This window comes from Streptomyces sp. NPDC030840 (assembly GCF_055572015.1).
Window position 1 is genome coordinate 688,994 of the sequence record NZ_JBVIEE010000001.1, and the last position, 115,343, is coordinate 804,336.

The window sequence follows — 115,343 nt, forward strand, 5'->3', positions numbered from 1 at the left end:
CGTGCTCGCCCTCGTCGTCGCGGCGGTGCTGGGACCGGGCACGGTGTCCGCGATCGTCGCCATCGCCGTCGCCGGCGTCCCCGGGTTCGCGCGGCTGACGGCGAATCTCGCAGCGACCGTCGCGGACAAGGACTACGTCCTCACCGCGCGCCTGCTCGGCGTGCCCGGCCCGCGCATCCTGGGCCGGCATGTCCTGCCGAACATCAGCGGGCCGCTGCTGGTCCTCCTCAGTTCCAGCTTCACCCTGTCCCTGCTCGACATCAGCAGTCTGTCGTTCGTCGGTCTCGGTGTGCAGAGCCCGCAGTACGACTGGGGCCGGCTGCTCAACGAGGCGCTGCCGTCGATCTTCGCCCAGCCGTCGGTCGTCCTCGCTCCATCGATCATGCTCATCGTCACCGGTGTGGGCGCCATGCTCCTCGGAGACGGCGTGGCCTCACTCGTCGACCCGAGAACCCGCGGCACAGCGCCCGCACCGGCCGGGACGGCGGACGCGGCGGGACCGGCCGCCCCGGCACAGGACGGCGCGGCGCAGGCGTCTTCGCCGTCGGGCGGTCCGGGGGCAGTGGCCGGCACGGAGCCGGACGGCCTGCTGACCGTCGCCGGGCTGACCGTGCGGGCCGGCGACCGGACACTCGTCGACGACGTGTCGTTCACCATCGGGGCCGGCCAGATCGTCGGCCTCGTCGGGGAGTCGGGCTCGGGCAAGTCCACCATCGCCATGGCGGTCGCGGGCCTGCTTCCCGAGGGCGTGCGGGCGAACGCGTCGCGCCTCGCCCTCGGCGACCTCGACCTGCTCGGAACACCGCCGGAGCGACGCCTCGCGACCGAGATCGGCATCGTCTACCAGGACCCGATCGGCACGTTCAACCCCGCGCTCAGGCTCGGCACCCAGCTCACCGAGGTGGCCAGGGTGCATCTGGGGACGCCCCGGCGTCAGGCCGCGCGGGACATGGTCCGCGCCCTGGCCGACATCCACGTCACCGAGCCGGACCGGCGACTGCGCCAGCACCCGCACGAGCTGAGCGGCGGCATGCTGCAGCGCGCCTCAATCGCCTCGGCGATGACGACGAACCCGCGGCTGCTCATCGCGGACGAGCCGACGACGGCCCTCGATGTCACCGTCCAGGCGGAGGTGCTGCGCCAGTTCCGGCGCATCAACCGCGAGCACGGTACGGCGATGCTGTTCATCTCGCACGACATCGGCGTGGTCGGCGTGCTCTGTGACACCGTCCTGGTGCTCCACGGCGGCCGGGTCGTCGACCGGACGACGGGCGAAGACCTGCGCCGGGGGACGGTCACCCACCCGTACACCCGCGCGCTGCTCGCGGCGACGCCCGCCGCGGTCGAGGCCGGCGGAACCCTCAGCGCGGTCCGGTGGACGGCCGACGCGCATGCGGCGCAGCCGAGTGGGGCGCCGTCGGACACCGAAGGCCGCCCCCACGGCCTTTCCGCCGAAGAAGCCGTGGACGGCCCGCACGACCTTTCCGACAAAGCCGCGGACCGCCCACCGGCCGCGGAAGGGAGCCGCTGATGTCCGCCACCGCCACCGCACCGGACCCGCAGGCGGCCGCCCCGCTGCTGCGCGTCGAGGGTCTCACCGTCGAGCTCGGCCACGGCGTCGCGGCCCGCAGGGTGCTCAAGGGAGTCTCGTTCGACATCCCGCGGGGCACCACCCTCGCACTCGTCGGAGAGTCCGGATCGGGCAAGACGACGCTCGCGCGGACACTCGTCGGCGTCCACAGGCCGTCGAGCGGCCGGATCCTCGTGGACGGCGCCCCGCTGCGCACCTCGCGCGGACGGGCGGGAGCCGCGACGGTCCAGATGATCCCGCAGGACCCGTACTCCTCGTTCGACCCGCGGCGCACCGTCGCGCAGTCGCTCGCCGAGGCACTCGATCCGATCCGGGCCAGGGTCAAACCGGTCCGGACCCGGATCGCCGAGCTGCTCAGCCAGGTGAGCCTCGACCCGGACAGCATGGACCGCTACCCGCACGAGTTCTCCGGCGGCCAACGGCAGCGGCTGGCGATCGCACGGGCCCTCGCACCGCGTCCCCGGTTCGTCATCGCCGACGAGATCACCTCGGCCCTCGACCTGACGACCCAGGCCGAGATCCTCAACCTGCTCGCCGATCTGCGCCGCCGGCTCTCGCTGACGATGCTGTTCATCTCGCACGACCTGGCCGTCGTCCGGCACGTCAGCGACACGGTCGCGGTCCTGCTGCACGGGGACCTCGTCGAGCTCGGCCCGACCGGAGCAACGTTCGCCAGGCCGAGCCACCCGTACACCGCTCAACTCCTCGCGTCCGTCCCGGGCGACCCGAGGTTCCGTCTCAACGACGAGCCCGTCAAGATGTGAATCGGACGCTTGCGGCTTCCAGCCCGCCCGCCGGCTCATGCCGGCCGGCGGGCCGTTCGGCGCTGTGGACCTGGACCTCGCCGGTCGTCAGCCCCTTTGCCATGAGGGAGACGGTGTGCCCCATCGGCCGGGTGGGGCACCGGCAGCAGTCTGTGGCAGCCGGCGACGACGAACGGATCGGGCAGCGGCATCTCGGGAAGCCGCATGAATTCGACCGGGCGACAGGAGAAAGAGGCGACCTTGACGGAATCGGTGCGAGGGCCTGTGGCGGCGGTGACGCGGAAGCGCCCTGAAGGTTGGTTCGTCGGTTTGTCCACGCTGGACGTCATCCAGCTCGTCGACCATGTGCCGGGTACCAACGAGAAACTGACGGCTCATGGGCAGGTCGTCGCCGCAGGCGGTCCGGCCGCGAACGCTGCCGCGACCTTCGCGCACTTGGGCGGCGCGGCAACGCTGCTCACCGCGATCGGCTCCCATCCACTGGGGAGCGCTGTCGCGGCGGACCTGGACCGACTGGGTGTGACCGTGGTGGACCTGGCGGCCGACTCGACAGAGCCGCCCGCTGTGTCGTCCATCCTCGTGACTGCGTCCAGCGGGGACCGCGCCGTCGCTTCGACCAATGCGACGGGGTACCGGGCCGCCCCACCCGATGATCTCCACGCGTTGATGGTGACCTGCGACATCGTGGAATTCGACGGACATCACATGGAACTGGCCGTGGCCGCCGCCCACGCCGCGCGTGCCGCCGGGCGTCTGACCCTCCTGGACGGGGGCAGTTGGAAGGACGGCACGGAGAAGCTGCTGCCATCGATCGACGTGGCTGTCTGCTCGGACGACTTCCACCCTCCTGGCACGAGCACCCCGACGGACACCCTGCGGTTCCTGCAGGAACACGGGGTCGGCTGGTCGGCGGTCAGTCGAGGAGGGCAATCCATCGTGTGGACGGGCCCCGACGGCGGGGGCACGGTGGGCGTCCCTGCCGTACGGGTGGCGGACACCCTTGGCGCGGGTGACGTCCTGCACGGGGCCCTCGCCCATCGCCTCGCGACCCACGGCTGCTTGACATCGCAGGGCTTCGTCGAGGCCCTGCGTGGTGCGGCGGCAGTGGCCTCCCGGGCCTGTACATCGTTCGGAACCCGGGCGTGGATGCGGGGAGGTGAGTCGGCGGTGCCGTGAGCCCAGGAGGTGGGCAGATACAACCGCCGGTCGATCAGCGTTCTGCCACGGGCGGTTGCGTAACCGAGGAACACGCCCACCTGGCAGTTCTCCGTTCGCCCGGCTGTGCCGGAGTACTGCCGCTGAACCCCGGCCGAGCGCATCCCCTTCTTCAGGAAGCCGGTGTCGTCCACGATCAGGACGGCATCCCGGTCGCCGAGGTTGTCGACCACGTACCGGCGCACGTCGTCGAGAACCTCATCGGCGTCCCACTCGATCCGGTTCAGCATCCGGTGGATACGGTCCGGGCCCGCATGCCCGGCCTCCTCCGCCAGCGTCCAGCCGTTCTTGCGCTGCAGCGGAGCGATCAGACCCCGCATATAGGCCAGCGCCGACTCCCCCGGCTCCGACCGGTTGAACCGGTGCACGAACCGCTCATGCAGAGCGTCCAGTTCACCCGCCCACAACCTGACATCAGCAAGGTCCCCACCCATGACCGGACCAACGACGGACCTGGCGAGCAGTCAAGTACTGCAACGGTGCTTGTTCTGATTGCTGGGCAGCTCTTCAGGGACTGTGCCCGCGTCGCTTGCAGTGGCTGATGCGGGCTTGGTGTTGCCGCCTTCGCCGCCAGGTGATCGCCTTGCCCGGGTACGGCTTGAAGGCGACCGGGCTGGTGAATACGACGTCGTCGGCCAGAAGGGCGGCCACGGCGTCCAGGTCACCGTTCTCGACGGCCTTGCGGAAGGGGTGCATGATTGACCTCCATATCCAATAAGTTGAGTAGGTATGTTCTCCCTGACGGAGGCTGGACGGGAGGCGGTGCGCGCATACACGGCCGAGCCGCCGGGTCGGCCCGCGGTCATCAGGGACGAGCTGCTGGTCAAGGTGCAGTGCGCGGACGCCGGCGACGTCGAGGCGGTGCGCGCCGCCCTCCTCGAACGCATGGAATGGGCCACGGCCAAGCTGGCCCGCTACGAGAGAATCCGTCAACGACTGCTGGGCGGCCGCTCAGAGGAGGCGTACTTCGCCGAGGCCGAGCGCATCGGCCCGTACCTCACTGTGCTGCGCGGGATGTCGTTCGAGCGGGAGAACCTCCAGTGGGGCGACATGGCGTTGCGCAGGCTCGACCAGCGCACCCAGACCATTACTCAAAAAATTGACTAGAGTGGTGGCTCTTCCGGTCATCGCAATAAGGAGCCAGCCGCTCATGTCAGGCACTGAGACCCGCTATCTGCGCTTCGTGGCCCTGGGCGACAGTCACACAGAAGGGGTCGGCGACGGCGACGATCTGACAGGCCTGCGCGGGTGGGCCGACCGGCTCGCCGAGCACCTGGCTCGCCACAGCCCGCAGCTCCAGTACGCCAATCTCGCCGTACGGGGCCGTCTGGCCGGGCAGGTCCACGCGGAGCAGTTGCCCGCGGCGCTTGCGCTGCGGCCGGACTTCGCGACGGTCGTGGCCGGAGTCAACGACATGCTGCGCCCCCGCTTCGATCCGGATGAGGTGGCCGCGCATCTGGAGGCGATGTTCGCCGCGCTCACCGGCCAGGGGGCGCGCGTGGCGACGCTCACCATTCCCGACATCACGCGCGTTACTCCACTGGCCCGTCCGCTCCGGCCACGTCTTGAGGCGCTGAACCACCGCGTTCGCGCGGCGGCGCACCGGCATGGTGTCGTCGTCGCCGACGTCACCCCGTATCCGGTGGCCACAGATCCACGCCTGTGGAGTCAGGACCGCCTCCACTCGAGCCCACTCGGCCACCAGCGGATCGCGGCGGCGCTCGCTCACTCGCTCAACCTGCCGGACACCGACGACTCCTGGACGCACCCGTTGCCCGTCCTGCCTGTCGGTCGGGCACGATTCTTGCGTACCGCGTCAGCCGAGGTGCGCTGGATCGCCGGATTCCTCGGTCCGTGGATCGGCAGGCGCGCGCGTGGGCGTTCCTCCGGAGACGGTCGCGTGGCCAAACGCCCGGACCTCCTGCCCGTCGGTAGCTCCGGCCAGCACTTCGGCCGTGCCTTCCAGCGTGGACCAGAGCCCTCCGTCGACCTGGCAGACGCCTCGGAGTAGCGAGATCCGCTTGTCCGAGCACGAGTAGCGGTCGGTGCTTGCCCTAGTGCTGCAACGGTGTCTGTCATGACTGCTGGCCAGGTCGGTCGTTGGTGTGGTTATGGGTGGGGACCTTGCTGATGTCAGGTTGTGGGCGGGTGAACCGAGCGCTCTGCATGAGCGGTTCGTGCACGGCTGGACGCTGGCCGAGGAGGCCGGTCACGACGGCCCGGACCGGATCCAGCGGATGCTGAACCGGATCGAGTGGGACGCTGATGAGGTCCTGGACGACGTCCGCGACTACGTCGTGGAACACCTCGGCGACCGGGAGCCGTGCTGATCGTCGACGACACCGGCTTTCTGTAGAAGGGCCTGCGGTCGGCCGGGGTGCAGAGGCAGTACTCCGGAACCGCAAGCCGCACCGAGAACTCCCAGATCGGTGTGTTCCTCGCCTACGCCACCGATCGCGGCCGCACGCTGATCGACCGCCGGCTGTATCTGCCCACGTCGTGGACGGACGACCGGGAACGCTGCCGTCGGGCCGGCATCGGCGACGAGGTCGCGTTCGAGACGAAGGAGGCCGGGCGATGGTCCGCAGGGCCATCGCGGACCGGATCCCGTTCGGCTGGGTGACCGCGGACGCCGCCTACGGTTTCAGCAAGGGTTGGCGGTTCGAACTGGAGCAGGCGGACGTCTTCCATGTCATGGCCACCACCCGGCACGACACCGCCGTCACCCGCTGGGCCATGGACCATCCGGTCCACGACCTGTTCCCCGGTCTGCCGCGGCAGAAGTGGAAGCGCCGTTCCTGCGGCGAGGGAGCCCATGGCCGGTTGATCTATGACTGGGCTCGCGTCGAGGTCCGCCCCTGGCACCGCGAGGACCGCCGGCACTGGGTCCTCGCCCGCCGCAGCGTCAGCCGGCCCGAGGAGGTCTCCTACTACATCGCCTACTGTTCCGCCGACACCACGCTGGACGAACTCATCCGCATCGCGGGCAGCCGCTGGGCTGTCGAGGAGTGCTTCCAGACCGCCAAGCAGGAATGCGGCCTGGACGACTACCAGGTCCGCCGCTACCCGGGCCGGCACCGCCACATGACCCTCGCCATCGCCGCCCACGCCTGCCTGACCGTCCTACGGGCCCGCCAACTGGACACGGAGAAAGCAGAAACGGATCCTCCCAGCTCATCCACCTCAGCCTCGCTGAGATCCGACGACTGATCACTCGCCTCACCCACCGCCGGTCGGCCCCGGTCGACCACATCCTGCACTGGTCAACCTGGCGCCTACGTGGTGCCGCTGTGCGGCCCGGCCGTCAGGAGCGACGACGCCGGCATGTCGGGGAACGCCCCGCTGTCCAGGGGCACCTGCCCGCTGTCGGGGGGGGCAGTGAGCCGGAGCTGCCGGACGAGGATCCGTCCGCCGGGTCACGCGACGCTCTGGGGTTCCTTGTGGTCTGTCGCCGAAGCATGAACCGGAGCCTTCTGGAGGCTGGTCCCTTCGACATCGAGGTCGGGCAGCACCCTGTCCAGCCAGCCCGGTAGCCACCAGGCGCCCCGGCCGGCGAGAGCGAGTACTGCCGGTACGAGCGTCATGCGGACGGCGAAGGCGTCGATGGCCACGCCCACGGCGAGGGCGAACGCGATGGGTTTGATCAGGGAGTCGTCCAGAGGGAAGAACCCGGCGAAGACGGTGAACATGATCAGGGCGGCGGCGGTGACGACCCGCACGCTGTGGCGTGCGCCGTCGACGACCGATTGGCGTGCTCTGCCCGTGTGAGCCCATTCCTCGCGCATGCCGGACACGAGGAACACCTCGTAGTCCATGGCCAGTCCGAACAGCACACCGATCAGGATGATCGGCAGGAAGCTGACGACGGGGCCGCTGTGGGGCACCCCGAGGACGTCGGCCAGCCAGCCCCACTGGAAGACGGCGACGACCAGACCGAGCGAGGCGCCGACCGAGAGCAGGAAGCCGACGGCGGCCTTGACGGGGATGACCAGCGACCGGAAGACGATCATCAGCAGGAGCAGGCTGAGGCCGACGACGATGGCGACGAAGGGCAGCAGGGAGTCGCTGAGCCGGTTGGAGACGTCGATGTTGACGGCGGTGGTACCGGTGACCGCGACGGAGGCGCCGGTCGTGTCACGGATGTCGGGCGCGGCCTCGCGGATGTCGCGGACGAGTTGGTCGGTGCGGACGCTGTCCGGACCGGAGGCGGGCAGGACGGTGATGACGCTCTGTGCCGGGTCGTTGGTGGGCTGGGGTGGCAGGACGGCCTTGACGTTCTCGAGGGTCTGGAGCTTCTGGGCCACCTGCGCGCCGGCCCGTGCGCTCGCGGCAGGCGTGCCGTTCTGGGTCTCGGCCAGGACGAGGAGCGGGCCGTTGAAGCCGGAACCGAACTTGTCGCTGATCGTGTCGTAGGCCTTGCGCTCGGTGGAGGAGTGCGGGGCGGAGCCGTTGTCGGGAAGGGACAGGCGCATGTCCATGGCGGGCAAGGTGAGGGTCGCAAGGATGCCCGCCACCGCGAGCACCGTCAGCAGCGGCTTGGCGATGACCCACTTGGTCCAGCGGGTGCCCATGGTGGTGTGGCCGGTGGACCCCTCGGTGCCGGCGGCCCGCCGGGCGGCGCGGCTACCGGGCTTGGGGGTGAGCCGGGAGCCGGCGAATCCCGCGACGGCGGGGACGAGGGTGATCGCCGCCAGTACGGCGATGAGTACGGCTCCGGCGGCCCCGAGACCCATCGTGGTCAGGAACGGGATGCCGATGATGCTCAGCGCGGCGAGCGCGATGATCACGGTGGCGCCGGCGAAGACCACGGCGCTTCCGGCCGTGCCGGTGGCCAGCGCGATGGATTCCTTCGGGTCGGTTCCGCGGGCCAGTTGCTGTCGGTGGCGCGACAGGATGAACAGCACGTAGTCGATGCCGACGGCCAGGCCCAGCATGAGGGCGAGTGTGACGGCGGTCGAGGAGATGCTGACCACGGGTGCCAGGGCGAGTACCCCGGCCAGTCCGACTGCCACACCGATGAGCGCGGGCACCAGTGCCATGCCCGCGGCCAGCAGCGAGCCGAACGTCACGACGAGGACCAGCAGTGCCACGGCCACGCCGATGATCTCCGACGGGCCGACGTGGACGCCGTTGCTGCTGTAGACGGAGCCGCCCACCGAGGTCTTCAGCCCGTCCTTCTCCGCTGCCTCGGCCGTCTTCTCGATCGCGTTCACGGATGAGGTGCGGACCTGAGCGTTCTGGACGGGGTACTGGACCTGGACGATCGCCGTGGTCCGGTCGGCCGAGACGGCGCCGGAGGCACGGGGGTCGACGACCTCGCTGACCTGGGGAGCCTTCTTGGCCTCCGCCACGGTCCGGGCGATGGCCGCGGCGTAGGGGGCTTCGGTGACCTGGTGGTCCCTGGGGGCCGTGAAGACGATCTGCGCGCTGGCACCCGAGGCTTCCGGGAGGGTCTTGCTCAGGCTGTCCAGCGCACGCTGCGACTCGGTGCCGGGCACCGAGAAGCGGTGGTCGAGCTTGCCGCTGAAGACGCTGACGCAGGTGATGAGCGCGGCCAGGACGAAGAGCCACAGGCCCAGGACGAGCTTTCGGTGCCGGTAGGCGCTGTGACCCAGACGGTGGAGCAGGACGGCCATGACGAACTCCCTACGACGGCGGGGATCCCCGCACCCGGGCAGCGGACGTGGGCGGGGGAAGCGGAGGGCACAGGGTCGGACTCCGGCCGCGTGGCGGCAGCCGCGCGACCGGTCGGAGCCGATGGGTGCCTCGTTCGGTGCGACCGACTTTATCACTTGCTCAAGTCGTCCGACCGAGTCATCCGACTGCCGCCTGCGTCACCATTGCCATGGCGTCGGCTCAATGGCGTTGTCGTGCGATTGGAACGCCTGACATTGTCAACTGATCAGGTCGCACGGTATGGTGTTTCACCGACCGCTTCCCCGCTGTGAGCCGAGGAGTCACCACACCTGGCTTCCCGGATCGTCTGGGACCCACTGCCGCCGCAGGACCAGCTGTTCCAGCGGCTGCTCATGGGTTTCCTCGGCGGCGGGCAATGGCGCAAGTGGGCGCACCCGCCCGGTGGGCGAGCGCCGCGGCGCGGTGCTGCACTCCTTCGCCCAGGTCGTCGGCGAGCGGGCCTTCGGCGCCGTCGACTACGTCGAGCAGGGCTGGACCGCCGGGCAATGGACCCGGGGCGGCCCGACGTCCGTCGCCGCCCCCGGGGTGCGTACCGAGTACGGGGAGTGGATGGGGCGGAAGTTCGGTCGCGTGCACTGGGCGGGGTCCGAGTTCTCCCCTTGCTGGAACGGCTTCATGGACGGCGCGGCCCGCTCCGGTTCCAGCCGGCCCCGGCGCGGCCGGCAGGGAGGCCACGCGGACGACCTACAAGGTGGAATACGTCATCGGCCTCGGCCCCCTGGGGCTCGTACTCGACTGGATACAGCAGCCGGGCATGCGCGCGAACATGCGTACCTCGATGGCCGACCTGAACCCCCTGACCCCGCCCGAGACGCCCAGCGCGCGCGACCAGTGCTGTGACCGGCAGGGTTCACCGGCTCGCGAACCATGTCAGCTCGAAGGAACGGACACCAGGTCCAGCCGACCGCCGGCCATGGCCACCACGGCGGATACGAAGGCCTGCAGGCAGGTGTGCTCGGCCTCCTCGTCGGGGTGGGAGAGGTGTTGCATCGTGAGCCCGTCGAAGCCGGCGAGGAAGAACCGCGCAATCGTTTCCGCAGGCTGGGCAAGGGCCAGGCCGGTGCGCTCGGCCGCTTCGGTCACCAGCCTCGCCGTCACCTCGGTCACGCCCCGACAGTGGCTCTCCAGGGCGTCGCTCAGGGCGGGGGAGCGGAGCGCGAACATGGTCAGTTCCATGAGCAGCTGATGATTGGCGGGCTGCTCGCGCACCGTACGCCACAGGGCGGCTGCAAGTGTGCCGGCCGTTTCCTCGAAGCCGGCGTCGGCCGGTGCGGCCTGCTCGACCTGAGTGATCAAATCCTGCGTGAGCTGTTCCATGACGGCGCGGTACAGCCCTTCCTTCGTGCCGAAGATGTAATGCACCGTGGCCTGAGCAACCCCCAGCTCGGCGGCGATGGCACGGGTGCTTCCGGCCGCGACTCCTTCCCTGGTCATGAAGTCGATGGCCGCTTTGATCAGTTGAGGGCGGCGCTCGGCCGCGGGAACGTGAGCCATGACCGCATCATAACGACTTAGTCCCACGATCAAGTCATCTGAACAAGTCAGCCGCGGACGCGCTGGGCGCGCGGCGATGCGCGTCGCGGGCGCCCTCGCGGGCATGGCCGCTGCGCCGAACCGGCCGTTTGCCAGGCGCCCCGCCGTGCCACGCCTCACCGGGCGCCCAGAACCCCGAAAGCACAGCACCCCGAAAGCACAGCACCCCCCTGGTCGTGAGCACGTCACCCCGGTCCTCTGCGTCGTTGACCAGCGCCTCCAAGTCCGGTTCAGGCTTTCCGCAGGTTGCGCCATGGTCGTCACGGCGCAGTGGGACACGGCGCCCACGCAAGGGGATGCCGGCGCTCCCGCGGAGGCGCCGGAATCCCTGTCGGTGTCGGGTCAGTTCGTCACGCGGAAGGTGGCGTCGCTGCGTCCTGTCGCGGTGGTGATGGGGTCGAGGCGCAGTTGGTAGGCGTAGTGGCGGATGTAGCGGTCGGGGTGGTTGTAGGACTGGAAGGAGGACCAGGTGGAGTCGGCGAGCCCGGCGACCTGGCGGAAGGTGGCGTCCGCGGCGAACTGGCTGCTGCCGTCGTTGTAGGCGAGCTGGAAGTCGTAGTTGGAGTGCCGCAGGAAGTAGCCGGGGTAGTTCACGGACTCGAAGGAGACGGTTCCCGAACCCGCCAGGCCGGGCCGCAGCCGGAACTTGGCGTCCTCGCTGGTGATGTTCTGGTCGATGCGCACGTCGAAGTTGGCGTGCCGCACGTAGCGGTCCTGGAAGTTGTACGACTGGAGTCGCTGGGCCGGGGTGTTGGGCCAGCGGGCGAGCACGCGGGACTCCTCGGCGGCCGTCAGGTTCAGGATCGAACCGTGACGCTTCTTCGTCCCGCCCATGTTGTAGCTGCCCGACGCCGGAATCCGGTAGGTGCCGGGGGCGGAGGGGTTGGCCGTCGTGACCGGCAGGTACCCGCGCCCCGAGGCGTACTGGTCGAGGTAGAGGGTCCACTCGTTGCGGTCCCGGAACTTCATCCACATCGGGCCTTCCACCTGGGCACCGGTCAGGCCGATGCCGGAGAGGTTGCCGAGGTTGGTCCAGGTGCCGAGGATCGAGTTGCTGCCTTCGAGGGTGATCTGGCCGTCGCCGGAGGCCCGCACGTAGCGGTAGTTGCCCACACCGGCCGGCACCTCGACGATCTGGGTGTCGATGAGCTCCTGGGTGCCGGGGCGGTCGATGTAGATCTGCGGGGTGGTGATGGTGCGGAAGTCGCTGGTGCGGGCGTAGAAGATACGGTGCTTCGTCGCGCCGTTGAGGGGCACGTTCGTCGCCCAGTACAGGACGTAGTCGTTGGTCGCCGGGTTCCAGATCGCCTCCGGCGCCCAGGCGTTGCGCCCGTCGGGGATCGCGCCGGCGACGTTCAGCAGCCACGGCTGCGACCAGGTGACCAGGTCCGTGGACTCCCACACCACAAGGTTGCGGCTGCCGTCGTTGATGGACTGACTCCACGTCTGCCCGCAGCCGATGCACAGGTCGGTCGCGATGATCCAGTACTTGTCGCCGTTCGGGGAGCGGACCAGTGCGGGGTCGCGCACCCCGCGCGTGCCGACCGTGGAGCGCAGGGCCATTCCCCCGCCGTTGAGGTCATTCCAGTGCAGGCCGTCCGCGCTGTGCGAGAAGTAGATCTGCTGCCCGGTCGACCCCTCCCCGATGAAGTGCGTCATCAGGTAGCCGGGGTCGGCGGCGGCCGCCCGCTCGGGTGCGGCCAGTGCCTGGGAGGCGAAGAGCAGGCAGGCGGCGACCAGTATCGCCGCGACTCGGGTGAGAACCCTTGGCATGTGCGTTTCCTGTCTTTCTGCGGGTGCCGGGACGGGCGGAAAGCGGAGTGTCAGGCGCGTGGCCACTGGAAGCCGGCGGCTGTGCGGCAGGTGTGCTGTTCGAGCGTGGCCAGGTCCGCGGTCGGGGCGCCGACGACGTTGACGCACCTGCCGCTGTGGCGGGCTCTGAGCCGGTGACAGCCGTTGGCCGTGACCCACACGGACCGCTGGTCGTGCCGAAGGAGCAGGGGTACCGGATCGATGCCTGTGCCGTTGGCGGAACTGACGAGCGGGTTCGGGGGCGTCGTGGTGGCCGCCTGCGCGACGGGGGCGCCCGGCCCCGTCCCGGCCGTCGCGCCGTCGGCGAGGACGGCGAGCGCCGCCGCCGCGGCGAACGGCCGGCGGACGATCTGTTCCACACCGCAGAGGCGGGAGCAATGCTCATGACAGAGACACCCTTGTTTCATGTCGCGGAGCGGAAGTGGAGACGAGCCGAACAGGCCCGGCAGGCAGGCCTGGTGTTCGATATGCCGGACATTGTTCGCGAATTCGGCGAAAAGTTAGAGCGAGGTAAAGCGCGTGTCAAGAGAGGTGAAGACAGCTGAAGCAGCGTTGCCTCGGTCTGTCCTCGGGACGGGACCGTGCGCACAGGAGACGCACCAGCTCGTCTCGCATAACGGAAAACAGGGAACGGGCGAAGGTGCGGGGCGGCACCTGAGAAGCGACCCACGCAAATCCGCCGACTTCGCTCTGGCACACTGTCGCCCTCGACACATCGGCACGGCCACGGGACAGGTGGGGCGGGGTGCGCTCGCGGGACACGCAACGACAGCCGGACGTCGCCGTCGTCATGGCGGCGCGGGCCGGGGACCGGCAGGCCTCGGAACAGCTGGTACGGGACAGTCTGCCGTTGGTCTACAACATCGTCGGGCGGGCGCTGGACGGGCACAGCGACGTCGACGACGTGGTCCAGGAGACGATGATGCGGGTCCTGGAGGGGCTGCCCGGACTGGAGCAACCGGATCGGTTCCGGTCCTGGCTCGTCGCCATCACCGTGCGACAGATCCGTGACCGGTGGCGCAGGGGGCGCACCTGGCTCACTGCCGAACCCTTGGCGGAGAACGTTCACGAAACAGACCCGCAGGCCGACTTCTCCGACCTGACCATTCTTCGGCTTGCGCTGTCGGGCCAGCGGCGGGAAGCGGTGGAGGCGACCCGCTGGCTGGAGGACGAGGAACGCGAGGTGCTCGCGCTGTGGTGGATGGAGAGCGCCGGTGAACTGACCCGCGGCGAGCTGTCGGCGGCCTGCGGCCTCGCACCGCAGCATGCCGCGGTCCGGATCCAGCGGGTCAAGGAACGGCTGGAGACGGCACGCAGGGTCGTGAGAGCCGTAACGGCCTCGCCGCGCTGCCCGGACCTGGCCGCCGTGCTCGCCTCGTGGGACGGGCGGCCGTCCGGGCTGTGGCGCAAGCGGCTGGCGCGCCACGTCCGCGACTGTCCGCAGTGCCTGTTGAGCTCGTCCGACCTGATACCGGCCGAGGGGCTGCTGGCCGACCTCGCGCTGGTGCCGGTGCCGGTCGGCCTGACCGGCCTGGTGCTGGCCAGGGCGCTGGGGGCGGACTCGGCCGGGGCGGCCGTCGGCACGGGCACGGGCACGGGCACGGGTATGGCGAGCGGTGCAAGCCGCACGGTGCGGACGATCGGCAGGCCGGCCGCCAAGCCCGCGGTGATCGCGGCCGCAGGTGCCGTCACGCTCGCGGCTGCCGGAGTGGCCTGGTACACCGTCATGGGATCGCCCGAGCCGGCTCCGCGGCCCGCCGTCGCCGCCCCGCTCGCCCAGGAGCCGGCCGCCCCGTCCGTGCAGCCGTCCCCGAGAACATCCGCCAGGGGGACACCGACACCCACACCGACACCGACGCCGACAGCGTCCCCGGCGACGACCGCTGAGGCGCGGTTCTCGGGGCAGCATGCCCTACGGTCGGTCGACAGCTCCGGCGACTACGTGAGCCAGTCCGGTCGACTCGGCATCCTGGACCCGGTCGGCGCCGGCAGCTCCGCGGCCACCCGGGAGGCGGCCACCTTCACCTTCGTTCCCGGCCTGGCCGACCCCCGCTGCTACTCACTCAGGGACGCCACGGGCAGGTATCTGCGGCACTACGCCTTCCGCATCCGGCTGGACACCGACGACGGATCCGTCATCTTCCAGAAGGACGCCACCTTCTGCCTCCGTTCCGGCTCCACGGCCGGTTCGGTCTCGCTGGAGTCGTACAACTACCCCGGCCGCTACCTCCGCCACCGGGACAACCTCCAGCTGTGGCTCGACCCTTCGGAGAACACGGCCGCGTACCGGGCCAGCCGCTCCTTCGTCCTCGTGGCGCCCTGGACCTGACCCTGAATGGCAGTGGTATACCAGGCTGTGGCACACCCTGTGCTCAGGAAGTGCCGTCCACGGGTACGGGTTCCACGGGTACGGGTTCGGTGAACTGGTCGAACAGCATGACGGCGACCCGTGTGACGAGGGACCAGTTCTCGTCCCCGTGCGGGTCCGCCAGGTCCCCGAAGCCGGCGATCCACCGCATGTGGAAGCCGTCCAGCAGGGACGCGATGCTGGTGGCGAGTTGATCCACCCGGTAGGGCGCGCGCATGCGCAGTCCGTAGGTGTCGAGCAGGGCCTGGTACGCCTCGCAGGCCACCGTCGTGAACGATTCGCCGTAGTGCCCGAGGGCCTCGCGCACGCGGGGGTTCGCGGCACTGGCGTAGAAGCCGAGCATCACCCGGTAGATCGGGTCCACCCGGTGGTTCCTGTGGTTGTCGGTCAGTACGTCGTTGAGGGCTTCCTGCCAGGTGATGCCCTTATCGACGGCTTCCTCGAAGCGCCGGATGCTGTCGGGCAGATTCGGTACCAGTTCCGCCTGCCGGGAGGTGAGGTGGAACAACAGCTCGGCCTGGAAGTCGGCCTGGGCCGGCCAGATCTGGTAGATCGATCCCGTGGTGACCGCCGGCGCCGACTCGTCGCCGAGCCGGTCCCGGATGATGCGGGTGGCCTCTTCCGTCACCTGCTTGACCCGCACGTGGGCCAGTGCGGCGGAGACCGCGGCCTCGCTGGTGTCGGCGGTTCCCGCGCAGACGAGTTTGGTCGCCGCTTCCAGCATGAGGCCCCGGGTCTCCTCGAGTGAGCGCCGAGGCAGTCTGCGCCTTCCGGCTTGCGTCGTCACACCCTCCCCCTTCCCTGCGTGATCGTTAAATCGAAGTGAACCGAGGCGTTGACAGGGGGTAAGAGTACACCTAGATTCCCGGTTCGTAAGAAAGTTACGAAACCTCGGGAAGGCCGTCTGAACAGGCCTTTCCGGGTGCTCTGAGCCGCCCTTCGCGCTGGTCGCTCCGTGCGCTCCAGGTCCCGGCCGGCCCGTCACAACTCCCCGTTCCGCATGCCCTCCGGCATGCGCTCCCCTTCGCTCCGCCCACGGAGGTCTCGTATGCCTACCCATCCGCGTGTCCGAAGACTGGGCCTCATCGCCTCCCTCCTGGTGCCCGCCCTGGGCCTCACCGCCTGCAGTGGCGCGCAGAGCCCGGGCTCGGCCTCGGCCGGCGGTGCCGCGGCCGACTCGTCAGCCGCCGCGGACAACCGCCCGTCGGCCGCCGTGGTGACCGACTATCAGAGTTACGTGGGAGGCAAGGCAGGCAAGGCCGACTCCGGCCTGTCCCCGATCACGCTCGGCTGGGTGAACGTCGAGGGCGGCCCCGGCGGCAGCCCCGAGGCGACCCTGGGCGCCAAGGCGGCCGTTCGGTACGTCAACGAGAAGCTGGGCGGCATCGGCGGCCACCCGCTGCGGCTGAACGTCTGCACGGTGGTCTCCGCCGAGGAGGAGGGACAGAAGTGCGGCCAGCAACTGCTCGGTGACAAGGACGTCTCCGCCATCGGCCTCGGCAATCTGTACCTGGGCGACGCCTCCTTCAACTCCGTGGTGGCGGGCAAGAAGCCGGTTCTGGTCGGCGTGGCGACGGGGCCCACCCTGCCCACGGCGAAGAACACCTACAGCACCTTCGGCGACCTGCCGCACATCTTCGGCACCTGGGGCACGTACTCGCGTGACGTCCTCAAGGCGAAGACGGCGGCGGTCATCCACACGAACACCCCCGGCGACAAGATCGCTTCGAGCGCGGCGGTCAAGGGACTCAAGGCCGCCGGTCTCACCGTCAAGTCGGTCGGCTTCGACGCGCAGGCCACGGACCTGATCGGCCCGGTCACCGCGGCCGGCGCCAACTCCGCCGATGTCATCGTGCCCATCACGATCGGCTCCGGGTGTGTCGGAGTCGCCAAGGCACTCAAGCAACTCGGCATCGACAAGCCCGTGGTGTCCACGCCCCTGTGCATGTCACCGGACGTGGCCAAGGGCCTGGGCGGTGACCTGCCCACCTGGACGTACGGCGTCGCCCAGACGCTGCCGACCGACACCTCGGCCGCCGACTCCAAGGCGTTCCTGGAGGCATCCGGCAAGGTGGGGCTGGACAAGGCCACCGCGTCCCAGGTCTTCGCGCCCCTGGGCTGGAGCACGATCCTGACGTACGCCAAGGCGCTCAACGCCGTGGGAGCCGACAAGATCACCCCGGCGGCCGTCTCCGCGCAGCTGAAGAAGTTCACCGGGCCGGTCGTCATGGGCGCCGCGGAGGTCAAGTGCGCCAAGTACCCGGACGCTCCCGCGGTCTGCAACGACCAGGCGCGGTTCTACCAGTACAAGGGCAAGGGTGCCTTCAAGCCGCTGACCGACTGGCTCCGCCCGCCCCGGTGACCCGCCATCCCTCCGTCCGCCCGGGTCCCGTACCGCCCGCGGCAGACCTTCCCGTGCCGTGTTCCTGATGCCCGACTCCTTCCCTACGGCCTCAGGAGCACGGCGCTCCAGGAGTAAGAAATGGAACAGATCCTGCTCTTCGCCGTGCTCGGCCTGGGCCAGGGGGCACTGATCGCCGGCATCGCACTCGGCGTCGTGGCGACCTACCGGGGTTCGGGCATCATCAACCTGTCGACCGGCGCCGTCGCGATGGTCGCCGGTTACACCTTCTGGGCCCTGAGCACCGGCTTCTTCGGCTTCTCGACTCCGACCGCCGCCGCCTTGGCGGGGGCGCTCATGGCGGCGCTCGCGGTCGGTGTGCTCACCGAAGTCGCGGTGTTCAAGCCCCTGCGCGCGGTCTCACCCCTGGCCAGGCTCGCCGCGTCACTCGGCATTCTGCTCACCCTGCAGGCCACCGTGCTGCTGGTGTTCGGAAACCAGCCACAGCAGGCCCCCAGCATCCTGCCCTCGGACTCCGTCACCGTCCTGGGCGTCACCACGCCCGTCGACCGTTTCATCCTGACGGGGCTGGTGATCGCCGTCGCGCTCGGCCTCGGGGCCCTGTACCGGTGGACCCGGTTCGGGCTCGCCACCCGCGCCGCCTCGGAGAACGAACAGGCGGCCCTGCTGGCCGGTCTGTCACCCAACAGCGTCTCCCTCGCCAACACCCTGCTGTCCGCGCTGATCGCGGGGCTGCTCGGTGTCCTGGCCGCACCCATCGTCCAGGTCGACTCCATCACGCTCCCGCTGCAGGTGGTCCCGGCCCTGGCGGCGGCCCTCTTCGCCGGATTCACCTCACTGTGGATCGCCTGCGGCGCCGGCATCCTCATCGGCGTCATGCAGTCGGTCGTCTACTACCTGTCCACCCAGAGCTGGTTCCCGACCGACAACGGCAACGCCATGCCCGGACTCCAGCAGCTGCTGATCTTCATCCTGATGATCATCGCCCTGTACGTGAAGGGGGCGGGCCTGCCGCGCCGTGGTGAACTCGTCGAGCAGCGGCTGCCCGCCGTACCGCTGCCGGACCGGCTGCTGCGACCGGCCGTACTGGCCACGGCGGCCGCCGCCCTCGCCCTGATCGTGCTGCCGTTCGACTTCCGCCAGGCGCTGACGAACTCGCTGATCGGCGCGATCATCGTCCTCTCGTACGTCGTCATCACCGGCTACGTGGGCCAGATCTCCGTGATGCAGCTCGCGCTCTCCGGCACCGCCGGTTTCGTCCTGTCCCACCTGGCGACCGAACTGCACATCCCCTTCCCCTTCAGCGCCCTCGGCGCGACCCTGCTGGCCACCCTGCTCGGGGTGGCGGCCGGCATCTCCGCCCTGCGGGTCCGCGGCGTGAGCCTGGCCGTCGTCACGCTGGCCGCCGCGCTCGCGATGGAACAGGCCCTGTTCACCAACACCTCCTTCGGCGGCACCGCCGGAGTGACCGTGCCCCCTCCCCGCCTGTTCGGGGTGAATCTCGGTCCAGGGGCGTCCTTCCGCGGACTGGACGGCAACGAACCCAGCCCCCTCTTCGGCTTCCTCGTCCTGTCGGTCGCCGTCGCCCTGGGGCTGTACGTGGCCAACCTCAGACGCACCGGGCTGGGGCGGCGCATGCTCGCCGTCCGCTCCAACGAGCGCGCGGCCGCGGCGGCAGGCGTCAACGTGCGGGCGGTGAAGATCGCGGCGTTCGCCATCAGCTCTTTCATCGCCAGCGCCGCGGGGACCCTGTACGGCTACAACTTCGGCTCCGTCAGCGCGGTCCGGTTCACCGCGCTGGCCGCACTCGGCCTCATCGGCTTCGCCTACATCGGCGGCATCACGATGGTCTCCGGAGCCGTCATCGCCGGCCTGATGTCCACCGAGGCACTCATCCCGCACGCCCTGGACAAGTGGTTCGGCATCAAGGGGACCTGGGCCCTGCTCTTCGCCGGCGTCTCCCTGATCGTGACGCTGATCGCGAACCCGGACGGCATCGCGGGCGCGGGCCACCGCCGCAGGAAGGCCAAGCAAGCCGCCCGCGCGGCGAAAGCCGCCCGGGCCACCCTCGCCGTGGACGCCGCGCCCGACACCGCCGGGGCCGAGGCGGCGCCCACCCCCAAGGAGGTCGCACGATGAGCATGCTCAAGGTCCGTTCACTGGGCGTCAGTTACGGCGGCGTCCACGCACTCAGCGACGTCACCCTGGAGGTCGCCGAAGGCCAACTGGTGGGACTGATCGGCCCCAACGGCGCGGGCAAGACCACCTTCGTGGACGCGGTCAGCGGACTGGTCGGCGCCCGGGGCCGGGTGGAACTGGACGGCGAGGACCTGACCGGCATGCCACCGCACGCCCGGGCCCGCCGAGGCCTCGCCCGCACCTTCCAGAGCAGCGAACTCTTCGAAGACCTCACGGTGACGGAGAACCTGCGCGTGACGGCGGAACACCCGGCCTGGCTCAGGGCGTTCGGCGAGACCTTCGGCCGCCGCACACCGCCGCCCTCCGCCGTCGCCGACGCCCTCACCACCCTGGGCCTGGAGGCCTTCGCCGACGCGTCCCCGGCCGAGCTGTCCCAGGGACAGCGCAAACTCGTCGGCGTGGCCCGGGCCCTGGCCGCCCGCCCCCGCGTCATCTGCCTCGACGAGCCCGCCGCCGGCCTGGACACGGCGGAGAGCGCCGAACTCGGCCGCCGCCTGCGCGCCGTCGCCGACGCCGGCACCGCACTGCTCCTCATCGACCACGACATGGGCCTGGTGATGGGCATCTGCGACCACCTGGTCGTCCTGGAGTTCGGCAAGGTGATCGCGGCGGGGCCCCCGAGCCGGGTCCGCGACGACCCCGCCGTCATCACCGCCTATCTCGGCGCGTCCGTCGTCCAGCCCGCCGACGCACCCGTACCGGACGGCGGCACTCCTTCCTCCACCACCACCGGCCGGCCCGGGGTCCTCAGCAGCGCACCGGAGACAACATGAGCACACCCGTCCTGGAAGTGGCCGGACTCACCGCCGGCTACGACGGAGCCCCCGTCGTCCGCGACCTCGGCATCACCGTCGGCGCGGGCGAGGTCGTCGCCCTGCTCGGAGCCAACGGCGCGGGCAAGACCACCACGCTCAAGGCCGTCTCCGGGCTGCTGCGTCCCTCCGCCGGCACCATCACCTTCAACGGAACCCCCCTCGACCAGGTGCCGGCGGCGGCCCGCGCGCGACGGGGCATCGCACACGTCCCGGAGGGCAGGGGCATCTTCTCCGGACTGACCGTGGCGGAACACCTGCGGCTGCGTCACCGGGGAGAACGGCTCGACGAGGAGGCGGCGTACGCCTACTTCCCGGTCCTGACCCGTCTGCGGGACCGCAAGGCCGGGCTCCTGTCCGGCGGAGAACAGCAGATGCTGGCTCTGGGACGTGCCCTGGCCCGTCGTCCCCAGCTGCTGCTGCTCGACGAACTCAGTCTCGGCCTCGCCCCGGTCATCGTCGAGGAACTGCTGCCCGTCGTCCGGCGCTTCGCCGACGACTCCGGCTGCGGGGTGCTGCTCGTCGAGCAGCACGTCGGCCTCGCCCTGGAAGTCGCCGACCGGGGCTGCGTCCTCTCCCACGGCGAACTCACCGTGCGGGCCACGGCCCGGGAACTGAGAGCGGACCGGTCCCGGATCGTGGCCGGCTACCTGGGCGAGAGTTCCTGACCGCCCCACTGTCTCGTACCTCGCCTCTCCCCTCACCCTCTCCCAGGAGAACCATGTTCACTTTCGACAGCGGCAAGGACGGCGTGCGCATCCACGTGCACGTGTGGCAGCCCGCCGGCGCGCCGCGCGGTGTCGTGCAGATCGCGCACGGCATGGGCGAACACGCCGGCCGATACGCCGCGCTCGCAGAGGCGCTGACGGCCCGGGGCTTCGCCGTGTACGCCAACGACCACCGGGGACACGGGCTCAGCAGGCATGCCGCACCCGGCCATCTCGGCGAGGACGGCTGGAACGGGCTCGTCGGCGATCTGGTGACACTCTCCGAGACCGTCCGGAAGCGGCACCCCGGTCTGCCCCTGGCGCTGCTCGGTCACAGCCTCGGCTCCTTCGCCGCGCAGCAGTACGTACTGCGCCACTCCCACCTGATCGACGCACTGGCTCTGGCAGGCACCACCGCGGTCGACGTGATGATCGCCCATCAGGCGGCCGACGCCGGGGACCCGCTCGTCGCCCTCAACAAGGGCTTCGAGCCCGCTCGGACGCTGTTCGACTGGCTCAGCCGTGACCCCGAGGCCGTCGACGCCTACCTCGCGGACCCGCTCTGCGGCGCCAGCCTCGACGCCGAGGGAATGCGGCAGGTCGCCGTCGCCTCCGCGGCACTCGCGCAGCCCCGGGGCATCCCGGCACACCTGCCTGTCTGTGTCCTGGTCGGCGACCGGGACCCGCTCAACGCCGGGCTCGCGCTGAGTGACCTGCTCGTCGACCGCTACCGGCAGGCCGGCCTCACCGACATCACCTACCGCGTCTACCCCGAAGCGCGGCACGAACTGTTCAACGAGACCAACCGCACCGAAGTCGAGGGTGACCTGCTGGCCTGGCTGGAGCGGGTACTCGCCGCCGAACCGGAGAGCTGAGAAGCTCCGGCCACGACGTCGACGATGGTTCCTGCGCCTTGTCCGGCAACTGGATCCGTGAGCCGTCCAGGCCGGGGCGGGACGTGGAGGCGTCCCACCCCGGCCTGGTGTCATCGGATGTGCTTCGCCGGCTTGGTGGCGGCGTTGAGGAGGTACTCCAGGGGGCCGCGGCGGAAGAAGCGGGACCAGATCGCGGCGAACAGGGTGGCCCCGAGGACGAACATGAGCAGCGGCACCCAGGACTGCTGGGTGCTGGTCCCGGCGGGCAGGGACAGCGCGGACTGGGCGAGGAAGTGGCCGACGTAGGCGGTGGCCCGCGAGACCACCGTGCTGGTGGTGGCCCACCGCCTCTCGACGGTGACCGGCGCCGACCGGATCGTCGTCATGGAATCCGGCCGGTCCACTCGGTGGGCACCCATGAGGAACTGGTGGCCAGGACCGGCTGTACGCGCGGCTGGCGGCCACCCAGCTCCTGCGCCCGCGAAAGGGGGCGGATCAGGATGAGGGGTGGGTCAGTCCGCGCTGGCGGGTATCCGCAGCCGCACCCGGTAGCCGCCCTCCGCGGTCGGGCCCGCGTCCAAAGTGCCGTGCAGGATCTCGGCCCGTTCCCGCAGACCGACCAAGCCCTGCCGCGAACCAGGCAGGGACAGGGAGGGACGTGTGGGAGGCGTGTTGGTGACGGTCACTCCGATGCCGTCGCCGTCCTGCCACAGCTCGACGCGGGCGTTGGCGCCGGGGGCGTGCTTGCGGACGTTGGTCAGCGCCTCCTGGACCGTGCGGTAGAGGGCGCGTTGGGCGGGTGTGCCCACGGTGGGCGGCAGCTCACCCGTCAGCTCCGTGTGAGTGCCGCTGGATTCCACCAGTTTGCGCAGGTCGGCCAGGGTGGGCTGCGGGGTCAGCTCGGTGGCGTGGCCGCCGGAGGCACGCAGCAGTGTGACCATGGTGCGCAGTTCGTCGAGGGTCGTGACGCTCAGCGAACGGATCGTGCGGGCGGCCTCCTTGGCGTCCGCGTCCTTGGTGGCGACCTGCAACGCTCCGGCCCGTACGGCGATCAGACTGACCTGGTGGGAGACCACGTCGTGCATCTCGCGGGCCAGCTGGGCGCGTTCGCGGGCGAGCACGGCCTGTGCGTGCAGGGCCCTCTCGTGCTCCCTGGCCTCCTCGATCTCGACAAGCCGCCGCGCCAAGTCCCTGTGCGTCTGGAGAAGCTGTCCGATGAGGACCGGTGCGGCGGCGGTCGCCAGGCCGTAGACGAAGGTGAGCAGCGTCATGGTCCGGCCGACCTCGGTGAGACCGGCCAGGGGCCACGGAACGCTGTTCGCGACCGCGGTCAGGGCGACGCAGACCGCGAGGAGAGGGCGGTTGCGGGAGCGTTCGGCCAGGGTGAACAGCGCCGCGAGCGGAGCAACGGCGACGGGCTGCGTCAGCGAGATGGGCAGGGTGAGCAGGAACACGCCGAGCGGGAACCGCCGCCGGAAGGCCAGCGCGGCGCAGCCGAGCGTGGCCAGCGCGATGCCGAGGCGCGTGTCGTCCAACAGGTTCAGCCGCACGTCCACCGCCGCCGCGATGACCAGCACGACGTCGACGACCGGCGCGGGCACACGCTCCCACAGCGCGCGGGCGCGATTCACCGCCCGGTCCTCGACCGCGGGTGTTCGTCGAGCAGTCCGGCCCGCTGCGCCAGCAGCGCGGCCTGCACCCGGCTCGTCACCCGCAGCTTCGTGAGGATCGCGCTGACGTGGTCCTTGACCGTGCCCGCCCCCAGGTGGACGCGCGCCCCGATGTCGGCGTTCGACAGCCCCTCCGCCACCAGGACGAGGACGTCACGCTCGCGGGGGGTGAGCAGCCGGACCCGTGCCGCGTCCTCGTCGACGGCCACCCCGGTGCCGGGGTGACTGTGCAGCAGGGTCCGCGACGCCTTGGGGGAGAGCACCACACCGCCCGCGGCCAGGGTGCGCACCAGGTGGGCGAGCTGCTCCGGCTCGGTGTCCTTGAGGAGGAAACCGGCCGCGCCGGAGTGCAGGGCGGTCAGGATGTACTCGTCGGCGTCGAACGTCGTCAGCATCGCCACCACCGGAGCGTCCGGCATCGTCCGCAACTCGCGCAGGACGGTGAGCCCGTCGACGTCCGGCATCCGGATGTCCAGCAGCACCACGTCCGGCCGCTCCCGCCGGACGGCCTCGGCGGCGTCGCCCCCGCTCGCGGTCGCGACGACCTCGATGTCCTCGGACGCGCCCAGAATGAGTTCGAAGCCCGAGCGGACCAGTGCCTCGTCGTCCACCACCACTACCCGGATCACGCGCCCCGCCTCACCTTCGTTCCTGCCCCCTGGCCCATGCCACCTCGACCATAGAGCCACGCGGAGCCCTTGCGGCCCGGCGGGCGGCAGCTCCAGCCACCCGGCGGGGTGGCACCCACCAGTCGGCAGGGACCTCACAGCCGTCTGCCGGACAGACCATGACCGGTCCGGTCTCCAGCCTCAGGGGCATGACACATCACGCGGACTCCCCGCCGCTCCCGGCCGACGCGACGCCCCCCCCCCGCACGCGAGCGCGGTGAGCCTTCGACGCGCCCGGCCCCGCTCTGCCCCCTGGGGCCAAGGCCGGTGGCGACGTGGGATTTCGCGAAGGTTGTGGAGGGGGTGTAGGGGCGGTGAGCCCGTGGTTGTGAGCCGTCCCACACTTCGGGTGGCGGGCTATCGAAACGTTTGAGTTTCGCTGCGCGAGTTTCTACGTTAGGCGTACGAAACGGTTTCGGACTGATGAGTGTCGTCCGATCCGAGTAATCCCGAGCCCCATGAGGGGAGCACCATCGTGGAAGCCATCCCGGCCCTCACCGCCCAGGCCGGGCCGCCCGGTCACACCCAGGCCCCAGCGAAGCACCGATGGTGGGCGCTGGCCGTGATCGGCCTCGCCCAGCTCATGGTCGTCCTCGACGCCACCATCGTGAACATCGCGCTGCCGTCCGCCCAGCAGGACCTGGGCTTCGACAACAACGGCCGGCAGTGGATCGTCACCGCCTACTCCCTGGCCTTCGGCAGCCTGCTGCTGCTCGGCGGCCGGCTCGCCGACCTCTTCGGCCGCAAGACGACCTTCATCGTCGGCCTCGTCGGCTTCGCCGCCGCCTCCGCGATCGGCGGCGCGGCGAACGGCTTCACCATGCTGGTCGTCGCGCGCGCGGTGCAGGGCCTGTTCGGCGCGCTGCTCGCGCCGGCCGCGCTCTCCCTGCTCACCACGACCTTCACCGAGGCCAAGGAGCGCGCCAGGGCGTTCGGCATCTTCGGTGCCATCGCCGGCTCGGGCGCGGCCGTCGGCCTGGTCCTCGGCGGCCTGCTCACCGAGTACCTGGACTGGCGCTGGACGCTGTACGTCAACGACGTCATCGCGGTTCCGGCGCTGATCGGTGCGATCTTCCTCATCGGCCGCTCCGTCCCGGCCGAGCGGCCGAAGCTGGACGTCCTCGGTGTCGTCCTGGTCTCCGGCGGTCTGTTCGGCATCGTCTACGGTTTCGCCAACGCGGAGACGCACGACTGGGACAACTGGATGACCTGGGGCTTCCTGGCCGCGGGCGCCGTCCTGCTGATGGCGTTCTTCCTCTGGCAGACCCGTGCCGAGCACCCCGTGCTTCCGCTGCGCGTCCTGGCCGACCGGGACCGCGCCGGCGCCCTGTCCGCCGTGCTCATCTCGTCGGCCGGGATGTTCGGCGTCTTCCTCTTCCTCACCTACTACCTGCAGTCGACCCTGGGCTACTCGCCGGTGAAGAACGGCGTGGCCTTCCTGCCGATGGTGGGCGCGCTGATGGTGGCGGCGCAGCTGGCGACCACCTGGCTGGTGCCGAAGCTCGGCCCCAGGATCGTCGTGCCCGTGGGCATGCTGCTGGCCACGGTCGGCATGGTCCTGCTCACCGGCCTCGACCTGGACAGCAGCTACGCGGCGCATGTGCTGCCCCCGCTGCTGCTGCTCGGCGTGGGCCTCGGCCTGACGATGCCCGTCGCGATGAGCTACGCCACCCTGGGAGTGGACGCCCAGGACCAGGGCGTGGCGTCGGCGGCCGTCAACACCACCCAGCAGGTGGGCGGTTCGATCAGCACCGCGCTGCTGAACACCCTGGCCGCCAGCGCCGCCACCGACTACGCGCAACACCACATGTCCGATCCGCTGGTCAAGGCGAAAGCCGCCCTGCACAGCTACGAGGTCGCGTACTGGTGGTCGGCCGGCTTCTTCGTCTTCGCGCTGATCGTCACGGCGCTGCTGTTCCGCAGGAAGAGGAGGGCCGGTGCGCCCGCGGAGGAGTCCGCGGGGGTGCCGGAGGCGCAGGCCGAGGCCCCGGTCGAGGCCCCGGCCACGCCCGCGGTCGTCGGCGCCCTCGAAGCAGGCGCGCGCGAGGTGCCCGCCATCCGGGGACAGGTGCGGGACGGTGCCGGCGCGCCCGTACCCCGTACCGCGATCACCCTGCTGGACAGTTCGGGGCGGCAGCTCGCACGCGCCACCTCCCGTGCGGACGGCTCGTACGCGGTGGAGACCGCCGAGCACGGCAGCTTCGTCCTCATCGGCTCGGCACCCGGTTACCAGCCGCAGGTCGTGACGCTGACACTGAACGGCGCGTCCGTCTCCCACGACCTCGTTGTCCTGCCCAGCCCTGGCGGCCTGGCCGGCACCGTGCGCGGCGGGGAGGGCGAGGTGCTGCCCGGCGCGCTGGTGGTGGCCACCTACCGGAGCGGTGACGTGGCAGCCTCCGTGACCACGGGGACGGACGGCGGCTACCGGATCGGTGACCTGGTCCCCGGCGACTACACGCTCAGCGTCAGCGCGGCCGGCCACCGCCCGGCCGCCGTGCCGGCCACCGTCACCGCCGAGACCACCCGCTCCGACATCCAACTCTCCGTCGCGGCGACCCTGCGGGGCACGGTGCACACCCAGGACGGGCGTGCGCTGGACGACGCCCGGGTCACGCTGATCGACGCCGCCGGCAACGTCGTCGGGACGCGCAGCACGAGCCTCGACGGCAGCTACGCCTTCACCGACCTCTCCGACGAGCAGTACACCGTGATCGCCAGCGGCTACCCGCCGGTGGCCACGCAGGTCACCCTGAACGGCAGCCAGGAGGGTGTCGACATCCAGCTGGGACACAAGGAGGCCCAGTGACCTGAGTCACGGTTCGTCGCCGCCGCCGCGTGGCCCGGTCAGGCACTCGGCGGCCGGCCGGCCCACAGCGGCATGCCGGCGGTGACCGCCTGGAGGACAGAGGGTCAGCGTCTGCAGGGCCGTCGCGGGTGCTGCCCGAGCCGACCGCGTCAGCGCAGGCTGAGCGGGGTCCCGGAGGTGACCCGGGTCAGCTTCTCGGGGTTGCGGACGAAGTAGAGGCCGGTGATGCGGGCGTCCTCGACACGGACGGCCATGACGCCGTCGAACGCGCCGTCCCTGTGTACGGCGAGTGCCGGGCTGCCGTTGACCACGGTGGGCTCGCAGGTGATCACGGCCGGGTTCTTGGCGGTGGCTCCGAGGTAGAAGCGGACGATCTTCTCGGCGCCGACGACGGGCCTGAGCGCGGCGCGCTTGACGCCGCCGCCGTCGCTGATCAGGACGACGTCGGGGGCGAGTACGTCGAGGAGGTCCTGCGGGTTGCCGGTCTCCAGGGCGCGCTGGAAGGACTCCAGCGCCGCCCGGGTCTGGCTCGGGGAAGCCGTCCGGCGGGGACGGCGGGCATCGACGTGCCGGCGGGCGCGATGGGCGATCTGGCGGACGGCCGCGGGGCTCTTGCCGACGGCCTCGGCGATCTCGTCGTAGTCGACCTCGAAGACCTCACGCAGCACGAACACCGCCCGCTCGGTCGGGGAGAGGGTTTCGAGTACGAGCATCATCGCCATCGACATGCTCTCGGCGAGTTCCGCGTCCTCGGCCACGTCCGGCGTGGTGAGCAGCGGTTCGGGCAGCCACTGGCCGACGTACGCCTCCCTGCGGCGCTTCACCGTGCGCAGCCGGTTGAGCGCCTGCCGGGTCGTGATCCGCACCAGGTACGCCCGCTGGTCGTTCACCTGCCCCAGGTCGGCCCTGACCCACCGCAGCCACGTTTCCTGGAGGACGTCCTCGGCGTCGGCCGCCGATCCGAGCATCTCGTAGGCGACGGTGAAGAGCAGGTTGCGGTGGGCGACGAAAGCCTCGGTCGCCAGGTCCGTGTTCCGGTCGGTCATCTCTCGGGTCCCTCTCCCTCGTACCCTCGTATGCCTGGTCAGACTGTCCGTCCTGGGACGGCCGTCGTCTCGCCGCGCCTGTCCTGCAGCAGTCGCCGGCGGTGGTCACCCGCCCCCGGCCAGGTGTGCGAACCGGGCCTGCGCGCCTCCTCCACCAGGTGCTTGACGCTGAACCGGCAGGACAGTTCCTTGAGCCCGGCGCCCGCGCGGCCGCCGACGTAGAGCCTCATCGCGGTGTCGTCCTTGCGCGCGAGCTGGAAGACGGCGGCTCGGCGCCCCAGGCTGACGCACATGGCGGGGAACGACAGGTCGATGGGCGCGGGTCGCTCACCCGCGATGCGGCCGAGCACCGTGTCGGCGGCGTGCGCGCCCAGGCAGCCCGCGGCGTAGGCACTCATCCGGAACGGCAGGTCCGACGGCGCGGCCGAGTCCCCGGCGGCGACGATGCGCTCGTCGTCCACGCTGGTCAGCGTCTCGTCCGTGAGCAGGCGCCCCACCGCGTCGGTGCTCAGCCCGCTGCGCGCGGCCAGATCGGGCACACCGAACCCGGCCGTCCAGACGGTGACCTCGCTCGGCAGCTCGCGACCGTCACCGAGGCGCACGGAGTGGCCGGTCACCGCTGTGACTGACGCGCCGGGCCCGTCGAGCACGGTCACCCCGAGCCGGGCGAGCCGCTTGGCAGCCGTGCGCCGGGCCCGGGGGTGCAGGTACGGGCCGAGCGCGCCTTTGCAGACCAGCGTCACCCGACGGCCCTGCTCCGCCAGCTCGGCGGACGTCTCGATGCCGGTCGGACCACCGCCGACGACCGTCACGGCACCCGTCGCGGGCGTGGCGTCGAGGACCGACCGCAGCCGCTGCGCCGCCTCCAGCGTGGCGACCGGGTGGGCGAACTCGGCCGCCCCGGGCACGTCCGGGGCGGCACTGGCACTGCCCGCCGCGTAGACCAGGTAGTCGTAGCCGACGGTGCCGCCGCTCGCCAGTGTCACGCGGCGCTCGGCCCCGTCGATCCGGGCCACGCTGTCGACCACCAGCCGTACGCCCTCGGCCAGGACCTCGCGGTACTCGACGACCGCGTCGTGGGACCCGCCCACCAGCTGATGCAGGCGCAGGCGCGGGACGAAGACCGGGCGCGGGTTGATCACGGTCACGGTCACGTCGTCGCGCCGCGTGAGGCGATTGGCTGCCATGACACCCGCGTATCCGCCGCCGATCACGACGACATCGGTGTTCTCGGTCATGGGTGGCTCCTCCGTTCTTCCGGTGTCGGCCTCAAGACACCGGGGGAGCGCTGGCTGTGACAGCGTGTGAGCCAGCTCACGTCATGGCGGGCAGGTTCGCCATGTCATGAAGGGCCCGCACGCGGAGGTCGGGTACGGAGGCGGGCCTGATGGCGGTGTCCCGGGGATGCCTCACGGGTCGTGCGGGAACCGTCGTGGGCGGCGGGACTGCCGCAGGTGATGTCGGGACCGGTCAGGGGGCTTTGCCCTGGTGCCCGCCGCCGAGCGGGCGTGTGAAGCCCTGGTCGGAGATCAGGCGTGCCGCCTCCGTCAACTCGGTGGCGAAACGCTCGACGGCCTCGTAGGGGAAGCGGTGGTCGGGGCCGCTCACGGACAGGGAGGCGATGACGGCGCCGGTGGCGCCGGTGATCGGGACGGCGACAGCGGTGAGACCCTCGTCCCACTCGCTGCTGCTGACCGCGTAGCCCCGGCGCGCCGCTTCCTGCGCCGAGACGCGCAGCCGCTCCGCGTACGTCTCGTCGTGGGAGGAGGCGAGGGCGAGCCGACGCAGCAGGGTGTCAGGGGCGTCGCGGAGCAGGATCTTCGAGGACGCGCCGGCCCACAGCGGCTGCTCGTCGCCCACGTCGACGACGTGGCGCAGTGGGTGGGGGCTCTCCTCGTGGGCCACGCAGACGCGGTGGAGGTCACGGGGGACGAAGATGTTGACCGTCTCGCCCAGCCGGTCCGCCAGGTCGCGCATCACCTTGCGGGTGGCGCGGGGGATCTCCCACTGGCCGCGAGCGAGGTACGCCCAGCGCCACAGGCCGGGTCCGGCGATGTAACCGCCGCCGTCCGACCACAGCAGGCCGCTCTCCTCCAGCGTCTGGACGAGGCGCAGCACCGTGGTCTTCGGCAGACCGGTGGTCTCGACGATCTCGCGCAGCGTGATGAGCGGCCGTTCCTCGCTGAGCAGGCCGAGGATGTCCACGGCGCGTCGCACACTGCGGACTCCGGTGCCGTTCGGCTCCTTGTCCGGGTCGGCCCCCGCGCCGCTGCTCGCCACTCTTCTGCCTCCCCTGTCCGGTGCCCACAGGAGCGTACCCGGTGCCGCTCGTGTGACGGGCTCCCCGTCCCCGACGGTAGTCCGTTCTGCGGACCGCAGGAAGCCGAAGCGTGGGGGAAATCTTGCGGTAACCCTTGCCCGCCCCCGACTGGGGACCGTATCTTCCCGCCAATCGGTCCATTCGATCCACTACACGGACCGGAGCGCTCGGGCTCGTCTTACGCCAGGCGAGCCCCCTGGTGCCGCCCGACGGCAGGCTCCCCACCCCGGAGCACGCGCCGCCGCACCCGGCACCCGTTCCCACGGCAGTCGCCTGTCCTGATGTCCACCCGTCTCTCGCGAGCCGCGCCTCCCGGCCGGCCGGTGAAGCACAGCATCCAATGGAGTGTGTGAGTTGAGCAGCATCCCCAGCCCGGCAGCAGGCGCCGGGACCGCGAATCCCGGCGCGGCGAAGAGAGCGGCCGTAGCCAGCTTCATGGGAGCGGTCGTCGACTGGTACGACTTCTTCCTCTACGGCATCGTCGCCGGCCTCCTCTTCAACGAACTGTTCTTCCCCGACGTCAGCCCGGCCGTGGGCACCCTGGCGGCCTGGGCCACGTTCGGTGTCGGCTTCCTGTTCCGTCCCCTGGGCGGCATCGTCTTCGGTCACTTCGGCGACCGTCTGGGCCGCAAGAGGATGCTGGTCCTCACCATGCTGATCATGGGCCTGGCGTCCACCCTGATAGGCGTCCTGCCCACCCACGCCCAGGCCGGTCTGTGGGCGCCCTTCCTGCTGGTCGTCCTGCGCGCGGCCCAGGGCTTCGCCGTCGGCGGCGAGTGGGGCGGCGCGGCGCTGATGGCCGTGGAGAACGCGCCCGCCAAGTGGCGCAGCCTCTACAGCAGTGGCGTCCAGGTCGGTGCGTCGGTCGGCCTGCTGCTCGCCACGCTGATCACCAAGGTCACCTCCGGCGGGATGTCGGACGCCGCCTTCAGGACCTGGGGCTGGCGCGTTCCCTTCCTGGTCAGCGCGGTCATCGTGATCATCGGTCTGGTCATCAGGGCCAAGGTCGAGGAGTCCGAGGTCTTCACCAAGGAGGTCGCCACGCTCGACCAGGCCAAGAAGCCGAGCATGCCCCTGGTCGCCGCCATCAGGTCCAACCCCAAGGGCTTCTTCGCCATCATCGGTCTGCGCATGGTCGAGCTGTTCACCTTCTACGGGGTGACCAACTTCGCCCTCAGCTACGGCACGGCCGAGTTCGGGCTGGACCGCGACAGCCTCCTCAACGTCAACCTCGCGGTGGGCGCGCTGGCGATCGTCACCATCCCGGCCTTCGCCTACCTCGCCGACCGCTACAGCCGCCGCTCGGTCTACGTGTGGGGCTCCGTCCTGGGCATCGCCGGTTCGGTCCCGTTCTTCTGGGCCATGGAGTCGGGTTCGATGGTGCTGATCATCGTGTGCGCGGTGCTGCTGGTGAACGGCGCCCACGACATGGCGGTCGCCGTGCAGCAGTCCCTGTTCACGGAGATGTTCGGCCCCGAGTACCGCTACAGCGGCGCCGGGGTCGGCTACCAGCTCGCCAGTGTCGTCGGCGGCGGCTTCACGCCCTTCGTCCTCAGCTCCCTGGTCCTCTGGGCGGACGGAGGCTGGTACCTGGTCGCCGGCTACTTCACGCTCGGCTGCCTCATCTCCCTCCTCGTCGCCCTGCGGATGGGCGGCGGACGGGACCGTGTTCCCGCCGCTGTCCCGGCGGAACCCGTCAGCAGGGCCGTCTAGGCCTCGGGAGCCCGCACAGCCGCCGTACGTCTCATCCGGACGTGCGGCGGCTCTGCTTTTCCCGGGGCCGGCCGGAGAAACTTCCCACAGACCACTGGCGAAACCACTGGCCGGATCATATGGTCCATTAAGCGGACCACGGGAAGATCCAGGGAGAAGAAGATGAGAGCAGCGGTTCTCACAGACACCTGCCGCATAGAGACGGTCGAGGACTGGCCGGAGCCTTCCTGCGGACCGCACGACGTGGTAGTGGAGGTGGGCGGGGTCGGACTCTGCGGTACCGACCTCGCCGTCTTCCACGGCAAGCGCCGTCCCCCCGAAGTGCCGTGGGTCATGGGCCACGAGGGATTCGGACGCATCGTCACCACAGGGGCCGAGGTACGGGACCGCACAGTCGGGCAGACAGTGGTCGTCGAGCCCAACTACGCCTGCCTGAAGTGCGTAGACTGTCTGCGCGGCCTCACCTCCGCCTGTCCCCACCGCACCATCGTCGGCCTCAACGCCCCCGGCGTCCTCGCCGAACGGATCGCGCTCCCCGCGCAGTTCGCCCACCCTGTCCCCGACGCCCTGTCCGGCGCCGACCTCGCCAGCGCCGAGCCGTACACCGTCGCCCGGACCGCCGTACGGCGCAGCGGGGTCACCGCGGGGGACCGCTGCCTGGTCGTCGGAGCCGGCGCACAGGGCCTGCTGGTCTGCGTCGTCCTCGCCCGTCTGGGCGCCCGGCCGGTGGTCGTCGAGCCGCACCCGCGGCGCGCGGCCCGGGCCCAGCGCCTCGGCGCGCTCGCCGACGACGGGCGCAGCGGATTCACCTTCGTCTTCGAGACGTCCGGCCACGCACCCGCGCTGCGCCCCGCCCTGGACCGGGCGGCGCCCGGCGCCACCGTCGTCCTGGTCGGCCTCAGTTCCGCCCCCCTCCCTCTCACCGTCGACGACGTGGTCCGCCGCCAGTTCGTGATCAAAGGCTCGATGATCTACGACCACCCCCATGACTTCGCCGACGCCATGGCCGAGCTCGACAGTGCCCGTCCCGGACGGGCCGTCGAATGCCGGTACCCGCTGGAGCAGGCCCAGGAAGCCTTCACCGGAGCGGGCCGGCGGGCCGGCAAGACCTGGATCAGCGTCGGAGGGCTCGGAGGGGCCGATGCGTAAGTCCATCGCCACCGTCTGCCTGAGCGGCACGCTGAGCGAGAAGCTCACCGCCGCCGCCCGCGCGGGCTTCCACGGTGTGGAGATCTTCGAGAACGACCTGCTCGCCAGCCGGCTGAGCCCCGAACAGGTTCGCGAACGCGCGGCCGACCTGGGGCTGGCCATCGAGCTCTACCAGCCGATGCGCGACATCGAGGCCGTCTCCGACGAGCGGTTCACCCGCAATCTCCGCCGCGCGGAGCACAAGTTCGAGGTCATGCGCCGACTCGGTGCCGATCTGCTGCTGGTGTGCTCACAGGTCTCCGGGCACGCCGTGGACGACGACGCCCTCGCCGCCGCGCAGTTGCGCCTCCTGGCCGAACGCGCCCACGAACACGGCATCCGCGTCGCCTACGAGGCGCTCGCCTGGGGACGGCACGTCAGCACCTACGACCACGCCTGGCGCATCGTCGAGAAGGCGGACCATCCGGCCCTCGGCGTCTGCCTGGACAGCTTCCACATCCTCTCCCGCGGCTCGGACCCCGCCGGCATCGAGCGGATTCCCGCGGAGAAGATCTTCTTCCTGCAACTCGCGGATGCTCCTGTCATGGCCATGGACGTGCTGCAGTGGAGCCGCCACCACCGCTGCTTCCCCGGCCAGGGCGGGCTCGACGTGGCCCGCCTGGTCCGTCACGTGGTCGACGCCGGTTACCGGGGCCCGCTGTCCCTGGAGGTCTTCAACGACGTCTTCCGCCAGTCCGAGGCGGGCCCCACCGCCACCGACGCCCTGCGCTCCCTGATCGCGCTGGAGAAGGACGCCGGCATCTGCCCGGCACCGGCCCCGGTCGCGCAGCCCTCCGGTATCGCCTTCGCCAAGATCGCCAGTACCGACCCACAGCCCGTGACGGCACTGCTGGGCGCCCTCGGGTTCGTACGCACCGAGAAGCAGGCGGCGGGAAACCGGCCGGAGCTGTGGGAGCGGAACGACGCCCGTGTCCTGGTCGACAGCGGCTCCGCCACCCGGCGCGACGGCGCTCGGCTGGCCGGAGTCGGGGTGTGCGCCCCCGAGCCCGCCGCGCTCGCCGACCGCGCCGCGTCGCTGCTGGTACCCGCGCCGGCCCGGCGGCGCGGTGAGCCGGACGTCTCACCGCACACCATCAGCGCCCCGGACGGCACGGAGCTGTTCCTGTGCGCCACCGACGACCGCGCGAGCAGGGCTTCCGCGGCAACGACCGGCGCACTTCTCGGAATCGACCATGTGGCGCTCACCCAGCCCGGCGCCCAGTTCGACCAGGCGGTCCTCTTCCACCGCAGCGTGCTCGGGCTGCGACCCGAGGAGAGCGTGGAGGTCGCCGACCCCTACGGGCTGCTGCGCAGCCGGGCGCTGTCCAGCGACGACGGCAGCCTGCGTCTCGTACTCAACCTGGCGCTCGCGTCGGAAGGCGACGACCACCCGGCGCAGCACATCGCGTTCGTCACGGACGACATCCTCGCCGCAGCCCGCCGGTTCCGGGACGCGGGGGCCGAGCCGCTGGCGATCCCCGCCAACTACCACGACGATCTCGATGCCCGCTACGACCTCGATCCGGCGGAGCTGGCCGCCTACCGGGAACTGGGCATCCTCTACGACCGCGACGAACAAGGCGGCGAGTTCCGCCACTTCTACAGCACGACCGTCGGACGGGTCTTCTTCGAAGTGGTCCAGCGCACCGGAGGCTACGACGGGTACGGCGCCGCCAACGCCTACGTCCGCCTCGCCGCTCAGCGCGGTTGAAGGCGGCGGGTCGAGGAGTCCGGAGGAGCATCGGGCGTGCCCGGCCGGCTGGGGCGACCGGTGTGCAGGTTGAGGGCGACCGTGAAGGAGACGCCGCATCCGATCAGGAGATACAGGGCGACCGGGACCCAGCTGCCCTCGGCCCACAGCACGAGGGTTCCGGCGATCAAGGGGGTGAAGCCCCCGCCGACGACGCTGGCGAGCTGGTAGCCGACGCCTGCGCCGCTGTAGCGGAACTCGGTGCTGAACATGTCGGTGAACAGAGGTTGCTGGACCGCGACGGACAGGTCGTGGGCACCGTTGACGAGCAGGATCGCGGTCACCAGGATCAGGATCTCCGAGCCGAAGTGCAGGGCGGTGAAGAACGGCAGGGCACCGAGGATGCCGAGACCCGCGCCCCAGAGGTAGACCGAGCGGGGGTTGTAGCGGTCCGCGAGGTAGGCGAAGACGGGAATGGTGACAAGGGCCAGCGAACCGAGCACGAGGTTGGTGTCGAGCAGCGTGTCGCGGCTCAGGCCGAATTCCTCGGCACCGTAACTCAGACCGAACGTGGTCACGCAGTAGAAGCTGAGCAGTTCGACCAGGCGCAGACCGATGATGGCCAGGAAGCCGGACGGGTTGGCCTTGACGGCGGCGAGCAGTGGCAGCCGTCGGCGTGTGGAGCGTGCGGCGACGTGCTCGGTGAACGCGCGGGATTCGGGAACGGCGGCTCGTACGACCAGGCCGATGACGACGATGGCGCCGCTGGCGAGGAAGGGGATCCGCCATCCCCATGCGCGGAAGTCCTGCTCGGGCAGATGGGTGGACGTGAACTGGACGGCCGCGGTGGCCAGGAGCAGTCCGACGGAGGCGCCCACCTGTACGCCGCTGCTGTAGAGGGAGCGCCATCTGCGGGGCGCGTTCTCCACCGCCATCAGCGCGGCACCGCCCCACTCGCCGCCGACCGCGAAGCCCTGCGCGGCACGCAGGACGACCAGGAGGACCGGGGCCAGGACGCCGGCCTCCTCGTAAGTGGGCAGGACTCCTATCAGAGTTGAGGCGAGGCCCATGATGAGCATGGTCAGGATGAGCATCCTCCTGCGGCCCACGCGGTCCCCGAAGTGGCCGAAGACGATGCCACCGAGAGGACGGAAGAGGAAGCCGACGCCAAAGGTGGACCAGGCGGCGAGGGTCGCGAGGGCGGGACTGACGTCGGGGAAGAACAACTCGTCGAACAGCAGGCCGGCGACGATCCCGTAGAGGAAGAAGTCGTACCAGTCGGCCACGGCCCCGACGAAACTGGCGATGGCCGCCCCCGCGCCCGGGCCGGATCTGGATGCGCGACTCATGCCAACCTCCGTGATGACGTGCGGGGTGAAAGGCCGGTGGTGGAGCGAGGGCCTGGGGTGCGTTGAGGACGGGCAGCCGCTGGGCAGACCTCTCGGCTGTGTGACGTGCTCACCACTACAGCGCACCTTTGGTCCGCAGCGTGGTTCAAATGGTCCGGCCTGCGGCAGTGAAACTACGCGGCGCATCGGGCATCGGCAAGATTCCGGAGGTGAAAAGTGGGATCGGGTGGATCACTTGGACCGCCAAGCGGAACCGAGGGGAGTCGAGGAGGTCTCTTCGAAGCCGGTGGAGCGCCGCCTCCAGGGGCTGCGAAAGGGTGGCTCACCTGGGCTTCTCGGTGCGGATGCGGAGGTCTGGCAGGCGCAGGCGGTGCTCCTTGCTCCACGTGTACCTGCTACGCGGGTAGAGACATTCGGCCGCCGGACTTGTAGGTTGACATTTTGTTGAGCCCGTTTGGTGCTCGGCCGTTCGTCATGCCCGTGCGGAGTGCTTCCCGCCCAGTGCGCCCTCCCTTGACGCCACGGGCGAACGCGTCGTCGTGGATGTTGGCCGAGGATGCCCAACACGCGGAGCCCCGGGCGGACTTCCCTCACTCTTCGTGCCAAAGGAGTACGCGCATGCGCCTACGTGGGTCGGTCACCGCCGCACTGGTCCTGAGCATGACCGGATGTCTCACTTTCGCCCAGAGCGCCGCCCAGGCGTCCGAGCTGCCCCCGTCGTCCCTCCACGTTCCGTCCACGCCGACGCGTGACTGCTCCGACCTGGTCCGCATCCGGGCCTTCTCCGACGACTTGGACAAGGAGACCCTGGACGGCGTCTACGTCGGCAACCTCTCCGCCCTCGCCGTGGACCGGGGCGGCCGGATCACCGCGGTGTCCGACGAGTCGTACCTGTTCTCGCTCGACGTGCGAGAACGCGCCCGTTCACTGACCGCCGAGGCGGTGGCCGTGACGGGCCTCACCGACCTGAACGGCGCGGCGCCGGACTCCGAGGGGCTGGCCGTCGACCAGGACGGCACCCGGTTGATCAGCTCGGAGACCGAACCTTCCGTCACCCGCTACGACCGCGACGGCACGCCCGTCGAGACACTGCCCGTGCCGGGCGCCCTCGCCGTGGCCCCGGCAGGCCGCGCCGTACGCAACCAGACCTTCGAAGGACTGACCCTCCAGCGCGGCGGAGGAACCCTGATCGCCTCCATGGAAGGCGCCCTCTCCGGAGACGAAGCCGATGTGGTCCGCTTCCAGACCTGGCGCCGTGCGGGCCTCGTCAAGCCCTTCGCGATCGGCGCCCAGTACGGTTACCGGGTCGACGCGGGCCTCGGAGTGGTGGAGTTGGCAGCCGCCGGGGACGGTCGGCTTCTCGTCCTCGAACGCGGCTTCAAGGCGGGCGTCGGCAACACGGTCCGCCTGTATCTGGCCGACCTGAGCCGCGCCGAGGACGTGAGCGGAGCCGAGAGGATCGCCGCGGGAGATGCCGTCCGCCTGGCCTCCAAGACGCTGCTGGCCGACCTCGTCGACTGCCCGGCCCTCGGCGCCACGGCCGAACAGCCCCAGCCCAACCCGCTCCTTGACAACATCGAGGGACTCGCGGTGACCGGCCACACCGCCGGCGGACGCCTGCGCGTCCTGCTGGTCAGCGACGACAACGAACGGGAGACCCAGACCACGCGCCTGTACTCCCTCGACGTCCGTCTGCCCCGCTGAACATACCTTCCGCCCCCTGGACCCCTCCGAGCGGTCACCGGCTCGGAGGGGTTGCGCGAACGGTACGGGGTGCCTCAGGGGTCCTTCCCGCGAGGTTCACCGCGGGAGAGAGCCGTCGTCATGAACCGACCCGGCCGGTTCCGCAGTGCACCGTCGCCGCCCCCCAGTCCCCGTGGTCCCACGCGTTGCCGTCGCCGCCGTCGCGGACACGCAGGGTGAGACGCTCGGCGCCACCGATCGGAGCCCGGACCTGCGTGGCGCTGTCCTCACCGGTGAGGACCTCGCTGCCGTAGACCTTCTCTCCGTCGGCGTAGACCTCGAAGACGACGCTTCCGTTCGCGTCCGCTTCGTCGTCCACGCCCACCTCCGCGGTGAACGTCGAGCACGCCCCGCCGAGGTAGGTCGTCACCGTCGACTCGGCGTGCACGCCGATCCCCTTGTCGTAGGTCCTGCCGCCGATGGTGAGAGGCCTGCCGTCGCCGGGCGCCGACTCTCCGTTGCTCATGTCCCGTTCCACCGGCCCCCAGCCGTTGTCCGCCGTGATGAAGTCCTGATCGGACACGGGGACGTCTCCGCGGGGCGGGGGTGGCGTGCCGTCGAGGACGAGGGGGGCCTCGCCCCGCACCCGCGCACCACCCGTGGAGGTCGCGGAGACCGCGGCGACGGCGGTCCGCCGGCCGTCCGGACTGCCGGCCCCGCGGCTGATCACGACGTCCACGGTCGCGGACTCGCCGGGTGCCAGGTCACCGGCCTCCGACGAACCCGGCGTCACGCTCCAGCCGGACGGCGCCTCGAAGGACGCGGAGACGTCGGTCAGCCGGCCGTTGCAGGGGTTGGTGACGGTCAGCTTCCCCGGCGTCGACTCCCCCGCGCCGATGCCGGTGTCGTCGGCGGTCAACTCGGCCCCGGGTACGCAGACCACCGGACCTCGCGGGGTCCCCGTGCGCGCCTCGGTGCCGGTGAGGGGCCGCAGGCGGAGGGTGTACGCGTACTCCTGGTCGGGCCTCACCTGGTACTCGGGCAGCACGGTGTGGAAGGTCTCGCTCACTCCGCTGACCGCGTGGTCCAGCCGCAGCGTGTTGCCCCGCGGGTCGCGCTGCAGGGCGAACGGGTAGGCGGCGCGGTCGAGATCCTGGTACGGAGTGACGCCGGCGGAGAAGTCCTGGGAGCCGGAGACCAGGAGCCCGCTCCGGCCGTCGGAGAGGGACGCCCAGCGGACGTCCTCGTGGTTTCCGTAGTCCTGCGGCCGGGTGTAGCCGGAGAACTGGTCGTCGACGTCGGTGGAGTACACGCCGACGGGAGAGCCGTCCTCGCGGTCGTTGTAGTTCTCCTGCGGGCCGCGGCCGTACCAGGTGAACCGGTCGTAGCGGTCCGGGAGTCGGAGGGAGAGACCGATGCGCGGCAGGTACGGCACGGTGCGTGCCCTGCCGCGCGCCTCGGCACGGTGGTCGATGCGCAGCTCCCCGGTGCCGGTCACGGTGTAGCGGAGGGTCTGGGTGAAGGAGGAGTCCTCGACCCCCGGTGCGGCGACGGTGCTGGGGACGGTCACCGTGACCGCTCCGTCCCGTTCGGCGACCGTGACCTTCCCCGGCTCGGTCCGCAGCCGGTCGAGCCCCGCCGCGCGCCACGATCCGTCCTCGGAGCCGATCTCGTTGCTGACGGGAGCGCGCCATACGTCCAACTCGGGTCCGCCGCTGAGCAGTTCGCGCCCGCCGGCCTTCATGGAGATCAGCTCGCCGCTCTCGCGGCCGAAGGTGTAAGCGAAGCCCTTGCCGGAGAGGGTGATGCGGTCCCTGGTCTCGGTGGCCGTCACCTTGCCCGGCGGTTCGGGGCTGAGGACTCCGGCGAGTTGCCGTCCGCCGACGCCGAACTGCTCGACGGCGACGGTGTGCCCGGCCTCGGCCCAGGCGGTGTCCTTCGCCTGCACGGCCTCCACCGTCAGCCGGCGGTCGGCGTCCTTGGGGTTGGCGGGAGGTGTGGTGAGCCGGACGTCGGCCTCGGCGCCGGGGGCGAGGGAGAACGGCCGGGTCCCCTGGGCGAGGACCCGCGCACCCTCGGTGATCCTCCACCGCAGCCGCAGGTCGCCGGTGCCGGTGAAGGAGCGCTCGTTGAGCACGGTGACCTTCCCGGCCCCGGCGTTCGCGTCGCTGATCCGGATGGGCGCGTGGACGGCGGCCAGGGCGTGGGCCTCGGGCTGAAGGGTGCGGTCGGCGGAGACCACCCCGTCGACGCCGCCGGTGCCCGCGCCGTACGAGTCGTACTCGCCCTCCTTCTTCAGCGTGTCGAAGTCGAGGGCCAGGACGGCCTCGGAGGCGGGGTCGGCGTCGAGTCGCCGCGGGGTGAGCGCCTTGTGGTAGACGCGCACCTGGTCGATGGTGCCGTGGGCCATGCGGGTGGTGATGTTCTCCTGGCCGGTCTCCGGGTCCCGGCCGATGTTCACCGGCTGGGCGGAGTAGGCGACCGTTCCGGTCCACTCGGTGGACGCCGCCTCCTTCCCGTCGACGAACAGCTTGAGCCGCGCGCCGTCGAAGGTTCCCGAGACCCGGTGCCAGGTGCCGTACCAGTCGGCGGGCACGCCGGCCGAGGCCGTGTGCCATTCGCCGTCCTCGCCGTACACGAAGAACTCCAGGGTGTCCTTGTCGCGCATCTTGAGGGCGTAGCTGTGGTTGCCCTTGGCGATCACGGTGAAGTCACCCGTCCAGTCGGCGGGTCTGACCCAGGCGTCCAGCGTGAGCGCACCGGACGCCTCGTCGAGTTTCCTGTCGCGGTAGACCTCCACGAAGTCGTCGAGACCGGAGAGCGAGAGCGCCTTGCCCTTCTTGCCGGGGACGTGGGCGGGCTTGCCGCTGGGGTACGCCAGGATGTCGTTGCCGGAGGAGTCGGGGGTGGTGATCAGGGGCTGGGTGATGTTCTGCTCGGCCCAGTCCCAGATGAAGCCGCCCTGCACCTGGGGGTACTTGCGGACGACGTCCCAGAACTCGCGGAAGTTGCCGAGCGAGTTGCCCATGGCGTGCGCGTACTCGCCCATGATGACCGGTTTGGTGGTGGACTTCGCCTTGTCCTCAAGGCCCGAGGGCGAGGGGTAGCGGGGGCCCCAGATGTCGGCGAACGGGGCGTCGCCGTCGGGTGAGTTGGGCTGGTGGTAGAGGGGCCGGTCCGGGTCGTTGTCCTTCAGGAAGTCGGCCATGGCGTAGTGGGCCTTGCCGAGCCCGGCCTCGTTGCCGGTGTCCCACATCAGCACGCTGGGGTGGTTCTTGTCCCGCTCGTACATCGCGGTGAGGCGGTCCATGAACGCCTTCTGCCACTCGGGCCGTTCGGCCAGGCAGTTGTCCGGGCAGCCGTCGTGGTGGTGGGTCTCGATGTCCACCTCGTCGGCGATCCACAGCCCCCGGGTGTCGGCCTGCTCGTAGAAGTACGGGTCCGACGGATAGTGCGAGGTGCGTACCGCGTTGATGTTGAGCCGCTTCATCAGGGCGACGTCGGAGGCGGTGCGCTCACGGGTGGCGTAGCGGCCGGTTCGGGGGTCGGTCTCGGCGCGGTTGGTGCCCTTGACCAGGATGCGCTTTCCGTTGACGAGGAGCTGTTTGTCCTTGATCTCGATGTCCCGGAAGCCGACCGGTTGGGTGGTGGTGTGGGTGACTCGGCCGTCGGGTCCGGCGAGTTGGACGAGGAGCGTGTAGAGGGCCGGGGTCTCGTCGGTCCACTTGGCGGGGTCGGTGACCTCGGCCCTGAGGGTGGTGGACGCGGCCCCGTCCTTCGGGTCCACGGTGCCGGACATCGTTGTCACCTTGCGTCCGCGCTGGTCGTAGAGGGTGCCGGTGACCTTGCGCGGGCCGCTGCCGGTGGCGCCCTTGGCGGCGACCTCCACGTCCGCGCTGAGCCGGGCGTCGCGGTACCCGGCGTCCAGGTCGGTGCGGATGGTGACGTCCCGCAGGTACGTCCTGGGGGTCGAATACAGCTCGACCGAGCGGAAGATGCCGGCGAACCGCCACTGGTCGTAGTCCTCCAGGTGGGCTCCGGAGCCCCAGCGGTGGACCTGGACGGCGATGGTGTTCTTGCCCGGGTGCAGCTTCTCGCTGATGTCGAACTCGGCCGGGGTGTAGCCACCCTGGTCGTAGCCCACGTACGAGCCGTTGACCCAGACGAGATAACCGCTGGTCACCCCCTCGAAGCGGAGGAAGGTCTCGCGGTCCTTCCAGCTCCGCGGCAGCTCGACGGTGCGTACGTACGCCCCGGTGGGGTTGATGTCGCGCGGCACCTTCGGCGGGTCGTCCGGGTACATCTCGGTGGGGATGTTGCGGAACATCGGGTGGTCGAGGCCGTCCGTCTGCCAGGTGTGCGGGACGCGTACGCCGCGCCAGCCGCTCCCGCCAGTGTCGTACCCCTCCGCGAAGAAGTCCTTCGGTACGTCCTCGGGGCGGTCCGACATGTGGAGTTTCCAGGTGCCGTCGAGCGACCTGGTCCACGGGCCGTCCGGCTCTCCCGCGAGGGCGCTTCGGGTGTCGGCGTAGGGAGTCAGCTCGGCGTGCGCCGGCTCCTGCCCGACCGCGGTCGCCTCCGGGTCCTCCAGCAGGGAGTAGACATCCGATGGGCGCGTGGGGGTGTCGTCGGCCGCGGCGGACGGAAGGGGCGTCACCAGCGCTGCGGACAGGGCCAGCACGGCGAGCCCTCGGAATCCTCGTAAGGTTCGGCGGAGTGGGGGCATCCGGGGTTCCACCCTTCTGGGGGCACGAAATCACTCCAGACTCAACAGGCCCGCACAGTACCCAACAGCTGACGGGGCGCCAAGAGGGGCGACGTCGCCGTCTCGAACGGCCTGTCCCCTGAACGCGGCCAACGGAACAGCCACTCCGGAAAGGGGGGTCGGCGCTCTTCTCCTCCGGCCGGTGATCCGGCATCATGCTCTGACGTCTCTTCAGAGATCCGATCTATCGAGGGTGTGCGCCCCGTAGGGGAACCGCAGGGAACCACGGCCGGACGCCTTCGCGTCTTCTGCGCGCTCGCCCTCGCCACGGCAGCGGTACTCGCCTCCGTCGAGGCCGCCGGCCGGTACCGGCCCTCAGCCCACGCCGCCCGTACTGCCCGCGGCGGGCGGCCTTACCCTTGCCGACGTGAGACTCTCCGAGATGAACTCCTCCGACCCTCGGGAAGGGGAGTCCGGTGCCGCCGCCCCGGGCTCCCCGGCCGGCCCGCAACTGCGCCCGCAGTCGCTGCTGCTCGCCTTCTTCGGAGACCACGTCCTGGAAGAGGGCCCGCTGTGCGTGTACTCGGGCAGCATCATCGATGTCCTCGGACGCGTGGGAGTCGGGGAGCAGGCCGTACGCTCCACCCTCACGCGCATGGTGGCCCGGGGCCTGCTGCAGCGCCGGCGGCAGGGGCGCCGCATGTACTTCGGCCTGACCCCGCACGCGACGCAGATCCTGGACAAGGGGCGGGAACGCGTCTGGCACACCAGCGCGGTCAACGACGACTGGGACGGCACCTGGACCCTGCTCGGATTCTCGCTGCCCGAAGCCTGGCGGCACCGGCGCCACGACCTGCGCTCCCGGCTCACCTGGGCCGGCTTCGGCCCCCTCTACAGCGGACTGTGGATCGCCCCGGGTGACGTCGACATCTCCGAGATCGTCGCGGAACTCGGCATCGCCGCCCATGTCAAGATCTTCCACGCGCGCGCCGACGAGGCCACCGACATCGATGTGATGATCCGCGACACCTGGAACCTCGAAACCGTCGCCGCCCGCTACGCCGCCTTCGAGAAGCGCTGGATCACCCACGTCGGCGATCACTCCGGCGACCCGCTGGCCACCCACCTGTGCCTGGTCGCCGAGTGGCTGGGCACCATCCGCGCGGATCCCCGGCTGCCCGCCCGGCACCTGCCGCCCAACTGGCCCGCTCGCTCGGCGGAAGAGATCTTCCGGCGTATCGCGGAGCAGACCGGGGAGCCCGCCCGCCGCGTGGCCGCCGATCTGCTGGAGACGACGGTCCTGGAGCCCTCCTGAGCTTGCTCGGGCGCCTGGCGCGGCCACGGCGTTCCTGGGCGGCCTCGTCGGCCCGCCGGCAGCACGTGTGCCGGATGGCCCGGGATCAGGTAGGGGAAGCGCAGGAGGCGCATCCCCGGACCCACCGCCGCCCCTTGATCCATGACTTCCTGAATTCAGAGATTCCTGTACTCTCGGAGCGTGCTGACACTCGCTTCCGACATCGACGTGCTGGCCCGGTTCGGCCGTGCGCTCGCCGACCCGATCCGCTGCCGCATCCTGCTGGCGCTGCGCCAGGCACCGGCCTACCCGGCTGACCTGGCGGACGCCCTCGGCATCTCGCGGACCCGGCTGTCGAACCACTTGGCCTGCCTGCGCGACTGCGGTCTGGTTGTCGCCCTTCCGGACGGCCGCCGTACCCGTTACGAGCTCGCCGACGAACGTCTGGGCCACGCGTTGGACGACCTGCGTACCGCCGTGGTCGCCGTGGAGAGCGACCGCATCTGCCCGGACGCCGGCGAGAAGGGCTGCTGCTGATGACCGCTGGGGCGTTCCTGTCCCTCGGCCCCGGCCCGGCCCGGCGTGAGGCGCTCGCCCGCCGGATACGGCTGCTGGTCGCCGCGACCATCACCTACAACGTCATCGAGGCGATCGTCGCCCTCACCGCCGGCACGCTGGCCTCCTCCACCGCGCTGATCGGCTTCGGGCTGGACTCCGTCATCGAGGTCTCCTCCGCCGCGGCGGTCGCCTGGCAGTTCTCCGCCCGGGACCACCAGGTCCGCGAAGCCCGTGAGAGGACGGCCCTGCGGGTCATCGCGGTCTCGTTCTTCGCGCTCGCCGCCTATGTCGCCGTTGACGCCGCCCGTGCGCTGAGCGGCACCGGGGAGGCCGAACGCTCCGTCCCCGGCATCGTCATCGCCGCAGTGTCCCTCGCGGTGATGCCGTTCCTGTCCGCCGCCCAGCGTCGTGCGGGCCGCGAACTCGGCTCCGCCTCGGCGGTGGCCGACTCCAGGCAGACCCTGCTGTGCACCTACCTGTCGGCGGTGCTGCTGGCGGGTCTGGTCCTCAACGCCCTGCTCGGCTGGTCCTGGGCCGATCCGATCGCAGCTCTCGTCATCGCCGTCGTCGCCGTCAAGGAAGGCCGGGACGCGTGGCAGGGCAAGGGGTGCTGCGCGGCCCCTGCCGCGGCGGCAGTGCCGTCCGCCAGTACCCGGGCCGACGCGTGCGGCTGCGGCCCCGGCTGTGACTGCCGCCACTGAGGCTTCATCCGGCTGTTCCGAGACCTCGGCGGTGTCCGGCGCGGGCGGACCGGCGGACGCGGCCGGCGCCGTGACCGCCGACGATGTCGGTTCCCGCTTGGGGGTGTTCCGCGTTCACCGGGGTGTTTTCGGGGGCCTTTTCAGGGGCCTTCTCAGGGGTGTGGGTGCTTCCGCGGGCGGACGGCGGTTCCGATCACTCCTCCTCCGGAGGCATGACCGGTGTCACCGTGGGCACGATGTACGCGGCTGCGGCGGCGAGGAGGCTGGTCGCATCGGGCACGGTAACACCCCGGGACATCGGGTCCCCGACGACCGGGCACAGGCATGAGGAGGCCGTCATGAACCGCCACATCCGCATCCGTACCAGCCGTCGACCCTCCGCTCCGCGTGACCTCACGATCGACCGGCGCACCCCCTCTGGGCGCGTCCTTCCCTACTGACTGCTCTCGTCCCGCTCTCACCGCTCACTGGAACCGACCGTCGGAAGGGGAGGTAAAAGGGGAGGCAAAAGGGGCGCCACCGGAATGTGGTTGACGCTCCGTGGGGCGTACGGGTTTGCTGCCGCGGTGACCGATCTTCACATCAAGCACGTGGACGGCGACGCACCGGTCGAGGACCTCGAGGACTGGCAGCGCGTCCACAACACGATCATTCCCACGCACTTGCTCTCCCTCGACGACGTTCGCGGGCGTGCCGGACGCAACCACCTCGAACTCGCCTACGCCGACGGCGTCCTCGTCGGCAACTCGACGGTCAGGCCACCCGAGGACGGCACGGCCACGGTGATCGCCCGTGTGCTCGAAGGGCACCGGCGGCAGGGCTTCGGCGAGCGGTTGTACGCGCGCGGGCTGGAGCGTGCCCGGGAGCTGGGCGCCCGGGTGATCGAGACGGTCGTCCTGGAGTCCAACACGGACGGACTGCGGTTCGCGCTGCGGCACGGGTTCGTGGAGGTCGAGCGCTATCTGCTGGAGGGCGACACGATCCCGTGGATCGACCTGCGGCTGAGGTGAGAAGGCGCTGAGAAGGCGCTGAGAGGCGTTGAGAGGGCGCTGAGAAGGCGCTGAGAGGCGTTGAGAGGTCGCTGAGAAGGTGCCGGGAAGGCGTCACGACAGGCCCGCCGCGTCCCGCGCCGCAACGTACCCGAACGTCATCGCGGGGCCGATCGTCGACCCCGCGCCCGCGTAACTGCGGCCCATGACGGCGGCGCTGGCGTTGCCCGCCGCGTACAGGCCCGGGATCACCGAGCCGTCCGGGCGCAGGACACGGGCCCGGGCGTCCGTGAGCAGGCCGCCCTTGGTGCCGAGGTCGCCGGGGACGATCCGGAAGGCGTAGTACGGGGGCAACCAGAGCGGCGCCAGGCAGGAGTTGGGGCGGACGGAGGGGTCCGTGTAGTAGTGGTCGTACGCGCTGTCGCCGCGCCCGAAGTCGGTGTCGTCGCCGCCGCGGGCAAAGGAGTTGAAGCGGTCGACGGTGGTGCGCAGGGCGGCCGCGGGCACGCCGGTCGAGGCGGCCAGCGCGTCGAGTGTCCACGCCTTGTGTACGGCGCCCGACTCGTACCACGCGTCCGGGAACACGAAGGTCGGCGCGACGTCCTTGAACAGGTACCGGTTGCGGTAGTTCTGGTCGACGATCAGCCAGGCCGGGATGTGCGGTGCCCCGGGCCTGTCCCGCTCGTACATGGTGTGGACGACGTCGCTGTACGGCGCGGCCTCGTTGACGAAGCGCGACCCGGCGGCGTTGACGAGGAGCCCGCCGGGGAGCGTGCGTTCGGCGAGGCAGAAGTACGGCTGGTCGGGCAGCGGGATCGCCGGGCCCCACCAGGCGTCGTCCATCAGGTCCAGTGCGGCGCCCGCACGCCTGCCCGCCCGGATGCCGTCGCCGGTGTTCTCCTTCGCGCCGACCGTCCACGCGGTGCCGATGGGCTGCTCCTGGTACTGCTCGCGCATGGCCGCGTTGTGCTCGAAGCCGCCCGAGCCGACGATGACGCCCCGGCGGGCGCGCAGCAGGCCGGGAGCGCCGTTCCTGGTGACGACCGCCCCGGTGACGGCCCCGTTCTCCGTGAGCAGGTCGGTCAGGGGCGTACCGAGCCACACCGGCACACCGGCCGCGAGCAGCCCCGCCCGCAGGCCCGCCGCCAGCGACTGCCCCATGGTGAGCGGCTTCTGGCCGAGCAGCGCCGCCTTCGTGCCCCGGGCCAGGCACTCGGCGGCCACGGAGAGCCCCTTCGCGCTGACCGCGGACAGGACGAGCCACTTGTAGTCGGCGCTGAAGACGACCATCCCGGCCGGGACGGTCATGTACGACGGGTTCAGCCGGGCCAGCTCCGCACCGAGGATGTTCCCGTCGAGCTGGTCGGGCTCGACGGACCGGCCCTGCGCCAGCCCGCCCGGCAGCTCCGGGTAGTAGTCGCTGTAGCCCTCCATCCAGCGGAAACGCAGTGGGCTGTGGGCCATGACGAAGGACAGCATGGCGGGCCCGTGGTCGAGGAAGGCCTTCTGCCGGTCGGCGGGGACGTCGTCGCCGACCACGGCCGCGAGGTAGGTGGCCGCCTTGGCCGGGGTGTCGGGCACCCCGGCGCCCAGGATGACGGAGTTGTTCGGTATCCAGATGCCCGCCCCGGAACGGGCCGCCGAGCCGCCGAACGTCGCCGCCTTCTCCACGACGACACAGCTCAGCCCCTGCCTGGCGGCGGTGAGCGCGGCCGTCATGCCGGCGGCTCCGGAGCCGACGACCACGACGTCGTACGTCCCGAGGAGGGGTGGCGCGGCCGCCTGGGCGCGGTTCGGCAGTCCGGCGCCGAGAGCCGCACCGGCGCCCGCCGCGCCGAGCACGCGCCGGCGGGAGGGGCCGGGGGAGGGGAGGCGTGCGGTACCGGCGACAGGCGTACGTCTCGCGGGGCCCGTGCTCGTGGACATGGCGGACAGCCCCCGTCTTCCGGGTTCCTGATACGGAGTCAGGAATGTGACGCGGGGACCTTGTGAAGTCAAGGGAGTACGCCGAAAACTCCGCTCGACGAGGACGTCTTCCTGTTGACGAGGACGTCTTCCTGGTAGCGGTGATGCCCGGTTCGATGCGAGAGATGTCAGTGGCTGCCGGGGACATGGCGCGCGGGGCCCGGTTCACTCATCCGGTTCGAGGTTCAGCTCCAGCGGTTCGACGCGGCCCTCCAGCATGGCGCCGAGGCCCTCGATGGCGCACAGTTCGGGACGCTCGGCGATGCTCACCGGCATGCCCGTGGCCTGCCGCAGCATCTCGTCGAGGCCCGGCAGCAGCGCGCTGCCGCCGACCATCGTGATCCCGCGGTCCGCGAGGTCGGCCACGAGGTCGGGCGGGCAGTCCCGCAGCACCTTGCCGATGCCGTCGAGCACGGCCGTGAGCGGGGTCTGGATGGCGTCGCGCACGGCGGCGGTGTCCACCTTGACGGACCGTGCGAGCCCGGTGGCGACGTCCAGTCCGTGGATCTCCGTGGAGGCGGGGCCGTGCGGGGTCAGCCCGTTGCCGGCCAGGGCGAGCTGAAGCGGCCGTACGGACTGGCTGGGCAGGATCAGCTCGTGCTGGAGGCGCAGGTGCTGCACGATCGCGTTGTCCACGGCCTCCCCGCCCACCGGGATGCGCTCGGAGGTCACGATCGCCCCGAGCGACAGCACGGCCAGCTGGGTCGCGGCGGCACCGCACACCATGATCATCGTGGCCTCCGGGCGCTCGACCGGCAGCCCGCAGCCGACCCCGGCGGCGACGATCGTGTCGACGAGTTCCACACGCCGGGCACCGAGACCCACCAGCGTCTCGACCGCCGCGCGCCGGCCCAGCGGGTCCGCGTCGTTCGGGGTGCAGGCGGCGGCGCGCAGGAACGGCTTGCGGCGCAGCGCGCGGCGTACCTTGTCACCGAGCAGCTGGCGCAGCATGCGCTGGGCCATCTCGATGTCGACGACGCTGCCGCCCGACACGGGGCGCACGACCCGGATGTAGTGGGGCGTACGTCCCGTCATCCTCTCCGCGAGCTCCCCGACCGCGATCAGGGCGCCGGTCCGGGTGTTCACGGCGGCCACGCTCGGCTGGTCGACGACCAGGCCGGCGCCCTTGACGTACACACGGGTCCGGGACGCCCCCAGATCGACGGCGAAGTGGCAGCGGCGCAGCTGGTCCAGCCTGGCGGTCATGGGATCCTCCCGGTGGCACGGACCGCGTGGTCCTGGGCGGCGGTCTTCTTGCATCCTGCGCGGCGGGAGGAGTGCGGCGCCCTTCGGGATGGGCCGGGTGGGGGGCGGCCGGACGGGTGAGGGCGGCTGCTGCTGACGTGGAGTCAGGCGGGGCTGACCGCCTTGAGGGGCGGTTCCACGCGGGTGACGGCGCACCGGCGCCCGCGTCCCGCGGCCGCCGCTCGTCCTCCTGGCCGGTGACCTCCGACGGGCGGGCGGACCGAGCGCGGAGGCGGCGGTGAGCTCGTCGACGGAGGAGCCGTGAGGACGGCGTCCTCCGGCGCGGTGTGCGGGGGCTCCAGCGCGCGGAACTCGCAGTCGGGGTGCGGGCGGTCGGGGTGCGGGTAGTGGGGTGCGGGTAGTGGGGGTGCGGGTGCCTGGCTGGGCGGCGCTCGGCGTGTGCGGCTTTCGCGGGCGGCCTCGGGCAGCAGGCCGCGGTCGCGCGAGGTCTGTGATCGACAGGAAGAGTCGGGTGCGGCGGGAGGTGGGCGGCGTCGTCGGCGCAGCCGTGGACACCGCCGGACGTCGGCCCGGTGAGCTCCGCCGGACGTCGGCCCGGTGAGCCCCCGCCGGGACAGGTGGGCGGCGACGGCGTCGGACGAGTGGTCCGTGACGGCGACGGCGACGTCGACGCCCGGGCCCCGGCCGGCGAGCGCGTGGACCAGGGGGCCCGCGACGGACGCCGGTACGGCGGCTCCGGGGTTCCGCTGTTCGATCCCGGTCCAGCGCCTGGCTCAGTCCGGGTGCCGGACGGTGGTGTGCGCGGGGGCGCAGGAGGCCCAGCGGTTCATGTTTCCTCTCTCCCGCCGCCGGGCGCCACGGGCGCGGCCGTGCCCGATCGCGCGCGGAGGAGCCGCACCCGTCATGACGTCGGCGGGGTCTCGGGGGAGGTGCCGGAGCGCTCGGGCGACCAGGAGAGCCTGACCACGAGATGCCCCTCGACCGCGCTCTTCGCGATCAGCGCGCCGGCCTCGGCGGTGAGCTTCACACCGAACTCGATCTCCACCCCGTCGGGTCGCAGCGAACCGTCCCGGAAGACCCGCAGCGCGGACGCGGCCGCCGAGCGCACGCCCTCCAGGGAGCCCTCGAAGGTCCGTGTCGCCTGCAGCGCGCCGCCGTCCCCGCGGGCCACGAGACGGGAGCCCGAACCGGCTCCGTCCTCTACGGCCTCGACGGTGACCACGGCACCGTCGTCGGTCGTGAACTCCACCAAGCCTTCCACCACGCCCCCGTCCTGCTCGTCCTGTTCATCCTGTCGCTCGTGACGCCCGATCAGACCATTGTCACGGACGGTACGCGCGCTGTCTCCCCTTCCCCATGCCCTGCCCACACTCCGGACCGGTGTGCGTGACCGCCGTCATGTGACACCGCGGACGACCCCCAGCGCCACCAAGTCCTGCGGCCGTACCCGCAGTTCGTCGGCCGTGGCCCGCACCTGGTCCTCCGGGCGCTTGAGGATCGCGGCGGCCGACTCCGGTGCGATGACCGAGAAGTAGCTGTCCGGGGTGGCCCAGGTGCTGCCGGGCGCGGCCAGCGCCAGCGCCCCGCCGGAGCCGCCCTCGCCGATGACCAGCGTGGTGACCGGAGTCCGGGCGGTGGCCACCGCGTCGAACGCGTCCGCGATGGCCGCTCCGGCGCCCTGCCGCTCCGCCTCGGCGTCGTTGGCGGCGCCCGGGGTGTCCACCAGCGTGAGCACGGGCACACCGAGCCGACCCGCGAGGCGGATCAGCCGGGCCGCCGTGCGGTATCCGGCGGGCCGGGTCGCCGTGCCGCACTGGGCCGCGTACGCGACGGTCCGCCCCTCGTGCTCGCCGAAGCCGCACAGCATGCCGGGGTCGGTGCCGCCGCAGCGGTCGCCGCCGATGGTCACGCGGCGCGTGAAGTACGCGTCCAGATAGGCCTCGGCGCGGGGGCGTTCGGGGGAGCGGGCGCGCTGGACGGCGGCCCAGCCGGTGGCGGGGAGGTCCGTGGAGGGGCCGAGGGCGGCCGGCGGGGGCGCGGGATGCCGGGAGGGGCTGGTGAGCAGCTCCAGCCACGTCGTCAGCGTTCCGCGCAGGTCCTCCGGCTGCACGATCGCGTCGGCCGTGCCCGCCGCCACCTGGGCCTCGGCCGTGTACGCCGCCGGATCGGCGTCCGGCGGGCGCACCCGGGAGCCGGCGAAGCCCACCTGGACACCGGGCAGCGCGAGGACGACGTCGGCGCCCGCGCCGAGGGTGGCCCAGCCGCCGCCGGTCGTCGGGTCCCGCAGCACGGCGATCTGGGGCAGCCCCGCCTCCCGCGTCAGCGCCGACTGCCGGGCCACGCGCTGGAGTTGGGTGAGCGCGCGCATGCCCTCCTGCATCCGGCTGCCACCCGTCGCGACCAGCGCCACGACGGGCAGCCGGTGCTCGCGCGCGTACGTGTACGCCGCCTCCAGCAGGTCCCCGGTCCGCTCCCCGAGCGAGCCGCCGAGAAAACCGAACTCGAAGGCCACCACCACGACTCCGGTACCGGCCTTCGGGCGGGAGTCGGGGTCGGCCCCGGTGCTGGCGTGGGGGTCGGTCTTCGTGCGGGAGTCGGGGTCGGCCGCCGTGCCGACCTCCGGGTCGGTCTTCGTGCGGGAGTCGGGGTCGGCCGCCGTGCCGACCTCCGGGTCGGTTTTCGTGCGGGAGTCGGGGTCGGCCGCCGTGCCGACCTCCGGGTCGGTTTTCGTGCCGGTTTCCGGGTCGGCCCCGGTACCGGCCTTCGGGTCGGTCTCGGTGCCGGTCTCCGGGTCTGGCTCGGTACCGGCCTCCGTACCGGCCGCCGTACCGGCCGCCGTACCGGCCTCCGTACCGGCCCCCGCGCCGCCGATCGTCGCGCGGCCCCAGACCACTGATTCCTCCTCGCCGGTGCGCTCGGCGGCGCGGGTGCGGGAGGCGTCGTACCCCTGCCAGGCGAGGGGGCCGTCGGGCTCGTACTCCTTCGCCGGGCCGGGCAGTCGGGTGAAGTCGTCCGCGACCAGGGCGATGATCTCGCGGGCGGAGAGGCGGGCGGCGTACCGGGCGGCCGGCTCAGTCATGCTTCAGCGCCCGCTTCATGATCTTGCCCATGTCGTTGCGGGGCAGAGCGTCGAGGAAGTGCACGACACGGGGGCGCTTGTGCGGGGCGAGGCGCCCGGCGACATGGTCGGCCAGTTCGGCGGCGCCGGGCGGGGCCTTGGGGTCGGCCGGGACGATCCAGGCGACCACGCGCTCGCCGAGGTCGTCGTCCGGCTCGCCCGTGACCGCGGCCTCGCGCACGGCCGGGTGTTCGAGCAGCGCGTTCTCGATCTCACCCGCGCCGATCTTGTAGCCGCCGCTCTTGATCAGGTCGGTGGCCTTGCGGCCGACGATCCGTACGTACCCGTCGGCGTCCCGGACCGCCATGTCGCCCGTGCGGAACCAGCCGTCCCCGGTGAACGCGGCGGCGGTCGCGTCCGGCCGGTTCAGGTACTCCGTGAAGAGGTTCGGGCCGCGCACCTGGATCTCGCCGACGGTCTCGCCGTCGTACGCGGTGACGGCCGAGCCGTCCTCCTCCACCAGCCGGAGCTCCACGCCCGGCAGCGGCACCCCGACCGTCCCGGCACGCGGCTCGCCGTCCGCGCGCACGCTCGTGTTCATGAGCGTCTCGGTCATGCCGTACCGCTCGATGACCCGCCGCCCGGTCGCCGCCGCGATCCGCTCGTGGTCGTGCACCGGCAGTGCCGCCGAACCGGACACGAGCAGCCGCGCCCGGCCCAGCGCCGTCGCGAGCGCGGGGTCGCCGGGGAGCGCCTCCGCGAGCCGGTGGTACATCGTCGGCACGCCGAACAGCATGGTGGCGCCCTCGTTCAGCTCGTGGGCGACCCCCTCGGCGGTGAACCGCCCCAGGTGCCGTACGGAGCCCCCGCGCCGCAGCGGGCCGAGGATGCCCAGGATCAGGCCGTGGACGTGGAAGAGGGGGAGGGCGTGCACGAGGACGTCGTCGCCGGTCCACTGCCAGGCGTCGGCCAGCGCGTCCAGGGTGGTGGCGATGGCCCGGCGGGGGAGGACGGCGCCCTTGGGCGGGCCGGTGGTGCCGGAGGTGTAGACGACGAGGGCGGGGGAGTCGGGGGTGACGTCGCCGGGGACGTACGGTCCCCTTCCCTGTCCCTGTCCCCGTCCCTGTACATCGACGTCGACGCGCTCCAGGTCCCCCAGGGCGGGCGGGAGTTCGGCGCCCGGCGCGGTGAGGACGAGGGCGGGCGCGCTGTCCCTGACGATGTGCCCGAGCTCGCCGTCGCCCGACTTCGGGTTGAGCGGTACGGCGGGCACCCCGGCCAGCAGGGCGGCCACCACGCCGACGGCCGTCTCCAGCGTGGGAGTCGCCCAGACGGCGACCCGGCCCGCCCCCTGGATCCGCCCGGCGAGCGCGCCCGCCGCCGCGGCGAGTTCCGCGTACGTCAGGGAGCGCTCGCCGAACCGCAGGGCGGGCCGCTCGGCCGGGGAGTCGGTCAGGGCCGGGAAGAGTGAGGACACGCGTCGTACTCCTTCAGTACTGGCTGCATTACGCATTACCGTTCACGATCAGCTGCCGCCCTTGGGGCTACCCCCAGCCGGGCACGACCATCACCAGCCACACCACCGCGGGCACCACTGCCACCACGATCCCTCCGTACACCATCAGCTGCCGGAAGAAACGTTCCCGGTCGACGTCCGGCGCCGCGGCCAGCACCAGCGCGCCGTTCGTCGAGAAGGGGCTCACGTCCACGACCGTCGCCGACACCGCGAGCGCCGACACCATGCCGATCGCCCCGATCTCGCCCTGCGCGAGGAACGGCACCGCCAGCGGGATCAGCGCGCCCATGATGCCCACGGACGAGGCGAACGCCGACACGAGCGCGCCGATGTAGCAGAGCAGCACCGCGGCCAGCAGTGGGACGCCGATGCCGCTGACGCCCTCGCCGGCCCAGGTGATCGTGCCCATCTCGTCGAGCACGCCCACGTACGTGAGGACACCGCAGATGAGCAGCACGGTGGGCCACGCGATCTGCCCGACCGCCACACGGCTGTCCGCCGGCCAGGCGGCGCTCAGCAGCACGGCGAGGGTGATCGCGGTGAGCCCCGCATCGAGGTCGAAGGCGAGCACGGCGACCACGAGGGCGACGAGCCCGGTGAGGGTGGCGGCGCGGGCGGGGGTGAGGCGGACGGTGTCGGTTCCGGTCCCGTTCCCGGTCTCTTTGGTCCCGGTCGTGGTCCCTGTGGTCCCGGTCGTGGTCCCTGCGGTCCCGGTCCCGGTCCCGGTTCCGCCGGGGCGGGCGGGGGCGGTCGTGGCGACGGCGGTGGTGGGGCTGGTGCCGCCGGGTGCCGTACCGTTCGTCTCTCCGCGGGGCGCGGTGCCGCCGGACGCGCCCGTGCCGTCGGCCACGCCCCCGGACTCCCCGGAGGCCGCTTCCCCGTCCACCGGCACGGACCCCTGGGCCCACAGCTTGAGCCCGCCGAAGAGGACGAAGACGATGCCGGCGATGACGAGGTTGACGGCGAGGGAGGACAGGAACAGCGTGATCTCGCTGCCCGGGAGCTTCTCGCGCTCGACGATGCCGTTGACGATCGTGCCGTAGATGCTGATCGGCGAGAAGCCGCCGGCCTGCGCGCCGTGCACCACCATCGTGCCCATGAGCAGCGGACTGATCCCGTACCGGACGGCGAAGCTGAGCGCCAGCGGCGCGACGATCGCGACGGCGGCGGGGCTGACCGCGCCGATCGCCGTGAGCGCGCCGGTGAGGGCGAACATCACCCAGGGGATCAGCGCCACCCGCCCGCGCACCAGCCGGATGGCGGCGTGCACCAGCCAGTCGGTGGTGCCGTTGGCGCGGGCGATGGCGAACAGGTAGGTGATGCCGACGAGGACGACGAAGAGGTCACCGGGGAAGCCGGCGAAGATGCCGTCCGCGTCGAGACCGGCGACGAGTTCGCCCACTCCGAAGGCGGCGGCGAAGGCGAGGGCGCCCATGTTGACGGAGCGGGTGGTGGCGATGACGAACACCACGACGAGGACGAGGATCGAGATGAGTTCGGGGGACATACGGGCTCCCGTCTTTGGGCCCCGGAGATCGCGTATGCGTGCCGGAATGGCTGAGTGGCTGAGCCACTTGCTTAAGGGGGGTGCTGGTCGGTCAGCGTGGGCCTCGCCCGGGACCCACGTCAAGGGGTCGCGCCCAAATTGGCTCAGCCACTTGTCCACTGTGGGAGCGGTGTTACCCTCCCGGCGAGAGGGGGATCCCGTGACCGACGCCCTGCGTCCCATGACAAGGACGCCGCTCTACCAGCAGGTGCTCGACCGGCTGCGCCAGTACGTCGCCGAGGGCGGCCTGCGGGCCGGTGACCGGCTGCCGCCCGAGCGCGACCTCGCCCAGCGGCTGGGCGTCAGCCGCGCCTCCGTGAAGCAGGCGATCGTGGTCCTCGAGGTCCAGGGCCTGGTGGAGGCACGGCACGGCGGGGGCACGTACCTGGTCCGCGACAGCCTGGACGTCGAGCCCGTCGAGGACATGGTCGAACGCCGCAGGCGCCTCCCCGACGTCCTGGAGGCCCGCGAGGCCCTGGAGACGAAGCTCGCCGAACTGGCCGCCGAGCGCCGCACGGAGGAGGACCTGGCCGCGATGCGGTCCGCGCTCGCCCACATGACCCGCGAGATCGAGGAGGACGGGCACGGTGTGGAGGGCGACCGCCTGTTCCACGCGGCCGTGACCGCCGCCGCCCACAGCAGCATCCTCGCGGAGTTCATGCGCTCCATCGCCGAGCAGATCGCCGAAAGCCGCACCGAGTCGCTGCGCCAGCCCGGCCGCCCGACCCGCTCCCTGGCCCAGCACCAGGCCATCCTCGACGCCATCGCCGACCGGCGGCCCCGGCAGGCGGCCACCGCGATGCGCACCCACGTGCGGACGGTCGCGAAGGTGCGGTTGCTGGACTGGGACCCGGAAGGGGAGAGGTGACCGGGGCCTCGTCGCGCGATGGTCCCGCAGTGCGATGGTCCCGTAGTGCGTTGATCCCGCAGTGCGTACGTCTCACCGCGTCGGTCCCGCCGGTGCGTTGGTAGCGTCGGCGTACACCGTGCGACCGGCACGGCGTGCCGCCCGACCGAGAGAGACATGATGTCCCCGACGATCCGCAGGGCCGTGATCCCCGCCGCCGGGCTCGGCTCACGCCTGCTGCCCCTGACCAAGGCCACGCCGAAGGAAATGCTCCCGGTCGGCGACAAGCCCGTCATCGAGCACACCGTGCGCGAACTGGTGGACTCCGGCATCACCGACATCACCATCGTGGTCTCGGGCGGGAAGTCCCTCATCCAGGACCACTTCCGGCCCAACCCCGCCCTGGTCGCACAGCTGCGCGAGGACGGCAAGACGGCCTACGCGGACGCGGTGGAGGAGGTGGCCGAGCTGGCCCGCCGGGGGCACATCACGTACCTCGACCAGCACGGCCCGTACGGCAACGGCACCCCGGTGCTCAACGCCGCCCGCAACATCGGCGACGAGCCGGTGCTGGTGCTCTGGCCGGACGACGTGTTCGTGGCCGAGGTGCCGCGGGCCCAGCAGCTGATCCGCGCCTACGAGCAGACCGCCTGCCCGGTGCTCGCCCTCATGCCGATGGACCCGGGCGACTCCCAGCGCTACGGCGTGCCCATCGTCAAGGAGGACCTGGGAGACGGCCTGCTGCGGATCACCGGCCTCGTCGAGAAGCCCGCCCCCGCCGACGCGCCCTCCTCGTACGCGGCCATCGGCGGCTACGTCATCACCCCCGGAATCATCGACGAGCTGCGGGAGCAGACCCGGCGCTGGTACGAGCACCGTGAGGGCGAGATCTACCTGACCGACGCCATCAACGCCTACGCCGGCACCCGCGCGGTGTACGGGCAGGCCATCCAGGGCCGCTGGTACGACACCGGCAACCCGGCCGACTACCTCGTCGCCCAGATGGCCTCCGCCCTCGCCCATCCCGAGTACGGCCCCGTCCTGCGCGGCCTCGTCCGCGAACTCGACGACGGGCGCACCGACTGACGGGCGCACCGACTGACGGGCGCACCGGCTGAAGAAGCCCCGACTACCCGGCCTCCACCACGTCGGCCACCACGCAGCTCACGTTGTCCGGACCGCCCGCGTCGTTCGCCCCGGCGACGAGCGCGCGTACGGTCTCCTCGGGGTCGCCGGCCGTCGACAGGGTCCGCTGGATGTCCGTGTCCGCCAGGACCCGTGACAGGCCGTCGGAGCACAGCAGGTACCGGTCGCCGGGCAGGGCGTCCTGCAGGCGGAGGTCCGGGGACGGGACGGAGTCGCCGCCGCTCAGGCCTTTGAGGAGCAGGGTCCGCTGGGGGTGCGCCGCGGCCTCCTCCACCGTCAGCCGGCCCTCGTCGACCATCGACTGGACGAGCGTGTGGTCGTGGGTGATCCGGAAGAGCTCGCCGGCGCGCAGCAGGTACGCGCGCGAGTCGCCGATGTGGACCAGGGCGAGCTGGGAGCCGGTCCAGAGCATCGCGGTGAGGGTCGTCCCCACCTCCTCCTTGTCGGCCGCCGCGACGTCCCGTACGGCCCGGGTCGCGCCCTGCACCGCCTCGTCCAGCAGGTTCAGCACGCTGCCCGCCGGGAGCGTCTCTCGGTCCAGTGCCTTCAGCGCCTCCACGGCGGCCGTGGACGCGTGCGCCCCGCCGGAGCCGAAGCCGTCGGCGACGGCGAGGACGCGGGTGCCCGCGTAGGCGGTGTCCTGGTTGGCCGGACGGACCAGCCCGGTGTCGGAGAGGGCGGCGTAACGGAGTTCCAGCATGGTGGTGTCCTTCCCTGAGGTGCCGGTGAGGTGGTCCACGAGGAACGCCGCCAGGTCCCGGCGGTGAGCCGTCTCGGCCTCGACACGCGCCCAGTACGCCCGGATCTCCCGGCCCGCGGCGGGCCCGTCCAGCGCGCACACCTGCCGGATGCGCGCCAGCGGCATCCCCAGCCGCCTGAGCCACGCCACCAGCCGCGCCCGCTCCAGCTGCTCCACCGCGTAGTAGCGGTAGCCGGTCTCCGGGTCCACCCGGGCGGGCCGCAGCAGCTCCAGCTCGTCGTACAGCCGCAGTGCCTTCGGCGAGAGGCGGCACGCCTTCGCGAAGGCGCCGATCGTCAGCAAGCCCACGGTTCCCCCTGGTCCTGGCCGTTCCCCGTTCCGTTCCCGATGCTGGGGCTTCACCAATGGGGAAGGTCAAACGGGTTGCCGCGGTTGCGGAGCCCGTTGTTAGCCTCACGGCTGGAGTCGGTACCACACGGTCGTACGAGGATGGAGCCCCGTGACCCACACGCCCGCCCCCCGCATAGCGCTCGCCACCTACGACCCCGGTCCCGAGGTGAGCAAGGACCGCGATCTGCCGGTGCTGGTGCGGGAGCTGACGGCGGCCGGGGCCGAGGCGAGGGCCGTGTACTGGGACGATCCGGAGGTCGACTGGGCCGGTTACGACCTCGTGGTCATCCGCTCCACCTGGGACTACAGCTGGCGGGCGGAGGAGTTCGCGGCCTGGGTGACGCGGTGCGGGAAGGCCACACGGCTCGTGAACCCGGCGGACGTCGTGCGCTGGAACACCGACAAGCGCTACCTCGGGGAACTGGCGGCGGCCGGGGTGCCCGTCGTGCCCACCCGGTATCTCGCGCCCGGCGACACCGCCGGCCTCCCGGACGACCACGAGTACGTGGTGAAGCCGACGTCCGGGGCGGGCGCCCGGTACGCGGCGCGGTACACGCCCGCCGACCGGGAGACGGCCCTGCGGCACCTGGCGCGGATGCACACGGAGGGCTTCACCGCGATGGTGCAGCCGTACATGCGGGGCATCGACGCCACCGGTGAGCGGGCCCTGCAGTTCTTCGGCGGGCGGCTGCTGCACGCCAGCCGCAAGGGAGCGGTGCTCGCCCCCGGCACGGCGTACGACGCGGACAAGGTGGCCCACCCCGGCCTGGAGCCCTGGACCCCCACTCCGGCCGAGCTCTCCGTCGCCGAGAGTGCCCTCGCGGCCGTACCGGGCGACCCCGACCTGCTGTACGCCCGGGTCGACCTGGTACTCGGGGACGACGGCGAACCCCGGCTCATGGAGCTGGAGTTGGTGGAGCCGAACCTCTTCCTCGACCTGCATCCGGACTCGGTGCCGGTGGTGGCCGGGGCGATCCTGGCGGCGGCCGGCCGGTAGCGGAGAGGGCTCGCGCACGAGGCCGGTGCCCCGGCACGGGCACTCACTCACCCTCGCCCGTGTCCACCCGCTGCAACAACCCCCACGTGAACTCCGCCACGCACTCCCGGCGTACGCCCCGCGCGTCGGGGGCCGTGAAGGCGAGGCCGAAGCGCGTCGGCGCCGTGCCCTCCAGGGGGCGGGCGGGGGCGAAGGCGCGGGCCGCCTCGTCGACCGTGCAGGACCAGGGGGTCAGGTCCTCCAGTGCGCGCAGCTCGGGCGCGGCGGCGTCCGGGGCGCGGACCAGCCACTCGTTCCACACCACGCCGTTCGGGGCCACCATCACCTCGAAGCGCAGGTCCGGCCAGAGGGGGACGGGCCAGCACAGCGCCTCGCACTCCAGGTCGCCGATCCTCCGGGAGATGACCGACTCGGGTTCCCCGAGGACCGAGCGGTACCGGGAGACGGCCGAGCGGGAACGGGGCGAGCGGAGCATCGCCTGCCAGCGCTTGTTGGCCTCGCGCATGTCGGCGATCGAGACGCCCAGCTCATGGCGGGCGTTCTCGACGAGGTCGCCGTTGTGGTCGGCCATGCGGCGCAGCAGGACCAGCTGGAAGTGGAGCGGGGTGAACGGCTCAGCCGGGCGTTTCGCGGAGGGCATGCGCCCCATGGTCGCGTAGGTCTTCCGCCCCCGCGCCCGGGCGGCGTCCGTCGGGGAGGAAGAGGACGGAGTTCACGTAGCGCGGGCCCCGGAGGAAGGGCAGCACCCGGCGCATCAGGCCCTGCGAGACGACGTACGACGCCTTCGCCTGGTGGGCCTCCAGTGCCACCGGGTCCAGGGGGAGCCAACTGCGGCCGGGGAGGACCCAGCCCGCGTAGCCGAGCCCGGCGAGGAGGTCCACGACCGGGGCGATCGGCTGGATCCGTGACTCCAGTTCGACGAAGAGAGCCGGCCGGTCCTGGGTCAGGATGCCGCGCGCGCCGCGCAGGACGGCCAGTTCGCTGCCGTCCACATCGATCTTGACGAAGCCGACGTCCCGCAGGCCCAGACCGTCCAGGGTGACACAGGGGACGTCCAGCGCGCGGGCGTGGATGTCCCGGCGGACCAGCGACGACACGCCCCGCTCGCCCTCGTCGCCCGACGGCAGCCACAGGCGGGCCGTACCGGGGTGGTCCGAGGCGGCGGCCTGGACCACGCGGACGTTCGCGGGGGCCGTCGAGGTCAGCAGGCGGGCCAGATGGGGGACCGGCTCGACGGTCACCACCTGACGGGCCCGCCCGGCGAGGCGGCGCGTCCAGGGGCCGTACCAGCCGCCGACGTCGACCGCCGTGCCGCAGCCGGGTGGACAGAGGTCGCCGAGGCGCGCGAGCTCCGGCTCGAAGCGCGGGTAGACGAGGCCGGCCGCCGCGGCGATCAGCCGGGTGGGCAGGAAGGGGGCGAGGCGGGCGGCGAGGGTCATGGCGACATCCGGTTGGTCGGTCCGATCAGTTTGACCAGTTCCTCGTGCTCGTCCTCGGTGACCTGTTCGCCCGAGGACGGCAGCAGCTGCGGGATGCCGTCGACGATCGGGTAACGGCGGTGCAGCCGGGGGTTGTACAGCGCCGCAGGAGCGTCCGCGGCTTCGGTGGCCCCGGTCTCGGTCACCAGGTGCAGCGGGCCCTTGTCCAGCGGGCACGCCAGGATCTGCAGGAGCGGGTCCTCGGGGGTCATGGTGGCGTCAACTCCTTGGCACCCACAGGAGGTTCGGGTGCGGGTCGGGGTGCGTCGTGCTTCGGCATCGACAGCAGTACGGTCACCGCGAGCGCCGTGCCCGCCACGCGCAGCGCCAGCCGCAGTGGCTCGTCGGGCAGTGCCTCGCCGAACGCCAGCGTGCCGAGCACCGCCGTGAACAGGCACGTCACCGTGGTGCACACCGGCACGATCAGTGAGGCGCGGGAGCGCTGCAGCGCCGCCTGCGACATGACGAGACCGAACGCGCCGGTGAAGAGCAGGAGGTACGGGTACGGGGAGCGCGGCAGGGTGAGGAGTGCCTCGCCGAAGCCGCTCGTCGTCAGGTGGCTCGACACGCCCTTGATGGCCAGCGAGCTCACCCCGTACAGCAGGCCCACCGCCACGCCGTAGTCGACGCCCGTCGTCGGCAGCCGGTGGCGGTGCCGGGCGCGCCGCTCCGCCGAGGCGTACAGCCACACGCCGAGGGCGAGCGACGGCAGGCAGACGGTCAGCACCAGGGCGTACGGCGCGCCGCGGCTCACCGTGTCGGAGGCCTCGTCCAGCGACAGCACCACCATCAGCAGCGCGAGGAGAATGGCGCCGATCATGTACTTCTCGCGGCCCGTCGTCTCCTCGCCGAGCAGCCGCGCGGACAGCAGGACCAGCAGCACAAGCCCGGAGACGAAGATGCCCTGCGCGGCGGCGATCGGCAGGGTGCGGTAGACGGCGAGCTGGGCGGCGAAGCCGGCGGCCAGGGCCAGTGATCCGCCGATCCACAGGGGGCTGCCGAGCACCAGCCGCAGCAGCCGGGCCGGTTGACGGATCGTCACCTGGGGCAGCGATCCCAGCGCCCGCTTCTCCAGGACGAATCCGGTGCTGTAGAGGACGTTGGCCAGAAGGGCCGCGCCCACTCCCCACCACATCGCCCTACGTCCTTCGCGCGTGCAGCAGCAGGATCGACGCGGCCGACGGCACGGCACAGGCCAGCCGGTCCAGCGGCCGCAGCGGACGGGGTACGCCGTGGAAGGGCGCCCCGCGCACCTCCACGACCTCGAAGCCGGACGCGCCCACGAACTCCCGTAGCGCGCGTGCGGTGCAGAGCCGCAGATGCCCCACGACCTCTCGCCCCGGGCGGCCGTGGATCGCGCGCAGGCTCACCTCGGAGAACACGGGCTGCACTCCGGCGAGGAGCAGGGCGCGGTTGTACCAGGCGGCGAGGTTCGGGGTGGAGAGCATCAGGTGGCCTCCGGGGCGCAGCACGCGGCGGATCTCGTCGAGGGCGCCGTCCGGGTCGACGAGGTGCTCGATCACCTCGCTGAACAGGACGGCGTCGGCGGAGGCGGAGGCGAACGGCAGGCCGCCGTCGGTGAGTTCACCGCGCACCACGTACGGCAGCCGGGCGTGGGCGCGCCTGAGGGCGTCCTGGGACCAGTCGACGCCGACGATCCGGTGGCCGGCGAGGAAGGGCGCGGCGGTGGCGGCGGCCGTGCCGTCTCCGCAGCCGATGTCCAGGACGGTCTTCTGGCCCCCGGCGCCGGCCGGCCCGAGGGCGGCGGCCAGCATGCGGGCCTGGCGGACGCTGCGGGGGGTGCCGGAGGCGACCGGGACGGCCGGGTTCTCGTAGAAGTCGCGCAGGCCTCGTCGCGGGGGCGCGGTGGTCGCCGGGGACGTCACGGTGTCACCTCCGTGGTGCGCAGGTAGTGCTCGAAGAGGTCACGGAGGCGGGCGCCGTCGCCGTGGCCGAGGAGGGCGCGCGACCAGCGCAGGGCGAGGTGGAGGCGGCCCGCCGTGGAGGCCGTGGTGACGGTGAGGCCGCGCGGCATACGGGCCGGCGCCGAGAACCACACGGCGTGGGCGCGGCCCGCCTCGTCGCCGAAGTCCAGCGGGTACGGGACGCGGCCGATGTTGCTGAGCAGCGTCGTGGACGTCCAGGGGGCGGCCGCCCTGCGCAGGCCCCGGGTGAGCGCGGCCCGCACGCCGACCGGGGCCCAGGGGGCGGTGAGCAGGGCGGCGCCGCGCCCCAGCTGGGGGCGGGGGAGGGATCTGAGGGCGCGGGTACGGGTCGCCGTGCGGCGCAGCAGGGCGGGCATGTCGACGGAGCCCAACTCCTCGGGGGAGAACGGGACTTCGACGAGCCGGGTGCCGTTGCCGATGGGCATCGTGGCGTCCCGGGGGCGGTCGTCCACCGGCATGGTGATGCGCATCGGGCGGGGGCGGACGCCGTGTTCCCGGTTCCAGTGGGCGAGCATCAGGGCCGTGGCGACCATGAGCTGGTCGTTCACCGTGTAGGGGGAGCCCTTGGGGCGGTGGGGGAGGCCGAGCTCGGTGACGAGCATGCCGTTGCCGGGGGAGGGGGCGGGGGTGCCGGGGGCGACTCGGGCGGGTGGGGTCCAGGGCGACGGCGTCGCCGGCAGCTCCCGGGCTGGTTCGGGGGTCCGTACGGGAGGTGCGGCGGGGGAGTTGTCCCGGCCGCCGTACAGCTCCGCCGCGGTGGCGAGGACGCGGAGGCAGGCCGGGCCGTCCAGGGCGGTGTGGTTGATGGTGAGGAAGAGGACGGTGCCGTCGCGTTCTGGGCGCCCGTGGGCGGGGGCTGAGCCGGGGGTGGAGGCGCTTGCCCGCGCTGTGCGCGGTGCCGCCGCGCCCGCCCGTGCCGCCCCAGCCGCACGACTGCCGGCGGCTACGACCACCTCCAGCCGGATCGGCGGCGACGCCGTCAGTGGTGGCGCGTTCGTCAGGGCCCTCACCCGCGCGTCCCGCAAGGCGTTCGGGCCCGGTGGCGGGAAGCTCAGCACCTCCACATCCGGATCCGCGGTCAGCTCCCACTCGTAGCGGCGCCGGTACCAGGGCCCCGTCGCCTCCCGCATCAGGATGCGCGGGTGGCGGTGCAGGGCCTCGGTGAAGGCGGTGCGCAGGCGGGACGGGTCAACAGGGCCCGGGAGGTGGACCTCGATGTGGACCGTCTCGGGCTCCTCCTCCTGGAGGCAGTGCCGGGCGACCTCGTCCACCACCGGGAACGGGACGCGTACCGGAGGCCGTACGGGGCCGCCCGTTCCGTTCCGCGCCGGGTGCTCCACTGCGGTCATACGGCCTCGCCCCTTCCGGTGCTGTCGATGTCCGGTCCCCTCGCCGACACGGTCGGCCCGGCCACCGGCCCCCGCGGGCCCTCCCCGGCGCCTCCGGGTTCCCGGCCCGGGCCGCTCGCCCCCCGCTTCCGCCTGGGCAACGGCGCGGCCGGGGCGTCCGGGCCCGGTGGCGGGGGCGGCGCCCCGTACGTGAGCGTCGCGCCAGGGCCACGGGGGTCACCGGAACCCACAGGGGGCTCAGGGCCACCACTGCCGCCCGGCCTCCCCGCCACCACCCCCGCCGGCTCCCGCACGCTCACCAGCCCCGCGAACAGCCCGGCCAGCGCCAGCACCTGGGCCACCGGCCCGAACGCCCCCTCGCCGGCAGCCGCCGGCTCCCCCGCGCCCAGGGCGGCGGCGATGCCGGCCCCGGCCAGCGCGAGCAACGCGAGGGGCACCAGCAGGGTGTGCCGCTTCCACGCCACCAGCGCCAGCACCGGCACCAGCAGCGCGAAGACGCCCGCGATCACGACTCCCACGAGCGTGAGCGCCACCGTGCCGAGCCAGAAACCGGGGTCCGGCGGCACCGGCTGCGCCTCGTCGGGGTTGGGCGAGCGCCGCCGCCACAGCACCAGGCCGACCAGTACGGCGACCCCGGCCCCCGCGCCGACCAGTCCGGCCTCGTACGTCGTGGACGGCGCGTACGTCAGCTCGACCGTGCCGCCCGCGCCGCCGGGTATCCGCCACCCCTGCTGCCAGCCGTCGAGCCGGACGGGGCTGAGCTCGCGTCCGTCCAGTGTGGCCTTCCAGCCGTCGTTGAAGTTCTCGTACGTCGTCAGGTACGAGGCCGCGCCCGAGCCGACCGACACCTCGCGCAGGTCGCCGAGCCAGTCCCGTACCCGCAGCTCGCGGGCGGTCGTGCCGGAGGGTTCGGTCACCGTGCCGCGCGTGAGCGTCACGTCCGTAACGGCGAGCGGCCCGCCGTCCCCGGCCTCGACCCGGTGGGGCCCGGAACCCAGGTCCAACTTCCCGTTCGCCTTCCCCCGCTGACACAAGGTCAGGTCGATGGCGCGCCGCTCCCGCAGGTCCCGTACCGTCCCCTTCGCGCTCGTCCCGTACAGCTCGCCGTCGATCGCGAGCACCGGGCCCCTGCCACACGGGAGCGAGAAGTCCCTGGCATCCGACGGCTGCTTGGCCCGCTGGTCGTCGAGGGCGGGGAGGTACGCCTCCGTGAGGCCGACCGGGAGTTGCAGGTCGTCGTCGGCGACGGGGTTGTGGACGGTCAGCGGGGCGGTCTCGGTGATCGTGATGTCGAGGCGGTTCGTGGTGATCGGCTCGAAGCGGGCCCAGCCGTTCTCGTCGACCGCGGCGATCGCCGCGCCGTCCGGGGAGCTGATCGACACCTGCGTCGGGCGGGTGGACAGGCCGCCCGCGGGGGCGAGTACGACCGAGCCGACCTTCTGCCGGTCCGGCCACGTCAGATGGATCACCGGCTTGTCGCCCGCGATCCACGCCGTCGTCAGGTCGCCGTCGGTGAGGTTGCGCGGCGACAGTCCGGTGCCGAGGCGCGCCGTCGAGTCCGCCGTCGCGGTGACCCGGTTCCTCTCGCCGGGCGCGACCTCGTACAGCAGCTCGTCGAGCTCGGCGCTCGGCACGGGCACGGCGCTCGCCCTCACGTCGTAGGTCCCGGACCTGGTCACCGAGAAGCGGCGGTGCAGGCCGTTCTCCGTGCCGGTCGGGGAGAGCCCGGTGGGGTCGGCGGCGCGGTGCAGCGAGACGATCTCGGCGGAGGCGCCGGAGCGGTCGGCGTCGGTGGGCAGCCGCAGCATGCGGGTGACCTGCGGTACGCCCGGGATGTCGATCTCGGAGAAACCGGCGCCCGTGAGCCCGGCGTGCCGTTCCACCGCGTCGAGGATCGTGATCTTCAGCCAGTCGGTCGGCCCGGGGCGCGCCCGGACCGTCTGAGGGGAGCCGTCGGGTTGCAGATAGCTCGTGACGGAACCCCGCTCCGTCTCCACCCGTACCCGTGTCGGCGCCGACCGCACCTGGTCCTGCGGCAGTGGCGTCACCTTGAAGGACGAAGGGACGTCCTCGGTCTCGTCGAACGCGATCCGCAGCCACTGTCCGTCCGCCGAACCGGCCGCCCCCTCCGCCCACGCGGTGCCCGGGTCGCCGTCGAAGGCGTTCACCGGGTCGTACTGGGGCAGGTAGAACAGCCAGTTGCCGGACGACGACGCCGTCACCGAACGCGCACCGCGCAGCTCGGCCACCGTCTGGTGGGCGGTTCCCCTCACCGGCAGGATCTGGTGCGGCGGGTCGCCGGGGTCCTGGACGTTGCCGCTGTGATTGCGTTCGGACGCGGTGTACGTGTACGACGTGTTGGCGTTGACCAGGCCGAACCGGGTGTCCGCGCGCCGCAGTCCGTCCCCGACGACCTGCACCTCGGGTGTGCCGAGACCGGGGTGGTTGTCGCCGATCAGTACCGTGGCGCGGCCCCGCATCGCCGGGTCGGCGGCCAGCGGCAGCAGCGCCTCGGGGCCGCCGGACACGACGGCGGTGTCCGCGATCGGCTTCAGCCCGGCCTGCCCGGGGCGCGGCGCGTCCGCGGGAGGCCGGTAGATCTCCACGGCCCGCTGACGCGGGTACAGCCCCTCCACCTGCAGAGGCGTGTCGTTCGCGATCCGTCCGCCCGTCATCAGCGGACCGAAGCCGGTCTCCCGCTCGTAGCCCGACTGTTCCAGGGTCCGCTTGACGGTCGTCGTCGGGACGTAGCCGACCTGGTCCGGGTCCAGGTCATTGCGGACGACCACGTAGTACAGCCCGGCGCGGCTCAAGTAGTCGGCCAGACCCGGGACTTCACCACCCGTCATCAGCGCCTGCTCGACCGCGTCCATCGCACGCCGGTTGCCCGGCGTGCCGAAGGGCACGTAGTCCCGTTGCGCCCAGCGCGACTCGGCGAGCACGTCGAGGGGCTGGTCGATGGGCGAGCCCCAGGTGTAGATGCCGTGCGCGGTGGCGGGCACGACGAGGGCGCGCGAGTCGGGCGAGTTCTTCTCCAGCCAGCCCGCCGTCGCGCTCCAGTACTTGGGCAGCTCCTGGAACGAACCGGGCTGCAGGATCGACCCGTTGAGGTACGGCCACGCCAGCCCGGGCAGTACCAGCACCGCGGCGACGACCGCCACGTACCGCCGCCCGCGCACCCGCCGCGCCCCGCGCTCCCGCGCCGCCACACCCACCAGGTGCGCAAGACCGAGGACCAGCGCCAGCGCGAGCCCCGCCTGGAACTTGTAGATGTTCCGGAACGGGCCGAGCGCGCCGTTCAGCCAGTCCTGCACCGGCCCGTGGAACGGCCCGCCGAACGTGCCGCCGTACCCGGCGAGCGTGATCAGCGCCACGGACAGCACCGTCAGCACCAGCCACCGCCGCTCCGGCAGATCCCGCCGGGCCAGCCCCGCCAGCCCCAGCCCGGCCGCGAGCGCCGAGCACACGACCACCACCACCGACGACGCGACCGTCCAGCCGGCGGGCAGCCAGGCCTCGCCGAAGTGCAGGTACGCCACCCAGTTCCCGGCGCCGCGCAGCATCTCGGTCGCCGACATGGTGGCCGTCGTCGTCTGTGACGTCTCCACGTACGGCAGGAAGTTCTCGCCGTACGCGCCGAGCAGCAGCAGCGGGATCACCCACCACGCCGTCGCCAGGAGCACACCCGGCACCCACCAGGCGATCAGCTTGCGCTGCCGGGGGCCGCGCGGGCGCGACAGCAGATACAGCCCGACCGGCAGCAGCGAGGCCAGCGTGGCCGCGGCGTTCACCCCGCCCATGAACGGGATGACCAGCGCCGAGCGCAGGGCGGCGATCCGCGCGCTGTACCGCTCGCTCGTCAGCGGCAGCAGCACCCACGGCAGGAACGCGCCCGGCAGCGCGGCGGCCGACGTCGAGCCGACGACGGTCGTGAACACCGGCCACAGCGCGTACGCCACGGCACCGAGCAACCGGCTGCCCGGAGCCCCGATCCGCAACCGCTCCATCAGCCGCAGCGCACCCCAGAAGGCCACCGACACCACGATCGACAGCCACAGCCGCTCCGCGAGCCACACCGGCAACCGCACCAGGTCGCACAGCGCGTAGTACGGCAGCATCGGCCACGCGTAGCCGGCGTACTGGTCCAGAATCCCGCCGAAGCCGCCCCGGTCGTGCCACAACTGGCCGAGATCGGACAGGAACTGCCACGGATCGAGCGCGACACCCAGCTTGGTCTCGAACGTCGTCCGCCCCGGGTCCACGGCCAGGAACAGCACGAACACCACGGCCCAGAACCCCAGCAGCCAGCGCCGCGAGCGCGGACCCTCGGGGGGCCTGCGCGCCGGCCCGTCGGGTCGTACCGGAGCGGGAGGAGGGGCCTGGACCGTGCTCGTCATGGTGGACACCGCCGGAGGATGAGGAGGAGGTTCCAGGTGGCGAACTCGCGGATGCCCGGCGCCTTCACGACGGTCTCCGCGAGGAACGGCCAGTAGCGGGAACGCGCCGAGACGACCGTGACGTCACCACGGGCGCGCACCTGCCGCAGGGTGGGGCCGATGTGCACGGCGAAGAGGTTCTCGCCGAGGGTGTGCTTGGCTTCCCTTCCGGTACGGCGCCGGTAGCGGGCCCGCGCCCGCTCGGCCCCGAGGTAGTGCCAGGGCGCCCACTCGTGACCGCCCCAGGGGGAGAACCAGTTGGTGAACGACACGTAGATCAGCCCGCCGGGCCGGGTGACCCGCACGAGCTCGCTGAGGAACGTCTGCGGATCGGCCACGTGCTCCAGCACGTTGGAGGAGAAGGTGACGTCCGCGACCCCGCTGCCCAGCGGCAGCAGATACCCGTCCGCGACGACCGCGCCCTCGGGCGGTTTCGGCCCCAACTCCCGTACGTCGGGCTCGAACAGGTACGCGTCCGCCCCTCGCCGCCGGAACTCCCGCGTGAAGTACCCGCCACCCCCGCCGACATCCACGACGGTCCGCCCGCGGACGGGACCTCCGTATGCCTCGACCTGGTCGGCGGCGTCGCGTGCGAGGAGGGAGTAGCAGTACTCGGGATCGTCCTGCTCCCGCAGGAAGGCACGGAAGAGGGTCAGGGAACGCCGGAGAGAGGGGTCCTTCGTACGACTCCGGTGAGGGACAGTGCCCCGAAGGGGGCGCGGGGCCGTGTCGTCTTGCGGCTCTGCCGCGGGGCGCGACCAGCCACGAACAACCCGCAGCTCACGGACGGCATTTCCGGCGAGGAGCGCGAAACGGCTCACCCTAGCCGGAGGCGGCACGGCCCCTCACCGCCTCACTGGCCACCGCTCTGAACTGCCGAACCGTGTGATCCCAGCGATAGCGCGCCGCCCGCTCCCGCGCGGCCTTGCCCATGAGAACCCGCCGCTCCGCGGACAGCGTGAGTGCGCACCACGCCGCGGCGAACGACGACTCACCCCGGGCCAGCACACCCGTCTCACCGTCCACGACGGAGTCACGCAGCCCGGGCACGTCGAAGGCGATCGCGGGGGTCTCGCGCGCCGCGGCCTCCGTGACCACCAGCCCCCAGCCCTCGACCGCCGAGGGATGCAGCAGCAGCCAGGCCTCGCAGAGCAGTCGGTGCTTCTCGGCATCGGAGACATAACCGGTGAACTCCACGCCGGGTCCCGCCAGTTGCTCCAGGTACGCGCGCTCGGGACCGTCGCCCACGATCACCAGGCGCCCGCCCGTCACCGGCCGCACCCGCTCCCACAGCCGCAGCAGCAGGTCGATCCGCTTGTACTCGACGAGCCGGCCGACCGCCACGAACAGCGGCTCGGGGGAGCGTTCCGCGAGGGGTCCCGGTTCCTCGACGCCGTTGTGCACCACTCTGATCCGCTCGCGCTCCACGCCGATGTCCCGCAGCGCGTGGGCCGTGGACGACGAGACGGCGACGAGCAGGTTCTTCCGCTGCCGCTTCCCGTGCTTCTCGCGCTGCGCGCCCGCCAGCGCCCAGTGTTCGAGTCTTCGGCCCAGACGCGCCGCGGGCGCGAGCAGGCCGTCGAACCGCATGCTCCACAACTCCGTGTGCACATGGTTGACCAGGCACAGCGTCGGGCCGTCGTGCCACAGCGGAGCCAGGTACGGCATGCCGTTGCACACCTCGACCAGCAGGTCGCAGTCGCCGACCTGGCGGGCGAACGAGGGCTTGGCGCGCAGATAGTGGCTCAGGTCGCCGCCGGCCGACACGACCCGGTAGTCCCGGAACGCGGCCGGCCCGCCGCACAGCAGGGTGACCTGGTGACCGAGCCGGGTCAGTCCGTCGGCCAGCCGGTCGACGAGGAGTTCGGAACCGCCCGCCGCCGGATTGCCGAGGTCACGGCGGGCGAGGAAAGCGATGCGGCGCGGTTGTGGGGGGTGCGCCGGAGTGTGCCGCCCGGAGCGCGGAAGCGACTCCAGCAGCGAGAACGGCACGTGCTGGGGCATGGGTGCTCCAACTCGTCTCAGGGTGCGGAACTCTCGTGGGGGAGAGTCACGCAGTGGGGGGATCCGTGGGGGGAACGAAAGGTCGATCCGTGGGGGGTGTGACGGGACTGTGGGTGGTCTGTGCTCGGGTGGGGGTGGATAGTTTTCGCCGGGACGTTGGAAGCTGCTACTCACCGGGGTGACAAATTCCGGGCTTGTTGTACCTGACGTCTCATCATGTTGTGAGCGGGTCCTGGGACGACTCGGACGTTTCGGGATGCGGGCGTCCGCGCACCACCAAAACGGCACCCACCGCGGCGAGGACGAAACCGAGTACAGCGGCCCCCACGGGCAACGTCCGGCCCACCAGGCGCAGTTGTCCGCTGTCCTTCCTGGCCTGGTCGACCGCGAACTTCTGGGTGCCGGGGGTGAACGCGATCTTCCGGCTGTCGAGGAGCACGGCCGCGTCCTTCTTCCCGCCCGGCGCCCGCAGCGTCTGGCGCGGTCCGGTCTGCGCGTGGAGCACGCGCCCGGTGGCCTGGTCGACGACCAACTCGATGCCGTGGTTGGCGTACCACTCCTCGGCGACCACCTGCGGGCGGCTCGGCCGGCCGACGAGCGCGCCCGGCACCAGCCGGGTGCCGTTCCTCGTGGCGGGCACGGTGCCGGTGAACCGGTAGCCCCCGTACCCCTGGACCTTCTTCTCCCCCCGGAAGTGGAGGGTCACAGCCCTGCCGAGGGTGTTGTCCCACCAGCGGTAGTCGCGCTTTTCCACATCGAAGGGGAACTTCAGGTAGGCCTCGCCCTGGATGTACGGCTTCTCGCCGCAGCAGTGCACGGGCCGGTTGGTCCTGCGGTCGCTGACCCAGCGGTGCGGGGTGAAGTCCAGCGCGTCGTGCGGGTCGGCGGCGGGCAGCGACTTGTCCGTGTCGACCGAGGTCGTCACGTCCCAGACGGCGGCCTTCCCGCTGCGCTCGCTGTCGGCGACGTCCGCGCGCACCCGCTGGGTGATCGTGATCTTCTGGTCCGGCACGGTCTTCACTTCGTCCACGTCGAAGACGCTGCCGGTTCCGGTGTAGACGGCGGTGGTGTCGATGTCGATCGGGTTGACCGCGGCGCGCGGTTTCACGTACCACGCGAGCAGGGGCGCGAGCACCAGCAGGAAGGTGCCGACACCCAGCAGGACCAGGGACAATGGTGAGGCTGTACGACGCATCCGGCACTCCAGTGAGGTGGGTCGGCGCGACGGGAGTACGCGTACGCGGGGGTCGCGCGCCGTGGGGGGAAAGTGCGCGTGCGGTAGGGGGTGCCGGACTGCTCCACGCGGCACCCGCCATGGGGCGGGAACCGTAGGCGCACTCTTGACGGGGTGTCAATGCTTGTCGAGACTGGGCCCGGGTGAGGGTCCCCGGTACGTGCCGGGTGCCCGGGTGGGGACGACCTTTCGAGAGAGAGGCTGACCCTGCGATGTCCAGAATGCTCGCCGCCATCACCACCGTCGCGGTCGCGGCGGTGCTCGCCGTGGGCGCCGCGCTCGGTGCCGTCGCCCTGCTGGAGGCGACCCCGGACCAGCCGAACACCCCGCTGATCACGTACGAGAACGCCGGCGCGGAGCGCTGAGAGGTGACCCGACGCCCGGGGACCGTCTCCACCCGCTCGGCCTGGCACGACGTCCCCCGCTTCCAGGTGCGCCAGTTCGCCGCGCTCGCCATGGCGGAGGCACCGGTGCTCGCCGAGGAGATCCTGCGGGAGATCCGCCGCGAGTACCCGCACCTGCCGGTCGTGCTCGACGACTCCGGCGAGCCGATGGCGCTGGTCGGCATCCGCCGCGCCATCGAGGTCTTCGTGCAGCACCTGGAGACCGCGGAGGGCCGTCCCCGTGTCCCGCCCGGCGTCTTCCAGGAGTTCGGGCGGGGCGAGGGACTGCACGGCCGCAGCCTCGACTCGCTCCAGGCCATCTACCGCCTGGGCGTACGGCTCGCCTGGCGCCGTTTCGCGGAGATCGGCCAGCGCGTCGAGATCCCGCCCCCGGCGATGTACGAACTCGTCGACGCCGGATACGAGTACCTCGACGGCCTGGTGGACCAGTCGGTGCGTGGCTACGCGGAGGCGGCGGCACGCCAGGCGGGCGAACGGCTCCGCCTCCAGCGCCGGCTGATGGAACTGCTGCTGTCGGAACACCGGGGCGATCCCGCCGAGGCGCTCACCGAACGGGCGGCCCGGATCGGCTGGCCCCTGCCCGACAAGGTCTCCGTGGGGGTCCTGCTGCGCCCGGCCCGCGAAGCCGTCGCCCCCGCCGTCGGCCAGGGCGTGCTGCTCGACATGGAGTACGAGCAGCCCCGCATGGTCGTGCCCGACCCCGGCGCGGCGGGCCGCCCCGAGCTCCTCCACCGCGCCCTGACCGGCTGGTCCGGCGCGATCGGCCCGCCCGTACCGCTGACCGAGGCAGCTAAGTCGCTGCGCTGGGCGGAAGCGGCCGTACGGCTGATGGAACGGCGGCTGCTGCCCGATGGAGAGGTGCTGCACTGCACGGAGCACACCGAGGCACTGGTGCTGCTGCAGCCGGAGGAACTGATCGACGACCTCGCGCTGCGGTGCCTGGCGCCGCTCACGCACTGCGGGCCCACCCACGGCCGGCGCCTGGCGGAGACCCTGCTGGCGTGGCTGGAGACCCGGGGCGGCGCCCCCGAGGTGGCCGCACGCCTGGGGGTCCACCCGCAGACGGTGCGCTACCGCCTCCGGCAGATTCGGGAGCTGTGGGGCGACGGCATCGACGACCCGGACCGCCGCTTCGAACTGGAGCTCGTGCTGCGGGCCCAGCGGCTGCGGGGCGAACTCGGCGACCCGCGGGCCCGCCGCTGAGCGCTCCGCGCTGCCGCGTCTCCTTCACGGCCCCTCCCTGAGGTGTCGCGTCCCGCGGACGTTGAAACCACGCCGTGAGGAAGGTGTGACGTTTGTGTTCGGTGGTGCGCTTGGTCGATGGGGGAGCGGACAACCGCTTCCACACGACGACCCAGGGGGCGGGGGACATGCCCGGAGAAGAGGCGCGACAGCCGGCCGGACGCGTGATGCGGCAGCACGCCGGCAGGTTCGTCACGCGGGTGACGGCGAGGAACCGGCTGCCGCTGGACTACTCGGTCGCCAGTCTGCGGGTCGTCGACTTCCTCGTCGACGGGCTGCGCAAGGGCAGCGCGGACCGGGAGCGCGTGGCCGGGACGCTGTTCGGGCTCGGGGCGTACGTCGGTGAGGTGCTGGTGCGCCGGGCCGGGGCGGTCTGGGTGGACTTCGACGCCGAGCAGCGGGCGTACTTCGGGCAGCCGGCCGGGGTGCGGATGCCCGACGGGCGGGTGTGGAATCCGCTGGGCAAGGTGGTGAACCGTTTCGAGGCGGGGCCGGAGGAGTCGCTGCAGACGTTCTATCTGCTGCTGCACGGGAGGGCCCGGCAGGAAGCCTCATGAGGGGCCGTCCCCGGCCCGGCCGCGGAAGGGGCGTCAAGCAGCCCGGCAAAGCGGGTGAAAGGAAAGGCCGGGGAGGCTGCCCGCCCGCCACCCGGCGTTACCGGACCATTGCCCGGCAGGGCCCATGTGATTAGCCTGTGTGTGTTCGTCATGCCGATCGACTGTTGAAATATCGAACACAGTCACCACAGACGCAAGGGAGGGGGCCGGTCGTGGGACGCCTCGTACCCGCAGTGACCAGGGCTCTCGACATACTGGAGCTCTTCCTGGACGGGGACGGCACGCTGTCCGCCCCCGACATCGTGCGCAAGCTGCAGCTCCCGCGCACCACCGTGCACGAGCTGGTCACCACGCTCGCCGCCCGGTCCTACATCGTCCCGGTACCGGGACAACCGGGACGTTACCGGCTCGGTGTCCGTCCTTACCAGCTCGGGAGCCGTTACGCCGAGCAGCTCGACCTCGCCGCCGAGGGCCAGCACGTGGCCCGGTCCGTCGCCGAGACCTGCGACGAGACCGTGCACGTGGCGATCCTGGAGGGCACGGACGTCATCTACATCGCGAAGGTCGACTCCACGCACGCCGTCCGCATGGTGTCCGCCGCCGGGCGCCGGCTGCCCGCGCACTGCACCTCGGTCGGCAAGATGCTCCTCGCCTCCCTCCCCGAGCACGATCTCACCGCCCGCGTCCCCGACGACGCGGACCTGGTCCGGATGACGCCCAACAGCATCACCGACCCGGCCGCCCTGCGCGAGGCCCTGACCGAGATCCGCCGGCGCGGCATCGCGGTGGAGAGCCGGGAGTCCAACCCGGACGTCTCCTGCGTGGCCGCCCCCGTCCACGACCGCACCGGCCGCGTCGTGGCCGCCCTCTCCATCTCCGTCCCCATGATCCGCTGGAGCGACGAACGCCGCGCCGAGCTGGAGCAGCTCGCGGCCAAGGGCGCCGCGGAGCTGTCGGAGCGCCTCGGACACCGGAGCGTGGCATGACGGCGTACGAGATCGCGGTACGGGAGCACGCGGCCCTCGGCGAGGGCCCCACCTGGGACACCGCCGCCCAGCGGCTCATCTGGGTCGACATCCTCGGCTCCCGCGTCCACACCTACGACCCCGCCTCCGGCCGCCGCTCGGTCATGGTCACCGAACAGCACGTGGGCGCCGCGAAACCGCGCGCGGGCGGCGGGCTCGTCCTCAACCTCCGGGACGGCGTCGGCCTGCGCGACACCGACGGGAGCTTCCGCTGGCTGCACCACGAGCCGGTCCCGGGCCGCCGTGCGAACGACGCCGCCGTGGCGCCCGACGGCTCCCTCTGGGCGGGCACCATGCGCTACGACGAGGCCCCCGGCGGCGGCACCCTGTCCCGCCTGACGCCCGACGGCACGGTCAGCACGGTCCTCGACGACGTCGCCGTCAGCAACGGCATCGGCTGGAGCCCGGACGGCCGCCTCATGTACTACATCGACTCCCCGACCCGTCGCGTCGACGTCTTCGACGTGGGCGAGGGGCAGCGGATCTCCGGCCGGCGGCCCCTGGCGACCATCGAGGACGGAGCCGGTTTCCCCGACGGCCTCACGGTCGACGCCGACGGCTGCGTCTGGGTCGCTCTCTGGGACGGCGGAGCGGTCCGCCGCTACACCCCCGACGGCGCCCTCGACCGCGTGGTCCCCCTCCCCGTCCCCCGCCCCACGGCCTGCGCCTTCGGCGGCCCCGACCTGACGGACCTCTACATCACCACAGCCACCACAGGCCTGCCCTCCCCACCCCCGCTGTCGGGTTCACTCCTCGTCATCCCGGGCGCGGGCAAGGGCCTGGAGCAACACCCGTTCGAGGGCTGAACGGACGCCCCGTCAGGGACGGGGCACTGCGCCGTTTTTTGGGGGGGCGCTGGGAACTGCGCGAGGTCACATCCGTGAACCGCCGGGCGACCCGCCCGCTTGCCGTGGCCGTACGTGGCCGTACGCGACAGCCGGTCGGCGTACGACGGGCGCCGACCGTCACCGAATGCGCCTACCCGGACAGGGCGCGGGCCGCGAGCATTCCGGCGAGCCGCTCTCCGAGGACGACGGCGGACCGGGCGGTGCGGGGACGGTCAGTCATGTGCGGGCACGCTCTCTGCCGCTGCGGCCGCCCGGGTGCGGACGGCTTCGATCTCCTGGGGGTGGCGGAGAACCCGGGACACGGCCTCGATCTCCCGCAGGAGGGCGGTGGTGTCCGGGGAGGCCGGTGAGCCGCCGTCGACCGGGCGCTGCCGTGCGGCGAAGGCGTCCTGGATCGTCACGGCGGCGGCGAGGGCCCGCGCCCGGCCGGGCGTGTGGCCCAGGGCGACGGCAGCCTCGTACGACCGGCGCCGCAGGTCCTCGTCGAAATGGCGGGACAGCTGGAGCAGGACGTCACGGATGAAGGTCTCGCGGCGCGTCAGGCGCAGCTCCGGGCCGGCCCGCACGGTGAAGGGCACACCGGAGCCGGTGCGGGTCCGCAGCAGCAGGTACAGGGGCCTCAGGCGCCAGTGGCAGAGCCGTACCCTCCAGCGGCCGTGGAGGTACTGGCCGGCGTGCGGGAGGATGAAGCCGATCGCGACCAGGATGGCGGACAGGGCGGCCACGGGCGGGGCCAGGTCCGTGGACAGCCAGTCCAGGTCGTGGCCGGTCCAGCGGGCGACGACCGCGGTGATCTTGGCGGCGTCGTAGACCACGTTCAGCGCGTAGCCGACGCCGAGGGCCTTCAGGCCCCAGCGCAGCCAGGCGTCGAGTCCGTCCGTGCGGACCCAGTCGCGCACCAGCCGGTAGGTGATCAGGACGGCCACGGTGTGCGCGAGGAGGTAGAGGACGATCTCCTCCCGCATGAAGGGCGTGGTGGCGTAGTACGTGTCAAGGTCGCGCAGCCGCTCCACGGGGGTGTCCGCCAGCGCGAACAGGACCCACAGGGCGACGATCACCGCGCTGTAGACGCCGATCACCCACCGCATGGCGCGGCGGGTCGCCGCCGAGCGGTCGGAGAGCCCGCCCCGCCACGCGACGATCAGCAGCAGACAGGACGCGCAGAACGCGGTGATCAGGGAGTAGACCCAGGGCGCCGAGATGTTCGGCACGCCGGTGAGCCGGTTCACCCGGGCGATGTTCCCCGGCACCGCGAAGACGAAGACCGCGCAGGCGAGCAGCAGCAGTCCGCCGACGGCGCGCAGCAGCGGGTCCCTCCACAGTTTGATGATGCTGGGCAGCTTGATGACCAGGGCGGCGGTGAGTACCGCCGTCGGTATCCAGAAGGAGATGTACAGCTCGCCGAGGAGGCCCGAGGGGTCCCACGCCAGGTGCCTGGCCGCCGCGCTCGTGAGAAGGCCCCCCGCCGGGGCCGTCGCGGCGGTCATCTGCGTGGCCCGCTCTGTGGCCCGCCGTAACCGAGGTAGGTCTGGAGGGCTGCGCGGAGCGGGTCGGCGGTCCCGTGGTCACCCTGCCCCGAACCGGCCATCCAGGTACGGAGATCTGCCGCGAGCCGGTGACCGAAGTCCTCGGCCTGGCGCTCGTCGGCCTCGTGGGACCCGTTGCGGGCGGACACCGCGAGCGCGTGCTCCCGCCAGCCTGGCTCACCGGCCAGCGCGCGGACGGCCGCGGCACCGGCCACGTGATGGTGGCAGTGCCCGGCGTGCATGTGCCACAACTCGTGGCCGAGGATCACGAGTTGCTGCACCGCTTCGGCGCGCTCCTCGACGATGACCAGGTCGAAGTCCTCGAACTCCAGCCAGAGCCCGGTGACCTCGATCTCGTCGGGGAACCGCTCGAACCGCAGCTCGACCCGCCGCCCGCCACGGCGCTCACTCATCGCCTCGCACAGGGCCCCGCACAACTCCCGTACGTCCACGGGCCCCTCGACCCGCGACGGGAGCCCGGCGGTGAGTTCCGCCGCGAGCTTCCGCATCCCGGCCCCGGCCCGTGAGGCGGCCAGGGCGGCCGCGATCCGGGCACCGGCACGGGTGCCCACGAGTGCGTTCACGGTACGGGCGACGGCGCCACGGGGACGCGCACCGCGGGCGCTCACCGGGTCTCCACGCCGTCGTCCTCGGCGTCCCCGCCCAGCAGGCCCTCCAGCATCACCGCGAGAGCCTCCTGCTTGCGCGGCGTCAGACGGTGGCCCGCGCGCAGGGCGAGGGTGACGACGCCGTGCCGGGTGGCGAGCCGGAGGAGGGGGCCCTGGTCCTCCCGCACGGCCTCCAAATCCCCGAGGACACGGCTCAGTTCCCTGTTCAGCGCGGTGGCCGCGGGGTCGGTGAAGGACATGGTGCCGTGCGCGACGCCGAAGAACCGCGCGAGCTCGGTCAGATCGCGCACGTTGGGCATCTTCTTGCCGAGGAGGAGCTGCCGCGCCCACTCGGGGCTGATCCCAAGCCGGTCCGCGACCTCCCTGCACACGTCCGCCGTGCGCTTGCCGGTCCGGGCGAGATACGCCTCGTGCAGCGCGCGCACCCGGCCCCGCACCCGGTCGTCGACGGACTCGTCCACCGGCGCGGCCCCGCTCAGCAGCGCCTCGACCTCGCTCTCCCGCAGGGCCGTTCTCCTGGAGAGGTCCGTCACGTCGAGGAGTTCACCCCGGTCGAGTCCGCCCTCGGTGATCCGCGCCTCGATGCGCGCGAGTGTCTCGGAAAGAGCAAGCACGGCCCGACAGTACGCGCCGCAGGCGGTCCGCACCACGCGAATCCAACGATCGTTGCCTGGCACGAAACGATCGTTGCGAGGCCCCGCGCCCGCAAGTGCGGCTCGCCCCATTGACGCGCGGGCGCTGCGAACTTACGGTCCCGTCCGAAGTCGCGATCACAATCCGAGATGTCGAACAGTGCGGCGTACCCACCCCCACGCAGCGCGACGCCCCCACCCCGACGCACCACACTCCGAAGGGACACCATGCGCACCGCCCGCTTCACCCTCGACCCCGCCTTCACCGTCGGCCGGGTCAACCCCCGCGTCTTCGGCTCGTTCGTCGAACACCTCGGCCGCTGCGTCTACACCGGCGTGTACGAACCGGACCACCCCACCGCCGACGAGGCCGGCCTCCGCACCGACGTCCTGGACCTCGTCCGGGAGCTGGGCGTCACCACGATCCGCTACCCGGGCGGCAACTTCGTCTCCGGCTACAAGTGGGAGGACTCGGTCGGCCCCGTGGAGGACCGCCCCCGCCGCCTCGACCTCGCCTGGCGCTCCACGGAGACCAACCACTTCGGCCTCTCCGAGTACATCGGCCTCCTCCGCAAGATCGGCCCCCAGTCCGAGCCCATGATGGCCCTCAACCTCGGCACCCGGGGCGTCGCCGAGGCACTGGAACTCCAGGAGTACGCCAACCACCCCGCCGGCACGGCCCTGTCCGACCTCCGCGTCACCCACGGCGACAAGGACCCCTTCGGCATCAAACTCTGGTGCCTCGGCAACGAGATGGACGGCCCCTGGCAGACCGGCCACAAGACCGCCGCCGAATACGGCCGCCTCGCCGCCGAGACCGCCCGCGCCATGCGCCAGATCGACCCCACCGTCGAACTCGTCGCCTGCGGCTCCTCCAGCCAGTCCATGCCCACCTTCGCCGAGTGGGAGGCGACGGTCCTGGCGGAGACGTACGACCTCGTCGACTACGTCTCGCTGCACGCCTACTACTGGCCGGAGGACGGCGACGTCGACTCCTTCCTCGCCTCCGCCGTCGACATGGAGTCCTTCATCGAGAACGTCGTCGCGACCTGCGACCACGTGGGCGCGAAGCTCAAGTCGAAGAAGAGGATCAACCTCTCCTTCGACGAGTGGAACGTCTGGTACCTCTCCGACTGGGAGGAGTCCGCCAAGGCCGACCCGCTGGACTGGCCCGAGGCCCCGCGCCTGCTGGAGGACAACTACTCCGTCATGGACGCGGTCGTCTTCGGCTCGCTCCTCATCGCGCTGCTCAGGCACGCCGACCGGGTCACCGTCGCCTGCCTCGCCCAGCTCGTCAACGTCATCGCGCCGATCATGACCGAGCCGGGCGGCCCGGCCTGGCGGCAGACCACCTTCTTCCCGTTCGCGCAGGCCTCCCGGTACGGGCGCGGGCAGGTCCTCGACGTACGGGTCGACTCACCGACGTACAAGACGAAGAAGTACGGCGAGGCGGACCTGCTGCACGCCACGGCCGTGCGGGCGGAGGACGGCTCGGTCACCGTCTTCGCCGTCAACCGCGACCGCACCGGGTCCCTCCCGCTCGAAGTCGCCCTGAGCGGCCTGGAGCTGACGTCCGTCGTCGAGCACAGCGCGCTCGCGGACACCGACCCCGACGCCCGCAACACCCTCGACGACCCGGAGCGCGTCACCCCGCACACCGTGCAGGGCACGACCCTGGGCGACGGCACGCTGCACGCCGTCCTCGAGCCCCTGTCGTGGAACGTGATCCGGCTGCGCTAGCCGCCCACCGGCCGGGGGAGTGCCCGCGGGCAGGGGCGCTCGGGGCACTCCCCACAGAATCGTTACCGCGTCCTCAGCCGTTCCTCAGTTTCGCCCTCTAACGTCGGCCCGGCCACTCGATCCCTACCTTCCCGATGGGAAAACCAGGGAAATTTGAGGGCCGGAAGCCGGAAGCCGGAAGCCGGAAACCGGAAGCCGGAAGCCGGACACCGGCCACCGGAAGACCGACGACAGGAGACGGACCTACATGCGGACGCTGGTACTGCTCGCACTCGCGGGCCTCGGCGCCCAGCTCGTGGACGGCAGCCTGGGCATGGCCTACGGCGTGACCTCCACGACCCTGCTGCTCGCGATGGGCACCAACCCGGCCGCGGCCTCGGCCACGGTGCACCTCGCCGAGATCGGCACCACCCTGATGTCGGGCGCCGCGCACTGGCGGTTCGGCAACGTGGACTGGAAGGTCGTGGCGAAGATCGGGCTGCCCGGGGCGGTCGGCGCCTTTCTGGGCGCGACGGTACTGTCCACCTTGTCCACCGCGGTCGCCGAGCCGGTCATGTCGCTGATCCTGCTGGGGCTCGGGGTGTACGTCATGTCCCGCTTCACCTTCCGGGGTCTGCCCGAGGGCCAACTGGACAAGCCGCTGCGGAAGCGGTTCCTGTCGCCACTCGGACTGGTCGCCGGGTTCCTGGACGCGACGGGCGGGGGAGGCTGGGGTCCGGTCGGTACACCGGCGCTGCTCGCCAGCGGGCGGATGGAGCCGCGCAAGGTGATCGGAAGCATCGACACGAGTGAGTTCCTGGTCGCGATCGCCGCGAGCCTGGGGTTCCTGTTCTCGCTCGGGTCCCAGGGGATCGACTTCCTGTGGGTGCTGGCGTTCCTGCTGGGCGGGCTGGTCGCCGCGCCGATCGCGGCATGGCTCGTGCGGCTGGTGCCGCCGCGGGTACTCGGTTCCGCGGTCGGCGGGATCATCGTCGTCACCAACGTCCGTACGTTGCTGAAGAGCGACTGGATCGGGGCGGCCGGGGCGGTGAGTACGGCTGTGTACGTGCTGCTGTACGTGCTGTGGGGCGCGGCTGTGGCGTACTCGGTCCGGGCGTACCGCCGGGAGAAGGCCGTGGAGCCGGTGGCCGCGGAGCCGCAGACGGTGGGGGCGTGAGCGGTCGGACGGCGGCCGCGGCCCCGCCTGCGGCCTGCTGCTGACGCTCAGTGCAGGCGCATCGCCAGCGTGACCGCGGCCCCGCTCGCACCCGCCGCGATGGTGAGGCGGTCGGTGACCAGGCGGGCGAGCCAGAGGCCGCGGCCGGAGCGGGTGTCGTCCAGGCCGGGGAGGAGCTCGGGGATGGCGGGCGTGAAGCCGGGGCCGTTGTCGGTGATCCGGCACTCCAGCTCGTCGGCGAGGCGGCGCAGTTCCAGATGGCCGCGGCCGCCCGCGTGCTCTACGGCGTTGTCGGCGATCTCGCTGATGGCGAGCGTGAACTCGCCCAGGCGTACCCCGGCCAGGCCCTCGGCGGCCGCCCTGTCCTCCACCAGGGCGCGCAGCACGGACAGGTTCGCTCCCGTGAAGTGCCGTTTCAACAGGACCGTCTCGGAGTCGTCAAGGCCGCTCAGCCGCATATATCCAAGCTAGCCGCGCTGGGGGGATCCATGCGTGAAGTACCGCCTGGGGGCGGAGACCGGCCGGAGTTGTGCGTTCGTGATCGCGGACTGACTGCTTCCGGTCGGTGCTCGTTGCTCGTTTTCCCGCTTCCGGATGCCACCCGTCCCACGCCTCGCACCGGTTCCCAGGTGCCCCTCACCCGAGCGCCAACGTCCTGCGGTTCTTCGCCCCCGCCGCCCCTACCCGTCCCATCCCTGGGGGCTGCGCCCCCAGACCCCCGCTTGTCGGCCTGCCGGCCTCGTCCTCAAACGCCGGACAGGCCGGATGTGACCGGCCGCGGCTGCACATCCAAGCCGCAGACAGAAAACCCAGCCCGCTGCTTACCGGCCGGGCCTCGCCGTGCAGGCCCCGGCGAAGTGACAGTTCGGATCCCTGATGTGTTCTGAACCTGCCATGCTCTGGCGCATTGAGACACCGGGACACCGACCGCGTCCCGGGGGAACCACACCGAGCTGCCGGATGTCGGGGGGACGACCGCCGGGGCTCGCGGAAAACAGGGGGGCACAATGGCCCAGTACGGCGACGTCGAACGGTTCGCCGCATGGCTGCGGATGCTGAGGGAGAGAGCCGGGCACAGCTACGAGGCACTCGCCCAGAAGACCGGTATCAGCCGCTCCAGCCTTCATCGTTACTGCGCGGGCACTTCCGTCCCGCCGGACTACGGCGTGGCCCACCGCATCGCCACGGTCTGCGGGGCCGCCCCCGCGGAGCTGCGCGAACTGCACCGCCTCTGGGCCCTGGCGGACGCGGAACGGGCTCCGCGCGCCTCTGCGGAGGCAGCGAAGGCGGCGAGCGGGGAGACCGGGGAGACCGGGGAGACCGGGGAGACCGGGGAGACCGGGGAGACCGGGGAGGAGCTCGCGGCCGGAGCCTCCGAGGCGTCGGTATCCGCCGCCCGGCACCCGGAGACAGCGGAGACTCCGGAGAGCCCGGAGACTTCGTCGAGCCCGGAGACAGCGGAGGCGCCCGGGGAGCCGGGGCCGCAGCCGCCGTCGGAGCACCTGACCCCGGGGAAGAGAAGGGGGTTCGTACGGTGGCGCCGGCTCACCGTCGTCACCGCCGTGGCCGCCGCACTCGCGCTGGCCATCGTGACGTGGCGGATGTCCCTCGGTTCCTCGCCCGCGGGGAGTGCCGAGGCGGTCGACCGGCGGCCGCTGTTCTCGGCCCCCTGCCGGCCCGTGGTGAGCATGGGGCAGCACGACGAGTGCGTACGGGAGGCACAGCTGCTGCTCCGACGCCGCGGCGCGACCATCGGCGTCGACGGCTCCTTCGGTCCGGAGACTCTGCGCCGGGTGACGGCGTTCCAGGTGCTCGCGGGCATCTCCCCGAACGGGGTCGTCGCGGATCGCACGAAGAAGGCGCTCTACGAGTCGAAGGTGCGCCTGGACACCTGGTCGCCGGCGAAGGTCCGCGAGCGTATCCGCGAGGTGTTCACCGAGGCACCGGACGACGCCGTCGCCATAGCCGACTGCCAGTCCTTCCTGGATCCCCTGCACATCCTGCCGAACACCAACGGCACCAGGAACTGGGGTCTGTTCCAGATCTCCGACACACGGCTGCGGGAACTGAAGGGCACGCCGCGCAAGGCCCTGGACCCCGAATGGAACATCCAGGCCGCCAAACGCCTGTGGAGCCGGGAACGCGACTTCCACGACTGGCCCCACTGCAGCCGGGCCCTGCCGTCGGCCCCCACGGCATCGGCCTCCTCCACGCCGCGCTGACCCCGGCGTGACCGGGCCCCGTCCCCCGCCAGGGCCCGGCGGCCACGAGGGTCAGTGGCAGATGCTGCCGGCCCAGTTGGCGAACCGCTTGAACGCCGCCTGGGCCTGCGGTCCGGCCTGCCCGTCGATGCCGCCCTCGTAGTCATGGCTGGACTTCAGATAGCGCTGCAGCGCCGAAACCGTGCCGCTTCCGACGACTCCGTCGATGCCACCCTCGTAGCCGTGGTACGTCTTGAGGAAGCGCTGCATCGCCTTCCAGCTGTTGGTGCCCAGCTGACCGTCGAGCCGGCCGGTGTAGCCCCAGTGCTCGCCCAGCCAGCACTGGACGTGCTTGGCTTGTGTGCTGCTCAGGCCGAGGTTGACCGTCGCGAGCGGGGCGACTGCTCTGGTGCTCGCCGCCGGCTTCGAGGCCGGCGCGGCCGCCGCGAAGCTCGCGCTCGCACCCGCCAGGCTTGCGGCGGCGATGCCGACGACGGCCGTGACACTGACGAGTGACCTTGTCAGAACGCTCGGTCGCATCCAATTCCCCTTTTCGGTGTGGTCCCGCTTTCGCGGTGGTGCTGTTGATGCCGGACCGACGCTGGCAGGGCGCACCGGCCACCGGCAAGGAAACGCGTCCCAGTGGGATGATCGAGACAGCATTGGCCGTTTGACCTGGGCGTTTCTCAGCCCGCCGGGATGGGAGTGGGACGGGGAAGCCAACGGAATCCGCCCGGGGCGACCGAGTCGCTCGTGAGGGAACCGTTGACGCGCGAGCGCTTCGGGTCTGTGTTCTGTGCGCATGCCGTCCGAGGCGGCGGTCAGTGTCCGGCATGTCGGGCAATCGTGTCAGGCCGACAACGGCGGTACGCCCGCCCTGGGGTGCGCACGGCTACGACAACGGCACACCCAAGCCGGCATCAACCTCCTGCACCGGGGCAGTGGATGGCCTGTCGCGTAACTGACGCCGTGGGGGCAAAGGTGCTGAAGGCTGTGTGACGGGTGCGGGAGCGCCGTAGCTGATCACGCAGTTCCCGGCGCCCCAAGACGCCAGTTCCCCGCGCCCCTGTCAGGGGCGCGGGGCTGTGTCGGTATGCGGCTCCGCCGTGTGCGCGCGACAAGCCACAACGAACCCGCGGTTGACGTACTGCCTACACCGCCCCGGCCGCCGGCCACCCCAGCGGCTCCGGCTGACCCTCCGGGGCCGTGCGGCCCCGGACCTGCGCGGCCGTGAGGCCCTGCGCGGCGCCCATCGCGCGGCGGTTGGCGGCGGCGGCCATACCGGGCATGCCCGTCTGGGCGACCGGCTGCAGGCCGGCGGCCGGAGCGGGGGTCATGCCCGGCATGGAGGCCACGTTCGGCATGGAGGCCACGTTCGGCATGGACGGCATGGACGGCATCGGGGGCATCGACGCCGCGGCCGGAGCCGGAGCCGGAGCCGGCGCCGGGGCCGGAGTCGGCATGGGGGTCGGCGCGGGTGCGGGCGCGGGGGCCGGCGCCGGCGCGGGCGCGGGCGCCGGAGTCAGGTTCGGCATCCCCATCGCCTGGGCGGCCACCCCCTGCATGCCCGAGCCGTTGGTCTCGCTCATCAGTCGGTCCACGGCCGCCGTACCCGAGCTGTAGCTGGTCCCGGTGCCCAGCTCGGGTACGGCGGCTCCCCTCCTGGACCCGTACAGCACCGACTCCAGGCCGGACACCAGGCGACGCACGTCCACCTCGGGTCGGACCACGAGCCGCAGGAAGCGACTGGACGAGCCGATCTTGTTGCCGCACTCGCGGACCAGGATGCGGTGCTCGGTGAGCAGCCGGTCCCGGACCACAGTGCCCTCGGCGCCGACGGGAAGGCGCACGAAGAGGAAGTTGCCCTGCGACGGGTAGACCGTCAGACCGGGCAGGTTGGACAGGAGACGGGACATCTCCAGGCGGTCCTTGCGGACCTGGTGGAGACTCTCCATGTACTCGGCGCCGTGGTCCTTCAGCATGAAGACGACCGTCTCGGCGAAGGAGTTGAGGTTCCACTTGGGCAGCATCGAACGGACCTTCCCGGCGAGCGCCGGGTTGGCGACCATGTAGCCGAAGCGGATGCCGTGCAGGCCGAAGTTCTTGCCGAGGCTGCGCAGCACGACCACGTTGGGCCGCATCACGGCGTCCGCGACGGTGCTCGGCTCCGCCTCGGCGTCCGCGAACTCCAGGAACGACTCGTCGATGACGATCAGGTCCAGGTCCGCCATCGCGTCCATGAACTGCACCAGCGCGTGGCGGTGGAGGAAGCCGCCGTCGGGGTTGTTCGGGTTGCAGATGACGGCGACCTTAGTGCCGCGCTGGCGGATGAACTCGGCGTACTGCGCGAGGTCCAGGGCGAAGCCGCTCGACTCCTGCAGCGGGAACATGTCGACGCGCTTGCCGGTCTCCATCGGCTGGTCGGTCCAGCGCCCGAAGGTGGGGACGGGGATGGCGAGAGACTCGCGGACCAGCAGGTGGTCGATCCAGGTGATGAGCTCGGTCGAACCGTTGCCCATCGCCACGCACTGCGGCGGCAGCTGGAGCAGGTTGCACAGCTCGGCCGTGATGGTGTCGGCGCTGCTCGGGTAGTACGTGATGATCTCGCGCAGCCGGCCCGCCAGGTCGTCGAACATGGCGGGCGTGGGGAAGTACGGGTTGCACGGGATGCAGAAGTCGATCGGCCCGACGCCTTCACCGCCCTCGCGCGTCAGCGCAGCCATCGACGGGCTGTGCGCTGCCGTGCTGCGGAAGAGTGAGGCGACGTTCCCGGCCATGAAACCTCCGTATGGGACGGGCCCGTTGGGGACGACCGGGCCCGACAGTTCTGGGCGGCCCGTGCGGGGGAGCACGGGCCGCCCATACATACGGAGGCTTGGGTGGCACTGTTCAACCGCTGAGGAACCGGTAAGAACCTGTGAACCCCCGGTGGCGGCTGTGGCCCGCTGTGGCCCTGTGGCGGCGTGTCAGCTGAACGAGTGGATCGTCGTCGAGCGGTACACCTGCCCCGGGCGCAGCGTCGTCGACGGGAAGCCCGGCTTGTTCGGCGAGTCCGGGAAGTGCTGCGTCTCCAGGCAGACGGCGTCACCCTGCCGGTAGATCCCGCCACCCGTGCCGACGAGCGTGCCGTCGAGGAAGTTCCCGGAGTAGAACTGCAGACCCGGCTCGGTGGTCGCCAGCTTCAGCGTGCGGCCCGACTTCGGGTCGCGCAGCGTCGCGATGTGCTCCGGCTCGGTCGTGGCCCGCTTGTCGAGCACCCAGTTGTGGTCCATGCCCTTGGCGTACAGCAGCTGCTGGTCCGCCTCGCGGACGTCCTCGCCGATCGTCTTGGGCCGGCGGAAGTCGAAGGGGGTGCCCTCGACCTCCGCGAGCTCACCGGTGGGGATCAGGCCGGCGTCGACCGGGGTGTAGCGGGAGGCGGCGATCTCCAGCTCGTGGTCGTGGGCCGAGCCGCTGCCCTCGCCCGCGAGGTTCCAGTAGACGTGGCTGGTGAGGTTGACGACCGTGGCCTTGTCGGTGGTGGCCTCGTAGTCGACGCGCCAGTCGCCCTGCTCGGTGAGGGTGTAGGCGACCTTCACCTTGAGCGTGCCGGGGTAGCCCATCTCGCCGTCGACGCTCGTGCGGTACAGGTACAGGCCGACGTCGGAGCCCTTGGTGAACGGCTCGACGTCCCAGACGGCCCGGTCGAAGCCCTCGGCGCCGCCGTGCAGGCTGTTCTCGCCGTCGTTGACGGAGAGCCGGTGGGTCTCGCCGTCGAGGGTGAACGTCCCGTTGCCGATGCGGTTGCCGTAGCGGCCGATCAGCGCGCCGAAGTAGGGGCTCCCCGCGACGTAGTCCTCGATGCTGCCGAAGCCGAGGGAGACGTTCGCGTACCGGCCCTCGCGGTCCGGGATCTCCAGGGACTGCACGATCCCGCCGTACGACAGGACCTTCATGCGCGTGCCGCCGTTCGCCAGCGACCAGCTGTGGATCTCCGTGCCGTCGGCGAGCTTGCCGAAGAGCTCTTTCACCGGGTTCTTCCCGCTTCCCGTGGTGTGTGCGATGAACGGGAAAGGGCCCCGCCGTTCGGCGGGGCCCTTTCCGACTGCCTACGAACCGACCTTGCGCTTGTTCCACACGTCGAAGCCGACCGCCGTCAGGAGCACCAGGCCCTTGATGACCTGCTGCCAGTCGGTGCCGATGCCGACGAGGTTCATACCGTTGTTCAGCACGCCCAGGACCAGACCACCGATGATCGCGCCGAGGACGGTGCCGACGCCGCCGCTCATCGACGCACCGCCGATGAACGAGGCCGCGATCGCCTCCAGCTCGAAGTTGAGGCCGGCCTTGGGCGAGGCCGCATTGAAGCGGGCGGCGAAGACCAGACCCGCGAGGGCGGCCATCATGCCCATGTTCAGGAAGATCAGGAAGACGACCTTCTTGTCCTTCACACCCGACAGCTTGGCCGCGGGCAGGTTGCCGCCGATGGCGTAGATGTGCCGGCCGATGATCGCGTTGCGCATCACGTAGCCGAAGCCGACGAGCAGCGCGCCCAGGATCAGCAGCACGATCGGGGCGCCCTTGTAGCTGGCCAGCAGCAGCGTGATGGTGAGCACGGCCGCGCCGATCGCGACCAGCTTGAGCAGGAAGAGGCTGGTGGGCGGCACGTCCAGCGCGAACTCCTGCTGCCGCTTGCGGTCACGGATCTCCTGGAGCACCACGAACACGATCAGGGCGATGCCCAGCAGCAGCGTCAGGTTGTGGTAGTTGGTGTCCGGACCGACCTCGGGCAGGAAGCCGTTGGCGACCTTCTGCAGACCCTCCGGGAACGGGCCGAGCGTCTGGCCCTCGAGGAAGATCTCGGTGAGACCGCGGAAGATCAGCATGCCCGCCAGGGTGACGATGAACGACGGTATGCCGAGATACGCGATGAAGAACCCCTGCGCGGCACCCGCGATCGCGCCGATGGCCAGGCACAGCGCCACGGCGAGAACCCAGGGGATGTCGTTCTTGACCATGAACACGGCGGCTATGGAGCCGACGAACGCGGTCAGCGAGCCGACCGACAGGTCGATGTGGCCCGCGATGATGACGAGCATCATGCCGATCGCGAGGATCAGGATGTAGCTGTTCTGCAGCACCAGGTTGGAGACGTTGCGCGGCAGCAGCAGGTCGCCGTCGGTCCACACGGCGAACAGCGCGACGATCAGGCCCAGGGCGATCAGCATGCCGTACTGCCGCATGTTGCGGCGCATGCCGTCCAGCATCAGCTGGAGCAGACCGGCGCCAGTGCCCGCCCCTCCCTTGCCGGCCGGCGCCGGGGCCGGCGTCTTGGCGGTCACATCCGTGCTCATCGGGTTACCTCTTTGTCCTTCGTCATCTGGCGCATCAGCGATTCCTGCGAGGCCTCGGCCCGCGAGAACTCACCTGTCAGCCGTCCCGCGGCCATCGTGTAGATGCGGTCACACATGCCGAGCAGCTCCGGCAGCTCGGAGGAGATGAAGACGACCGCCTTGCCCTCGGCCGCCAGTTGGTCGATGACCGTGTAGATCTCGTACTTGGCGCCCACGTCGATGCCGCGCGTCGGCTCGTCCAGGATCAGCACGTCCGGACCCGCGAAGATCCACTTGCTGAGCACGACCTTCTGCTGGTTGCCACCGGACAGCTTGCCCACCGGCTCGAAGACGGTCGGCGCCTTGATGTTCATCGACTTGCGGAAGCTCTCGGCGACCTGCCGCTCTCCGTGCTCGTCGATCACCCCCCGCTTGGCGACCTTGCCCAGGGCGGTCAGCGAGATGTTGCGGTTGATCGTGTCGATGAGGTTCAGGCCGTAGTGCTTGCGGTCCTCGGTGACGTACGCGATCCCGTGCTTGACCGCCTCGGGGACGGTCTTGGTACGGATCTCCTTGCCGTCCTTGAGGACCGTTCCACCCGCATAGCGCCCGTAGGTGCGGCCGAAGACGCTCATCGCGAGTTCGGTGCGCCCGGCGCCCATGAGGCCCGCGATGCCGACGATCTCACCGCGCCGAACCTGGAGCGACACGTCGTCGACGACCTTGCGCTGCTGGTCGATCGGGTGGTGCACGGTCCAGTTGCGGATCTCCAGGGCGGGGGAGACACCCTCCTCCGGCTGGTGCGGAGTGCGCTCCGGGAAGCGGTGTTCCAGGTCACGGCCGACCATCCCGCTGATGATCCGGTCCTCGGTGGTCTCGGCGGCCTTCACGTCGAGCGTCTCGATGGTGCGCCCGTCGCGCAGGATCGTCACCGAGTCGGCGACCTTGCGGATCTCGTTGAGCTTGTGGGAGATGATGATCGAGGTGATGCCCTGCTTCTTCAGCTCCAGGATCAGGTCCAGGAGCTTGCCGCTGTCCTCGTCGTTCAACGCGGCGGTCGGCTCGTCCAGGATGAGCAGCTTCACCTTCTTCGACAGCGCCTTCGCGATCTCCACGAGCTGCTGCTTGCCCACGCCGATGTCGGCGACGCGGGTGTCCGGGTGGTCGGACAGCCCCACCCGGCGCAGCAGCTCCGTGGCGTGCCGCAGCGTCTCGGTCCAGCTGATGATCCCGCGGGTCGCGTGCTCGTTGCCGAGGAAGATGTTCTCCGCGATCGAGAGGTACGGCACCAGGGCGAGCTCCTGGTGGATGATCACGATGCCGTGCTGCTCGCTGGCACGGATGTCCTTGAAGGAGCAGACCTCTCCCTCGAAGAGGATCTCTCCCTCGTAGGTGCCGTGCGGGTGGACGCCGGAGAGGACCTTCATGAGGGTCGACTTGCCGGCGCCGTTCTCCCCGCAGATGGCGTGGACCTCGCCCTGCTGGACGGTCAGCGTGACGTCCGACAGCGCCTTGACGCCGGGAAAGGTCTTGACGATCGAGCGCATTTCCAGGACGGGTCCCGCCATGGTCTTGCCTTCCAATCAGAGGTGAATCGCAGGTTTGTGGCGGGCGTTACTTGAGGTCGCTCTCCTTGATGTAGCCGGAGTCGACGACGATCTTCTGGTAGTTGGTCTTGTCGACGGCGACCGGCGTGAGCAGGTAGGACGGGACGACCTTCGCGCCGTTGTCGTAGGTCTTGGTGTCGTTGACCTCGGGCTTCTTGCCGTTGAGCGCGTCGTCGACCATGGCCGAGGCCACCTTGGCGAGCTCGCGGGTGTCCTTGTAGACGGTCATCGCCTGCTGGTCCGCGATGATCGACTTCACCGAGGCGACCTCGGCGTCCTGACCGGTGACGACCGGCAGCGGCTTGCTCTTGGAGCCGTAGTCGTCCGACTTCAGCGCCGAGAGGATGCCGATGGAGATGCCGTCGTACGGCGAGAGCACCGCGTCGACCCGGTCGCTCTTGTACGCCGACGTCAGGATCTCGTCCATGCGGTTCTGGGCCTTGCCGCCGTCCCAGCGCAGGGTGGTGACCTGGTTGAGCTTGGTCTGGCCGGACTTGACGACGAGCTGCTTCTTGTCGATGTACGGCTGCAGGACGTTCATCGCGCCCTGGAAGAAGTAGCGCGTGTTGTTGTCGTCGTTGGAGCCGGCGAAGAGCTCGATGTTGAACGGGCCCTTCTTGGAGCCGTCCTTCAGGCCGAGCTTCTCGACGATGTAGTTGCCCTGGAGCTCGCCGACCTTCTCGTTGTCGAACGACGCGTAGTAGTCGACGTTCTTGGTGCCGAGGATGAGGCGGTCGTAGGAGATCACCGGGATCTTGGCGTCGGCGGCCTGCTGGAGCACGTTGTTCATCGACTTGTTGTCGATGGCCGCGACGATCAGGGCCTTCACGCCCTGGGTGATCAGGTTCTCGATCTGCGAGACCTGCTGGTCCGGGTCGTCCTCGCCGTAGACCAGCTTGGTCTTGTAGCCCTTGGCCTGGAGGTCCTTGACGACGTTGTTGCCGTCCGCGATCCAGCGCTCGGAGGACTTGGTGGGCATCGCGATGCCGATGGTGGCGCCCTTGGTGCTGCCCGAGTTCTCCTCGCTGCCGCCCTCGCTGTCCTGGCCACAGGCGGAGAGGGTGAGGGCGAGGGAGGCTGCCGTGGCGATGGCGGCGAGCGTTGCTTTGCGAGTGCGCATTATCATCTTCCTTGATGTGTATGACCCGGCTCGGTCTGCGATGCGCAGGTGCTCCGGAGGGCGGTGCGGGGAAAGACCGAGAAACAGACGTGTCGGATTCTGTGTGGCTGCGTCGGCTTTTGTGAAGAGGGCGTGTTCGGAACGTTATGCGGGAATGTCAAACCGCTTGAGCGTGCCCGGCAGCCGGGACCCGAGCGGCGCCATGTCCCCGTCGGCTCCGTGCCGCGCGAGCAGGTCCAGGGCGAGCCGGCCGCGCCGCACCCGCTCCTTGGCCGTGGCCAGGGTCAGGTCGCGCATGTGGTGCCCGTACGGGTAGATCCCGGGCGCCTTCGACAGGCCGAACTTCAGATAGAGCGGTGCGCCGCGCCGGATCAGCTCGGCGACCTCGTACATCCGCACGTAGCCGCCGAGATCGTCGGGGGCCTCGATGTACATGTCCATGGGGGCGCCGGACACCCGGCGGATCTCGGTGAGGTGATCGAGCGTCAGGTCGCTCGGCACGTTGATCGAGTCGCCGCCGAGGTTCTCGTACACGGCGTACGCGGCCGGGTTGACCGGGCCGATCAGCGCGGACACCTTCAGGGTGGTGTCGGCCGGAATGATCCCCGCGACACGGGCCCGGTGCAGCGTCCACAGCACGCCCTCGTCGGCGACGAGCAGGCACTTGACACCCAGCTCCGTCGCGCGGATCGCGTCCTCCACGCATCCGGCGACCGCGTCGTGGCCCCGGGCGCGCAGGCCCGCCCCGCGCGAGTCGGTACGGGTCGAGCCGCCGATGTCCCACGTGCCGCGCGGGCCGGTGAACAGGCAGAGCTCGATGTCGCGTTCGCCAGTGGCCTCCACCATCTCGGTGATCTCGGCGTCGGTCAGCATCCACACGCCGGAGCCCTGGCTGATCCGGTGGATCGGCACATCGAGCCGCGAGGACTCCTTGAGGACCACGGCCAGCGCCTCGGGCCCCTCGCACGAGGGGATCTCGGTGCGCCAGCGACCGCCTCCGGGGAAGGTGTGCGGCGAGGCGTCGGCGGGGGACAGGTCGGGCGCGCCCAGGCCGAGCGCGGCGAGCGCCTGCTCACCGGGTCGACGGGGCGCCGTGGCGGAAGCGTCGGTCACTGGGTGTCCTTTGTCGGGTTCGGTATGTCGGACGTCATTCGTCTCAGTGGATGTACGCCGGCACGGAGCGTCAGGGTCTCCGTACCGGCGTACGTCTCGGGGGCGGTGCGGGCGCCCGGTGGGCTCAAGGCCGGATGAGGACCTTGCCCACCTTCGGGTCGCCCGAGCCGACCAGCTCGATGGCGTGCGCGAACTCCTCCAGCCGCAGCTCGTGCGTGACCAGGGGCAGCGGGTTCAGCAGACCCGCGCCGAACACGCGCACCGTGTGCGCCCAGGCCTCCGGCGGCGCCCCGAACACGGTGTGCACCTCCAGCTGCCGCACGACGAGATCGGTCGGGTCGAGTCCGTCGGCGCCCGCGGCCGGGATACCCGTGAGGACGAGACGCCCGCCGCGTCTGAGCAGGGAGGCCGCGGTGTTCGCGGCGGACGCCGATCCGGCGGTCTCGATGACGACGTCGAAGTCGTCCGGCAAGTCCTGGTCCCGGGTGCGGAAGTCGGTGGCCCCGAAGGTCTTCGAGAGCTCCTCGCGGTCCGGACGCGTGCCCACCACCAGCAGCTCCGAGGGCGAACCCGCCTTCAGGAACTGGACGGCGAACATGCCGAGCGTCCCCGTGCCCACGACGGCGACCCGCTCGCCGGGCCGCGCGTTCGCCTTGAGGGCGGCGGCCGCGATGCAGGCGGCCGGCTCCAGGAGCGCCGCCGCCGTCAGGTCGGCGTCGTCCGGCAGGACGTGGAGCAGCCGGGCCGGCAGGGTGAGCGTGGTGGCCATCGCGCCGGGCTGGGTGAAGCCCGTCTCCTCGTAGCCGGCCGAGCACAGCGTGGTCTCACCCGCGTGGCAGCGGTCACAGACCTGGCAGTTCCGGAATCCCTCGCCCACCACCTTGCGGCCGACGAGGGAGACCGGTACCCCGGAGCCCACGGCCTCGACCGTTCCCGACCACTCGTGGCCGGGCGTGAGCGGGTAACGGACGTACCCCTCCGGCCGGTTGCCCTGGTAGACCTCGCGGTCGCTGCCGCAGATGCCGCTCGCGTGCACCCGTACGAGGGCCTCCCCCGCGGCCGGCGCGGCCGGCTCGTGCGGGACGATCCGGTGCTCGCCCGGCGCCTCGATGACGACAGCGGCGCTCACTTCGTGGCCTTCGGCTTGCGCTGCTCCCAGCCGTCCGCCCACAGGTCGAAGCGGGCCTGCTGCTGCGGGAACTCCGCCGCCGCGTCGGTGTCCAGCTCCACACCGAGACCGGGAGCGTCGGAGAGGTGGAAGTACCCGTCGACGACCTGGGGCGCGCCCTTGACCACCTTCTTGATCTCCGCGTCGGCGAAGTCGTTGAAGTGCTCAAGGATCTTGAAGTTCGGGGAGCTGAAGCCGACCTGGAGGGAGGCGGCGGTGAGGACGGGGCCGCCCACGTTGTGGGGCGCCACGAGCATGTAGTGGGTCTCGGCGGTCGCGGCCAGCTTCCTGGTCTCCCAGATGCCGCCGATGTGGCCGACGTCGGGCTGGATGATGTCCACGGCCTGGCTCTCGAAGAGCTCGCGGAACTCGATGCGGTCGTGAATCCGCTCACCGGTCGCGACCGGCATGTCGACCTTCGCGGCCACCTTCTCCAGGGCCTTGAGGTTCTCCGGCGGAACGGGCTCCTCCAGCCACGCGGGCTTGAACGGGGCGAGCTCGTGCGCGAGACGGACGGCGGTGGAGGGCGAGAACCGGCCGTGCATCTCCAGCATCAGCTCGGCGTCGGGCCCGATGGCGTCCCGCACGGCCTCGATGAGCGAGACGGAGTAGAGCGTGGCCTCGTGGTCGAGCTCGTAGTGGCCGGTACCGAAGGGGTCGATCTTGAGGGCCTTGTAACCGCGCGCCATGACCTCCTGCGCGGCCTTGTGGTACGCCTCGGGAGTGCGCTCCGTGGTGTACCAGCCGTTGGCGTACGCCTTCACCTTGTCCGTGACCTTGCCGCCGAGCAGCTGCCAGACGGGGACGCCGAGTGCCTTGCCCTTGATGTCCAGGCACGCCATCTCGATCACGGCGATGCCGGACATCACGATCTCACCGGCCCGCCCGTAGTCGCCGTACTTCATCCGGCGGACCAAATCCTCGACAGCGAACGGGTCCGACCCGAGAATGTGGTTGGTTTCTGCTTCGTGCAGGTAGCCGAGCAGCGCGTCGGTGTGTCCCAGCATGCGGGTCTCGCCAACGCCGGTGAGGCCCTCGTCGGTGTGTACCTGGACGTAGGTCAGGTTGCGCCATGGCGTTCCCACTACGTGCGTGCTGATTCCCGTGATGCGCACGGCGATCGCTCCCTGCTGCTCTGCGGCCCTGTTCGAAATTTCGGCACTCGTTCGAAATGCTGGTCGGACAGTAAGGATGTCTCGGTCCGAGTGTCAATGGGGCGAGCCCACAACAACGGTTTCGACTGGATGGCGGGGAATGGCCCGGGCTGTCCTCGCCCTCCGCGAGCCGGACGGCGAGGTTCCTACACAACTTTCACGACCACGCCTAGGAACGTCACCAGGGTGGAACTTAATCTTCCCACGTCATGGACTACTGCCACCCGTGCCAACGGCACCTCAACGGCGCCCTCGCCTGCCCGGGGTGCGGCACACCGGCCGAAGAGGACCGGGCGTTCGCCGACTCGCTGCCCGAGGGGGACGGCGAGGCCGCGGCCGGACACTCCGCAGCGCACGAGGGCGACGAGCCGGGGGCCGGCGGACGGCGTGCCCGGTCGCGGGAGCGTGGACGCGGAGTGCGGGCGAGCCGACGGGACCGGCGGGCGGCGCTGCACCGGCGCCGTCGCCGACGGGTCCTGATGGCCGGGACGGCGTTGCTGCTCGCGGCGGGCGGACTCAGTCTCGCGGAACTCGGCATGGAGATCCCGTCGGGGGAGCCGAACGGGGCCTCCGTGGAGGACGCCTCCGGCGGTTCACCGACACCGTCCGCGGAGGGTGCCCGGGAGTCCGGCGGTGGAACGGCGATGCCGGCCGACGCGGAGAGGGCTTCGCCGGGGAAGTCGGCGTCTCCCTCGGACTCGGAGTCGAAGAAGCCCGAGGGGAAGGACCGGGACAAGCCCAAGGAGCCCACGGACCCGGACACGACGGCGGACCCCACGTTCTCGGCTCCCGCCCCGGCCCGCCCCTCTCGCGACGAGGGCACCCCGACTCCCCGGCCGACCGCGCAGTCCCCGACCCCGGATCCGACCCCGTCGGAGACGTGCACGCGTTTCCTGTGGTGGTGCTCGTAGGGATTCCGGTCGGGGTGGAGAGCTCTTCGGCCGAGCCACGTGACCCTCCAGCACCTGTGCTGCCGCGTCACGGCTCGGGGAGTTCTTGTGCCCCCCAGTCGCGGGAACCTGGCGTCGTACCGGGCGGATCGGCCCTGCCTCCACCCCGGACAGGGCTACGAGAACCGCCTCAGCCCTGTGGGAGCCGGGGCCCGCGTCCCGGGCCGGACGCGCAGCCGCGGCCGGCCGCTTCCTCACCCCGCGCCGCTGGGCACGTTATTCAACCGTGACGCCTTCCCGTTGCAGCCCTCTTGACGACCATGAATTGTTAGCGCTCACAATGACGTCCGCATTCACCACTCGGCGTCCCACGCCATCCATGGAGGCATGAGCGTCGTGTCGGTAGTGCTCCAACCCACCGCCCCGCCGGGTGACCTGCTGCTTTCGGGAATCCCGGCGTGAAGCCGGCGGCGGGGACCGACCCGTCCACACCACGGGTCCTATCGGCAGACGACCGCCAAGGAGGTGCGGCTGTGACAGACGCTCAGCTCCGGCCGCCCACCATGGCCGACGTGGCACGCCTGGCCGGCGTGTCCCACCAGACCGTGTCCCGCGTGCTGGGGGACCACCCCAATGTGCGGGACGAGACGCGGGCCAGGGTGCTCGCGGCGATCGAGGAGATGGGCTACCGCCGCAACTTCTCCGCACGGGCCCTCGCGACCCGTCGCACCCGGACCCTGGGTGTGGTCGCCTCCGACACCACCCTCTACGGGCCGGCCAGCACGTTGTTCGCGCTGGAGGAGGCGGCGCGTGCCGAGGGGTACCTCGTCTCCACGGTGAGTCTGCGCAAACTGACGGTGGAGAAGCTGTCCGAGGCCCTGGACCACCTCAGCGAGGGCGGGGTGGAGGGAGTGGTCGCCATCGCCCCGCAGCGGTCGGCGGTCGAGGCCCTCACCGAACTCCGCCACCCGTTCCCGGTGGTGACCGTCGGCTGCGGGCCCGGAGCGGGGATCCCCAGCGTCAACGTGGACCAGCACCTGGGTGCGCGGCTGGCCACCGGTCATCTGCTGGCCGCCGGCCACCGCAAGGTCTGGCACCTCGCCGGACCCGAGGACTGGCTGGAGGCGGCCGACCGGGCCGCCGGCTGGCGGTCGACCCTCGAAGCGGCGGGCGTCGAGCCGCCGACGCTGCTGCGAGGGGACTGGAGTCCGCTGTCGGGTTACCGCGCCGGCCAGGAACTGGCCGGCTGGGTGGGCCGGGGGCTGACAGCCGTCTTCGTCGCCAACGACCAGATGGCACTGGGGGTGTTGCGGGCGCTGCGTGAGGCGGGCGTGCGAACCCCCCAGGACGTCGCGGTGGTCGGCTTCGACGACATCCCGGAGTCGGAGTTCTTCGCTCCGCCTCTCACCACCGTCCGCCAGGACTTCTCGACGGTGGGCAAGCAGAGCATCGCCCTGCTGCTGGATCTCATCGAGGGCCGAGCCCCGTCCGGGATGCCCCGGGTCGCCATCGAGCCCCAACTCGTCGTCCGCGCCAGTACCTTTCCGCACGCACCTCAACCGGAAGGCTCTTCAGGCTGACGCGGCACTGATCGGTCGCCATCCGCCCAACGGTGCGGCCGACATCTCGAACAATGATCGACAGGCTGGACGCAGTGCGGCCGGTCCCAACGAGTACCAGCGGGTCCATCCCCGGGCCGGCTCTTCAAAGGAGAAGAAACATGCTCAACAGACGGAACTTCCTCACTGCGGCGGTCGGCGTGGCGGCGGCGGGCGGCCTCGCGGCCTGCGCCAAGGAGGACAGCGGCTCCAGCGGTTCCTCGTCCGGGGGCGGCAGCAAGGCGATCACTCTCGGCTTCTCCCAGGTCGGCTCGGAGAGCGGCTGGCGCACCGCCAACACCGACTCGGTGAAGTCGGCGGCCAAGGAGGCGGGTTACACCCTCAAGTTCTCCGACGCCCAGCAGAAGCAGGAGAACCAGATCTCCGCGATCCGCAGCTTCATCGCCCAGAAGGTGGACGTCATAGCCTTCTCGCCGGTGGTCGTCACCGGCTGGGACGCGGTGCTCAAGGAGGCCAAGGCCAAGAAGATCCCGGTGGTCCTCACCGACCGCTCCGTGGAGACCTCGGACGACTCCCTGTTCGTGACCCTGGTCGGCTCCGACTTCACGGACGAGGGCAGGCGCGCGGCCAGGATCCTGGAGAAGGTCCTGGAGAAGGCCGGCCACAAGGGCAAGGTGAAGATCGCCCAGCTGGAGGGCACCACCGGGGCCGCCCCCGCCATCGAGCGCGCCAAGGGCTTCAAGGAGGTCATGGACGCCGAGCACAAGGACGACTGGAAGATCGTCGTCAGCCAGACCGGCGACTTCACCCGCGCCGGCGGCAAGCAGGTCATGGCGGCCTTCCTGCAGTCCAACCCGGACATCAACGTCCTCTTCGCGCACAACGACGACATGGCCATCGGCGCCATCCAGTCCATCGAGGCGGCCGGCAAGAAGCCCGGCAAGGACATCCTGATCGTCTCGATCGACGGTGTGAAGGACGGCTTCGTCGCCATGTCCGAGGGCAAGATCAACGCCATCGTCGAGTGCAACCCGCTGCTCGGCCCCCAGCTGATGGAGGTCGTGAAGAAGGTCCACGACGGCGAGACGGTCGAGCGCTGGATCAAGACCAAGGAGAGCGACTTCATGCAGGACCAGGCCAAGGACGCGCTCCCCACCCGCAAGTACTGACCGACCGCACCCACCGGCAGGGAGCCTCCGGCCGACCGAGCCCTCGGTCCCGGGGCTCCCTGCGGGCCTGAACCCATTTCACGAGGAGCGCTGCCATGGCAGAGCCGCAGCCCGTCCTGGAGATGACGGGCATAGTCAAGGAGTTTCCGGGGGTACGGGCTCTGTCGGGCGTCGACTTCCGGCTCTTCCCCGGCGAGATCCACGCCCTGATGGGCGAGAACGGCGCGGGGAAGTCCACCCTCATCAAGGTGCTGACGGGGGTCTACTCCCTCGACGGCGGCACCATCACCCTCGACGGGAAGTCCGTGGCGTTCGGCAGCCCGCTGCAGGCGCAGCACGCCGGCATCAGCACGGTCTACCAGGAGGTCAACCTCTGCCCCAACCTGTCGGTGGCGGAGAACATCTTCATCGGACGCGAACCGACCCGCATGGGCCGTATCCAGTGGAAGCAGCTGCGCCGTGAGGCGGCTCGGCTGGTGGACCGGCTCGGCCTCGACATCGACGTCACCGCGCCCCTGTCCTCGTACCCGCTGGCCGTGCAGCAACTGGTCGCGATCGTACGGTCGGTGGGGACCGGCGACAGCGACGGCGAGGGATCGGGCACCAAGGTGCTGGTCCTGGACGAGCCGACGTCCAGCCTCGACCGCGACGAGGTCCTGGAGCTGTTCCGCCTGATGCGGCGGCTGAGGGACGAAGGCGTCGCGATCCTGTTCGTCTCGCACTTCCTGGACCAGATCTACGAGGTCTGCGACCGGATGACCGTGCTGCGCAACGGCACGCTGGTCGGCGAGCACATGGTCAGCGACCTCGACCAGGTCGGACTGGTCCAGCTGATGATCGGCAAGGCGCTGGACCAACTGGAAGAGCTCCACGACCACCAGCTGCACGCCGATGTCGGCGAGACGCTGGTGCGCGCGGAAGGGCTCGGCAGGACCGGCGCCATCTCCCCCTTCGACCTGGAGATCAAGAAGGGCGAGGTCGTCGGACTGGCCGGTCTGCTCGGCTCCGGCCGCACCGAACTCGCCAGGCTGCTCTTCGGCGCCGACCAGCCGGACAGCGGCAAGGTGACCATCGGCGGCAAGCAGGTCTCGATGAGCGCCCCGAACGACGCGATCGGCGCCGGAGTCGCGTTCTGCTCGGAGAACCGCAAGACCGAGGGCCTCGTACCTGACCTGACGGTGCGGGAGAACATCATCCTCGCCCTGCAGGCCGCGCGGGGCTGGACCCGTCCCATCCCGGCGGCCCAGCGCGACGAGCTCGTCGCCAAGTACATCAAGGCGCTCGACATCCGCCCCGCCAACCCGGAGGCCCGTGTCGGGCAGCTCAGCGGCGGCAACCAGCAGAAGGTGCTGCTGGCCCGATGGCTCATCACCCAGCCGAAGCTGCTGATCCTGGACGAGCCGACGCGCGGCATCGACGTCGGCGCGAAGGCGGAGATCCAGAAGCTCGTCGTCTCGCTCTCCGAGGACGGCATGTCCGTGATGTACATCGCGGCCGAACTGGAGGAAGTGCTCCGGCTCAGCCACACCATCGGGGTGCTGCGCGACCGCCGGCTGGTGGCGCGGATCGCCAACGGGCCCGAGATCACCCCCAGCCGGATCCTGGAGACCATCGCGAGCGGAGAACACCAGTGACCACCACTTCCCGATGGCGAGCGCTGACGCACCACCACCTGTTCTGGCCGGTCGCGATCCTGGTCCTCCTGCTGCTCGTCAACGTCCCCTTCACCCCTGACTTCTTCTCGATCCGGATGTCGAACGGCCACCTCTACGGCAGCCTCGTCTCGATCGTGCTGTTCGGCTCGCCCCTGATCCTGGTGGCGGTCGGCATGACCCTCGTCATCGCCACCGGGGGCATCGACCTCTCCGTCGGCGCCGTCGTCGCCATCACCGGGGCACTGGCCTGTTCGTACATCAGCGACCAGGCCGATCAGAGCGCCCTGTCCGGGGTGCTGCTCGCCATGGCCCTGGGCCTGGTGGCCGCGGTCGTCTGCGGCCTGTGGAACGGCTTCCTGGTCGCCCGGATGGGCATCCAGCCGATCATCGCCACGCTGATCATCATGGTCGCCGGCCGCGGTGTCGCCCAGCTGATCACCGACGGGCAGATCATCACCGTCAACAGCGAGCCGTACAAGCTGATCGGCGGCGGCTACTGGCTCACGCTGCCGTTCTCCATCTTCGTGGTGGCCGCGGTGGTGGCTGTCACCGTGGCGCTGACCCGCCGCACGGCGCTCGGACTGCTCGTCGAGTCGGTCGGCGGCAACGCCGAGGCCAGCCGCCTGGTGGGCATCAGGTCCCGGCGCATCAAGATCATGGTGTACGTGTTCTGCGCGCTGTGCGCGGGCATCGCGGGCCTGATGATCAGCTCCAACACCTCGGCCGCGGACGGCAACAACGCGGGCCTGTGGATCGAACTCGACGCGATCCTCGCCGTGGTGATCGGCGGCACCTCGCTCCTGGGCGGCCGGTTCTCCATCGGCGGCACGGTGGTCGGCGCCCTCGTCATCCAGACCCTGACCACCACGATCTACACCATCGGCGTGCCCACCCAGACCAACCTGGTCTTCAAGGCCGCCGTCGTCATCGTCGTCTGCCTGCTGCAGTCCCCGAAGTTCCGCGCCAAGGTCTTCGGCAACAAGTTCGGTGCCAAGCCGGGCGCGACGGGAAGCGGCAACCCGGCCACGGCCCCGGCGGACACCGCCACGGTGACCGAGGCCGCTCCCAAGATGGAGGTGTCGTGATGAGCGCGACCACCCAGAGCCCCACGGCACCGGACAGCGGTACCACTTCCACCGCGTCCAAGGCCACGCGTCTGCTCGGTGACCGGCGGCTGCCCGTCCTGGTGACGGCCCTGCTTTTCCTCGTGATGTACGGAGCGGGCCTGAGCCGGTACCAGAACTACGGGTTCGCCGAACCGCAGGTCTTCCTGAACCTGTTCATCGACAACGGCTATCTGCTGGTCGCCGCCGTCGGTGTCACCTTCGTCATCCTGTCCGGCGGCATCGACCTGTCCGTGGGCTCCGTGATCGGCTTCACGACCATGTTCACGGCCTGGCTGGTGGAGCGTCAGGGGCTGCCGATCCTGGTCGTCATCCCCATGGCGCTGGCCGTGGGCGCCCTCGGCGGCTTCCTGATGGGCTACGTGATCCACAACTTCGAGATCCAGCCCTTCATCGTGACCCTCGCCGGCCTCTTCCTCTTCCGGGGCCTGTGCCTGGTCATCAGCAAGGAGTCGATCTCCATCGGCGACGCCTCGGTGAGCAGCATGGCCCAGACACAGGTCTCGCTGGGAGTGGGCTTCCTGTCCATCGGCGCGATCGTCGCACTGGTCGTCCTCGCCGCCGCCTTCTACGTCCTGCACTACACGCGCTTCGGACGCCGGGTGTACGCCATCGGCGGCAACGAGCAGTCGGCGATGCTCATGGGTCTTCCGCAGGGGGGCACGAAGATCGCCGTGTACACCGTGAGCGGCTTCTGCTCGGCGCTCGCCGGTCTCCTCTTCACCCTGTACATCCAGTCCGGTGACCCGCTGCACGCGACCGGCATGGAACTCGACGCCATCGCCGCGGTCGTCATCGGCGGCACGCTGCTCACCGGCGGCTCCGGCTACGTGATCGGCACCCTCTTCGGCGTGCTGGTGCTCGGCCTGATCAAGAGCATCATCCAGTTCGAGGGCACGCTCAGCTCCTGGTGGACGAAGATCGCCACCGGTGTGCTGCTGTGCGCTTTCATCCTGATCCAGCGGGCCATGACGACGCGTAAGAAAGCCTGAGCCTGAAGGGCGGCCAAGGGCCGCCAGGGGCCACCGGGGGACACTTTCGGCCGGAGCGGTCCGTCGCGCGTATGCCGTGCGACGGACCGCTCGGCGTTTCTCGCCCCCGCCGCCCCTACCCGTCCCATCCCCAGGGGCGCTGCCCCTTCGACCCCGCTCGGGGCTCCGCCCCGGACCCCGGTTTCGGGGGCTCCGCTCTCGGACCCCCGCTCCTCAAACGCCGGACGGGCTGGAAATCCAGCCCGGCCGGCGTTTGAGGACGAGGCCGAAGGCCGACAGCGGGGGTCTGGGGGCGCAGCCCCCAGGGACGGGACGGGTAGGGGCGGCGGGGGCGAGAAAACCTACGCGCCGACCATCCTCCGCAGCAGCCCCCGCAAAGCCAGCCGCTCCTCCCGCGACAACCCGGCCAACGGCTCGCGCGCGAAGTCCAGCGACTCCCGCAGTCCCCGCGCCAGCCGCCGCCCCTCCTGCGTCGCGGCGGCCAGCTTCACGCGCCGGTCCCTGGGGTCCGGCCGTCGTTCCACCAGCCCCCGCGCCTCCAGCCGGTCCACTATCCCGGTCACGTTCGACGGCTCGCACTTGAGCTTCTGGGCCAGCCGCCGCATGGGCAGCGGCTCCAGGGACAGCAGGCTCAGTAGCCGCGCCTGCGCTCCCGTCAGCGCGTGCTCCGCGGCGGCTTCCTCGTACTCCTCGTGGTAGCGCGCCACGACCGTGCCGATGAGGTCGACGACCTCAAGGGTCAGTGGGTCGGCGGGAGTTGTCGTCTTCTGCGTGGCCATGCGCTCCAGGCTACCCCGATACTTGACATCCTGAAATATTCAGGAGCATGGTTGTTTCAGGCACTGAATTAACCACCCGGTATGAAGCGTGAGCAGGCGACCGGGTGGCAACCCGAATCGCACGCAAGCACGCACGTACCTACGCACGTCCGCAGGAAGGTCCCTCATGTCCGACACGCCCGCCCTCCCCGCCACCAGCCGCGAATGGCACCTGCTCAACCGCCCCGTCGGCTGGCCGAAGCCCGAGGACTTCGCCCTCGTGGACGCGGAGATCCGCCGGCCCGGCCAGGACCAGGTCCTCGTACGGAACACCTACCTCTCCGTCGACCCGTACATGCGCGGCCGCATGAGCGCCGCCAAGTCGTACGTGGCCCCCTACGAGCTGGGCAAGGCCATGCAGGGCGGCGCCGTGGGCGAGGTCGTCGCCTCGAACGCCGACGGCATCGCGCCGGGTGACCACGTCCTCCACTTCGGCGGCTGGCGCGAGTACGCCACGATCGACGCCAAGCAGGCCGTCAAGGTCGACCCCGAGGCCGCGCCCCTGTCCACCTACCTCGGCGTCCTCGGCATGACCGGCCTCACCGCCTACGCCGGGCTCCTGCGCACCGCGGCCTTCAAGGAGGGCGACTCCGTCTTCGTCTCCGGCGCGGCCGGCGCCGTCGGCAGCCAGGTCGGCCAGATCGCGAAGCTCAAGGGCGCCTCCCGGGTCATCGGCTCCGCCGGGTCCGACGAGAAGGTGAAGCTCCTCGTCGAGGAGTACGGCTTCGACGCGGCCTTCAACTACAAGGACGCACCGGTCTCCCAGCAGCTGCGCGAGGCCGCCCCCGACGGTGTCGACGTGTACTTCGACAACGTCGGCGGCGACCACCTGGAGGCAGCCATCGGCTCGCTCAACCGCGGTGGCCGCATCGCCGTCTGCGGGATGATCTCCGTCTACAACAACACCGAGCCCGCCCCGGGCCCGAAGAACATCGCCCGGCTCATCCAGACCCGGGGCCGCATCGAGGGCTTCCTCGTCGGCGACCACTACGACCTGCAGCCGCAGTTCGTCCAGGAGGTCGGCCCCTGGGTCGCCTCGGGCGCGCTGAAGTACCGCGAGACGGTCGTCGAGGGCATCGAGAACAACCTGGAGGCGTTCTTCGGGGTCCTGCGCGGCGACAACATCGGCAAGATGATCGTCAGGCTCTGAAGGACGAGGTGCGGCGGGCGCCCGTGACGCCCGCCCGCCCCGTTCGTTGCACAGGCGGAGTCCGCACCCTTGGACGTGGGGTGCGGACTCCGCCATCTCGCCCGGAGCGCCGGGGCCCGGAGTCAGGACACCGTCAGCAGCGCCCGCCCCACCTGCGGGAACTGCCCCTTCGGATGGTCACGGAACAGCGGCTCCGTGCCGAAGAGGACCGCGCCCGGCCCGCTGACGACACAGGCCCGGCCCGCCGCCGCGGCCGGCCCGCCCGAACCGTCCTCCGCGGGCCGCCAGTGCCCGGCGACGAGCGGATTCCCGGTCGCGTACGACTGCTCGACGGTGACCCCACGGCCCAGGCCGGTGAACCAGACGGGCGCGTAGACGAAGCCGTGGTCGGGCGCCCCGGCCGTGACCCGGCCCGAGTTGACCACCCGCACCACACCGTTGGCGTCGCCGCTGCCCTCCACGGCCGTCACCTTCAGCAGCCCGGCGGCGGAGTTGAACGCGGCTCCGGCGGCCCCCCTGCCCACGAGGCCGTGGCTGTCGAGGAAGCCGTCGAGGGCCGCCCGCGCGGCTGGGTTCAGACGGTCGTACGACAGCCCCGTGGACACCAGCAGCACGTCCGCCGCCGCCCAGTCGAAGCCCTGGTTGAGGACGGCCGTCGACACCGGGACGACGTCGAAGTTCATCTCGCGCAGCGCGAACAGCTCACCCGGCGTGACGGCCGCGGCGACCCGCACGTGCCGCAACGGGATGCCGCGGGACGTCCTCGCCGCCTCGAAGGCCACGTCGTACGTACGCGCCAGCACCTCCGCGCTCCCGCGCGCCGAGGAGGGCACGAGCGCGCTGCCGTCGGCGGCCTGCCGCACCGGGACGCCCTGCCGGAGCAGGGAGTTGAGCGCGGCGATCTCCTGCGGGCTGTCGAGCCGCAGCCGCAGACCGCCGTGCGGCGCGACGTGACCGACGCGCGCGGCGGCCCGGACGGGCCGCGCGGGGACCGCTTCCGGCCGGCCGCTGCCCACCTCGTCCACGGTCGCGCCCCACAGCCGCCCCAGGCTCCATCCCGAGATGTCGTACATCGCCGACACCCTGTCGCTGATGTCCCGGCCGTCGGCCAGCAGCACATTGGCGAGTCCGCGCTTGGGCTGGCGCATGTCGACGACGTACGAGCCTGCCGGGTACGACCGGCCGCCGAGCCGGAAGGCGCGGATGGAGCGCCGCACTTGGACGTCGTTGTCGAGCAGATGGTCGATGAGACGTGCGGCGGCGGTGGCCGAACGCTGTCCTCCACCGGCCGGCACGACGTACGCCCGCGGGAACTCGGTCGTGTAGACGTCCTCGGGGCCGATGCCCGGCACTCCCGGAACGGTCTCCCCGGAGACCGGGACCTGGGCGGCCCCGGCGGCACCCCGCCGGAAGACCTCGATCTGGTCCGCGAGAAGGGAAGCCCGGTGCTTCTGCACATACGCGAGCGTCGCGCGCATCGCCGCTCCCGCGACGGCCACGTTCACGGCGGACCGGCGGCGGAGCTCGGCCACCGGCAGCGAGTCGTACGCCGCGTTGTTGACCTGCAGCGGGATCTCGACGGTGTGCGCGGCGACCGTGCCGTGGAACGCCGCGTACTGCGGGGTGAAGACCGGCGGCCAGTCGTCCCAGCCCTCCTCCTGGTCGCGGAAGGGGATCTGGGCGGGCTCGACACCGTCCCTGCCGGGCGTGTAGCCGAGGCCGTTGACGGCGGCCTCCATGCCGAGGGCGTTGGCGTAGGTGTGCTTCAGGAAGAGGTCGTACTCGTAGTTCTCGCCGTGCGGCGGGGTGGTCGGCTCGATCAGCGTGCCGTTGACGTACCCGTGCAGGTCCAGCATCACGGCCGGCTGCTTGTCGATCTCGATCTGCCGGATCGCGCGCGCCTCGGGCTGCGAGGCGGTGACGAGGTCCCGGTTGAGGTCGAAGCCGCTCGCGTTCGCGCGGGTGCCGGCGATACGGCCGTCGGGGTTGGCGGTGATGTTGAAGTAGAGCCGGTTGCGGGCGAGGAGCGCGGTGGTGTCCTTGTCCTTGGCCGTGGCGAGCCGCTCGATCAGTTCGAGGGCGGCGTCCGTGCCCTCCCACTCGTTGCCGTGGATGTTGCTGTTGAAGAAGACGGGAGTCTTGTAGGCCTTCTTCACAGCCGGGTCCTTGGCCGCCGCCCGCGGTGCGTTCTCGATGAGTTCGCGCATACGGTCCTGGGCGCGGGCCTGGCGCGCGGTCTCCGGCGCGGTGACGGTGACCAGGTAGAGCCGGTGCCCGCCGGCCGACCGTCCGGCGATCTCGACGCTCACCCGGTCGCCGAGCCGCTGTAAGGCGTTCAGCCTGGGGGCGATGCCGTGGTACGGGACGAGGCCCAGCCTGAGGGACTTGTCGGCGGGGTTCTCCGGGTCCGGGGCGAGGACCTGTTCGCGGGGGTAGCCGCGGACGGTGCCCTTGCCGGCCAGATCGGTGACGGGCGCGGTGAGGGCCCGCTCCGTGATGTTCTCGGGGGCGCGGGCGGCGTCCCGGGGGAGTGCGGAGCCCTCACGGACGGGTGGCGCGTCGGGGTCGTCCGCGCCGGCGGGGAGCGGGGCGAGCAGGAGGGAGCCGGCCGTGGTGGCGGCGACGGTCACGGTCGTGATCAGGGCGGTTCTCGGGGCGGGGCGCGAGGTGGGGCGCGAGGTGGAGCGCGTGGTGCTTGCGCTGCGTCTCGGCAGGAGCACGCGGTACCTCCAGGGGCGAGGGTGCCTGATGTGATCGGTACAGCTCGGTACGGCGAGATGTACCTGTTCGAATCTCGCGCAACAAGAGGGCGTCCGCGGCCACGACTGCCCCGAACGGCCCGTTGTTTCGCCCCCGCCGCCCCTACCCGTCCCCTCCCTGGGGGCTGCGCCCCCAGACCCCCGCAATCGGCCTTCGGCCTCGTCCTCACACGCCGGACGGGCTGAAAATCCAAGCCCCGGCCGCAGAAATCCAGCCCCTTGGGGGCACCTCCCAGCGGTAGCTGGGGGAGTTTGAGGAGCGGGGGCCCGGGGGCCGGCCCCCGAACGGGGTCCGGGGCGGAGCCCCGGGGATGGGACGGGTAGGGGCGGCGGGGGCGAAAACCCCCGAACAGACGCCCCGATAGAGTTCCCCCATGCGCGATCTCGGGGTTGGATTCACGTACTTGCTGCAGGGACAGCGATGGATGGCCCGCCACGGCAGACAGTACGGGCTCGGGCTCCTGCCCGGACTGATCACGCTCGTGCTGTACGCGGCGGCGGTCACCGCCCTGGCCCTGTGGGGCTCGGACCTCGTCGCCTGGGCGACCCCCTTCGCCGACGACTGGTCCAGCCCCTGGCTGGGCCTCTTCCGCGGCTTCCTGACCGCCGTCCTCTTCGGCCTCGGCCTCCTCCTCGCGGTCGTCACCTTCACCGCCGCGACCCTGCTCATAGGCCAGCCGTTCTACGAGAACCTCTCGGAGAAGGTCGACCGCGACGTCTCCCCGGACGGCACGGCACCCGAGTCCGGCCTCTCCCTCGCCCGCGAGCTGTGGATCTCGGCCCGGGACAGCCTCCGTATCGTCGTCCGGGCGGCGCTGTGGGGCATCCTCCTCTTCGCGCTCGGGTTCCTCCCCTTCGTCGGACAGACCGTCATCCCGGTGATCGGTTTCTTCGTCACCGGCTTCTTCCTCACCGAGGAACTCACCTCCGTCGCCCTCCAGCGCCGCCGCGTCGAACTCCGCGACCGCCTCGCCCTGCTCCGCGCCCGCAAGACGCTCGTCTGGGGCTTCGGCACCCCCCTGGCCGTCGCCTTCCTCATCCCGGTCGTCGCCGTCTTCCTGATGCCCGGCGCGGTCGCGGGCGCCACCCTCATGGCCCGCGACCTGATGGGTGAGCAGACCAAGGACGGCGACCGCGACCGCGACGACGATCAGGAAGAGGCCCCGGCGCCCTGACCGGCTCCCGGCCCCGAGGCGGACCCCAGCACCGCCACCCCCACGATCGCCCGCACCTGCGCGATGATGTCCAGCCGGTTCCGCACGAACTCGGGATCGGTCACCGCCCCCGTCGCCGGGTTGGTGTTGCCCGCCCCGAACTGCAGCACCGGCGTGTGGACGTGCCCGGCGGGCAGCCGGTCGTGCAGCCCCAGCCGGTCGCGCAGCAGCGTCGCGCGGTACGCGATCTCGTTGGAGAGGTAGTCACCGCCGCCTCCGGCGCGGGCCGTCGAGCCGGGCGTCGGTCCCTCCGGCCGGACGACGGGGTCCGTCCCGCCCGCCGGGATCTCGGTCACGCTCGTGTTGTCGTACACGGGGAAACGCCCCGTGCCCGCGGCCACGATCCGCGCGTACGGCAGGGTCGTCGACGTCCACTGCGGCTGGGAGGCCGGATCGGTGACCGGGACGGTCTCCGTCCGTGAGACGTTCTCGTTGTCCGGGAAGCCGCCGCGCCAGGCCCCGTTGGTCCGCTCGATGTCGATGCGGCCGACCCGGCCCTGGCTCACCGTCGTGACGAGGTCCACGTGCGGCAGGTGCGGTCGCAGCGTCCGTTCCACCGTGCCCTCGGCGAAGTCCTGCCAGCGGACCGGGAAGACGGCGGTCTCGACGCGCGCCGGGCCGTCCCGCGTCTCGATCACCGTGCCGTCCAGGGCGAGCGCGGTGGCGCCGGACGGGTTGGAGATACGGACGTCCCGGTCCAGCGTGAACGGGTCGAAGCCGGTGAGCAGCACCCGCTTCACCCCCTTGCCGTCCCCACCGCCCCTGGCGTGCGGGTAACGGATGGAGTTCTGGCCGCGCGAGGTCTGCTCCAGCTTGTCCAGCAGCCGGGCCCGTTGCGCCGCCGTCAGCCCGAACTCCGGCTCCCAGCCCCGCACTTCCCGCGTCATCCCCAGCCGTGCCCAGTACAGCGGCCGGTCGTCGTCCCGGCTGATGTCACCACCCGCCGGCCCCCGCCCCTGCGCCCGCTCCACGGCACGCCGCCACAACCGTGACCCCTCCTGTACGACGACCCGCTCGGCCTGCGCGTACGACCGCGCCTCCCCGAGGGCGCGGGTGAACTCCGGTGCCACCGTGTCGAAGCCGGAGCGCCGCAGGATCTCCTGGGGAGCGGCTCTGTCGAGGCGCTGCTCCTCGACGGTCGGGGGTGCCGCGGAGGTTCCGGAGGCCGAGGCGGTGGCCGGTGCGGCCATGCCCGCCAGAAGGGCCAGACCGAGTATGCCGATCCGAACACGTATGGAGGTCAAGGGAGTTGGATCCTTCCGTTGGCACGGGTGACGCCGGACGGCGGCAGTATGCCCGTGACGGAAGGGGCGCACGCCCACTCCTGCGACTCAGGTGCCGGGCCCCGTCGAGCAGCTCTCACCCACCCCCGGAGGGATCCTCACGGGCCGTCACGTTGCGGTACGCCATCTCCGCGAGCCGCGCCTGCCCGTTCCTGCTCGGGTGGAACCAGTCCCACTTGCTCAACTGCGCGATCCCGAACCGGTACTCGAAGACGGAACCCCCGTCGAAGCGGCAGTACCGGTCCTTCGCGCACACGTCCTTCAACACCTCGTTGTACGCCTCCACCCGGTCCTGCACCGTGTCCCGCCGCCGGGTCGCCGCCGCGTCCAGGGCGTCCGGGTCGCCCAGCATGGACGGGCAGATGCCCAGCTTCCACACCTGCTTGCCGAGCGGGCTGGTACGGCCCTGGGACCACAGCCGCTTCAGGTCGGGCACGCTCGTCACGTACACCTGGGTCCTGGCCGAGGACCTGCGGAGCGTCTTCATGGCGTCCTCGAAGGAGGCGCGGAAGTCGTCGGCGGACGTCATGGCGGCGGTGGTCGCACGGCAGGCGTCGTTCGCCCCGACCATCACCGTCACCAGGTCCGGCCGCCTGGCCCCAGCCTCCGCCATCTGGCCGGGCAGATCGGACATCCGGGCCCCGGACACCGCGTAGTTCCAACTGCGCTCGGCGGCCCCGGCGGCGCCCAGGAGCCGTACGGCGAGGCTCTTGACCGTACGGTCCGTGCCGGTCGCCCACGAGACCTCCGGGCAGTCGGACAGCACCGAGCACGCGTCGAACCCGCGGGTGATGGAGTCCCCGACGGCCGCGATCGAACGAGGCGTGCGGTCCCAGGTGGGCGTGGGGGAGGGCCGTGCCGTCCTCTCGGTGCCGGACGGGCCGGGAGAGGCGCCACCGACGGCGTCACACGCGGTCACTCCCAGCAGGGTCGCTGCCACGACGGAGAGAACCGCCCGTGATCGGTGGCTTCGGTGCCGCATGCGTCGGTCCCCTCGTCGGTCGTGCGATGGCTCCCCTCCCATAACAACGCGCGTAGGTTCCCTTGTGCGGCAGCTGCAACTGTGGGCCCCGTTACATGCGTCCTCTTGAGTGGCTGGGCTTTCGAGAGGGACACGGGCGTCCCCCGGACGGGCGCGTGACCGGTGATCGAATGCGCGTCTCCACGGGTGAAACATCGCTTTTTCCCGGTGTCGGCTCCGACGGTACGTCACACTCCTTGCCCCGCCGCACGGTAGCCTCGCCCCGTGGCTGCCTGGCCGCTCAGGTTCCGCTAAGTTACGAGATGTCCTGCTCTGTGGAGGCCCCGGTGACGACACGTGGAGTTCTGTACGTGCACTCCGCGCCGCGCGCGCTGTGCCCGCACGTCGAGTGGGCCGTCGCGGGCGTCCTCGGTACGCGCGTCAACCTCGACTGGATCAGGCAGCCGGCGGCACCGGGCACCTGGAGGTCCGAGTTCTCCTGGCAGGGCCAGATCGGCACCGCCTCCAAGCTCGCGTCCGCGCTGCGCGGCTGGCACCTGCTCCGCTTCGAGGTCACCGCCGAGCCGTGCCCGACCGCCGAGGGCGAGCGCTACAGCTGCACCCCCGACCTGGGCATCTTCCACGCCGTCACCGGCATCCACGGCGACATCCTCATCCCGGAGGACCGCCTGCGCGCCGCCCTGACCCGCTCCCAGCACGGCGAAACCGACCTGGAGGCCGAACTCGCCAAGCTCCTGGGCAAGCCCTGGGACGACGAACTGGAGCCGTTCAGATACGCGGGCGAGGGCGCCCCGGTGCGCTGGCTGCACCAGGTGGTCTGACAGCGCCCACATACGAAGAAGGCCCACCCGAGGATCTCGGGTGGGCCTTCTTCGGAGGACTCACACCGTCCGGAACGCCAGCACCACGTTGTGCCCGCCAAACCCGAACGAGTCGTTCAGCGCCGCGATCCGCCCCTCGACAGGCAGCTTCCGGGCCTCCCCGCGCACGACATCCGCGTTGGCCTCGGCCTCGGGGTCGAGGTTCTTCACATTGATCGTCGGCGGAGCCACCCGATGGTGCAGCGCGAGCACCGTGGCGACGGACTCGACACCACCCGCGCCACCCAGCAGGTGACCGGTCATGGACTTGGTGGCGGAGACCGCGAAGTGGTCCGTGTCGTCACCGAAGACCTTGCGCAGGGCCTTCAGTTCGGCGACGTCACCGGCCGGCGTCGAGGTCGCGTGCGCGTTGACGTGGACGATCTGGGACGGTTCCAGGTCGTTCCTGTCCAGCAGGTTCTGCAGGGCGTGGGCGACGCCCCGCCCCTCCGGCTCCGGCTGCACGATGTCGTGGCCGTCGGCGGAGATGCCCTGGCCGACCGCCTCGGCGTACACCCGCGCACCGCGCCTGGCGGCGTGCTCGGCGGACTCCAGGACGATCACGCCGGCGCCCTCACCGAGGACGAAGCCGTCGCGGTCGACGTCGTAGGGACGCGAGGCGCCCTGCGGGTCGTCGTTGTTCTTGGACATCGCCATCATGTTGCCGAACGCGGCGATCGGCAGCGGGTGGATGGCCGCCTCGGTACCGCCGGCGACGACGACGTCGGCGCGGCCGGAGCGGATCATCTCGATGGCGTAGCCGATGGCCTCGGCGCCCGACGCGCAGGCGGAGACCGGGGTGTGCACACCGGCGCGGGCGCCGACGAGCAGACCCACGTTGGCGGACGGACTGTTCGGCATCAGCATTGGCACGGTGTGCGGGGAGACACGGCGGACGCCCTTCTCCTTCAGCACGTCGTACTGGTCGAGCAGGGTCGTGACGCCGCCGATGCCGGAGGCGATGACCGCGCCCAGCCGGTCGGGGTCGACGCCCGAGCCCTCGGCGCCGGCCTTGTCGGTGAAACCGGCGTCCGCCCAGGCCTCCTTGGCCGCGATCAGCGCGAACTGCGCCGAACGGTCCAGACGGCGTGCCTGCGGCCGGGGAATGACCTCGGAGGGCTCCACGGCGATCTGCGCGGCGATGCGGACCGCCTGCTCGGCGGCCCAGTCCTGCTTCAGCGGGCCGACGCCGGAACGTCCGGCGACCAGGCCCTCCCAGGTAGAGGCCGCGTCGCCACCCAGCGGTGTGGTTGCGCCGATACCGGTGACGACCACGGTGCGATTGGTCGAGCTCACGGGAATTCTTTCTCCAACGGATACGAGGATTCAGCGGCGCCACCGCCGGGTGGCGGGGGCAGTCGGCCCAGGGCCCTGTCGATCAGGCCAGGGCACTCAGCCCGAGCGACCGGGCGCTCAGCCCTGGTGCTTGAGGATGTAGTCGGTCGCGTCGCCGACGGTCTTGAGGTTCTTGACGTCGTCGTCGGGGATCTTGACGTCGAAGCGCTCCTCGGCGGCGACGACGACCTCGACCATGGACAGCGAGTCGACGTCCAGGTCGTCGGTGAAGGACTTGTCCAGCTGGACGTCCTCAACCGGGATGCCGGCGATCTCGTTCACGATGTCGGCGAGACCGGCGACGATCTCTTCCTGAGTGGCGGCCATGTCAGGCGCTCCTTCGTTGGTATCCAGAGGGTGTGGCGCCCGCCGCGTTGGCGGCAGGTGGTGCATTCCCGCACCGGAAGCATGATCCGGCACGGAGTGCCTAGGGGAGGGTAACGACCGTAGCCGCGTACACGAGACCCGCCCCGAAGCCGATGACGAGCGCGGTGTCGCCGCTCTTCGCCTCGCCGGTCGCCAGGAGCCGCTCCATCGCGAGCGGGATCGAGGCGGCCGAGGTGTTGCCGGTGGTACGGATGTCACGGGCGACCGTGACGTGCTCCGGCAGTTTCAGGGTCTTCACCATCGAGTCGATGATCCGCACGTTGGCCTGGTGCGGGATGAAGACGTCCAGGTCGTCCGGGGTGATCCCGGCCGCGTCCAGCGCCTGCTGGGCGACCTTCGCCATCTCGAACACGGCCCAGCGGAACACCGCCTGGCCCTCCTGCGTGATCGCGGGGAACTTGACGTTGCCCGCGCTGTCCAGCGGGAGTTCGGAGAGATCGCCGTTCCGGAACCTGTCCCACGGCACCGTCTGCTTGATGGTCTCGGACTTGTCGCCCTCCGAGCCCCAGACGGTCGGGCCGATGTGCGGCTCGTCGGAGGGGCCGACCACGACGGCTCCGGCGCCGTCGCCGAACAGGAAGGCCGTGGCCCGGTCCTCCAGGTCGGTCAGGTCGCTCAGCCGCTCCACGCCGATGACGAGTACGTACTCCGCGGAGCCCTCGACGACCATGCCCTTGGCCAGCGTCAGCCCGTAGCCGAAGCCCGCGCAGCCCGCCGAGATGTCGAACGCGGCGGCCTTGTCGGTGCCCAGCTTGTCGGCGATCTCGGTGGCGACGGCCGGGGTCTGGCTGAAGTGCGAGACGGTCGAGACGACCACGGCGCCGATCTGCTCCGCCGTGATCCCGGCGTCGGCGATGGCCTTGCCGGACGCCTCGATCGACATGGCGGCGACGGTCTCCTCGTCGTTCGCCCAGTGCCGGGTCTCGATGCCGGAGCGCGAGCGGATCCACTCGTCGGACGAGTCGATCGTCTCCAGGATCACCTCGTTGGGCACCACACGGGTCGGGCGGTAACCGCCGACACCGAGGATGCGCGCGTAGGGTGCGCCCTTGCGTGCCTTGATCTTCGACATTGCTCTGCGGGCTCCTCGGTCAGGCGCCCGCCGCGTCAGCGGCAGGCGTTGACGCCTCTGCGATGAGCTCGCGAGCAGCGTCGAGGTCGTCGGGGGTCTTGAGCGCCAGCGTCTTCACGCCGGGCAGCGCGCGCTTGGCGAGACCCGTGAGCGTGCCGCCGGGGCACACCTCGACGAGCGCGGTCACGCCCAGCTCCTTGAAGGTCTCCATGCACAGGTCCCAGCGCACCGGGTTGGCGACCTGCCCGACCAGGCGGGAGAGCACCTCGGCGCCGGTGGCGACGACCTGACCGTCCTTGTTGGACACATAGGTGACCTTGGGCTCGGCCGGCGTCAGCGCCTCGGCGGCGGCCGCGAGGGCGCTCACCGCCGGGGCCATGTGGTGCGTGTGGAAGGCACCGGCGACCTTGAGAGCGATGACCTTGCGCACGCCCTCCGGCTTGTCCTCGTTCAGCGCGGCGAGCTGCTCCAGGGTGCCGGCGGCCACGATCTGGCCCGCGCCGTTGACGTTCGCCGGGGTCAGGCCC

The 115,343-nt window shown here is 71.3% G+C and carries 92 protein-coding genes and 6 pseudogenes (2 of these 98 running past the window's edge); 44 read left to right on the forward strand and 54 right to left on the reverse strand.

What is annotated here, in order from left to right; translation table 11 throughout:
* From ACZ49J_RS02885 to ACZ49J_RS02895, 3 genes are all read left to right on the forward strand, one after another.
* Window positions 1–1,531, forward strand: partial view of a dipeptide/oligopeptide/nickel ABC transporter permease/ATP-binding protein gene (locus tag ACZ49J_RS02885; RefSeq protein WP_467447471.1) — the 3' portion only. The gene continues 371 nt to the left of window position 1, outside the view; the window shows 1,531 of its 1,902 coding nt (coding positions 372–1,902); its start codon lies off the left edge, out of view; its stop codon occupies window positions 1,529–1,531.
* Window positions 1,531–2,355 carry an ABC transporter ATP-binding protein gene (locus tag ACZ49J_RS02890; RefSeq protein WP_467447472.1) on the forward strand — a complete coding sequence of 275 codons (825 nt, stop codon included), beginning with the start codon at window positions 1,531–1,533 and terminating at the stop codon, window positions 2,353–2,355. The genes ACZ49J_RS02885 and ACZ49J_RS02890 overlap by 1 nt, the downstream gene beginning before the upstream one ends.
* 273 nt (window positions 2,356–2,628) lie before the next feature.
* Window positions 2,629–3,531 carry a PfkB family carbohydrate kinase gene (locus tag ACZ49J_RS02895; RefSeq protein WP_467447691.1) on the forward strand — a complete coding sequence of 301 codons (903 nt, stop codon included), beginning with the start codon at window positions 2,629–2,631 and terminating at the stop codon, window positions 3,529–3,531.
* Here the strand turns inward: ACZ49J_RS02895 and ACZ49J_RS02900 are convergent.
* Window positions 3,477–4,004: pseudogene (locus ACZ49J_RS02900) on the reverse strand (IS701 family transposase); the annotation flags it as partial. The gene ACZ49J_RS02895 and the pseudogene ACZ49J_RS02900 overlap by 55 nt on opposite strands.
* Before the next feature lie 139 nt (window positions 4,005–4,143).
* Window positions 4,144–4,266, reverse strand: a pseudogene (locus tag ACZ49J_RS02905) (nuclear transport factor 2 family protein); the annotation flags it as partial.
* A 33-nt stretch (window positions 4,267–4,299) separates the two neighbouring features.
* Between ACZ49J_RS02905 and ACZ49J_RS02910 the strand changes: the two are divergent.
* From ACZ49J_RS02910 to ACZ49J_RS02920, 3 genes and pseudogenes are all read left to right on the forward strand, one after another.
* On the forward strand, window positions 4,300–4,677 hold the full coding sequence (locus ACZ49J_RS02910) for a hypothetical protein (protein ID WP_467447473.1): 378 nt from the start codon (window positions 4,300–4,302) through the stop codon (window positions 4,675–4,677).
* Between the two features lie 43 nt (window positions 4,678–4,720).
* The gene (locus tag ACZ49J_RS02915) at window positions 4,721–5,581 is read left to right on the forward strand and encodes an SGNH/GDSL hydrolase family protein (RefSeq protein WP_467447475.1); all 861 of its coding nucleotides are present in this window, start codon (window positions 4,721–4,723) and stop codon (window positions 5,579–5,581) included.
* A gap of 100 nt (window positions 5,582–5,681) precedes the next feature.
* Window positions 5,682–6,780: pseudogene (locus tag ACZ49J_RS02920) on the forward strand (IS701 family transposase).
* Between the two features lie 206 nt (window positions 6,781–6,986).
* On the opposite strand, the gene ACZ49J_RS02925 reads toward ACZ49J_RS02920, so the two are convergent.
* Window positions 6,987–9,206 (reverse strand): MMPL family transporter, encoded by a 2,220-nt coding sequence (locus ACZ49J_RS02925; protein ID WP_467447476.1) that lies wholly within the window; start codon window positions 9,204–9,206, stop codon window positions 6,987–6,989.
* A gap of 280 nt (window positions 9,207–9,486) precedes the next feature.
* On the opposite strand from ACZ49J_RS02925, the gene ACZ49J_RS02930 reads away from it, so the two are divergent.
* On the forward strand, window positions 9,487–10,107 hold the full coding sequence (locus tag ACZ49J_RS02930; protein ID WP_467447477.1) for an FAD-dependent oxidoreductase: 621 nt from the start codon (window positions 9,487–9,489) through the stop codon (window positions 10,105–10,107).
* A gap of 30 nt (window positions 10,108–10,137) precedes the next feature.
* On the opposite strand, the gene ACZ49J_RS02935 is transcribed toward ACZ49J_RS02930, so the two are convergent.
* The 3 genes from ACZ49J_RS02935 to ACZ49J_RS02945 all read right to left on the reverse strand — a co-directional run bounded on the left by ACZ49J_RS02935 (window position 10,138) and on the right by ACZ49J_RS02945 (window position 12,971).
* On the reverse strand, window positions 10,138–10,761 hold the full coding sequence (locus tag ACZ49J_RS02935) for a TetR/AcrR family transcriptional regulator (protein ID WP_467447478.1): 624 nt from the start codon (window positions 10,759–10,761) through the stop codon (window positions 10,138–10,140).
* A gap of 381 nt (window positions 10,762–11,142) precedes the next feature.
* Window positions 11,143–12,573, reverse strand: a complete 1,431-nt coding sequence (locus ACZ49J_RS02940; protein ID WP_467447479.1) for a glycoside hydrolase family 43 protein — start codon at window positions 12,571–12,573, stop codon at window positions 11,143–11,145.
* A gap of 50 nt (window positions 12,574–12,623) precedes the next feature.
* Complete coding sequence (locus ACZ49J_RS02945) at window positions 12,624–12,971, reverse strand: hypothetical protein (protein ID WP_467447480.1); 348 nt, start codon at window positions 12,969–12,971, stop codon at window positions 12,624–12,626.
* A gap of 24 nt (window positions 12,972–12,995) precedes the next feature.
* Between ACZ49J_RS02945 and ACZ49J_RS02950 the strand changes: the two genes are divergently transcribed.
* Window positions 12,996–13,157 carry a hypothetical protein gene (locus ACZ49J_RS02950; protein WP_467447482.1) on the forward strand — a complete coding sequence of 54 codons (162 nt, stop codon included), beginning with the start codon at window positions 12,996–12,998 and terminating at the stop codon, window positions 13,155–13,157.
* 200 nt (window positions 13,158–13,357) lie between these two features.
* Entirely contained in the window at window positions 13,358–14,941 is a 1,584-nt protein-coding gene (locus ACZ49J_RS02955) for a sigma-70 family RNA polymerase sigma factor (protein WP_467447483.1), read from the forward strand.
* A gap of 43 nt (window positions 14,942–14,984) precedes the next feature.
* On the opposite strand, the gene ACZ49J_RS02960 is transcribed toward ACZ49J_RS02955, so the two are convergent.
* Complete coding sequence (locus ACZ49J_RS02960) at window positions 14,985–15,704, reverse strand: hypothetical protein (RefSeq protein ID WP_467447484.1); 720 nt, start codon at window positions 15,702–15,704, stop codon at window positions 14,985–14,987.
* A 324-nt stretch (window positions 15,705–16,028) separates the two neighbouring features.
* Between ACZ49J_RS02960 and ACZ49J_RS02965 the strand changes: the two genes are divergently transcribed.
* From ACZ49J_RS02965 to ACZ49J_RS02985, 5 genes are all read left to right on the forward strand, one after another.
* A complete protein-coding gene (locus ACZ49J_RS02965) occupies window positions 16,029–17,342 on the forward strand; it encodes an ABC transporter substrate-binding protein (protein ID WP_467447485.1) in 1,314 nt (437 codons plus the stop codon).
* A gap of 120 nt (window positions 17,343–17,462) precedes the next feature.
* On the forward strand, window positions 17,463–19,481 hold the full coding sequence (locus tag ACZ49J_RS02970; protein WP_467447487.1) for a branched-chain amino acid ABC transporter permease: 2,019 nt from the start codon (window positions 17,463–17,465) through the stop codon (window positions 19,479–19,481).
* Window positions 19,478–20,314, forward strand: a complete 837-nt coding sequence (locus ACZ49J_RS02975; protein WP_467447489.1) for an ABC transporter ATP-binding protein — start codon at window positions 19,478–19,480, stop codon at window positions 20,312–20,314. Before ACZ49J_RS02970 ends, ACZ49J_RS02975 begins: the two co-directional genes overlap by 4 nt.
* A complete protein-coding gene (locus ACZ49J_RS02980) occupies window positions 20,311–21,021 on the forward strand; it encodes an ABC transporter ATP-binding protein (RefSeq protein ID WP_467447491.1) in 711 nt (236 codons plus the stop codon). Before ACZ49J_RS02975 ends, ACZ49J_RS02980 begins: the two co-directional genes overlap by 4 nt.
* Window positions 21,022–21,074: 53 nt before the next feature.
* Window positions 21,075–21,935: an alpha/beta hydrolase gene (locus ACZ49J_RS02985; protein ID WP_467447492.1), complete on the forward strand. Its 861-nt coding sequence runs from the start codon at window positions 21,075–21,077 to the stop codon at window positions 21,933–21,935.
* 110 nt (window positions 21,936–22,045) lie between these two features.
* Here ACZ49J_RS02985 and ACZ49J_RS02990 read toward each other — a convergent pair.
* Window positions 22,046–22,246: pseudogene (locus ACZ49J_RS02990) on the reverse strand (DUF418 domain-containing protein); the annotation flags it as partial.
* On the opposite strand from ACZ49J_RS02990, the pseudogene ACZ49J_RS02995 reads away from it, so the two are divergent.
* Window positions 22,245–22,410 (forward strand): annotated as a pseudogene (locus ACZ49J_RS02995) (ABC transporter ATP-binding protein); the annotation flags it as partial. The pseudogenes ACZ49J_RS02990 and ACZ49J_RS02995 overlap by 2 nt on opposite strands.
* A 37-nt stretch (window positions 22,411–22,447) precedes the next feature.
* Here the strand turns inward: ACZ49J_RS02995 and ACZ49J_RS03000 are convergent.
* Both ACZ49J_RS03000 and ACZ49J_RS03005 read right to left on the reverse strand, forming a co-directional pair.
* On the reverse strand, window positions 22,448–23,566 hold the full coding sequence (locus ACZ49J_RS03000; RefSeq protein WP_467447493.1) for a sensor histidine kinase: 1,119 nt from the start codon (window positions 23,564–23,566) through the stop codon (window positions 22,448–22,450).
* Window positions 23,563–24,222 carry a response regulator gene (locus tag ACZ49J_RS03005; protein WP_467447692.1) on the reverse strand — a complete coding sequence of 220 codons (660 nt, stop codon included), beginning with the start codon at window positions 24,220–24,222 and terminating at the stop codon, window positions 23,563–23,565. Before ACZ49J_RS03005 ends, ACZ49J_RS03000 begins: the two co-directional genes overlap by 4 nt.
* Window positions 24,223–24,748: 526 nt before the next feature.
* Here ACZ49J_RS03005 and ACZ49J_RS03010 point away from each other — a divergent pair.
* Entirely contained in the window at window positions 24,749–27,079 is a 2,331-nt protein-coding gene (locus ACZ49J_RS03010; RefSeq protein ID WP_467447494.1) for an MFS transporter, read from the forward strand.
* A gap of 149 nt (window positions 27,080–27,228) precedes the next feature.
* On the opposite strand, the gene ACZ49J_RS03015 is transcribed toward ACZ49J_RS03010, so the two are convergent.
* The 3 genes from ACZ49J_RS03015 to ACZ49J_RS03025 form a co-directional block, all read right to left on the reverse strand.
* Window positions 27,229–28,125: an RNA polymerase sigma-70 factor gene (locus ACZ49J_RS03015; protein ID WP_467447495.1), complete on the reverse strand. Its 897-nt coding sequence runs from the start codon at window positions 28,123–28,125 to the stop codon at window positions 27,229–27,231.
* A 38-nt stretch (window positions 28,126–28,163) separates the two neighbouring features.
* On the reverse strand, window positions 28,164–29,363 hold the full coding sequence (locus ACZ49J_RS03020; protein WP_467447496.1) for an NAD(P)/FAD-dependent oxidoreductase: 1,200 nt from the start codon (window positions 29,361–29,363) through the stop codon (window positions 28,164–28,166).
* Between the two features lie 232 nt (window positions 29,364–29,595).
* Window positions 29,596–30,405, reverse strand: a complete 810-nt coding sequence (locus ACZ49J_RS03025) for an IclR family transcriptional regulator (RefSeq protein ID WP_467447497.1) — start codon at window positions 30,403–30,405, stop codon at window positions 29,596–29,598.
* Between the two features lie 394 nt (window positions 30,406–30,799).
* Between ACZ49J_RS03025 and shiA (ACZ49J_RS03030) the strand changes: the two genes are divergently transcribed.
* The 3 genes from shiA (ACZ49J_RS03030) (at window position 30,800) to ACZ49J_RS03040 (ending at window position 35,057) form a co-directional block, all read left to right on the forward strand.
* Window positions 30,800–32,158, forward strand: a complete 1,359-nt coding sequence (gene shiA / locus ACZ49J_RS03030) for a shikimate transporter (protein ID WP_467447499.1) — start codon at window positions 30,800–30,802, stop codon at window positions 32,156–32,158.
* 162 nt (window positions 32,159–32,320) lie between these two features.
* Window positions 32,321–33,307, forward strand: coding sequence for a zinc-dependent alcohol dehydrogenase (locus ACZ49J_RS03035; RefSeq protein WP_467447500.1), 987 nt, complete (start codon window positions 32,321–32,323; stop codon window positions 33,305–33,307).
* Window positions 33,300–35,057, forward strand: a complete 1,758-nt coding sequence (locus ACZ49J_RS03040; protein WP_467447502.1) for a TIM barrel protein — start codon at window positions 33,300–33,302, stop codon at window positions 35,055–35,057. The genes ACZ49J_RS03035 and ACZ49J_RS03040 overlap by 8 nt, the downstream gene beginning before the upstream one ends.
* Here the strand turns inward: ACZ49J_RS03040 and shiA (ACZ49J_RS03045) are convergent.
* Window positions 35,045–36,385, reverse strand: coding sequence for a shikimate transporter (gene shiA, locus ACZ49J_RS03045; protein WP_467447503.1), 1,341 nt, complete (start codon window positions 36,383–36,385; stop codon window positions 35,045–35,047). The genes ACZ49J_RS03040 and shiA (ACZ49J_RS03045) overlap by 13 nt on opposite strands.
* Before the next feature lie 618 nt (window positions 36,386–37,003).
* Between shiA (ACZ49J_RS03045) and ACZ49J_RS03050 the strand changes: the two genes are divergently transcribed.
* Window positions 37,004–38,089: an esterase-like activity of phytase family protein gene (locus ACZ49J_RS03050; RefSeq protein WP_467447506.1), complete on the forward strand. Its 1,086-nt coding sequence runs from the start codon at window positions 37,004–37,006 to the stop codon at window positions 38,087–38,089.
* A gap of 118 nt (window positions 38,090–38,207) precedes the next feature.
* Here ACZ49J_RS03050 and ACZ49J_RS03055 read toward each other — a convergent pair whose 3' ends face one another.
* Window positions 38,208–42,749, reverse strand: coding sequence for a glycoside hydrolase family 2 TIM barrel-domain containing protein (locus tag ACZ49J_RS03055; RefSeq protein ID WP_467447507.1), 4,542 nt, complete (start codon window positions 42,747–42,749; stop codon window positions 38,208–38,210).
* A gap of 466 nt (window positions 42,750–43,215) precedes the next feature.
* Here ACZ49J_RS03055 and ACZ49J_RS03060 point away from each other — a divergent pair, with 466 nt between their 5' ends.
* The 3 genes from ACZ49J_RS03060 to ACZ49J_RS03070 all read left to right on the forward strand — a co-directional run bounded on the left by ACZ49J_RS03060 (window position 43,216) and on the right by ACZ49J_RS03070 (window position 45,326).
* Window positions 43,216–44,088 (forward strand): PaaX family transcriptional regulator, encoded by an 873-nt coding sequence (locus tag ACZ49J_RS03060; protein WP_467447694.1) that lies wholly within the window; start codon window positions 43,216–43,218, stop codon window positions 44,086–44,088.
* Between the two features lie 180 nt (window positions 44,089–44,268).
* A complete protein-coding gene (locus tag ACZ49J_RS03065) occupies window positions 44,269–44,604 on the forward strand; it encodes an ArsR/SmtB family transcription factor (protein WP_467447508.1) in 336 nt (111 codons plus the stop codon).
* Window positions 44,604–45,326: a cation efflux transmembrane domain-containing protein gene (locus ACZ49J_RS03070; RefSeq protein ID WP_467447509.1), complete on the forward strand. Its 723-nt coding sequence runs from the start codon at window positions 44,604–44,606 to the stop codon at window positions 45,324–45,326. The genes ACZ49J_RS03065 and ACZ49J_RS03070 overlap by 1 nt, the downstream gene beginning before the upstream one ends.
* 193 nt (window positions 45,327–45,519) lie before the next feature.
* Here the strand turns inward: ACZ49J_RS03070 and ACZ49J_RS03075 are convergent, their stop codons facing one another.
* The gene (locus tag ACZ49J_RS03075; protein ID WP_467447510.1) at window positions 45,520–45,666 is read right to left on the reverse strand and encodes a hypothetical protein; all 147 of its coding nucleotides are present in this window, start codon (window positions 45,664–45,666) and stop codon (window positions 45,520–45,522) included.
* Window positions 45,667–45,892: 226 nt separating this feature from the next.
* Between ACZ49J_RS03075 and ACZ49J_RS03080 the strand changes: the two genes are divergently transcribed.
* Window positions 45,893–46,336 (forward strand): GNAT family N-acetyltransferase, encoded by a 444-nt coding sequence (locus tag ACZ49J_RS03080; RefSeq protein WP_467447512.1) that lies wholly within the window; start codon window positions 45,893–45,895, stop codon window positions 46,334–46,336.
* 93 nt (window positions 46,337–46,429) lie between these two features.
* On the opposite strand, the gene kstD is transcribed toward ACZ49J_RS03080, so the two are convergent.
* The 6 genes from kstD to ACZ49J_RS03110 all read right to left on the reverse strand — a co-directional run bounded on the left by kstD (window position 46,430) and on the right by ACZ49J_RS03110 (window position 55,567).
* A complete protein-coding gene (kstD, locus tag ACZ49J_RS03085) occupies window positions 46,430–48,241 on the reverse strand; it encodes a 3-oxosteroid 1-dehydrogenase (RefSeq protein ID WP_467447513.1) in 1,812 nt (603 codons plus the stop codon).
* A 204-nt stretch (window positions 48,242–48,445) separates the two neighbouring features.
* Window positions 48,446–49,486 carry a rod shape-determining protein gene (locus ACZ49J_RS03090; RefSeq protein WP_467447514.1) on the reverse strand — a complete coding sequence of 347 codons (1,041 nt, stop codon included), beginning with the start codon at window positions 49,484–49,486 and terminating at the stop codon, window positions 48,446–48,448.
* Between the two features lie 901 nt (window positions 49,487–50,387).
* Complete coding sequence (locus ACZ49J_RS03095) at window positions 50,388–50,747, reverse strand: CU044_2847 family protein (protein ID WP_467447696.1); 360 nt, start codon at window positions 50,745–50,747, stop codon at window positions 50,388–50,390.
* Between the two features lie 135 nt (window positions 50,748–50,882).
* Window positions 50,883–52,565 (reverse strand): carboxyl transferase domain-containing protein, encoded by a 1,683-nt coding sequence (locus tag ACZ49J_RS03100; protein WP_467447516.1) that lies wholly within the window; start codon window positions 52,563–52,565, stop codon window positions 50,883–50,885.
* Entirely contained in the window at window positions 52,558–54,021 is a 1,464-nt protein-coding gene (locus tag ACZ49J_RS03105) for an acyl-CoA synthetase (RefSeq protein ID WP_467447517.1), read from the reverse strand. Before ACZ49J_RS03105 ends, ACZ49J_RS03100 begins: the two co-directional genes overlap by 8 nt.
* Window positions 54,022–54,088: 67 nt before the next feature.
* Window positions 54,089–55,567, reverse strand: coding sequence for an SLC13 family permease (locus ACZ49J_RS03110; RefSeq protein WP_467447518.1), 1,479 nt, complete (start codon window positions 55,565–55,567; stop codon window positions 54,089–54,091).
* 199 nt (window positions 55,568–55,766) lie between these two features.
* On the opposite strand from ACZ49J_RS03110, the gene ACZ49J_RS03115 reads away from it, so the two are divergent.
* Entirely contained in the window at window positions 55,767–56,474 is a 708-nt protein-coding gene (locus tag ACZ49J_RS03115; protein WP_467447519.1) for a FadR/GntR family transcriptional regulator, read from the forward strand.
* A 159-nt stretch (window positions 56,475–56,633) separates the two neighbouring features.
* Window positions 56,634–57,539 carry a UTP--glucose-1-phosphate uridylyltransferase gene (locus ACZ49J_RS03120; protein ID WP_467447697.1) on the forward strand — a complete coding sequence of 302 codons (906 nt, stop codon included), beginning with the start codon at window positions 56,634–56,636 and terminating at the stop codon, window positions 57,537–57,539.
* A gap of 43 nt (window positions 57,540–57,582) precedes the next feature.
* Here ACZ49J_RS03120 and ACZ49J_RS03125 read toward each other — a convergent pair whose 3' ends face one another.
* A complete protein-coding gene (locus ACZ49J_RS03125; protein ID WP_467447520.1) occupies window positions 57,583–58,647 on the reverse strand; it encodes a MerR family transcriptional regulator in 1,065 nt (354 codons plus the stop codon).
* 151 nt (window positions 58,648–58,798) lie between these two features.
* Between ACZ49J_RS03125 and ACZ49J_RS03130 the strand changes: the two genes are divergently transcribed.
* Entirely contained in the window at window positions 58,799–59,686 is an 888-nt protein-coding gene (locus tag ACZ49J_RS03130) for an ATP-grasp domain-containing protein (protein ID WP_467447521.1), read from the forward strand.
* Window positions 59,687–59,729: 43 nt separating this feature from the next.
* On the opposite strand, the gene ACZ49J_RS03135 is transcribed toward ACZ49J_RS03130, so the two are convergent.
* The 10 genes from ACZ49J_RS03135 to pgfA form a co-directional block, all read right to left on the reverse strand.
* Window positions 59,730–60,326, reverse strand: a complete 597-nt coding sequence (locus ACZ49J_RS03135; RefSeq protein ID WP_467447522.1) for a hypothetical protein — start codon at window positions 60,324–60,326, stop codon at window positions 59,730–59,732.
* Window positions 60,301–61,125, reverse strand: coding sequence for an FkbM family methyltransferase (locus tag ACZ49J_RS03140; protein ID WP_467447523.1), 825 nt, complete (start codon window positions 61,123–61,125; stop codon window positions 60,301–60,303). Before ACZ49J_RS03140 ends, ACZ49J_RS03135 begins: the two co-directional genes overlap by 26 nt.
* Window positions 61,122–61,376 (reverse strand): Trm112 family protein, encoded by a 255-nt coding sequence (locus ACZ49J_RS03145; protein WP_467447524.1) that lies wholly within the window; start codon window positions 61,374–61,376, stop codon window positions 61,122–61,124. The genes ACZ49J_RS03140 and ACZ49J_RS03145 overlap by 4 nt, the downstream gene beginning before the upstream one ends.
* Complete coding sequence (locus ACZ49J_RS03150) at window positions 61,373–62,287, reverse strand: hypothetical protein (RefSeq protein ID WP_467447698.1); 915 nt, start codon at window positions 62,285–62,287, stop codon at window positions 61,373–61,375. The genes ACZ49J_RS03145 and ACZ49J_RS03150 overlap by 4 nt, the downstream gene beginning before the upstream one ends.
* Window positions 62,288–62,303: 16 nt before the next feature.
* Complete coding sequence (locus ACZ49J_RS03155; protein ID WP_467447525.1) at window positions 62,304–63,050, reverse strand: class I SAM-dependent methyltransferase; 747 nt, start codon at window positions 63,048–63,050, stop codon at window positions 62,304–62,306.
* Window positions 63,047–64,459: a condensation protein gene (locus tag ACZ49J_RS03160; RefSeq protein ID WP_467447526.1), complete on the reverse strand. Its 1,413-nt coding sequence runs from the start codon at window positions 64,457–64,459 to the stop codon at window positions 63,047–63,049. Before ACZ49J_RS03160 ends, ACZ49J_RS03155 begins: the two co-directional genes overlap by 4 nt.
* Complete coding sequence (locus ACZ49J_RS03165; protein WP_467447700.1) at window positions 64,456–68,856, reverse strand: alpha-(1->3)-arabinofuranosyltransferase domain-containing protein; 4,401 nt, start codon at window positions 68,854–68,856, stop codon at window positions 64,456–64,458. Before ACZ49J_RS03165 ends, ACZ49J_RS03160 begins: the two co-directional genes overlap by 4 nt.
* Window positions 68,853–69,551: a class I SAM-dependent methyltransferase gene (locus ACZ49J_RS03170; RefSeq protein WP_467447701.1), complete on the reverse strand. Its 699-nt coding sequence runs from the start codon at window positions 69,549–69,551 to the stop codon at window positions 68,853–68,855. The genes ACZ49J_RS03165 and ACZ49J_RS03170 overlap by 4 nt, the downstream gene beginning before the upstream one ends.
* Before the next feature lie 166 nt (window positions 69,552–69,717).
* Entirely contained in the window at window positions 69,718–70,899 is a 1,182-nt protein-coding gene (locus tag ACZ49J_RS03175) for a glycosyltransferase family 4 protein (RefSeq protein WP_467447528.1), read from the reverse strand.
* 214 nt (window positions 70,900–71,113) lie between these two features.
* Entirely contained in the window at window positions 71,114–72,094 is a 981-nt protein-coding gene (gene pgfA / locus ACZ49J_RS03180) for a cell envelope lipid trafficking protein PgfA (RefSeq protein ID WP_467447529.1), read from the reverse strand.
* A gap of 251 nt (window positions 72,095–72,345) precedes the next feature.
* Between pgfA and ACZ49J_RS03185 the strand changes: the two genes are divergently transcribed.
* The 5 genes from ACZ49J_RS03185 (at window position 72,346) to ACZ49J_RS03205 (ending at window position 76,167) form a co-directional block, all read left to right on the forward strand.
* Window positions 72,346–72,498 carry a hypothetical protein gene (locus ACZ49J_RS03185; protein WP_467447530.1) on the forward strand — a complete coding sequence of 51 codons (153 nt, stop codon included), beginning with the start codon at window positions 72,346–72,348 and terminating at the stop codon, window positions 72,496–72,498.
* A 3-nt stretch (window positions 72,499–72,501) separates the two neighbouring features.
* Entirely contained in the window at window positions 72,502–73,740 is a 1,239-nt protein-coding gene (locus ACZ49J_RS03190; RefSeq protein ID WP_467447532.1) for a PucR family transcriptional regulator, read from the forward strand.
* Between the two features lie 167 nt (window positions 73,741–73,907).
* Entirely contained in the window at window positions 73,908–74,336 is a 429-nt protein-coding gene (locus ACZ49J_RS03195) for a hypothetical protein (protein WP_467447533.1), read from the forward strand.
* 212 nt (window positions 74,337–74,548) lie between these two features.
* Complete coding sequence (locus ACZ49J_RS03200; protein ID WP_467447534.1) at window positions 74,549–75,322, forward strand: IclR family transcriptional regulator; 774 nt, start codon at window positions 74,549–74,551, stop codon at window positions 75,320–75,322.
* Window positions 75,319–76,167 (forward strand): SMP-30/gluconolactonase/LRE family protein, encoded by an 849-nt coding sequence (locus ACZ49J_RS03205; RefSeq protein ID WP_467447536.1) that lies wholly within the window; start codon window positions 75,319–75,321, stop codon window positions 76,165–76,167. The genes ACZ49J_RS03200 and ACZ49J_RS03205 overlap by 4 nt, the downstream gene beginning before the upstream one ends.
* Before the next feature lie 254 nt (window positions 76,168–76,421).
* On the opposite strand, the gene ACZ49J_RS03210 is transcribed toward ACZ49J_RS03205, so the two are convergent.
* The 3 genes from ACZ49J_RS03210 to ACZ49J_RS03220 form a co-directional block, all read right to left on the reverse strand.
* Complete coding sequence (locus ACZ49J_RS03210; protein ID WP_467447537.1) at window positions 76,422–77,696, reverse strand: MAB_1171c family putative transporter; 1,275 nt, start codon at window positions 77,694–77,696, stop codon at window positions 76,422–76,424.
* A complete protein-coding gene (locus ACZ49J_RS03215; protein WP_467447703.1) occupies window positions 77,693–78,244 on the reverse strand; it encodes a toxin-antitoxin system, toxin component family protein in 552 nt (183 codons plus the stop codon). Before ACZ49J_RS03215 ends, ACZ49J_RS03210 begins: the two co-directional genes overlap by 4 nt.
* 116 nt (window positions 78,245–78,360) lie before the next feature.
* Window positions 78,361–78,978, reverse strand: coding sequence for a helix-turn-helix domain-containing protein (locus tag ACZ49J_RS03220; protein ID WP_467447539.1), 618 nt, complete (start codon window positions 78,976–78,978; stop codon window positions 78,361–78,363).
* Window positions 78,979–79,224: 246 nt separating this feature from the next.
* On the opposite strand from ACZ49J_RS03220, the gene arfA reads away from it, so the two are divergent.
* A complete protein-coding gene (gene arfA / locus ACZ49J_RS03225) occupies window positions 79,225–80,736 on the forward strand; it encodes an arabinosylfuranosidase ArfA (RefSeq protein ID WP_467447540.1) in 1,512 nt (503 codons plus the stop codon).
* A gap of 247 nt (window positions 80,737–80,983) precedes the next feature.
* Window positions 80,984–81,892, forward strand: a complete 909-nt coding sequence (locus ACZ49J_RS03230) for a sulfite exporter TauE/SafE family protein (RefSeq protein ID WP_467447541.1) — start codon at window positions 80,984–80,986, stop codon at window positions 81,890–81,892.
* A 47-nt stretch (window positions 81,893–81,939) separates the two neighbouring features.
* Here ACZ49J_RS03230 and ACZ49J_RS03235 read toward each other — a convergent pair whose 3' ends face one another.
* Window positions 81,940–82,350: an ATP-binding protein gene (locus tag ACZ49J_RS03235; RefSeq protein WP_467447542.1), complete on the reverse strand. Its 411-nt coding sequence runs from the start codon at window positions 82,348–82,350 to the stop codon at window positions 81,940–81,942.
* 549 nt (window positions 82,351–82,899) lie between these two features.
* On the opposite strand from ACZ49J_RS03235, the gene ACZ49J_RS03240 reads away from it, so the two are divergent.
* Entirely contained in the window at window positions 82,900–84,114 is a 1,215-nt protein-coding gene (locus ACZ49J_RS03240; protein WP_467447543.1) for a helix-turn-helix domain-containing protein, read from the forward strand.
* A gap of 51 nt (window positions 84,115–84,165) precedes the next feature.
* On the opposite strand, the gene ACZ49J_RS03245 is transcribed toward ACZ49J_RS03240, so the two are convergent.
* The 9 genes and pseudogenes from ACZ49J_RS03245 to ACZ49J_RS03285 all read right to left on the reverse strand — a co-directional run bounded on the left by ACZ49J_RS03245 (window position 84,166) and on the right by ACZ49J_RS03285 (window position 95,528).
* On the reverse strand, window positions 84,166–84,633 hold the full coding sequence (locus ACZ49J_RS03245; protein ID WP_467447544.1) for a peptidoglycan-binding domain-containing protein: 468 nt from the start codon (window positions 84,631–84,633) through the stop codon (window positions 84,166–84,168).
* Window positions 84,634–85,244: 611 nt separating this feature from the next.
* Window positions 85,245–86,870 carry a pyridoxal phosphate-dependent aminotransferase gene (locus tag ACZ49J_RS03250; protein ID WP_467447545.1) on the reverse strand — a complete coding sequence of 542 codons (1,626 nt, stop codon included), beginning with the start codon at window positions 86,868–86,870 and terminating at the stop codon, window positions 85,245–85,247.
* Window positions 86,871–87,059: 189 nt separating this feature from the next.
* Window positions 87,060–88,133 (reverse strand): annotated as a pseudogene (locus tag ACZ49J_RS03255) (aldose epimerase family protein); the annotation flags it as partial.
* 48 nt (window positions 88,134–88,181) lie between these two features.
* The gene (gene mmsB / locus ACZ49J_RS03260; RefSeq protein WP_467447546.1) at window positions 88,182–89,426 is read right to left on the reverse strand and encodes a multiple monosaccharide ABC transporter permease; all 1,245 of its coding nucleotides are present in this window, start codon (window positions 89,424–89,426) and stop codon (window positions 88,182–88,184) included.
* Window positions 89,423–90,973 carry a multiple monosaccharide ABC transporter ATP-binding protein gene (gene mmsA / locus ACZ49J_RS03265; RefSeq protein ID WP_467447547.1) on the reverse strand — a complete coding sequence of 517 codons (1,551 nt, stop codon included), beginning with the start codon at window positions 90,971–90,973 and terminating at the stop codon, window positions 89,423–89,425. Before mmsA ends, mmsB begins: the two co-directional genes overlap by 4 nt.
* A 46-nt stretch (window positions 90,974–91,019) precedes the next feature.
* Window positions 91,020–92,132, reverse strand: coding sequence for a multiple monosaccharide ABC transporter substrate-binding protein (gene chvE, locus ACZ49J_RS03270; protein ID WP_467447548.1), 1,113 nt, complete (start codon window positions 92,130–92,132; stop codon window positions 91,020–91,022).
* 144 nt (window positions 92,133–92,276) lie between these two features.
* On the reverse strand, window positions 92,277–93,245 hold the full coding sequence (locus tag ACZ49J_RS03275; protein ID WP_467447549.1) for a hypothetical protein: 969 nt from the start codon (window positions 93,243–93,245) through the stop codon (window positions 92,277–92,279).
* 124 nt (window positions 93,246–93,369) lie between these two features.
* On the reverse strand, window positions 93,370–94,374 hold the full coding sequence (locus ACZ49J_RS03280) for a zinc-dependent alcohol dehydrogenase (RefSeq protein WP_467447550.1): 1,005 nt from the start codon (window positions 94,372–94,374) through the stop codon (window positions 93,370–93,372).
* Window positions 94,371–95,528, reverse strand: a complete 1,158-nt coding sequence (locus tag ACZ49J_RS03285; RefSeq protein WP_467447551.1) for a mandelate racemase/muconate lactonizing enzyme family protein — start codon at window positions 95,526–95,528, stop codon at window positions 94,371–94,373. The genes ACZ49J_RS03280 and ACZ49J_RS03285 overlap by 4 nt, the downstream gene beginning before the upstream one ends.
* Before the next feature lie 248 nt (window positions 95,529–95,776).
* On the opposite strand from ACZ49J_RS03285, the gene ACZ49J_RS03290 reads away from it, so the two are divergent.
* From ACZ49J_RS03290 to yjfF, 6 genes are all read left to right on the forward strand, one after another.
* Window positions 95,777–96,478, forward strand: coding sequence for an SCO2400 family protein (locus ACZ49J_RS03290; protein ID WP_467447553.1), 702 nt, complete (start codon window positions 95,777–95,779; stop codon window positions 96,476–96,478).
* A 512-nt stretch (window positions 96,479–96,990) separates the two neighbouring features.
* On the forward strand, window positions 96,991–98,037 hold the full coding sequence (locus ACZ49J_RS03295) for a LacI family DNA-binding transcriptional regulator (RefSeq protein WP_467447554.1): 1,047 nt from the start codon (window positions 96,991–96,993) through the stop codon (window positions 98,035–98,037).
* Between the two features lie 140 nt (window positions 98,038–98,177).
* Window positions 98,178–99,185: an ABC transporter substrate-binding protein gene (locus ACZ49J_RS03300; protein ID WP_467447556.1), complete on the forward strand. Its 1,008-nt coding sequence runs from the start codon at window positions 98,178–98,180 to the stop codon at window positions 99,183–99,185.
* Between the two features lie 95 nt (window positions 99,186–99,280).
* On the forward strand, window positions 99,281–100,819 hold the full coding sequence (locus ACZ49J_RS03305) for a sugar ABC transporter ATP-binding protein (protein WP_467447557.1): 1,539 nt from the start codon (window positions 99,281–99,283) through the stop codon (window positions 100,817–100,819).
* Complete coding sequence (locus ACZ49J_RS03310; RefSeq protein ID WP_467447558.1) at window positions 100,816–101,925, forward strand: ABC transporter permease; 1,110 nt, start codon at window positions 100,816–100,818, stop codon at window positions 101,923–101,925. The genes ACZ49J_RS03305 and ACZ49J_RS03310 overlap by 4 nt, the downstream gene beginning before the upstream one ends.
* Window positions 101,925–102,956, forward strand: a complete 1,032-nt coding sequence (gene yjfF / locus ACZ49J_RS03315) for a galactofuranose ABC transporter, permease protein YjfF (protein WP_467447559.1) — start codon at window positions 101,925–101,927, stop codon at window positions 102,954–102,956. The genes ACZ49J_RS03310 and yjfF overlap by 1 nt, the downstream gene beginning before the upstream one ends.
* Before the next feature lie 341 nt (window positions 102,957–103,297).
* Here yjfF and ACZ49J_RS03320 read toward each other — a convergent pair whose 3' ends face one another.
* A complete protein-coding gene (locus ACZ49J_RS03320) occupies window positions 103,298–103,735 on the reverse strand; it encodes a MarR family transcriptional regulator (RefSeq protein WP_467447560.1) in 438 nt (145 codons plus the stop codon).
* A 166-nt stretch (window positions 103,736–103,901) separates the two neighbouring features.
* On the opposite strand from ACZ49J_RS03320, the gene ACZ49J_RS03325 reads away from it, so the two are divergent.
* Window positions 103,902–104,924 (forward strand): NADP-dependent oxidoreductase, encoded by a 1,023-nt coding sequence (locus tag ACZ49J_RS03325; protein WP_467447561.1) that lies wholly within the window; start codon window positions 103,902–103,904, stop codon window positions 104,922–104,924.
* A gap of 122 nt (window positions 104,925–105,046) precedes the next feature.
* Here the strand turns inward: ACZ49J_RS03325 and ACZ49J_RS03330 are convergent, their stop codons facing one another.
* Window positions 105,047–107,554 carry a M14 family zinc carboxypeptidase gene (locus tag ACZ49J_RS03330; RefSeq protein ID WP_467447562.1) on the reverse strand — a complete coding sequence of 836 codons (2,508 nt, stop codon included), beginning with the start codon at window positions 107,552–107,554 and terminating at the stop codon, window positions 105,047–105,049.
* A gap of 503 nt (window positions 107,555–108,057) precedes the next feature.
* Here ACZ49J_RS03330 and ACZ49J_RS03335 point away from each other — a divergent pair.
* A complete protein-coding gene (locus tag ACZ49J_RS03335; RefSeq protein WP_467447563.1) occupies window positions 108,058–108,858 on the forward strand; it encodes an EI24 domain-containing protein in 801 nt (266 codons plus the stop codon).
* Here ACZ49J_RS03335 and ACZ49J_RS03340 read toward each other — a convergent pair.
* Together ACZ49J_RS03340 and ACZ49J_RS03345 are read right to left on the reverse strand one after the other, a co-directional pair.
* Window positions 108,834–110,141, reverse strand: a complete 1,308-nt coding sequence (locus tag ACZ49J_RS03340; protein WP_467447564.1) for a pyroglutamyl-peptidase I — start codon at window positions 110,139–110,141, stop codon at window positions 108,834–108,836. The genes ACZ49J_RS03335 and ACZ49J_RS03340 overlap by 25 nt on opposite strands.
* 115 nt (window positions 110,142–110,256) lie before the next feature.
* On the reverse strand, window positions 110,257–111,162 hold the full coding sequence (locus ACZ49J_RS03345; RefSeq protein ID WP_467447565.1) for an SGNH/GDSL hydrolase family protein: 906 nt from the start codon (window positions 111,160–111,162) through the stop codon (window positions 110,257–110,259).
* A gap of 326 nt (window positions 111,163–111,488) precedes the next feature.
* Between ACZ49J_RS03345 and ACZ49J_RS03350 the strand changes: the two genes are divergently transcribed.
* Window positions 111,489–111,983, forward strand: a complete 495-nt coding sequence (locus ACZ49J_RS03350; RefSeq protein ID WP_467447566.1) for a DUF3145 domain-containing protein — start codon at window positions 111,489–111,491, stop codon at window positions 111,981–111,983.
* Window positions 111,984–112,043: 60 nt separating this feature from the next.
* On the opposite strand, the gene fabF is transcribed toward ACZ49J_RS03350, so the two are convergent.
* From fabF to ACZ49J_RS03370, 4 genes are all read right to left on the reverse strand, one after another.
* A complete protein-coding gene (fabF, locus tag ACZ49J_RS03355; RefSeq protein WP_467447567.1) occupies window positions 112,044–113,318 on the reverse strand; it encodes a beta-ketoacyl-ACP synthase II in 1,275 nt (424 codons plus the stop codon).
* A gap of 117 nt (window positions 113,319–113,435) precedes the next feature.
* Entirely contained in the window at window positions 113,436–113,684 is a 249-nt protein-coding gene (locus tag ACZ49J_RS03360; protein ID WP_045557916.1) for an acyl carrier protein, read from the reverse strand.
* Window positions 113,685–113,784: 100 nt separating this feature from the next.
* Window positions 113,785–114,816 (reverse strand): beta-ketoacyl-ACP synthase 3, encoded by a 1,032-nt coding sequence (locus tag ACZ49J_RS03365; RefSeq protein ID WP_467447568.1) that lies wholly within the window; start codon window positions 114,814–114,816, stop codon window positions 113,785–113,787.
* Between the two features lie 19 nt (window positions 114,817–114,835).
* A protein-coding gene (locus ACZ49J_RS03370) for an ACP S-malonyltransferase (RefSeq protein WP_467447569.1) crosses the window boundary here: on the reverse strand, window positions 114,836–115,343 show its 3' portion. Its footprint extends 464 nt past the window's final position; the window shows 508 of its 972 coding nt (coding positions 465–972); its start codon lies beyond the right edge, outside the window — the gene reads right to left on this strand; it ends in the stop codon at window positions 114,836–114,838.

Excerpts from the sequence above, each read along its gene's own strand:
- ACZ49J_RS02890 (WP_467447472.1), top strand. The coding sequence starts at position 1,531 with ATGTCCGCCACCGCCACCGCACCGGACCCGCAGGCGGCCGCCCCGCTG.
- ACZ49J_RS02910 (WP_467447473.1), top strand. The coding sequence starts at position 4,300 with ATGTTCTCCCTGACGGAGGCTGGACGGGAGGCGGTGCGCGCATACACG.
- ACZ49J_RS02915 (WP_467447475.1), top strand. The coding sequence starts at position 4,721 with ATGTCAGGCACTGAGACCCGCTATCTGCGCTTCGTGGCCCTGGGCGAC.
- ACZ49J_RS02925 (WP_467447476.1), bottom strand. The coding sequence starts at position 9,206 with ATGGCCGTCCTGCTCCACCGTCTGGGTCACAGCGCCTACCGGCACCGA.
- ACZ49J_RS02930 (WP_467447477.1), top strand. The coding sequence starts at position 9,487 with ATGGTGTTTCACCGACCGCTTCCCCGCTGTGAGCCGAGGAGTCACCAC.
- ACZ49J_RS02935 (WP_467447478.1), bottom strand. The coding sequence starts at position 10,761 with ATGGCTCACGTTCCCGCGGCCGAGCGCCGCCCTCAACTGATCAAAGCG.
- ACZ49J_RS02940 (WP_467447479.1), bottom strand. The coding sequence starts at position 12,573 with ATGCCAAGGGTTCTCACCCGAGTCGCGGCGATACTGGTCGCCGCCTGC.
- ACZ49J_RS02950 (WP_467447482.1), top strand. The coding sequence starts at position 12,996 with ATGACAGAGACACCCTTGTTTCATGTCGCGGAGCGGAAGTGGAGACGA.
- ACZ49J_RS02960 (WP_467447484.1), bottom strand. The coding sequence starts at position 15,704 with ATGCTGGAAGCGGCGACCAAACTCGTCTGCGCGGGAACCGCCGACACC.
- ACZ49J_RS02965 (WP_467447485.1), top strand. The coding sequence starts at position 16,029 with ATGCCTACCCATCCGCGTGTCCGAAGACTGGGCCTCATCGCCTCCCTC.
- ACZ49J_RS02970 (WP_467447487.1), top strand. The coding sequence starts at position 17,463 with ATGGAACAGATCCTGCTCTTCGCCGTGCTCGGCCTGGGCCAGGGGGCA.
- ACZ49J_RS02975 (WP_467447489.1), top strand. The coding sequence starts at position 19,478 with ATGAGCATGCTCAAGGTCCGTTCACTGGGCGTCAGTTACGGCGGCGTC.
- ACZ49J_RS02980 (WP_467447491.1), top strand. The coding sequence starts at position 20,311 with ATGAGCACACCCGTCCTGGAAGTGGCCGGACTCACCGCCGGCTACGAC.
- ACZ49J_RS02985 (WP_467447492.1), top strand. The coding sequence starts at position 21,075 with ATGTTCACTTTCGACAGCGGCAAGGACGGCGTGCGCATCCACGTGCAC.
- ACZ49J_RS03015 (WP_467447495.1), bottom strand. The coding sequence starts at position 28,125 with ATGACCGACCGGAACACGGACCTGGCGACCGAGGCTTTCGTCGCCCAC.
- ACZ49J_RS03020 (WP_467447496.1), bottom strand. The coding sequence starts at position 29,363 with ATGACCGAGAACACCGATGTCGTCGTGATCGGCGGCGGATACGCGGGT.
- ACZ49J_RS03035 (WP_467447500.1), top strand. The coding sequence starts at position 32,321 with ATGAGAGCAGCGGTTCTCACAGACACCTGCCGCATAGAGACGGTCGAG.
- ACZ49J_RS03040 (WP_467447502.1), top strand. The coding sequence starts at position 33,300 with ATGCGTAAGTCCATCGCCACCGTCTGCCTGAGCGGCACGCTGAGCGAG.
- shiA (WP_467447503.1), bottom strand. The coding sequence starts at position 36,385 with ATGAGTCGCGCATCCAGATCCGGCCCGGGCGCGGGGGCGGCCATCGCC.
- ACZ49J_RS03050 (WP_467447506.1), top strand. The coding sequence starts at position 37,004 with ATGCGCCTACGTGGGTCGGTCACCGCCGCACTGGTCCTGAGCATGACC.
- ACZ49J_RS03060 (WP_467447694.1), top strand. The coding sequence starts at position 43,216 with ATGAACTCCTCCGACCCTCGGGAAGGGGAGTCCGGTGCCGCCGCCCCG.
- ACZ49J_RS03070 (WP_467447509.1), top strand. The coding sequence starts at position 44,604 with ATGACCGCTGGGGCGTTCCTGTCCCTCGGCCCCGGCCCGGCCCGGCGT.
- ACZ49J_RS03075 (WP_467447510.1), bottom strand. The coding sequence starts at position 45,666 with ATGACGGCCTCCTCATGCCTGTGCCCGGTCGTCGGGGACCCGATGTCC.
- kstD (WP_467447513.1), bottom strand. The coding sequence starts at position 48,241 with ATGTCCACGAGCACGGGCCCCGCGAGACGTACGCCTGTCGCCGGTACC.
- ACZ49J_RS03090 (WP_467447514.1), bottom strand. The coding sequence starts at position 49,486 with ATGACCGCCAGGCTGGACCAGCTGCGCCGCTGCCACTTCGCCGTCGAT.
- ACZ49J_RS03100 (WP_467447516.1), bottom strand. The coding sequence starts at position 52,565 with ATGACTGAGCCGGCCGCCCGGTACGCCGCCCGCCTCTCCGCCCGCGAG.
- ACZ49J_RS03110 (WP_467447518.1), bottom strand. The coding sequence starts at position 55,567 with ATGTCCCCCGAACTCATCTCGATCCTCGTCCTCGTCGTGGTGTTCGTC.
- ACZ49J_RS03120 (WP_467447697.1), top strand. The coding sequence starts at position 56,634 with ATGTCCCCGACGATCCGCAGGGCCGTGATCCCCGCCGCCGGGCTCGGC.
- ACZ49J_RS03135 (WP_467447522.1), bottom strand. The coding sequence starts at position 60,326 with ATGCCCTCCGCGAAACGCCCGGCTGAGCCGTTCACCCCGCTCCACTTC.
- ACZ49J_RS03140 (WP_467447523.1), bottom strand. The coding sequence starts at position 61,125 with ATGACCCTCGCCGCCCGCCTCGCCCCCTTCCTGCCCACCCGGCTGATC.
- ACZ49J_RS03145 (WP_467447524.1), bottom strand. The coding sequence starts at position 61,376 with ATGACCCCCGAGGACCCGCTCCTGCAGATCCTGGCGTGCCCGCTGGAC.
- ACZ49J_RS03160 (WP_467447526.1), bottom strand. The coding sequence starts at position 64,459 with ATGACCGCAGTGGAGCACCCGGCGCGGAACGGAACGGGCGGCCCCGTA.
- ACZ49J_RS03165 (WP_467447700.1), bottom strand. The coding sequence starts at position 68,856 with ATGACGAGCACGGTCCAGGCCCCTCCTCCCGCTCCGGTACGACCCGAC.
- ACZ49J_RS03175 (WP_467447528.1), bottom strand. The coding sequence starts at position 70,899 with ATGCCCCAGCACGTGCCGTTCTCGCTGCTGGAGTCGCTTCCGCGCTCC.
- pgfA (WP_467447529.1), bottom strand. The coding sequence starts at position 72,094 with ATGCGTCGTACAGCCTCACCATTGTCCCTGGTCCTGCTGGGTGTCGGC.
- ACZ49J_RS03185 (WP_467447530.1), top strand. The coding sequence starts at position 72,346 with ATGTCCAGAATGCTCGCCGCCATCACCACCGTCGCGGTCGCGGCGGTG.
- ACZ49J_RS03195 (WP_467447533.1), top strand. The coding sequence starts at position 73,908 with ATGCCCGGAGAAGAGGCGCGACAGCCGGCCGGACGCGTGATGCGGCAG.
- ACZ49J_RS03205 (WP_467447536.1), top strand. The coding sequence starts at position 75,319 with ATGACGGCGTACGAGATCGCGGTACGGGAGCACGCGGCCCTCGGCGAG.
- ACZ49J_RS03210 (WP_467447537.1), bottom strand. The coding sequence starts at position 77,696 with ATGACCGCCGCGACGGCCCCGGCGGGGGGCCTTCTCACGAGCGCGGCG.
- ACZ49J_RS03215 (WP_467447703.1), bottom strand. The coding sequence starts at position 78,244 with ATGCGGAAGCTCGCGGCGGAACTCACCGCCGGGCTCCCGTCGCGGGTC.
- arfA (WP_467447540.1), top strand. The coding sequence starts at position 79,225 with ATGCGCACCGCCCGCTTCACCCTCGACCCCGCCTTCACCGTCGGCCGG.
- ACZ49J_RS03230 (WP_467447541.1), top strand. The coding sequence starts at position 80,984 with ATGCGGACGCTGGTACTGCTCGCACTCGCGGGCCTCGGCGCCCAGCTC.
- ACZ49J_RS03235 (WP_467447542.1), bottom strand. The coding sequence starts at position 82,350 with ATGCGGCTGAGCGGCCTTGACGACTCCGAGACGGTCCTGTTGAAACGG.
- ACZ49J_RS03240 (WP_467447543.1), top strand. The coding sequence starts at position 82,900 with ATGGCCCAGTACGGCGACGTCGAACGGTTCGCCGCATGGCTGCGGATG.
- ACZ49J_RS03245 (WP_467447544.1), bottom strand. The coding sequence starts at position 84,633 with ATGCGACCGAGCGTTCTGACAAGGTCACTCGTCAGTGTCACGGCCGTC.
- ACZ49J_RS03250 (WP_467447545.1), bottom strand. The coding sequence starts at position 86,870 with ATGGCCGGGAACGTCGCCTCACTCTTCCGCAGCACGGCAGCGCACAGC.
- mmsB (WP_467447546.1), bottom strand. The coding sequence starts at position 89,426 with ATGAGCACGGATGTGACCGCCAAGACGCCGGCCCCGGCGCCGGCCGGC.
- mmsA (WP_467447547.1), bottom strand. The coding sequence starts at position 90,973 with ATGGCGGGACCCGTCCTGGAAATGCGCTCGATCGTCAAGACCTTTCCC.
- chvE (WP_467447548.1), bottom strand. The coding sequence starts at position 92,132 with ATGCGCACTCGCAAAGCAACGCTCGCCGCCATCGCCACGGCAGCCTCC.
- ACZ49J_RS03290 (WP_467447553.1), top strand. The coding sequence starts at position 95,777 with ATGGACTACTGCCACCCGTGCCAACGGCACCTCAACGGCGCCCTCGCC.
- ACZ49J_RS03300 (WP_467447556.1), top strand. The coding sequence starts at position 98,178 with ATGCTCAACAGACGGAACTTCCTCACTGCGGCGGTCGGCGTGGCGGCG.
- ACZ49J_RS03305 (WP_467447557.1), top strand. The coding sequence starts at position 99,281 with ATGGCAGAGCCGCAGCCCGTCCTGGAGATGACGGGCATAGTCAAGGAG.
- yjfF (WP_467447559.1), top strand. The coding sequence starts at position 101,925 with ATGAGCGCGACCACCCAGAGCCCCACGGCACCGGACAGCGGTACCACT.
- ACZ49J_RS03320 (WP_467447560.1), bottom strand. The coding sequence starts at position 103,735 with ATGGCCACGCAGAAGACGACAACTCCCGCCGACCCACTGACCCTTGAG.
- ACZ49J_RS03325 (WP_467447561.1), top strand. The coding sequence starts at position 103,902 with ATGTCCGACACGCCCGCCCTCCCCGCCACCAGCCGCGAATGGCACCTG.
- ACZ49J_RS03335 (WP_467447563.1), top strand. The coding sequence starts at position 108,058 with ATGCGCGATCTCGGGGTTGGATTCACGTACTTGCTGCAGGGACAGCGA.
- ACZ49J_RS03345 (WP_467447565.1), bottom strand. The coding sequence starts at position 111,162 with ATGCGGCACCGAAGCCACCGATCACGGGCGGTTCTCTCCGTCGTGGCA.
- ACZ49J_RS03360 (WP_045557916.1), bottom strand. The coding sequence starts at position 113,684 with ATGGCCGCCACTCAGGAAGAGATCGTCGCCGGTCTCGCCGACATCGTG.
- ACZ49J_RS03365 (WP_467447568.1), bottom strand. The coding sequence starts at position 114,816 with ATGTCGAAGATCAAGGCACGCAAGGGCGCACCCTACGCGCGCATCCTC.